General features: G+C 75.1%; 91 protein-coding genes, 2 tRNA genes, 3 pseudogenes and 1 riboswitch (1 of these 97 only partly in view). Of the genes and pseudogenes, 46 read left to right on the plus strand and 50 right to left on the minus strand.

From position 1 onward, the window contains the following. The 4 genes from HCK00_RS10160 to HCK00_RS10175 form a co-directional block, all read left to right on the plus strand. On the plus strand, positions 1-187 hold the 3' portion of the coding sequence (locus HCK00_RS10160; protein WP_168101493.1) for a multifunctional oxoglutarate decarboxylase/oxoglutarate dehydrogenase thiamine pyrophosphate-binding subunit/dihydrolipoyllysine-residue succinyltransferase subunit. The gene continues 3,662 nt to the left of window position 1, outside the view; only the last 187 of its 3,849 coding nucleotides appear in the window; the start codon falls outside the window, past its left edge; the stop codon is at positions 185-187. 484 nt (positions 188-671) lie between these two features. Beyond that, positions 672-851, plus strand: coding sequence for a DUF6104 family protein (locus tag HCK00_RS10165; RefSeq protein ID WP_168101494.1), 180 nt, complete (start codon positions 672-674; stop codon positions 849-851). Positions 852-1,285: 434 nt separating this feature from the next. Then, entirely contained in the window at positions 1,286-2,227 is a 942-nt protein-coding gene (locus HCK00_RS10170; protein WP_168101495.1) for a DUF4097 family beta strand repeat-containing protein, read from the plus strand. 1 nt (position 2,228) lies between these two features. After that, on the plus strand, positions 2,229-3,482 hold the full coding sequence (locus HCK00_RS10175; protein ID WP_168101496.1) for a PadR family transcriptional regulator: 1,254 nt from the start codon (positions 2,229-2,231) through the stop codon (positions 3,480-3,482). Between the two features lie 235 nt (positions 3,483-3,717). Here HCK00_RS10175 and HCK00_RS10180 read toward each other — a convergent pair whose 3' ends face one another. Continuing rightward, the gene (locus HCK00_RS10180; protein WP_168101497.1) at positions 3,718-4,680 is read right to left on the minus strand and encodes a zinc-binding dehydrogenase; all 963 of its coding nucleotides are present in this window, start codon (positions 4,678-4,680) and stop codon (positions 3,718-3,720) included. Between the two features lie 487 nt (positions 4,681-5,167). After that, positions 5,168-6,421: an NAD(P)-dependent malic enzyme gene (locus HCK00_RS10185; RefSeq protein WP_168101498.1), complete on the minus strand. Its 1,254-nt coding sequence runs from the start codon at positions 6,419-6,421 to the stop codon at positions 5,168-5,170. Positions 6,422-6,975: 554 nt separating this feature from the next. Between HCK00_RS10185 and HCK00_RS10190 the strand changes: the two genes are divergently transcribed. The 4 genes from HCK00_RS10190 (at position 6,976) to HCK00_RS10205 (ending at position 10,800) form a co-directional block, all read left to right on the plus strand. Next, a complete protein-coding gene (locus tag HCK00_RS10190) occupies positions 6,976-7,938 on the plus strand; it encodes an ABC transporter substrate-binding protein (protein ID WP_168101499.1) in 963 nt (320 codons plus the stop codon). Positions 7,939-7,992: 54 nt separating this feature from the next. After that, positions 7,993-8,934, plus strand: coding sequence for an amino acid ABC transporter permease (locus HCK00_RS10195; RefSeq protein WP_168101500.1), 942 nt, complete (start codon positions 7,993-7,995; stop codon positions 8,932-8,934). Then, on the plus strand, positions 8,931-9,692 hold the full coding sequence (locus HCK00_RS10200; RefSeq protein WP_277348211.1) for an amino acid ABC transporter ATP-binding protein: 762 nt from the start codon (positions 8,931-8,933) through the stop codon (positions 9,690-9,692). Before HCK00_RS10195 ends, HCK00_RS10200 begins: the two co-directional genes overlap by 4 nt. Before the next feature lie 490 nt (positions 9,693-10,182). After that, complete coding sequence (locus HCK00_RS10205) at positions 10,183-10,800, plus strand: CGNR zinc finger domain-containing protein (protein WP_168101501.1); 618 nt, start codon at positions 10,183-10,185, stop codon at positions 10,798-10,800. A 109-nt stretch (positions 10,801-10,909) separates the two neighbouring features. Here HCK00_RS10205 and sodX read toward each other — a convergent pair whose 3' ends face one another. Further along, positions 10,910-11,302: a nickel-type superoxide dismutase maturation protease gene (gene sodX / locus HCK00_RS27520; protein ID WP_240965462.1), complete on the minus strand. Its 393-nt coding sequence runs from the start codon at positions 11,300-11,302 to the stop codon at positions 10,910-10,912. Between the two features lie 465 nt (positions 11,303-11,767). On the opposite strand from sodX, the gene sodN reads away from it, so the two are divergent. Beyond that, entirely contained in the window at positions 11,768-12,163 is a 396-nt protein-coding gene (gene sodN, locus HCK00_RS10215; RefSeq protein ID WP_168101503.1) for a superoxide dismutase, Ni, read from the plus strand. A gap of 301 nt (positions 12,164-12,464) precedes the next feature. Here sodN and HCK00_RS10220 read toward each other — a convergent pair whose 3' ends face one another. Further along, positions 12,465-13,109, minus strand: coding sequence for a GNAT family N-acetyltransferase (locus tag HCK00_RS10220; RefSeq protein WP_206320154.1), 645 nt, complete (start codon positions 13,107-13,109; stop codon positions 12,465-12,467). A gap of 473 nt (positions 13,110-13,582) precedes the next feature. Here HCK00_RS10220 and HCK00_RS10230 point away from each other — a divergent pair, with 473 nt between their 5' ends. The 5 genes from HCK00_RS10230 (at position 13,583) to HCK00_RS10250 (ending at position 17,514) form a co-directional block, all read left to right on the plus strand. Further along, a complete protein-coding gene (locus HCK00_RS10230) occupies positions 13,583-14,029 on the plus strand; it encodes an STAS domain-containing protein (RefSeq protein ID WP_311765243.1) in 447 nt (148 codons plus the stop codon). 259 nt (positions 14,030-14,288) lie between these two features. Further along, complete coding sequence (locus tag HCK00_RS10235) at positions 14,289-14,522, plus strand: hypothetical protein (RefSeq protein WP_168101504.1); 234 nt, start codon at positions 14,289-14,291, stop codon at positions 14,520-14,522. A gap of 293 nt (positions 14,523-14,815) precedes the next feature. Beyond that, a complete protein-coding gene (locus tag HCK00_RS10240; protein ID WP_311765254.1) occupies positions 14,816-15,676 on the plus strand; it encodes a 1-aminocyclopropane-1-carboxylate deaminase/D-cysteine desulfhydrase in 861 nt (286 codons plus the stop codon). 348 nt (positions 15,677-16,024) lie between these two features. Then, positions 16,025-16,438, plus strand: a complete 414-nt coding sequence (locus tag HCK00_RS10245; protein ID WP_168101505.1) for an ATP-binding protein — start codon at positions 16,025-16,027, stop codon at positions 16,436-16,438. Continuing rightward, positions 16,435-17,514 (plus strand): RNA polymerase sigma factor SigF, encoded by a 1,080-nt coding sequence (locus HCK00_RS10250; protein WP_240965437.1) that lies wholly within the window; start codon positions 16,435-16,437, stop codon positions 17,512-17,514. Before HCK00_RS10245 ends, HCK00_RS10250 begins: the two co-directional genes overlap by 4 nt. A 302-nt stretch (positions 17,515-17,816) precedes the next feature. Here the strand turns inward: HCK00_RS10250 and HCK00_RS10255 are convergent, their stop codons facing one another. Next, the gene (locus HCK00_RS10255; protein ID WP_168101506.1) at positions 17,817-18,266 is read right to left on the minus strand and encodes a hypothetical protein; all 450 of its coding nucleotides are present in this window, start codon (positions 18,264-18,266) and stop codon (positions 17,817-17,819) included. Positions 18,267-18,358: 92 nt separating this feature from the next. Between HCK00_RS10255 and HCK00_RS10260 the strand changes: the two genes are divergently transcribed. Together HCK00_RS10260 and HCK00_RS10265 are read left to right on the plus strand one after the other, a co-directional pair. After that, the gene (locus HCK00_RS10260; RefSeq protein ID WP_168101507.1) at positions 18,359-19,327 is read left to right on the plus strand and encodes a diacylglycerol/lipid kinase family protein; all 969 of its coding nucleotides are present in this window, start codon (positions 18,359-18,361) and stop codon (positions 19,325-19,327) included. Between the two features lie 309 nt (positions 19,328-19,636). Then, positions 19,637-19,894, plus strand: coding sequence for a WhiB family transcriptional regulator (locus tag HCK00_RS10265; protein ID WP_003983230.1), 258 nt, complete (start codon positions 19,637-19,639; stop codon positions 19,892-19,894). A gap of 299 nt (positions 19,895-20,193) precedes the next feature. Here HCK00_RS10265 and HCK00_RS10270 read toward each other — a convergent pair whose 3' ends face one another. Then, on the minus strand, positions 20,194-21,720 hold the full coding sequence (locus HCK00_RS10270) for a PAS domain-containing sensor histidine kinase (RefSeq protein ID WP_168101628.1): 1,527 nt from the start codon (positions 21,718-21,720) through the stop codon (positions 20,194-20,196). A gap of 399 nt (positions 21,721-22,119) precedes the next feature. Continuing rightward, positions 22,120-23,190, minus strand: a complete 1,071-nt coding sequence (locus HCK00_RS10275) for an SIS domain-containing protein (protein WP_168101508.1) — start codon at positions 23,188-23,190, stop codon at positions 22,120-22,122. A 435-nt stretch (positions 23,191-23,625) separates the two neighbouring features. On the opposite strand from HCK00_RS10275, the gene HCK00_RS10280 reads away from it, so the two are divergent. The 6 genes from HCK00_RS10280 (at position 23,626) to HCK00_RS10305 (ending at position 32,093) form a co-directional block, all read left to right on the plus strand. Beyond that, positions 23,626-24,396 (plus strand): GntR family transcriptional regulator, encoded by a 771-nt coding sequence (locus tag HCK00_RS10280; RefSeq protein ID WP_168101629.1) that lies wholly within the window; start codon positions 23,626-23,628, stop codon positions 24,394-24,396. Positions 24,397-24,818: 422 nt separating this feature from the next. Then, positions 24,819-27,020 (plus strand): carbon starvation CstA family protein, encoded by a 2,202-nt coding sequence (locus HCK00_RS10285; RefSeq protein WP_168101509.1) that lies wholly within the window; start codon positions 24,819-24,821, stop codon positions 27,018-27,020. 26 nt (positions 27,021-27,046) lie between these two features. Then, positions 27,047-27,235, plus strand: a complete 189-nt coding sequence (locus tag HCK00_RS10290) for a YbdD/YjiX family protein (RefSeq protein WP_206320185.1) — start codon at positions 27,047-27,049, stop codon at positions 27,233-27,235. A 147-nt stretch (positions 27,236-27,382) separates the two neighbouring features. Continuing rightward, positions 27,383-27,883 (plus strand): GNAT family N-acetyltransferase, encoded by a 501-nt coding sequence (locus tag HCK00_RS10295; protein ID WP_168101511.1) that lies wholly within the window; start codon positions 27,383-27,385, stop codon positions 27,881-27,883. A 203-nt stretch (positions 27,884-28,086) separates the two neighbouring features. Next, positions 28,087-28,244: riboswitch (cobalamin riboswitch) on the plus strand. Positions 28,245-28,383: 139 nt separating this feature from the next. Continuing rightward, positions 28,384-30,990, plus strand: coding sequence for a ribonucleoside-diphosphate reductase subunit alpha (locus tag HCK00_RS10300; protein ID WP_168101512.1), 2,607 nt, complete (start codon positions 28,384-28,386; stop codon positions 30,988-30,990). Positions 30,991-31,100: 110 nt separating this feature from the next. Continuing rightward, a complete protein-coding gene (locus tag HCK00_RS10305; protein ID WP_240965464.1) occupies positions 31,101-32,093 on the plus strand; it encodes a ribonucleotide-diphosphate reductase subunit beta in 993 nt (330 codons plus the stop codon). A 66-nt stretch (positions 32,094-32,159) separates the two neighbouring features. On the opposite strand, the gene HCK00_RS10310 is transcribed toward HCK00_RS10305, so the two are convergent. The 9 genes and pseudogenes from HCK00_RS10310 to HCK00_RS10350 all read right to left on the minus strand — a co-directional run bounded on the left by HCK00_RS10310 (position 32,160) and on the right by HCK00_RS10350 (position 42,360). Beyond that, positions 32,160-32,897, minus strand: coding sequence for a D-Ala-D-Ala carboxypeptidase family metallohydrolase (locus tag HCK00_RS10310; RefSeq protein WP_168101514.1), 738 nt, complete (start codon positions 32,895-32,897; stop codon positions 32,160-32,162). Positions 32,898-33,326: 429 nt separating this feature from the next. Next, the gene (def, locus tag HCK00_RS10315) at positions 33,327-34,001 is read right to left on the minus strand and encodes a peptide deformylase (protein WP_168101515.1); all 675 of its coding nucleotides are present in this window, start codon (positions 33,999-34,001) and stop codon (positions 33,327-33,329) included. Between the two features lie 407 nt (positions 34,002-34,408). After that, entirely contained in the window at positions 34,409-35,398 is a 990-nt protein-coding gene (locus HCK00_RS10320) for a tetratricopeptide repeat protein (protein WP_168101516.1), read from the minus strand. Between the two features lie 261 nt (positions 35,399-35,659). Continuing rightward, a complete protein-coding gene (locus HCK00_RS10325) occupies positions 35,660-36,904 on the minus strand; it encodes an HD domain-containing protein (protein WP_311765244.1) in 1,245 nt (414 codons plus the stop codon). A 473-nt stretch (positions 36,905-37,377) separates the two neighbouring features. Beyond that, positions 37,378-38,766, minus strand: a pseudogene (locus HCK00_RS10330) (HD-GYP domain-containing protein); the annotation flags it as partial. A gap of 150 nt (positions 38,767-38,916) precedes the next feature. Continuing rightward, positions 38,917-39,318 (minus strand): mycothiol system anti-sigma-R factor, encoded by a 402-nt coding sequence (rsrA, locus tag HCK00_RS10335; RefSeq protein WP_168101519.1) that lies wholly within the window; start codon positions 39,316-39,318, stop codon positions 38,917-38,919. Further along, positions 39,315-40,031: a sigma-70 family RNA polymerase sigma factor gene (locus HCK00_RS10340; protein ID WP_311765255.1), complete on the minus strand. Its 717-nt coding sequence runs from the start codon at positions 40,029-40,031 to the stop codon at positions 39,315-39,317. The genes rsrA and HCK00_RS10340 overlap by 4 nt, the downstream gene beginning before the upstream one ends. Before the next feature lie 566 nt (positions 40,032-40,597). Then, positions 40,598-41,260, minus strand: a complete 663-nt coding sequence (locus HCK00_RS10345) for an alpha/beta hydrolase family protein (protein ID WP_168101521.1) — start codon at positions 41,258-41,260, stop codon at positions 40,598-40,600. A 245-nt stretch (positions 41,261-41,505) separates the two neighbouring features. Continuing rightward, entirely contained in the window at positions 41,506-42,360 is an 855-nt protein-coding gene (locus HCK00_RS10350; RefSeq protein WP_168101522.1) for an SOS response-associated peptidase, read from the minus strand. A 148-nt stretch (positions 42,361-42,508) separates the two neighbouring features. On the opposite strand from HCK00_RS10350, the gene HCK00_RS10355 reads away from it, so the two are divergent. The 3 genes from HCK00_RS10355 (at position 42,509) to rsgA (ending at position 45,947) form a co-directional block, all read left to right on the plus strand. Continuing rightward, a complete protein-coding gene (locus HCK00_RS10355; protein ID WP_168101523.1) occupies positions 42,509-43,261 on the plus strand; it encodes a M50 family metallopeptidase in 753 nt (250 codons plus the stop codon). A gap of 219 nt (positions 43,262-43,480) precedes the next feature. After that, complete coding sequence (aroA, locus tag HCK00_RS10360) at positions 43,481-44,905, plus strand: 3-phosphoshikimate 1-carboxyvinyltransferase (protein ID WP_168101524.1); 1,425 nt, start codon at positions 43,481-43,483, stop codon at positions 44,903-44,905. Between the two features lie 13 nt (positions 44,906-44,918). Beyond that, positions 44,919-45,947 (plus strand): ribosome small subunit-dependent GTPase A, encoded by a 1,029-nt coding sequence (gene rsgA / locus HCK00_RS10365; protein ID WP_168101525.1) that lies wholly within the window; start codon positions 44,919-44,921, stop codon positions 45,945-45,947. A 139-nt stretch (positions 45,948-46,086) separates the two neighbouring features. Here the strand turns inward: rsgA and HCK00_RS10370 are convergent, their stop codons facing one another. Beyond that, positions 46,087-46,785 (minus strand): TetR/AcrR family transcriptional regulator, encoded by a 699-nt coding sequence (locus HCK00_RS10370; RefSeq protein WP_168101526.1) that lies wholly within the window; start codon positions 46,783-46,785, stop codon positions 46,087-46,089. 161 nt (positions 46,786-46,946) lie between these two features. Here HCK00_RS10370 and hisN point away from each other — a divergent pair, with 161 nt between their 5' ends. Next, positions 46,947-47,744 (plus strand): histidinol-phosphatase, encoded by a 798-nt coding sequence (gene hisN / locus HCK00_RS10375; protein ID WP_168101527.1) that lies wholly within the window; start codon positions 46,947-46,949, stop codon positions 47,742-47,744. A gap of 351 nt (positions 47,745-48,095) precedes the next feature. Further along, the gene (locus HCK00_RS10380) at positions 48,096-48,506 is read left to right on the plus strand and encodes a CBS domain-containing protein (protein WP_168101528.1); all 411 of its coding nucleotides are present in this window, start codon (positions 48,096-48,098) and stop codon (positions 48,504-48,506) included. A 253-nt stretch (positions 48,507-48,759) separates the two neighbouring features. On the opposite strand, the gene HCK00_RS10385 is transcribed toward HCK00_RS10380, so the two are convergent. Continuing rightward, the gene (locus HCK00_RS10385) at positions 48,760-50,226 is read right to left on the minus strand and encodes a catalase (protein WP_311765256.1); all 1,467 of its coding nucleotides are present in this window, start codon (positions 50,224-50,226) and stop codon (positions 48,760-48,762) included. 166 nt (positions 50,227-50,392) lie between these two features. Here HCK00_RS10385 and HCK00_RS10390 point away from each other — a divergent pair, with 166 nt between their 5' ends. Next, the gene (locus tag HCK00_RS10390) at positions 50,393-50,842 is read left to right on the plus strand and encodes a Fur family transcriptional regulator (protein ID WP_168101530.1); all 450 of its coding nucleotides are present in this window, start codon (positions 50,393-50,395) and stop codon (positions 50,840-50,842) included. 143 nt (positions 50,843-50,985) lie between these two features. Here HCK00_RS10390 and HCK00_RS10395 read toward each other — a convergent pair. The 4 genes from HCK00_RS10395 to HCK00_RS10410 form a co-directional block, all read right to left on the minus strand. Next, a tRNA-Met gene (locus HCK00_RS10395) sits at positions 50,986-51,059 on the minus strand. A gap of 164 nt (positions 51,060-51,223) precedes the next feature. Next, positions 51,224-53,236 carry a tetratricopeptide repeat protein gene (locus tag HCK00_RS10400; RefSeq protein ID WP_168101531.1) on the minus strand — a complete coding sequence of 671 codons (2,013 nt, stop codon included), beginning with the start codon at positions 53,234-53,236 and terminating at the stop codon, positions 51,224-51,226. Between the two features lie 168 nt (positions 53,237-53,404). Continuing rightward, positions 53,405-53,478: transfer RNA gene (locus tag HCK00_RS10405), tRNA-Met, on the minus strand. Between the two features lie 42 nt (positions 53,479-53,520). After that, positions 53,521-56,451: a UPF0182 family membrane protein gene (locus HCK00_RS10410; protein WP_168101630.1), complete on the minus strand. Its 2,931-nt coding sequence runs from the start codon at positions 56,449-56,451 to the stop codon at positions 53,521-53,523. 209 nt (positions 56,452-56,660) lie between these two features. On the opposite strand from HCK00_RS10410, the gene HCK00_RS10415 reads away from it, so the two are divergent. Next, the gene (locus HCK00_RS10415) at positions 56,661-57,242 is read left to right on the plus strand and encodes a PPA1309 family protein (protein WP_168101532.1); all 582 of its coding nucleotides are present in this window, start codon (positions 56,661-56,663) and stop codon (positions 57,240-57,242) included. A gap of 271 nt (positions 57,243-57,513) precedes the next feature. Here the strand turns inward: HCK00_RS10415 and HCK00_RS10420 are convergent, their stop codons facing one another. The 4 genes from HCK00_RS10420 to HCK00_RS10435 all read right to left on the minus strand — a co-directional run bounded on the left by HCK00_RS10420 (position 57,514) and on the right by HCK00_RS10435 (position 61,229). Further along, positions 57,514-58,602 (minus strand): YlbL family protein, encoded by a 1,089-nt coding sequence (locus HCK00_RS10420; protein ID WP_168101533.1) that lies wholly within the window; start codon positions 58,600-58,602, stop codon positions 57,514-57,516. An 80-nt stretch (positions 58,603-58,682) separates the two neighbouring features. Further along, positions 58,683-58,877 carry a hypothetical protein gene (locus HCK00_RS10425; protein WP_168101534.1) on the minus strand — a complete coding sequence of 65 codons (195 nt, stop codon included), beginning with the start codon at positions 58,875-58,877 and terminating at the stop codon, positions 58,683-58,685. Between the two features lie 528 nt (positions 58,878-59,405). Continuing rightward, positions 59,406-59,864: a molybdenum cofactor biosynthesis protein MoaE gene (locus tag HCK00_RS10430; RefSeq protein WP_168101535.1), complete on the minus strand. Its 459-nt coding sequence runs from the start codon at positions 59,862-59,864 to the stop codon at positions 59,406-59,408. Positions 59,865-60,122: 258 nt separating this feature from the next. Continuing rightward, positions 60,123-61,229, minus strand: coding sequence for an NAD-dependent epimerase/dehydratase family protein (locus tag HCK00_RS10435; protein ID WP_168101536.1), 1,107 nt, complete (start codon positions 61,227-61,229; stop codon positions 60,123-60,125). A gap of 194 nt (positions 61,230-61,423) precedes the next feature. On the opposite strand from HCK00_RS10435, the gene HCK00_RS10440 reads away from it, so the two are divergent. Both HCK00_RS10440 and HCK00_RS10445 read left to right on the plus strand, forming a co-directional pair. Continuing rightward, positions 61,424-62,929 (plus strand): zinc-dependent metalloprotease, encoded by a 1,506-nt coding sequence (locus tag HCK00_RS10440; RefSeq protein WP_168101537.1) that lies wholly within the window; start codon positions 61,424-61,426, stop codon positions 62,927-62,929. After that, positions 62,926-63,504, plus strand: a complete 579-nt coding sequence (locus HCK00_RS10445) for an NUDIX hydrolase (protein ID WP_168101538.1) — start codon at positions 62,926-62,928, stop codon at positions 63,502-63,504. Before HCK00_RS10440 ends, HCK00_RS10445 begins: the two co-directional genes overlap by 4 nt. 161 nt (positions 63,505-63,665) lie before the next feature. Here HCK00_RS10445 and HCK00_RS10450 read toward each other — a convergent pair whose 3' ends face one another. The 4 genes and pseudogenes from HCK00_RS10450 to HCK00_RS10465 form a co-directional block, all read right to left on the minus strand. Further along, on the minus strand, positions 63,666-64,427 hold the full coding sequence (locus HCK00_RS10450) for an AIM24 family protein (RefSeq protein WP_168101539.1): 762 nt from the start codon (positions 64,425-64,427) through the stop codon (positions 63,666-63,668). A 17-nt stretch (positions 64,428-64,444) separates the two neighbouring features. After that, complete coding sequence (locus tag HCK00_RS10455; protein WP_168101540.1) at positions 64,445-65,128, minus strand: AIM24 family protein; 684 nt, start codon at positions 65,126-65,128, stop codon at positions 64,445-64,447. Positions 65,129-65,139: 11 nt separating this feature from the next. Further along, positions 65,140-66,816, minus strand: a complete 1,677-nt coding sequence (locus HCK00_RS10460) for a TerD family protein (protein WP_168101541.1) — start codon at positions 66,814-66,816, stop codon at positions 65,140-65,142. A gap of 311 nt (positions 66,817-67,127) precedes the next feature. Then, a pseudogene (locus HCK00_RS10465) lies at positions 67,128-67,727 on the minus strand (M48 metallopeptidase family protein); the annotation flags it as partial. A 381-nt stretch (positions 67,728-68,108) separates the two neighbouring features. On the opposite strand from HCK00_RS10465, the gene HCK00_RS10470 reads away from it, so the two are divergent. Together HCK00_RS10470 and HCK00_RS10475 are read left to right on the plus strand one after the other, a co-directional pair. Further along, positions 68,109-69,326 (plus strand): TOMM precursor leader peptide-binding protein, encoded by a 1,218-nt coding sequence (locus HCK00_RS10470; RefSeq protein WP_168101543.1) that lies wholly within the window; start codon positions 68,109-68,111, stop codon positions 69,324-69,326. Beyond that, positions 69,319-70,857 (plus strand): ABC1 kinase family protein, encoded by a 1,539-nt coding sequence (locus HCK00_RS10475; RefSeq protein WP_168101544.1) that lies wholly within the window; start codon positions 69,319-69,321, stop codon positions 70,855-70,857. Before HCK00_RS10470 ends, HCK00_RS10475 begins: the two co-directional genes overlap by 8 nt. Before the next feature lie 161 nt (positions 70,858-71,018). Here HCK00_RS10475 and HCK00_RS10480 read toward each other — a convergent pair whose 3' ends face one another. From HCK00_RS10480 to HCK00_RS10495, 4 genes are all read right to left on the minus strand, one after another. Then, positions 71,019-71,360 (minus strand): putative WhiB-interacting protein, encoded by a 342-nt coding sequence (locus HCK00_RS10480; protein WP_168101545.1) that lies wholly within the window; start codon positions 71,358-71,360, stop codon positions 71,019-71,021. Continuing rightward, positions 71,357-71,722 carry a WhiB family transcriptional regulator gene (locus HCK00_RS10485; RefSeq protein WP_168101546.1) on the minus strand — a complete coding sequence of 122 codons (366 nt, stop codon included), beginning with the start codon at positions 71,720-71,722 and terminating at the stop codon, positions 71,357-71,359. The genes HCK00_RS10480 and HCK00_RS10485 overlap by 4 nt, the downstream gene beginning before the upstream one ends. 136 nt (positions 71,723-71,858) lie before the next feature. Further along, a complete protein-coding gene (locus HCK00_RS10490; protein WP_240965467.1) occupies positions 71,859-72,179 on the minus strand; it encodes a hypothetical protein in 321 nt (106 codons plus the stop codon). A gap of 294 nt (positions 72,180-72,473) precedes the next feature. Next, on the minus strand, positions 72,474-74,696 hold the full coding sequence (locus HCK00_RS10495) for an ATP-dependent DNA helicase UvrD2 (RefSeq protein ID WP_168101547.1): 2,223 nt from the start codon (positions 74,694-74,696) through the stop codon (positions 72,474-72,476). Between the two features lie 529 nt (positions 74,697-75,225). Here HCK00_RS10495 and HCK00_RS10500 point away from each other — a divergent pair. After that, positions 75,226-75,477, plus strand: a complete 252-nt coding sequence (locus HCK00_RS10500; protein WP_168101548.1) for a mycoredoxin — start codon at positions 75,226-75,228, stop codon at positions 75,475-75,477. Between the two features lie 149 nt (positions 75,478-75,626). Here the strand turns inward: HCK00_RS10500 and nudC are convergent, their stop codons facing one another. The 4 genes from nudC to HCK00_RS28170 form a co-directional block, all read right to left on the minus strand. After that, entirely contained in the window at positions 75,627-76,571 is a 945-nt protein-coding gene (gene nudC, locus HCK00_RS10505) for an NAD(+) diphosphatase (protein ID WP_168101549.1), read from the minus strand. A 581-nt stretch (positions 76,572-77,152) separates the two neighbouring features. Further along, positions 77,153-81,649, minus strand: a complete 4,497-nt coding sequence (locus HCK00_RS27530; protein WP_311765245.1) for a UvrD-helicase domain-containing protein — start codon at positions 81,647-81,649, stop codon at positions 77,153-77,155. A gap of 302 nt (positions 81,650-81,951) precedes the next feature. Further along, positions 81,952-85,578: an ATP-dependent helicase gene (locus tag HCK00_RS10520; RefSeq protein ID WP_311765246.1), complete on the minus strand. Its 3,627-nt coding sequence runs from the start codon at positions 85,576-85,578 to the stop codon at positions 81,952-81,954. Between the two features lie 201 nt (positions 85,579-85,779). After that, positions 85,780-86,298: an MGMT family protein gene (locus HCK00_RS28170; RefSeq protein ID WP_375781942.1), complete on the minus strand. Its 519-nt coding sequence runs from the start codon at positions 86,296-86,298 to the stop codon at positions 85,780-85,782. 512 nt (positions 86,299-86,810) lie between these two features. On the opposite strand from HCK00_RS28170, the gene HCK00_RS10530 reads away from it, so the two are divergent. Continuing rightward, on the plus strand, positions 86,811-89,555 hold the full coding sequence (locus HCK00_RS10530; RefSeq protein ID WP_168101550.1) for a flippase-like domain-containing protein: 2,745 nt from the start codon (positions 86,811-86,813) through the stop codon (positions 89,553-89,555). A 201-nt stretch (positions 89,556-89,756) separates the two neighbouring features. After that, a complete protein-coding gene (locus HCK00_RS10535) occupies positions 89,757-91,364 on the plus strand; it encodes an alpha/beta fold hydrolase (RefSeq protein ID WP_168101551.1) in 1,608 nt (535 codons plus the stop codon). A gap of 260 nt (positions 91,365-91,624) precedes the next feature. On the opposite strand, the gene moeZ is transcribed toward HCK00_RS10535, so the two are convergent. From moeZ to HCK00_RS10560, 5 genes are all read right to left on the minus strand, one after another. Next, a complete protein-coding gene (gene moeZ / locus HCK00_RS10540) occupies positions 91,625-92,803 on the minus strand; it encodes an adenylyltransferase/sulfurtransferase MoeZ (protein ID WP_168101552.1) in 1,179 nt (392 codons plus the stop codon). A gap of 59 nt (positions 92,804-92,862) precedes the next feature. Then, positions 92,863-93,618, minus strand: a complete 756-nt coding sequence (locus tag HCK00_RS10545) for a spherulation-specific family 4 protein (RefSeq protein ID WP_168101553.1) — start codon at positions 93,616-93,618, stop codon at positions 92,863-92,865. Beyond that, positions 93,606-94,667, minus strand: coding sequence for an SDR family oxidoreductase (locus HCK00_RS10550; protein WP_168101554.1), 1,062 nt, complete (start codon positions 94,665-94,667; stop codon positions 93,606-93,608). The genes HCK00_RS10545 and HCK00_RS10550 overlap by 13 nt, the downstream gene beginning before the upstream one ends. A 1,389-nt stretch (positions 94,668-96,056) precedes the next feature. Next, on the minus strand, positions 96,057-97,139 hold the full coding sequence (locus HCK00_RS28440) for a DUF3152 domain-containing protein (protein WP_311765247.1): 1,083 nt from the start codon (positions 97,137-97,139) through the stop codon (positions 96,057-96,059). Between the two features lie 683 nt (positions 97,140-97,822). Beyond that, the gene (locus HCK00_RS10560) at positions 97,823-98,803 is read right to left on the minus strand and encodes an alpha/beta fold hydrolase (protein ID WP_168101556.1); all 981 of its coding nucleotides are present in this window, start codon (positions 98,801-98,803) and stop codon (positions 97,823-97,825) included. 159 nt (positions 98,804-98,962) lie between these two features. Between HCK00_RS10560 and HCK00_RS10565 the strand changes: the two genes are divergently transcribed. The 4 genes from HCK00_RS10565 (at position 98,963) to HCK00_RS10580 (ending at position 101,390) form a co-directional block, all read left to right on the plus strand. Beyond that, positions 98,963-99,181, plus strand: a complete 219-nt coding sequence (locus HCK00_RS10565; RefSeq protein ID WP_168101557.1) for a hypothetical protein — start codon at positions 98,963-98,965, stop codon at positions 99,179-99,181. Between the two features lie 395 nt (positions 99,182-99,576). Continuing rightward, positions 99,577-100,218, plus strand: a complete 642-nt coding sequence (locus HCK00_RS10570; RefSeq protein WP_168101558.1) for a TetR/AcrR family transcriptional regulator — start codon at positions 99,577-99,579, stop codon at positions 100,216-100,218. Between the two features lie 346 nt (positions 100,219-100,564). Continuing rightward, complete coding sequence (locus HCK00_RS10575; RefSeq protein WP_168101559.1) at positions 100,565-100,792, plus strand: DUF3107 domain-containing protein; 228 nt, start codon at positions 100,565-100,567, stop codon at positions 100,790-100,792. A 328-nt stretch (positions 100,793-101,120) separates the two neighbouring features. Further along, a complete protein-coding gene (locus HCK00_RS10580; RefSeq protein WP_311765248.1) occupies positions 101,121-101,390 on the plus strand; it encodes a hypothetical protein in 270 nt (89 codons plus the stop codon). 412 nt (positions 101,391-101,802) lie between these two features. Here HCK00_RS10580 and HCK00_RS10585 read toward each other — a convergent pair whose 3' ends face one another. Continuing rightward, positions 101,803-102,549 (minus strand): ferritin-like fold-containing protein, encoded by a 747-nt coding sequence (locus HCK00_RS10585; protein ID WP_168101560.1) that lies wholly within the window; start codon positions 102,547-102,549, stop codon positions 101,803-101,805. A gap of 696 nt (positions 102,550-103,245) precedes the next feature. On the opposite strand from HCK00_RS10585, the gene HCK00_RS10590 reads away from it, so the two are divergent. The 4 genes and pseudogenes from HCK00_RS10590 (at position 103,246) to HCK00_RS10605 (ending at position 107,239) form a co-directional block, all read left to right on the plus strand. Further along, positions 103,246-104,844: a DEAD/DEAH box helicase gene (locus HCK00_RS10590; RefSeq protein ID WP_240965441.1), complete on the plus strand. Its 1,599-nt coding sequence runs from the start codon at positions 103,246-103,248 to the stop codon at positions 104,842-104,844. 408 nt (positions 104,845-105,252) lie between these two features. Beyond that, positions 105,253-106,272 carry an alpha/beta fold hydrolase gene (locus HCK00_RS10595; protein ID WP_168101561.1) on the plus strand — a complete coding sequence of 340 codons (1,020 nt, stop codon included), beginning with the start codon at positions 105,253-105,255 and terminating at the stop codon, positions 106,270-106,272. Positions 106,273-106,458: 186 nt separating this feature from the next. After that, positions 106,459-106,644, plus strand: a pseudogene (locus HCK00_RS10600) (hypothetical protein); the annotation flags it as partial. 442 nt (positions 106,645-107,086) lie between these two features. Continuing rightward, entirely contained in the window at positions 107,087-107,239 is a 153-nt protein-coding gene (locus HCK00_RS10605; RefSeq protein ID WP_168101562.1) for a DUF8834 family protein, read from the plus strand. 122 nt (positions 107,240-107,361) lie between these two features. On the opposite strand, the gene HCK00_RS10610 is transcribed toward HCK00_RS10605, so the two are convergent. From HCK00_RS10610 to HCK00_RS10630, 5 genes are all read right to left on the minus strand, one after another. Beyond that, positions 107,362-108,063 (minus strand): hypothetical protein, encoded by a 702-nt coding sequence (locus HCK00_RS10610; RefSeq protein WP_168101563.1) that lies wholly within the window; start codon positions 108,061-108,063, stop codon positions 107,362-107,364. Between the two features lie 364 nt (positions 108,064-108,427). After that, positions 108,428-109,033 carry a MarC family protein gene (locus HCK00_RS10615; RefSeq protein WP_168101564.1) on the minus strand — a complete coding sequence of 202 codons (606 nt, stop codon included), beginning with the start codon at positions 109,031-109,033 and terminating at the stop codon, positions 108,428-108,430. A 119-nt stretch (positions 109,034-109,152) separates the two neighbouring features. Further along, positions 109,153-110,004 (minus strand): PHP domain-containing protein, encoded by an 852-nt coding sequence (locus HCK00_RS10620; RefSeq protein WP_168101565.1) that lies wholly within the window; start codon positions 110,002-110,004, stop codon positions 109,153-109,155. Positions 110,005-110,332: 328 nt separating this feature from the next. Then, complete coding sequence (locus tag HCK00_RS10625) at positions 110,333-110,971, minus strand: DUF6758 family protein (RefSeq protein WP_168101566.1); 639 nt, start codon at positions 110,969-110,971, stop codon at positions 110,333-110,335. A gap of 134 nt (positions 110,972-111,105) precedes the next feature. Further along, positions 111,106-111,729, minus strand: coding sequence for a suppressor of fused domain protein (locus HCK00_RS10630; RefSeq protein ID WP_168101567.1), 624 nt, complete (start codon positions 111,727-111,729; stop codon positions 111,106-111,108). Between the two features lie 694 nt (positions 111,730-112,423). On the opposite strand from HCK00_RS10630, the gene HCK00_RS10635 reads away from it, so the two are divergent. Together HCK00_RS10635 and HCK00_RS10640 are read left to right on the plus strand one after the other, a co-directional pair. Further along, a complete protein-coding gene (locus tag HCK00_RS10635; protein ID WP_168101568.1) occupies positions 112,424-113,548 on the plus strand; it encodes a magnesium and cobalt transport protein CorA in 1,125 nt (374 codons plus the stop codon). Between the two features lie 161 nt (positions 113,549-113,709). Then, positions 113,710-114,213 carry a hypothetical protein gene (locus HCK00_RS10640; RefSeq protein WP_168101637.1) on the plus strand — a complete coding sequence of 168 codons (504 nt, stop codon included), beginning with the start codon at positions 113,710-113,712 and terminating at the stop codon, positions 114,211-114,213. Positions 114,214-114,498: 285 nt separating this feature from the next. On the opposite strand, the gene HCK00_RS10645 is transcribed toward HCK00_RS10640, so the two are convergent. Beyond that, complete coding sequence (locus HCK00_RS10645; RefSeq protein WP_311765249.1) at positions 114,499-115,269, minus strand: hypothetical protein; 771 nt, start codon at positions 115,267-115,269, stop codon at positions 114,499-114,501. Positions 115,270-115,343 lie beyond the last annotated feature (74 nt).

A 115,343-nucleotide genomic window follows, 5' to 3' on the forward strand; every position in this document is an offset into this window, starting at 1 on the left:
GGGCGCGTGGCCGTTCATCGCGCTCAACCTCATCGACCACCTGGACCTCTCGGTCGGCGCGGGTCTCCCGCCCGCCGAGCGGCTGCGGCGGATCTCCCGGCCGCACTCCTCCTCGCCGGCGGTGGGCTCGGCCAAGCGCCACCAGCAGGAGCAGCAGCAGCTCGTCAACGAGGTGTTCGACGCCTGACGCCGGACGGGACGGCGGCTCCACGGGCCGCCGCTCCCCCGCCGTCCGACGGACGGGACGTGCCCTCTCCCCGCGTGGGGAGAGGGCACGTCCCGTTTTCCCGCGCCTCTCCCGGGCCTCTCCGGCGCCTCTCCCGCGCCTCTCCGGCGCCTCTGCCGCGCTGCCCTGGGCGCGCCGCCGCTGCGGGCGGTCCGGTCAGCGGTTCCGCTGCCCCGCCGGGTGCCGAAAGCCGGGCGGGGGACGTCCGGACGCCGGGGGTGGTGCCGCGCAGGCGCCAGGCCGTGACGGTGGCGGGCCGTGAGGGCGCCGGGCCGTGACGGTGGCGGGCCGGGGGCCGCTCCCGGAGACGGTCCCGGGGCCGGACCGCCGGGCCCCGAGCGGTGCGCGCGCAGGGGTGGGCGGAAGGGCCGGGAGGCCCGGCGAAGCGCCCGGTGCAGCGGCATATCCTGGCCGGACCATCCCATCGTCCCTGGCGGAGCGCACGTTGTATTTCACCGACCGCGGTATCGAGGAGCTGGAGGAGCGGCGCGGCGAGGAGGAGGTCTCGCTGGCCTGGCTCGCCGAGCGGCTCCGTGAGTTCGTCGACCTCAACCCGGACTTCGAGGTCCCCGTGGAGCGTCTGGCCACCTGGCTGGCCCGGCTCGACGACGAGGAGGAGGACTAGGGTCCGCGGGCGGCGGGGCCGTACCCGGGGCGGTCGGGCGGGGCGTGCATTCGTCCGAGCCCCCTGCCCCTCGGCGGCCGCCGACCGCCGGCGTCCCCCGTTCTCGGCCGGGAGGCTCCCCCCGCGGGCCGGCCCCTTCCCTCGCCGACCGCCGCCCGGCCCCGCTCACCCCGGCAGCCCGGCACCGCCCGCCCCCTCTCCGGCCCCGACCGGCCGGAGGGGGCTGCCCGGCCCCCGGCGCGGGGTGTCGGCCCCGCCCGGTCCCGGCCGGGGCCCGCTCGCGCCTCCCGTCAACCGGCGGCTGCCGTGGGCGTGTTCGGCGCCGGGCCCCGCTCCGGGGCGCTCCGCGACCCTTGACTTCCCCGATCCGCGATATATCGTCTTTCGCAGACGCGATATTGCGTGTCGCCGTCCACCCGGAGGAAGGTCAGGCCATGCCAGCCCGGTCCCAGTGGCCCGTCGCCGAGCCGCGCAAGTTCACCTTCGACGAGCCCGTCACCGGCGTCGACATCCGCGTCGTCGGCGGCAGCGTCAATGTCGTCGGCTCCGAGGGGCCGGTGCGGCTCCACATCGAGGAGGTCCACGGGCCGCCGCTCACCGTCGGCCTGACGGGCTCCACACTGAGCGTCGCCTACGACGACCTCCGTTGGCAGGGCTTCCTCAGCCGGCTCGACCGCGCGGCCGACCGCTCCGTCACCGTCTCGCTCACCGTCCCCCCGTCGGTCCGGCTCCGGATCGGCGCCGTCGCCGCGGCCACCGTCGTCTCCGGGGTCACCGGGGGCACGGAGCTGCGGGGCGTCTCCGGTGACTCCACCCTCGTCGGCCTCGCCGGACGGGTGCGCGCCGACACGGTCTCCGGGCGGGTGGAGGCCCAGGGGCTCGCCGGTGACCTGCGCTTCAACTCGGTCTCCGGCGACCTCACCGTGATCGAGGGCGCCGGCCGGTGGGTCCGCGCCGACACGGTCAGCGGCACCGTGGTGCTCGACCTCGCCACCGCGGGCCGGGACGCGGACGTGCGGCTGAAGTCGGTCTCCGGTGACCTGGCCCTCCGGCTGCCGGACCCGGCGGACGCCGCGGTGGACGCGTCCACGGCCGGCGGCGCCGTCTCCAGCGACTTCGGGAACCTGGCGCTCTCCGGCCACTGGGGTGCCCGCAAGCTCCGCGGCCGGCTCGGCGCGGGCAACGGCCGGCTGCGGGCCGCCTCGGTCTCCGGGGCCGTCGCCCTGCTCCGCCGTCCCGACCCGGCGGAGGACGGCACCGCGCCGGAGCACCCGCCCGGCCCGGACACCGCGGACCTCCCGGGCCCCGCGGGCTCCCCGGACCCGGCGGACCCGGCGGACTCCCCGGACCCGACGGACTCCAAGAAGGTGCTCTGACATGCCCCCCGTCTTCGCCCACGGCCGGCTCCGGCTCTACCTGCTCAAGCTGCTGGACGAGGCGCCCCGCCACGGCTACGAGGTGATCCGGCTCCTGGAGGAGCGGTTCCAGGGCCTGTACGCGCCCTCGGCCGGCACCGTCTACCCGCGCCTGGCCAAGCTGGAGAGCGAGGGCCTGGTCCGGCACACCACCGAGGGCGGCCGCAAGGTGTACTCCCTCACCGACGCCGGCCGGGACGAACTGGCGGGCCGCCGGGACGAACTGGCCGACCTGGAACGGGAGATCCACGACTCCGTCTCGGTGCTGGCCGCCGAGATCCGCGAGGACGTGCGCAGCTCGGCCGGCGAACTCCGCCGGGAGATGCGTGCCGCCGCCGAACGGGCCCGCACCTCCGGCACCGGCGCCGGTGCCGGTGCCGGTGCCGGTGGAAGCGGCTCCCCCGGGGGCGGCGAGGAGGCCTGGCACACGGCCAGGGAGGAACTGCGCCGCGCCAAGGAGCAGTGGCGGGAGCAGACCCGCCGGGCCCGGGAGGAGAGCCGCCGGGCGCAGCAGGACGCCCAGCACGCCCGCCGGCAGGCCCGGGAGGCGCAGCACGAGGCCCGCGAGGAGGTGCAGCGGATCGCCCGCCGGCTCCAGGAGCGGACGCAGGAGCACGTCCGGGCCGGGGACTGGCAGAGCGCGGTCCGGGAAGGGCTGGCGGAGATCACCCGCGAGGTCGACCGCTTCACCCGGAGAACGGACTTCCCCGCCGGCTCCCCCTGGCCGGGGAACGGGACGGACGGGGGCCCGGCGGACGGGACCGGGGCCCACGGGGAGACGACGGAGGGGACCGGACCGGACGGGACGGGACCGGACGGGACGGGACCGGACGGGGTCACACCGGGCGGGCCGGGAGCGGACACCGCCGCCGGAGCCGGACCGGCCCGCGCCCCCGGGGCGGCCGGCCCGCAGAAGACGGCGGGCGGAGCGGAAGCCGCCGGTGGCGCGGGGACCGTGCCACCGGGCGCCGGGACGGCGGCCCCGGCACCGGCCCCCACCGCCGCCGCGCCGGCGCCGGAGCCCGCGTGGGCCCGGGAGGCTCCCGAGCCCTCCGGCCACCCGGCGCGGGACCTGGAGCGGCTGCTGGACCGCTTCCGGGACGACATCCGTGACGCCGCCCGGGACCACGGCGTGACCGAGGAACAACTGCGCGAGGCGCGCCGGCACCTCTCCGAGGCCGCCGCGCACATCGGGGTCGTCCTGCGGCGGCCCTGAGCAGCGGGCGGGCCGGGGACACCGGCCCCGGCCCGCGTTGCCCCGGCGAACCGGCACGCAGGCCCGTCACCGGTGCTCTCCGGGGACGGGCCGCGTGGGCGACGGGGAGGGGCGGGCGGCACGCAGCAGCAACCGACGGGCGGGCTGTCCGTCCGGCGGGCAGGCGCCGTACGGAGGGGCACCGTACGGACAGGCGCCGTACGGACGGGCGGCGGCCCGCGGGGAGGCGCCCGGCTCAGACCGTCAGCACGACCTTGCCGAAGAGGTCGCCGCCGGCCATCTTCTCGAAGCCTTCCCGCGCCCGGTCCAGCGGCAGCACCGAGTCGATCACCGGCCGGACCCCGGTCGCGGCGCAGAAGTTGAGCAGGGCCTGTAGCTCGTCCTTGCTGCCCATGGTGGAGCCGACGACCCTGAGCTCCAGGAAGAAGATCCTGTTCAGCTCGGCGACCTCGGGGTTCGGCCCGCTGGTGGCACCCGAGATGACCAGGGTTCCGCCCGGCTTCAGCGACTTCACCGAGTGCGACCAGGTGGCCGCGCCGACCGTCTCCAGTACGGCGTCCACCCGCTGCGGCAGCCGCGCGCCCGGCTCGAACGCCTCGACGGCTCCCAGTTCCACGGCCCGGCGCCGCTTGGCCTCGTCCCGGCTGGTGGCGTAGACCCGCAGGCCCGCGGCGCGGCCGAGGACGATCGCCGCGGTGGCGACCCCGCCGCCCGCGCCCTGTACGAGCACCGCGTCCCCGGGCCGTACCCCGGCGTTCGTGAAGAGCATCCGGTAGGCCGTCAGCCACGCCGTCGGCAGGCAGGCCGCTTCCTCGAAGCTCAGCTCCGCGGGTTTCGGCAGCACGTTCCAGGCCGGGACGGTGACCTGCTCGGCGAAGGTGCCCTGGTAGCGCTCGGTCAGGATGGACCGCGGCTCCTTCGGGCCGACACCGTGGCCGCTCTGGCCGATGACGGAGTGGAGCACCACCTCATTGCCGTCCTCGTCGGTCCCGGCCGCGTCACACCCCAGGATCATGGGGAGCGACTCCTCGCCGAGCCCGACGCCCCGGAGGGACCACAGGTCGTGGTGGTTCAGCGAGGCGGCCTTCACGGTGACGGTCGTCCAGCCGGGCCGGTTCTCCGGAGCCGGGCGGTCGCCCACCTCCAGTCCGTTCAGCGGCTGGTCACGGTCGATGCGAGCTGCGTAGGCGGCGAACATGATCCGAACCCTAGAGCGGAAGGACGCGCGCACGGAACCACACCGCCGTGTGACACGCGCCGCGCCCCCGCCGTGCGCCCCGGTGGCCGTACGGGAGTTGACCGGCGCGACGCGGCCGTGACGGGGCCGACGGGCGGCACTGCCCCGCGCCCCCAGGGGGCGGGGCCGGATGTGTACCGGACGGCCACCACGGGGGCCACCCGCCGCGGCCGGTCCCCACAGCGCCTCAGGGGGCCGGCGGACTCGCCGCGCCACCCCACCGGGCGACGCGGGCCCGGCACAGCGAAGCGGCCCGGCACGCCGGGGCCCACAGGGCCTCCGGGCGCCGGGCCGCCGCACCACCCGACCGCTCCGGCCCCCGGTCAGCGCGGCGGTCACCGCGGCGGTCACCGTCGCGGCCGGTGACCGCCGAGGCTCACCACTGGGGCAGCCACCGCGGACGGCGGGCCGCGGACGGCGGGCCGCGGACGGCGGCCGCCGCGCGCCGTCAGCGCCGGGCGACGCCCTCCGCCCGGGCCGCCGCGGCCACCGCCGAGGCCACGGCGGGGGCCACCCGCTCGTCGAACGGCGACGGGATCACGCAGTCCGGGCTCAGCTCGTCCGCGACGACCGCGGCCAGCGCCTCGGCCGCCGCGAGCTTCATGCCCTCGGTGATCCGGGAGGCCCGCACCTGGAGCGCGCCGGAGAAGATCCCGGGGAACGCCAGCACGTTGTTGATCTGGTTCGGGTAGTCGGAGCGCCCGGTGGCGACGACGGCGGCGTACCGGTGGGCGACGTCCGGGTGGATCTCCGGGTCGGGGTTGGCCATGGCGAAGATCAGCGCGTCCGCGGCCATCCTCGCCACCGCCTCCTCCGGCACCGTCCCGCCGGAGACGCCGATGAAGACGTCGGCGCCCTCCAGCGCGGACTCCAGCGAGCCGGTGAGGCCCGCCTTGTTGGTGAAACCGGCCAGCTCGCGCTTGACGTCGGTGAGGTCCTCGCGGTCCGGGGAGACCACGCCCTTGCGGTCGCAGACCGCGACGTCACCGATCCCGGCCTCGATGAGGATCCTGGCGATGGCCACCCCCGCGGCGCCCGCGCCGGACACCACCGCGCGCAGCTTCCCGAGCGCCCGGTCGGTGAGCTTGGCGGCGTTGCGCAGGGCGGCGAGGGTGACGACGGCGGTGCCGTGCTGGTCGTCGTGGAAGACGGGGATGTCCAGCCGCTCCTGGAGCTTCCGCTCCACCTCGAAGCAGCGGGGCGCGGAGATGTCCTCCAGGTTGATCCCGCCGAAGGAGGGGGCGAGCCGGACGACGGTCTCCACCAGCTCGTCCACCTCGCGGCAGTCCAGCGCGAGGGGCACCGCGTCCACCCCGCCGAACTGCTTGAAGAGGATCGCCTTGCCCTCCATCACCGGCAGCGAGGCCGCCGGGCCGATGTCCCCGAGGCCGAGCACCGCGCTGCCGTCCGTGACGACGGCGACGGCCTGTGAGACCCAGGTGTAGTCGTGGACCAGCTCCGGGCGTTCCGCGATCGCGCTGCACACCTTGGCGACGCCGGGCGTGTACGCGAGGGAGAGGTCCTCGCGGTTCCGCACCGGCACCGTCGCCGCGACGGCCATCTTGCCGCCGCGGTGCAGCGCGAAGGCGGGATCGAAGGGCTCGTCGCCGCTCCGTTCCCCCGCACCGCCGCTGCCGCTGTCCGGGCGGCTGCCGCCGGCGCTGTCGCTGTCGCTGCGAGGATTCACAATCTCCGCTGCCACTTCTTGACCCCTTAAGTCCGAGATTTCTGAGGGTTTCCGCGCCAGGTTGAGGCGCGGGCGGGCACCGCGTCCGCGGCTCCGGGCGGCGGTCGGCCGCTCCCGCGGCCGGAGCCGCGCACGGAGCCCCGCGGGAGAGAAGCCCGCGGGAGGAGATACGGACGCCGGGCGCGCCGCACACGCGCCCTGAGCCCCGGGTGAGGGGTGTAAGGGTCTTTTCTACCGGACGAGCGGTTGCTCGTACGAATGACATGTCTCGCACACGCCCGGCACACGCCCGGGAGCGGGCGCGGGGGCAGGGGCCACCGGCGCGTTCGGGCACGAGGGCCGGAGAACCGTGATGCCGGTCTCGTTCCGGGGGCACGGGAAGGCGGCCGTTCGGCTCTGTCCGTTCCCTGCGCGAAGGGGATTGCCCGTTATCCGATTTTGACACGGTGACCGGCCGTCCCGGTCCGTCCGGATGGCAAGATGCCCTAATCAGCCATGGTCGCGGCACTCACAGAGGTGTGTCCGGTGTCCGGCCCGTTCCACGTCCCTGACGCGCAGGAGGAACCCCCATGACCGCCAGCCCCACCCGCCGCTCGGTGGCGCGAACCTCCCGCACCGTGGCCGTCGGCGCGATCGCGGTCGCGAGCGCCCTGCTGCTGACCTCCTGCGGCGACCAGACGGACGGCGCGGGTGACGACGGCAAGAAGGCCGGGGGCTCGCAGGCCCCGCTCCACGACCAGCTGCCCAAGGAGATCCAGGACAAGGGCGTCATCAAGGTCGGCTCCGACATCGCCTACCCCCCGGTCGAGTTCAAGGAGGGCGGCAAGACCGTCGGCATCGACCCGGACCTCGCCGAGGCCATGGGCGAGAAGCTCGGGGTGACCCTCCAGTTCAACAACGGCACCTTCGACACCCTGCTCACCGGGCTCCGCTCCGGCCGCTACGACATCGCCATGTCCGCGATGACGGACACCAAGGAGCGCCAGGAGGGCATCGACCCCGAGAGCGGCAAGAAGGTCGGCGAGGGCGTCGACTTCGTCGACTACTTCACCGCCGGTGTCTCCATCTACACCAAGAAGGGCAAGACCCAGGGCATCGAGACCTGGGACGACCTCTGCGGCAAGAAGATCGTCGTGCAGCGCGGCACCGTCTCGGAGGACCTCGCCAAGGACCAGTCCAAGAAGTGCGAGAAGGACGGCGAGGAGAAGATCGCCATGGAGTCCTTCGACCAGGACACCGAGGCGCAGACCCGGCTGAGGGCCGGGGGTGCCGCCGCCGGGTCCAGCGACTTCCCCGTCGCCGCCTACACCGTGAAGACCTCCGGTGGCGGCAAGGACTTCGAGCTCGTCGGCGAGCAGGTGGACGCCGCCCCGTACGGCATCGCGGTGGCCAAGAAGAACACCGAGCTGCGGGACGCGATCAAGGCGGCGCTGGAGGCGGTGAAGGAGGACGGCACCTACGACAAGATCCTCAAGAAGTGGGGCGTCTCCGAGGGCGCGATCGACAAGATCGCGATCAACGGCGGCTCCTGACCCCGACGGATCTCACCGTCCCCGCCCGGCGGGGACGCCGGAAAGGCAACACCCGTGACTGTTCCCACCGAGAAGGCCGGACCGGAGGAAACCCCTCCGGGCAGCCGACCCGCACCTGAGGCGATCCGGGCGATACCCGTCCGGCACTACGGCCGCTGGATATCCACGCTCGTGGTGCTCGCCCTGGTGTATCTGATCCTCAACGCGTTCGCGGGCGCGGACGTGAACTACGGCGCCATCCCGGACTTCCTCCTCTCCGCCAGCGTGCTGGAGGGGCTCGGCGCCACGGTGCTGATCTCGCTGCTGGCGATGGCCATCGGTCTCGTCCTCGGCGTGGTCCTGGCCGTGATGCGGCTGTCGAAGAACCCGGTCACCTCGTCGGTGGCGTGGACCTACGTCTGGCTCTTCCGCGGCACGCCGGTCTACGTCCAGCTCATGATCTGGTTCAACCTGGCGCTGATCTTCCCGTACATCAATCTCGGGTTCTACCGGGACGAGATGAGCGACTTCATGACCCCGTTCATGGCCGCTCTGCTCGGGCTCGGACTCAACGAGGCCGCCTACATGTCCGAGATCGTCCGGGCCGGCATCCAGTCGGTGGACGAGGGACAAACCGAGGCGTCCCACGCCCTCGGGATGACCCAGGGCAAGACCCTCCGCCGGGTGGTGCTGCCGCAGGCCATGCGGGTCATCGTACCGCCCACCGGCAACGAGTTCCTGAACATGCTGAAGACCTCGGCCCTGGCGGCGAGCGCCGCGCAGTACGAGGAACTGCTGCTCTCGGCACAGAACATCGGCCGGGTCTCCGGCGCCGTGGTCGAGATGCTCTTCCTCGCGGTGCTCTGGTACCTGATCCTGACCAGCTTCTTCAGCATCGGGCAGTTCTACCTGGAGCGGTACTACGCCCGGGGCTCGCTCCGCCAGCTGCCGCTCACGCCGTGGCAGAAGATCAAGGTCAATGTCGCGGGCTTCGGCAACCGGGGAGGCCTCGGATGACTCCGATGGTGAAGTCCGAGGGCGTCCACAAGTCCTTCGGCGCCACGCACGTCCTCAAGGGCATCGACCTGGAGGTCGCCCCGCGGGAGGTGTTCTGCCTGGTCGGCCCGTCCGGCTCCGGCAAGTCCACCTTCCTGCGGTGCATCAACCACCTGGAGAAGATCAACGCCGGCCGGCTCTCCGTCGACGGGCAGCTGGTGGGCTACCGGCAGAAGGGCGACAAGCTCTACGAGCTGAAGGAGCGCGAGGTCGCCGCCCAGCGCCGGGACATCGGCATGGTGTTCCAGCGCTTCAACCTCTTCCCGCACATGACGGCGGTGGAGAACGTCATGGAGGCGCCGGTCCAGGTCAAGCGGGAGTCCAAGGCCGCCGCCCGGGAGCGGGCGGTGAAGCTGCTCGACCGGGTCGGCCTCGGCGACAAGACGAACAACTACCCCGCGCAGCTCTCCGGCGGCCAGCAGCAACGGGTGGCGATCGCCAGGGCGCTCGCCATGCAGCCCAAGCTGATGCTCTTCGACGAGCCCACCTCGGCGCTCGACCCGGAGCTCGTCGGCGAGGTGCTGGACGTCATGCGCGGGCTGGCCGAGGACGGCATGACGATGATCGTCGTCACCCACGAGATGGGCTTCGCCCGCGAGGTCGGCGACTCGATCGTCTTCATGGACGACGGCGTGGTGGTCGAGTCCGGCCATCCGCGCGAGGTGCTGACCAACCCGCGGCACGAGCGCACCAAGTCGTTCCTCTCCAAGGTGCTCTGAGGGCGCGGGCCGCACCCCGAGGGGTCCTGCGCGCTCCCGGGACCGGCCACCACCCGGTTCCGGGGCGCGGTGGGCGGGGAGGCGGAACGGCGCGTGGCGTCGGCTCCGCCTCGCCGCGTACGGGCGCCCGGCCGCGGGGACGGCGGGCCGGTGGCGCCGGTGGCGCGGGTGGACCACCGCCCCGGGGCCTGGGACCGGGCGGCCCGGGCCGCCGTCCCCCGCCGGCGATGGCTGCCCATGGCCGCTCCCCGCCCCGGCCCGGTGCGCCCCCGGACCCGCCCGTCCCGGCGGCGGGCCCGCGCCGGGACGGGCGGCAGGTCCGCGCCGGGACGGGCGGCAGGTCCGGCGTCCGCCGGTGCCGCCCGTCCGGGATACTGGCCGGTACCGGACCGCCGTCCACCCGCCCCGGCGGCCGGTGACCGAGCCCGCCCCGTCCCCGGGCCAAGGCCCCGCCCCGGTGGCCGGCCCGGACCGACCCCCGAGGAGCCCCGTGGACCTGGCCTCCTACGCCGACTTCGCGGTACGCCTGGTCAACACCGAGCAGCCAGCCCGCGCCACGGACAGCCTCACCTCCGTCGACGCGGTGCGCGAACTGTTCGGCCCGCACCAGCAGGCGGCGCGCCGCGCGGGCGACGCGGACGTCACCCGGCTCCGGTCGGTGCGGACCCGGCTGCGCGCGGTCTTCGAGGCGGCCGACGCGGGCGACGAGGTCCTGGCCGTGGACCTGCTCAACGCCCTGCTGATGGAGTTCCCCGTCAGCCCGCAGATCTCCGGCCACCAACTGCGCGGGGAGGACGGCCGCCCCGACTGGCATCTGCACATCGCCGACCACGCGGCCAACGCCACCGCCGGTTACGCCGCCACCGCCGCCATGGGGCTCGCCTTCCACCTCAGCGAGCACGGCGCGGAACGGCTCGGCATCTGCCGCTCCGCCCCCTGCCGCAACGCCTATCTCGACATCTCGACCAACCGCTCCCGGCGCTACTGCTCCGACCGCTGCGCGACCCGCGCCAACGTGGCCGCCTACCGGGCCCGCAAACGCCGGGAGAGCGCCCTGACCGCCCCCGACGGCGACGGTCCGGACGGCTCCGCCGGCGCGAGCACCTGAGGACGGACGGGCCGCCCGGCGCGGACGGGCCGGGGCGGGATGGACAGGCCGGGGTGGACGGGCGGGGGCAGGACAGGGTGGACGGGCGCGGGCAGGACGAACAAGTCCCTCACGGGCCGGGAGCGGACCGGCCCGTACCGGACAGGCGGGAGATCCGCTCGGCCGGCGCTCCGGAGGAACGCACCGGCCGCACCGCCGAGAACACCCAGGAGAGCAACGCGGCCGGCGAACGCCGGATCCGCGGCCGCAGCGGTGGGCGCAGCCGCAGCAGGGCCCGGGCCAGCACCAGTTCCTCCGGCACGGCGCCGAACTCGCGACTGTCGCTCTCCGCGTCCCGGTTGTCGCCGAGCACCCACCAGCCACCCGCGCGGCGCCGGGCGGCCCGCTTCACGATCAGCAGGTCCTGCCGCATCGGGTGACGCAGCACCACCACGTTCCCGGGCCGCACCGGGGCTCCGTAGCGGACGAGGAGCCGGTCACCGGGGCGGAACGTCGGCATCATCGACAGACCGGCCACCTCGGCGAGCCCGTACGGCAGCAGGGCCGCGGGCGCCGGTGCCTCCGGGGCGACGGCGTCATCCGCGCCCCTCTGCCCTCCCGGCCCGGCCGGCCCCGCCGGCGGTACGGCACCGCCGGGACCGCCGGGGTCACCAGCGCCGCCGGGGCCACCGGGCAGCCCACCCCCGTGACTCTCCAGCGCGCGGGCCCGCGCACGCGCCCGTTCACCCGTCCGCCACCACCGGCCGTCGGCCATCCGGCACCTCCCGTTCGGTTCTCCCCGCGTCCGCCCGCCGCACCCAGGTTCCCCCGCCACCGGGCGCGACACCGCGGCGGCCCCACCGCGGTACTGCGCGGGACCGGCGCGTCCTCGGACTTTTGTCCCAGGCCCGCTGGGGCACCCGCCCTATGGCTATCTTCACGGAGTAATCTCCACCTGAGAAGACGATCACGAAGGAAGGACAGCTACATGCTCTCCCGCCTGTTCGCCCCGACGGTCCGGGTCAGCGCCCACTGCGACCTGCCGTGCGGCGTGTACGACCCGGCCCAGGCCCGTGTCGAGGCCGAGTCGGTCAAGGCCATCCAGGAGAAGTACCAGGCCAACGACGACGCGCACTACCGCGCCCGCGCCACGGTCATCAAGGAGGAGCGCGCGGAGCTCGCCAAGCACCACATCTCCGTGCTGTGGAGCGACTACTTCAAGCCCCCGCACTTCGAGAAGTACCCCAACCTCCACCAGCTGGTGAACGACGCCCTGAAGGCCGCGAGCGCCGCCAAGGCCTCCACGGACCCGGCGACCGGCCAGAAGCTGCTGGACTACATCGCCGAGATCGACAAGATCTTCTGGGAGACCAAGAAGGCCTGACCTCTGCACAGGCCGCCTGACCTGCGGTTTCGCTGGTCATGTCGCCCACCGGTCCGCACCCGGTCCGCAGGCCGCCGAGAACGGCGTCCATGACGGCCCGGGTGCGGTCCGTTCCGGGTGCTGCGGAGGAGAAGCGCGCCACGGGTCGTCCGGTGTGACGGTGCGCCGGGTCCTGCCGTCCCGTCCGGCCGTCGCTCCCCGCCCTCCGACGATCGCGCCGGTCGGCGGCTTCCCCGGTCGTGCCGCTCGGGGGCCCGGCGCCGCCCGCGCCCCCGGCGCGCGGGGCGGATCGCGCCGGGTCTCAGCCGCGCGGTTCGCGCCACATCGGCCACATGAGCGGGCCGCCCGGCAGCTGGACCGTGGTGCCGGTGGGGGCGAACCCCTCGCGTTCGTACAGCCGGCGGCTGCGGGCGCTGCTGGCCTCCAGATAGGCGGGCAGCCCCGCCCGGTCGCAGTCGCGCAGCGCGGGCGCCAGCAGGGCGCCGCCGATGCCCTGGCACCGCCGCCCCGGTTCGACGCCGACGAGCATGAGATAGCGGTGCGCCCGGGCGCGCGGGTGCACGCGCGCGGTCAGCCGGCCCACCAGCTCCGTACGCTCGTTCGCCGGGTCGCTGACCGCCCGCATCCGGGCCGCCACCTCGTCGTCCCCGGCGACGGCCGCGGCCACGTCCGCCTCGGCCACGGCGGGGACGGAGAGCCAGAGAGCGGCCGCGGAGCGGTCCTCCGTGACGTCGACCGAGCCCTCCGCCAGGGCGGCGTCCAGGAAGACGCCGAAGAACGCCGGGTGGAGCGCGCGCCGCCGCTCCTCCTCCGGGAAGACCCAGGTGGAGACCGGGTCGTCCATGAACGCCTCGCTCAGCAGGGCGGCCACCCAGGCGCGGTCACCAGGACCGGCACGGCGTATGCCGGGGACCGGCGCGGCCGGGTCCGGGGGGATCGGGGTCATCGATGGCGGCGGCGACGGAGGGGGCGGAGGTGACGGCGGGGGTTTCGGTAACGGCGGTGGCGTGGACGGCATGTCTGCTGCCTCCGGGGCTCGGAGCGGGTGGGGATCACCGTAGGACGCGGGCCGGACGCCCTTCCAGACCACCTCCCGCTCCCGGCCCACCGCCGGAACGCGGGCCGGAGCGGGCAGCGGACGTCAATCCCAGAACGGAAAATTCACCGTTACGGATGTAGTTACCCCACCAAAGACCGTTTCTCCGGTCCCCCATCCGCGCCCTGTGGCGATACGGTGACGGTACGTCACACCCTGCCCCGGGCCTTTCGGCCGGGCGGCCCGGGACGCCCAGCGCCCGGAGGCGGACGGCGCGGGACGCCCTCGTCCCGCTGTCGCGGGGGTCCGTAGAGACGGCCGGGCGTGAGCTCCGGCGGTGCCTGAAGAGGAGAACTCCGCTGACCCAGCAGCCCAGCCTCCACGTGGCCACCTACCGGACGGGGGGCTGCACCGTGGTCGAACTCCGGGGCGAGGTGGACATCGCCGCGGCCGTCGTCATCTCCCCGTACCTGGACCGGGCCACCACCCCGGCCGAACCCCGGCTCGCCGTCGACCTCAGCCCCGTCACCTTCCTCGACGCCTCCGGACTCCGGCTGCTGTGCCGGGCCCACCGCCGCACGCAGGCCCAGGGCGGCCGGCTCGCGCTCGTCTGCCGGCGGCCGGCCCTCCTGCGCGTCCTGGCCCTCACCGGTCTGGAGTCCCGTTTCGCCCCGGTGCCCACGCTGGCGGAGGCCCTGAGCCGGCTGGCCGGACCGGGCCCCGTCCCACCGGATCCCGTCGCCCCGGTCCCCTCCCCCGCCCCCGGGGACGGCCGGACCGCACCGGCCCCCGGAGCGCCGCGCTCCGGACCGCCGGGCCGCGTACCGTGACGGCGCCCCGGCGCCCGCCGGCCCCCATCGGCCCCCACCGGCCTGCCCGGTCCGGTGCCCCGGCGGGCACCCGGCCGGGCGGACCGGCCGCCCGAACGGCCCCTGCCCGCCCGGCCCCGGAAGGCGGACCCCGGGGTCCCCGGTACGGCGCCGGCACGGCCGTACGGGCGACGCGGGGAACCCCCGGTGCCACCCTTCCGTTGACCCGTCGAGAGGCGGTACGCCGACCGGCCCGCCGCACCGATCGCAGGAGGCACCCATGGCAGGATTCCTCGACCGCGCCAAGGAGCAGGCACAGCGCGGGCTGAACCAGGGCAAGCAGAAGTACGACGAGGTGCAGACCCAGCGGGCCGGCGCCGATCTGCTGAAGAAGCTCGGCGCGGCCTACTACGCGGAGCAGCGCCGCGGCGGCTCCCCGGAGGCCACCCGCCTCGCCCTGGAGGCCGTCGAGCGGCACACCGCCACCCACGGCGAGGCCGGCTTCCCCCGCTGACGCCCGCTTCCGCCGGCCCCCGCCTCCCCCGCCCCTCCGCCCCCACGTTCCCTGGTTCCCGCACCACACCTGTCCCGGAGGAGACCGCGGCGGCACCGCGCGACAATGGCCCGGTGCCCGCCACCCCTCCGTCCCCGCGCCCGGCGCCCGGCGCCTTCCCGTCCGCCGGCACCGGCCACGGCCCCCTGCCCGCCGTCCCCGACGACCTGAACGCCCCGGGTGCCCCGGACGGGCTCGGCGTCTCCGGCGCCCCCGGCCTCCCCGGCGCCCTCCCCGGCTCCCCGCGCCCCCGGATCCCGTCCCCGCTGCACGCCGTCGACGACGACCGCTTCGCCCGCCACGGTGTCCGGCTGCTGCTCAAGCGCGACGACCTGATCCACCCCGAGGTGCCCGGCAACAAGTGGCGGAAGCTGCTGCCCAATCTGCGGGCCGCCGTGGAGCGGGGGCACACCACCCTCCTCACCTTCGGCGGCGCCTACTCCAACCATCTGCGGGCCACCGCCGCGGCCGGCCGGCTGCTCGGCCTGGCCACTGTCGGCGTCGTCCGGGGCGAGGAACTGGCCGGCCGGCCGCTCAACCCCTCGCTGGCGCGGTGCGCCGCCGACGGGATGCGCCTGGTCTTCGTGGACCGTGCCACCTACCGGCGGAAGACCGAACCGGAGGTCGTCGCCGGCCTGCTGGACCGCCACGGGCCCTGTCACCTCGTCCCGGAGGGCGGCAGCAACGCCCTCGCGGTCCGGGGCTGCGCCGGTCTCGGACGTGAACTGCGCGGCCGGGCCGACGTGGTGGCCGTGGCGTGCGGCACCGGCGGCACGCTCGCCGGACTCGCGGCCGGGCTCGCCCCGGGGCAGCGGGCGCTCGGCGTCGCCGCGGTCGGCGGCGGCTTCCTGGCACGGGAGACCGAACGGCTCCAGCACGAGGCCTTCGGCGGGCGGCGGGGCGACTGGGCGGTCGACGGCCGTTTCCACTGCGGCGGCTACGCGCGGACCCCGCCGTGGCTCCGGGAGTTCGCGGAGGACTTCTCCACCCGCCACGGAGTCCCCGTGGAGTCACTGTACGTCGCCAAAATGCTGCACGGCCTTCTCACCTCGGCCGCCGAGGGGGCGTTCGCCCCGGGCACGCGGCTGGCGGCCGTCCTCACCGGAACCGTCTGACCAGGTGCGACGTCAGAGCTGACGACCGAGGCGCGAACCGGCCGCCGAATCCGGGGAATTGGGGTGCCCCCACCCCTAGCCACTCTTCGTCCGAACGTGCCTACAATGAGTGACGTTCACCGGTTCGCGGGCGCCGACAGCCGTTGGAGGGCGGCTCCGCCGTGCCCCGCGTCCACCACACAGGCGACACCGGCCTGTGGATCACGATAGCGTCGCACGCGGAACCATGTGCCGCGCCGGGCGGGGCGTCTCCGCGCGAGACGGCCGGGCCGGCGACTCCACAGCTTCACAGCTCTACCCAGCTTCACAGCCCTACAGCTCGAACTGTTCGTCACCTTGGAGGTGAGGGTGTCCCACATCGCAGGTGAGCCCGGGACCCAGGACTTCGTGGAAGTCCGGCTGCCCGCCGCGGGAGCCTATCTTTCCGTGCTGCGGACGGCCACGGCGGGCCTCGCGGCCCGGCTGGACTTCACCCTGGACGAGATCGAAGATCTCCGCATCGCCGTGGACGAGGCGTGCGCGATCCTGCTGCAGCAAGCGGTGCCCGGGTCCGTGCTCAGCTGCGTCTTCCGCCTCGTCGGGGATTCGCTGCGGGTGACCGTCTCGGCCCCCACGACCGACGGCCGCGCCCCCGAGCGCGACACCTTCGCCTGGACGGTGCTCTCCGCCCTCGCCGGTGAGGTGGACTCCACCGTCGGCGAGGACCGCACGGTCAGCATCGGCCTGCACAAGAAGCGCGGCGCGGGTCCCGGTCAGCCATGACGGAGGGGACGGGCGGGCCGGTGCAGAACGACAGTCGTGTGGCGCGGGCGGTGCGCAGGGCGGCCGTCCCCGGGCAGCAGGCAGATCGGGCGGACCACATGGACCAGCATCAGCAGGAACAGCGGCGGCCCCGGCCCGGACAGGGCCAGGGCGAGCACCCCGGCCCCGGGGCGGGCGACGTGGCGCGGCCCCGTGCCGGGGACGGCGGGGGCACCCCCGGCCCCGCCGCCGGAGGCCGGGGCCCGCGGCCGGGCCCCGACGGCGAGCCGGCCCCGCGCCCCGGCCGCGAGCACGACTACGCCCGCGGTCCGCAGCCGGACCCGCACGACCGGAGCGGGGCCCGCGCCCTCTTCATCGAGCTGCGCGGCCTGCCGGACGGCTCACCGCAGCGCGCCGCGCTCCGCGACCACCTGGTGCGGATGCACCTGCCGCTGGTGGAGCACCTCGCCCGGCGGTTCCGCAACCGCGGCGAGCCGCTGGACGACCTGACCCAGGTCGCCACCATCGGGCTGATCAAGTCCGTGGACCGCTTCGACCCCGACCGCGGGGTGGAGTTCTCCACGTACGCCACCCCGACGGTGGTCGGCGAGATCAAGCGGCACTTCCGGGACAAGGGCTGGGCCGTGCGCGTGCCCCGCCGCCTCCAGGAACTGCGGCTGTCGCTCACCACCGCCACGGCCGAGCTGTCCCAGCGCCACGGCCGCTCCCCCACGGTGCACGAACTCGCCCTGCAGATCGGGATCTCCGAGGAGGAGGTGCTGGAGGGCCTGGAGTCCGCCAACGCCTACTCCACGCTCTCCCTGGACGTCCCGGACACCGACGAGGAGTCCCCGGCCGTCGCCGACACCCTGGGCGCCGAGGACGACGCCCTGGAGGGTGTGGAGTACCGCGAGTCGCTCAAGCCACTGCTGGAGGAGTTGCCACCGCGGGAGAAGAAGATCCTCATGCTCCGCTTCTTCGGCAACATGACGCAGTCCCAGATCGCGCAGGAGGTCGGCATCTCCCAGATGCACGTCTCCCGGCTGCTCGCCCGCACGCTGGCACAACTCCGGGAGAAGCTCCTCGTGGAGGAGTGACCGGCCCCGGCTGCCGGTCACCGCTGCCGGTCATCGCTGCCGATCGCGGTGGCACGCCCCGGCCCCTCCGCGGCCGGCCGGGGCCACGGGGCGAACGCCTGTCCTCGTTCCGGCTCGCGGGAACCGCCCGGCGGTTTCCCGCCTCCGTGGGCGCCGCCGGTGTGCCCGGCTCCGCTCACCGTCACGCCCGTCGCACCGCCCCGTCGTCCCGTCGCCCCCGGCCGTCCTGCCGGGGTCCGCCGGATCGCGGCCGTCCGCCGGATCACCGTGGCCCGCCGGGTGGCCGCCGGCCGCCGGTGACCTCAGCGCCCGTCCCGGGAGCCGATGTCCAGGGCCCGCGTGGCCGCCGGATGAACGAGCAGGACCAGCACGGCGATCGCCGCCGCGCCCAGTGCCACACCGGCGGCCGTCGCGGTCCCGCCGGTGCTCACCAGCGTCCACGCCACGGGCACCGCCATGATCTGGGTGATCACCGCGGGCCCGCGGCTCCAGCTCCGCCGCAGCAGCAGCCCGCGCGCCGCCACCAGCGGCAGCGCGGCCAGCACCAGCAGCGTGAGCCCGCCCGTCTCGGCCTGGCTCGGGCTGTCCGGCGTCCCCAGGACGCCCATCACCAGCAGATACACGCCGAATCCCGCGAGTACACCGCCTTCCGCGGCGCACAGGGCCGCGGCGGCGGAGAGGCGCGGCGGGCGGGATCCGGCCGGCCGCGTTTCCGTGGAGTCTTCCGGGGAGGGTCGCTGCTCACTGCTCACCGCGCCAGGGTATCCACCGCCGCGCTCCCGGCCCGGCCACGGGGAGCGGTCCCGACTGCGGCACGTACCCGCAGGTCGGTAGTCTGCGACCCATGCGCGCCCTCCTCGTGGTCAATCCGACGGCAACCACCACCAGTGCCCGCACCCGGGACGTCCTCATCCACGCCCTGGCGAGCGACCTCAAGGTGGACGTGGTCATGACGGAGCACCGCGGGCACGCCCGCGAGCTCGGCCGGCGGGCCGCGGAGAGCGGCGACGTCGAACTGGTGGTGGCCCTCGGCGGCGACGGCACCGTCAACGAGGTCGTCAACGGCCTTCTGCACCACGGCCCGGACCCGGATTCCCTGCCGCGGCTTGCCGTCGTTCCGGGGGGCTCCACGAATGTGTTCGTCCGCGCCCTGGGGCTCCCCAATGACCCCGTGGAGGCGACCGGCGCATTGCTGGACGCATTGCACGAGGGAAACGAACGGACGGTCGGTCTCGGACTGGCCTCCGGCACCCCGGGAACGGTGGACGCGTCGGTTCCCGACCGCTGGTTCACATTCACCGCCGGGCTGGGATTCGACGCCGGCGTGGTCGGCCGGGTCGAGCAGCAGCGGGAGCGCGGCAAGCGCTCCACCCACGCTCTGTACCTGCGCCAGGTGCTCCGCCAGTTCTTCGGCGATCCCCACCGCGGCCACGGGACGATCACCCTGGAACGCCCGGGGCACGCCCCCGCCGAAGGGCTCGTGCTCTCCGTGGTGTGCAACACCTCACCCTGGACCTACCTGGGCAATCGCCCGGTGTACGCCGCCCCCGGGGCATCGTTCGACACCGCGCTGGACGTCCTCGGGCTGCGCAGCCTCTCCGCCCCCGCGGTGGCCCGGTACGGGACCCAGCTCCTCACGTCCTCCCCGGAGCGGGGGCCACACGGCCGACACACTCTGTCACTGCACGACCTGACGTCCTTCACCTTGCATTCGCAGGTGAGATTGCCCTTTCAGATCGACGGTGACCACCTCGGACTGCGTTCCAGCGTGACGTTCACAGGCGTACGGCGTGCACTGCGTGTGATTGTGTGAGTCGAACCGCAAAAAGTCCTTTCAGTCGAACGTTTAGGCCATCTTCCACCCGCTGGAAGTGGGGCTGTGACCGAGGCGACACCAAGGAATCAAAAAAAACTTTCCAGAAGGGGTTGTATCCGCCGCCGAGGTTTGCGAGTCTCTTCATGGCGATCGGGACGGCCGCTCACGGCCCCCTTGAGAGCCCGAACCCCCTACCTCAAACCCCCGGGACCGCAACCAGGGATCTGGTCGTCGTCCCCTTCTGTCGCGGGGGGATTCGTGAAAGCGTTCACATTCACAAGCCCACCACAAGGAGATGGAGCAGCCATGGACTGGCGTCACCGCGCCGTTTGCCGCGAGGAAGACCCCGAGCTCTTCTTCCCCATCGGCAACACCGGTCCTGCGCTGCTGCAGATCGAGGAAGCCAAGGCCGTCTGCCGTCGCTGCCCCGTCATGGAGCAGTGCCTGCAGTGGGCGCTGGAGTCCGGCCAGGACTCCGGTGTGTGGGGTGGCCTCAGCGAGGACGAGCGCCGCGCGATGAAGCGCCGCGCCGCTCGCAACCGGGCGCGCAACGCCAGCGCCTGACAGCCCCCCGCACCTGGGCGGAACGTACGCCGATGACATCGCGTCATCCCCACGTGTACGCGCCTCCCGCCCCCGATAGTCGCAGCGCGCAGTAACCCGTTGCACACAAGCTTTGAGCCCCGGCCGGATCCCGGCCGGGGCTCAGTGCTGTGCGGGGACGCGGCGCCGGACGCCCGTACCGGGCGGCCGTGACGGCGGCCGGCGGACCGCCCGGCGTCCGCCGCGAGCCCGTCTCCGGCCGGGGCGGGCCGGAACAGGGTGAGACGGGGCGGGACGGGCCGGGTGGCCCGGACGGCGGTTCAGCTCCCGCCGGGCGCCGGAGCGGTGCCCCGGCGGTCCGTGCCCTCGGACCGCACCGGGATGTCGAGCAGCACCCGGGTGCCGCCCTCCGGCACCGGGCGCATCTCGAAGGTGCCGCCCAACTCGTTCTCCACCAGCGTCCGCACGATCTGCAGGCCCAGATTGCCGGCCCGGTCCGGGTCGAACCCCGGGGGCAGACCCGCCCCGTCGTCCTGGACGGTGACCAGCAGCCGCGGGTCGGACCGGCCGCCGCCGCGGACCGCGGCCACCTCGACCGTCCCGCGCTCCGGCCCGTCGGGCGACCGGCCGCCCGCGGGGAAGCCGTGCTCCAGGGCGTTCTGCACCACCTCGGTCAGCGCCATGGACAGCGGCGTCGCCACGTCGGCGTCGAGTATCCCGAACCGCCCGGTGCGGCGGCAGGCCACCCGGCCCGGGGAGATCTCCGCGACCATCGACAGCACCCGGTCGGCGATCTCGTCGAACTCCACCCGCTCGTCGAGGTTCTGGGAGAGCGTCTCGTGCACGATGGCGATGGAACCCACCCGCCGCACGGCCTCCCCCAGCGCGGCGCGGCCCTGGTCGGAGTCCATCCGCCGGGCCTGGAGCCGGAGCAGCGCCGCGACCGTCTGGAGGTTGTTCTTCACCCGGTGGTGGATCTCCCGGATGGTGGCGTCCTTGGTGAGCAGTTCCCGCTCGCGGCGGCGCAGTTCGGTGACGTCCCGGAGGAGCACCAGGGAGCCGATCCGGGTGCCGCGGGGCTTGAGCGGGATGGAGCGGAGCTGGATGACGGCCTGGTCGCTCTCCACCTCGAAGTCGCGCGGGGCCCAGCCGCTGGCGAGCCGGACGACCGCCTCGTCCACGGCCTCCCGGGCGGGGGCGAGCTCGGCGGTGGCGCGGCCGAGGTGGTGGCCGACGAGATCGGCGGCGAGTCCCAGCCGGTGGTAGGCGGAGAGCGCGTTGGGGCTGGCGTACTGGACGACACCGTCCGCGTCGAGCCGGATGAGGCCGTCGCCGGCGCGGGGCGAGACGTCCATGTCGCCCTGCTGGTCGGTGAAGGGAAAGGCGCCCGCGGCGATCATCTGCGCCAGGTCCGACGCGCTCTGCAGGTAGGTGAGTTCCAGCCGGCTCGGGGTGCGGACGGTCAGCAGGTTGGTGTTGCGGGCGATCACGCCGAGGACGCGGCCCTCCCGCCGCACCGGGATGGACTCCACCCGGACGGGCACCTCCTCCCGCCACTCCGGGTCCCCCTCCCGCACGATCCGCCCCTCGTCCAGCGCGGTGTCCAGCATCGGGCGGCGCCCGCGGGGAACGAGATGGCCGACCATGTCGTTCTGGTAGGACGTGGGCCCGGTGTTGGGCCGCATCTGCGCCACGGAGACGTAGCGGGTGCCGTCCCGGGTGGGCACCCACAGCACCAGATCGGCGAAGGAGAGGTCGGAGAGGAGCTGCCACTCCGACACCAGCAGATGGAGCCACTCCAGGTCGGAGTCGCTGAGCGCGGTGTGCTGGCGGACGAGGTCGTTCATGGACGGCACACCCGCGAGCCTACCCGCAGGCCCCCCGAGCCCCCGGGCGCGGACCGGCGGGGACGGGCGGCGGACCGGCGGGGACGGCCCGGCGGGCCACCGGCGGCCAGGACCGTGACGGCCCGCCCCGCGCGGTCCCCGCCCTCGCCGCATGCGGGGGCGGACGGGACCCGGGGGCGCCCACCGCCCCGGCCGCCGCCGGGTCTTCCGGCCGGCACGGCCTCGGGCACCGGCCTCGGGCACGGCACCCCCGCGGGATCACCGGCCGGTGCGGCTCCGTTCCCGGGCCAGGGCCGCGGTGCCGGACGCATCGAGGGTCCCGCCGCGGCCCCGTGTGGCCGCGGGGACCCCGCTCGTGGCCGGAAGGCCCGTACCGGCCCTCGCCGCTCGCGGCCGTGCTCAGCGGGTTTCGGTGATCTTCGCCAGCGCCCGTGGCGCGTCGGGGTCCTGGCCCCGGGCGATGGTCACCTCGTAGGCCAGCAGCTGGAGCGGGAGGATCTCCAGCACCGGCTGCACCTCTTCGGCGACACCCGCGGTGGGCAGGGCGAACCCGGCGGAGGCGGTGGCGGCCTCCCGCTCGTCCCCGATCACCACGAGATCCGCGCCCCGGTCCCGCAGCCGGTCGAGCACCGGCCGGAGCGCCTCCCCGCCGCGCCCCTGGGGCACGACGGCGATCACCGGCGAGACGTTGTCGACCATGGCGAGCGGACCGTGCAGCAGGTCCGCTCCGGAGTAGGAGAGCGCCGGGATGTAGCTGGTCTCCATGAGCTTGAGGGCGCCCTCCTTCACCGTCGGGTAGCCGTAGCCGCGGGAGGTGAGCACCATGCGCTCGGCGAAGCGGTAGCGCCCGGCGAGCGCGCGGACCTCGTGCCCCCGGTCCAGGACCCGCCCCGCGAGGTCCGGCAGCACCCGGGCCGCCGAGCCGTCGCCGTCCGCCAGGCCCTCCACGAACAGGTACAGGGCCAGCAGTTCGGCGGTGTAGGTCTTCGTCGCGGGCAGCGCCCGCTCGGGACCGGCCAGGATGTCCACGTGGAACTCCGCCACGGCGGCGAGCGGCGAGGACGGGTTGTTGGTCACCGCGACGGTGATCGCGCCCCCCGCGCGGGCCGCCTCGGTGGACGCCACCAGGTCCGGTGAGCCGCCGGACTGGCTGACGGCGACGACCAGCACGTCCGTGAGGCCGGGGCGGGCGCCGTAGGCCGTGGTGGTCGACATGGAGGTGAGCCCGCAGGGCATCCCCCGGCGGATCTCCAGCAGGTACTTCGCGTACAGGGCGGCGTGGTCGGAGGTGCCCCGCGCGGTCAGCAGGGCGAACCGGGGGCGGCGGGCCGCGACACGGCGGGCGGTCTCCCGGATCGCGGCGGCCCCCTCGCCGAGGATCCGGGAGAGCACCGCGGGCTGTTCGGCGATCTCGCCGGCCATGACGCTGCCGGGGGTCTCGCCTCCGGGGAAGGGCTGCGTGACGGGCATGCGGGCTGCCTCCCGTGGATCTGAGCGGCTCCCGGCCCGGCCTCCCGGCGGTGCGGGGGGCGCGGGGCCGCCGGCGGTGGGGGCGCGCCGGACGTTCCGGCGCGGGCGGACAGAGGCCAGCCTACCCGCGTTTGGTTTAGACCAATCGCCGCCCGGACCACCCCGACCGGGGGCGTTCCCGGGGCGAAGGGTGTATAAGAAGGCTGTCGGTGCCGCCGCCGGGGGTGGCGCACACCGGGGGGCGTGCCACCATGTGAGCCCCGGGGCGTCGGGTTCCCGGCGCCGGGCAGGCGGGTGGTACCGGCGCGGCGCGCGCGTGCCGGGCGGGACCCGGCCGAGCGGGACACCGGCGGGACACCGGCGGGAGCGGCCCGGCACCGCCTACGGACGGAGGAGCCGGTGACGGCAGCAGGCCAGCAGTCGGGAAGGCTGACGATGGAGACCGACCAGGGCGCCGGCAACGGGCCGGACGGACCGGCGGGCGCGGGGCGGACCCCCCGGGTGCCGAAGTACTACCGGCTCAAGCGCCACTTGCTGGAGATGACCGAGACGCTGCCACCGGGCAGCCCCGTGCCGCCGGAGCGCACCCTCGCCACGGAGTTCGACACCTCCCGGACGACGGTCCGCCAGGCCCTCCAGGAACTCGTGGTGGAGGGGCGGCTGGAGCGCATCCAGGGCAAGGGCACCTTCGTCGCCAAGCCCAAGGTCTCCCAGGCCCTCCAGCTCACCTCCTACACCGAGGACATGCGGGCCCAGGGGCTGGAACCGGCCTCGCAGCTGCTGGACATCGGCTACATCACGGCCGACGACCGGCTGGCCGGGCTGCTCGACATAGCCCCCGGGGGGCGGGTGCTGCGCATCGAGCGGCTGCGGCTGGCCAGCGGTGAGCCGATGGCCATCGAGACCACCCACCTCTCCGCCAAGCGCTTTCCCGCCCTCCGCCGCAGCCTGGTGAAGTACACCTCGCTCTACACCGCGCTGGCCGAGGTGTACGACGTCCGCCCGGCGGAGGCCGAGGAGACGATCGAGACCTCGCTGGCCAGCCCGCGCGAGGCCGGGCTGCTGGGGACGGACACCGGGCTGCCGATGCTGATGCTCTCGCGCCACTCCTTCGACCCGGCGGGGGCGCCGGTCGAGTGGGTCCGCTCGGTGTACCGGGGGGACCGCTACAAGTTCGTCGCCCGGCTCCGGCGGCCGGACTCCTGACGGGGCGGAACCCGCGCGCGGTCCTGACGGGGTGACATGCCCGGGGTACGCCGTGCCCCGGCGGCCGGACCAGTGGCCGGACCGCTGACGGCCCGTATCCCGGGGCGTGGCTCCCACCGGATCCCCCGGGCCCCCGGCCGCCGGGCCGAACTCCCGGTGCCACGCGGATGTCTGACGTGTGCCCGGGTACGAGGGGCGCGCGGAGCGCCCGCGGGGCGGAGGCGCCGGTCCGCGCCGGCGACTGCTACGGCGCGCGGTCCGGAGACCCGCCCGCAGGGTAACGGCATCTTCCACTTACCGGACAGTGGTTTCCACAATGTGTCCGTACCGGTATGCAGGCGTAGTGCACCTCCCGGTGGCACTCGCCTAGATTTCGCTGCGCGCACCGCAGGAGATCCCACCCGGAAATCGGAGACGCTCCCATGCCAGAGTCAGATTCGGCTGCCCCACCCGCCGCCGTCCGGCGGCGGCCGACCCCGATATCGATCGCCGTCTGGACGGCCGTTGCCCTCCTGGGCGCCTCGGGGTGGGCCGTGCTCGCCCTCGCCCGGGGTGAGGAGGTGTCGGCCGCCTGGCTGGTCGTCGCCGCCCTCGGCTCGTACGCCATCGCCTACCGGTTCTACTCCCGCTTCATAGCCCGGCGCGTCCTGCGGGTGGACAAGACCCGGGCGACCCCGGCCGAACGGCTCGACAACGGTGTCGACTTCCACCCCACCGACCGCCGTGTGCTGCTCGGTCACCACTTCGCCGCGATCGCGGGCGCCGGCCCGCTCGTCGGTCCGGTCCTCGCGGCCCAGATGGGCTATCTCCCCGGCACCATCTGGATCGTCGTGGGCGTCATCCTCGCCGGTGCCGTCCAGGACATGGTCACGCTCTTCTTCTCCATGCGGCGGGACGGCAAGTCGCTGGGGCAGATGGCCCGGGAGGAGATCGGCCCGTTCGGTGGCGCCGCCGCCCTGATCGCCATCTTCGCCATCATGATCATCCTGCTGGCGGTGCTCGCCCTGGTGGTCGTCAACGCGCTGGCCCACTCGCCGTGGGGCACCTTCTCCATCGCGCTGACCATCCCCATCGCCTTCTTCATGGGCTTCTACCTGCGGGTGCTGCGGCCGGGCCGGGTCACCGAGGTCTCGGTCATCGGCGTGGTGCTGCTGCTGTTCGCCATCGTCTCCGGCAGCTGGGTCGCCGAGTCGTCCTGGGCGGACACCTTCACCCTCACCCCCGGCACCCTGGTGATCTGGCTGGTGGTCTACGGCTTCTTCGCCTCCGTGCTGCCGGTGTGGATGCTGCTCGCCCCGCGGGACTACCTGTCGACCTTCATGAAGATCGGCACCATCGTCCTGCTGGCCCTGGGCGTCGCGTTCGCGCTGCCGACCATGAAGATGGACGGCATCACGGAGTTCGCGGGTTCGGGCGCCGGCCCGGTCTTCGCCGGCTCGCTCTTCCCGTTCGTCTTCATCACCATCGCCTGCGGCGCGCTCTCCGGCTTCCACGCCCTGATCTCCTCGGGCACCACCCCGAAGATGATCCAGAAGGAGACCCAGGTCCGCATGATCGGCTACGGCTCCATGCTGATGGAGTCCTTCGTCGCGATCATGGCGCTGGTGGCGGCAAGCATCATCGACCCCGGTCTGTACTTCGCCATGAACGCCCCGGCCGGGCTCATCGGTGACAGCGTGCAGTCGGCGTCCGAGGCGGTCGCGAACCTCGGCTACACCATCACCCCCGAGCAACTGGCCGCCGCCGCCAAGGCCGTGGAGGAGGAGAGCCTGCTCTCCCGTACCGGTGGGGCCCCGACGCTGGCAGTCGGCATATCGGAGATCTTCTCCGCGGTCTTCGGCGGCGCCGGGATGAAGGCGTTCTGGTACCACTTCGCCATCATGTTCGAGGCGCTCTTCATCCTCACCACCGTCGACGCGGGGACCCGGGTCGGCCGGTTCATGCTCCAGGACATGCTGGGCAACGTCTACAAGCCGTTCCGTGACGTCAGCTGGCGGCCGGGGGCCTGGATCGCGAGCGCCGTGGTCGTCGGCGCCTGGGGCTACTTCCTCTGGGTCGGCGTGCACGACCCGCTGGGCGGCATCTACCAGCTCTTCCCGCTGTTCGGCATCGCGAACCAGCTCCTCGCCGCCATCGCCCTGGCGGTCGCCACCACGCTGCTGATCAAGTCCGGACGGCTGAAATGGGCCTGGGTGACGGGTATTCCGCTCGCCTGGGACGTCGCCGTCACCTTCACGGCGAGCTGGCAGAAGATCTTCTCCTCCGACCCCGCGATCGGCTTCTTCGAGCAGCGCTCCGTCTACCGGCAGGCCATCGAGGACGGCAAGGTGCTGGCGCCCGCGAAGGACATGGACGACATGCACACCGTGGTCACCAACGCGACCGTGGACGGCGTCCTCTCGGTGCTCTTCCTGGTGCTGGTCCTCGTGGTGCTGATCGACGCGGCACGGGTGTGCGTCAAGGCGATCCGCAACCCGGCGGAGAGCCGGCTCACGGAGGTCCCGCACGTGAAGTCCGAGCTCGTCGCCCCGGCCGGGCTCTGGCCCACCCGGGAGGAGAAGGCCGAACTGGCCACGGCCGGCGCCGCCCCCGCGAAGGGGAGCGATCCGGGGAGCCCGTCGTGAGCGGCGCCGCCGTCCTCCGCGCCGGCCTGGCGCGGAGGCTGGCCCGGTTCCGCGCCGTGTGGCGGGAGCTGACCGGCGAGGCCGTCTACGACCGGTACGTCGCGTACACGCGGGCCCGCGACCCGCACGCGGAGGTACTCAGCCGGCGCGCCTTCGAGCGGTGGCGGGTGGACCGCCGTGAGGCGGACCCCCGCGAGGGCTTCCGCTGCTGCTGACCGCTCACCGCCCGGCGCCCGACGGCCCCGGTGCCCCCGGCCGGGGGCACCGGGGCCGTCGGGCGTACCGGGGCCTCCCGGCCGCCGGGCGCGTGGGGCGGAGAACGCACGCGGCCACCGCCGGTCCCGTACGGCAGACTGCCCGGCATGGACCTCGTCATCCGCACCGCCCGCCCGGAGGAGTACCCGGCGCTGGGAGCACTGACCGCCGACGCCTATCTCGGCGACGACCTGCTGGATTTCGGCGCCACGGACCCGTATCTCGGCACCCTGCGCGACGCCGCGGGGCGAGCCGCGCACACCGAGCTGCTGGTCGCCGCGGACGCGGTGGACGACCGGCCGCTGGGGTGCGTCGCGCATGTCCTGGCGGGCAGCCCGTACGTGGAGATCTCCCGTCCGGGCGAGGGCGAGTTCCGGATGCTCGCCGTGGCCCGGGAGGCGCGCGGCCGCGGGGCCGGGGAGGCGCTGGTCCGCGCCTGTCTGGCACGGAGCCGCGAGGCGGGGCACACCCGGGTGGCGCTCTCCACCCACCCCAGGATGGTCTCCGCCCACCGCCTCTACCGCAGGCTGGGCTTCGTCCGGGCGCCGGAGCGGGACTGGGAGCCGGTGCCGGGGGAGCGGCTGCTCGCCTTCCTCCACGAGTTCTGAGCCGCCGCCGGGCGCCCACTCCCGCACGGACGGCGCGGGGACGGCGCGGGGACGGCGCGCCGCGGGCCGCGGGAATCCCGAACGGGAACGCCCGGCCCTCCGCGGCAGCCGCCCGGCCGGTCACCACCGGGCCGGGTGGCGGCCCGCGGCCGGGCCGGGACGTGTTCCCCTGCAAACCCGCCCCGGCGGCCACGACACACAACATCTAGTGGCGCTCGCACGGAGCGGCACAACATGTATGCTCATGCCCGCTGACGCGCCAGGGGAACCGGGTGAGAATCCCGGACTGTCCCGCAACGGTGTGGGGGCCGGCCACGCGCTGCCCCCGAGTCCGAGCACCTGCCGTCGGCACGCCCGGTTCGACCGATCCGGGCGTCAGCTTCCGTCCGGGCCCCGGGGACTGGGCCGGCGGACGTCACGCGGTGCCGCCCCTCCTCACGGCTGCCCGGGTGCGCCCGCGTCCGCTCCCCGCCGCCCGCCGAGCGAGGGAGAGCCCCCACGTGACGATCGCGTCCGCCGATCCCGCGTCAGCCGGCCGTTCCGCGGAGCCTGCGGCCACCGCCGCCGACCGCGACGACCCCGGCACCGCCCTGCTGCGGTCCCTGACCGCGCTCACCGCCGACCTCCCCGCCACCGACCCCGGCCTGGTCGCCGCCATCGCGCTGCGCGGCCGGGAACCCGGCGCGGACGAGGCGGCACTGCGCGAGCTGGCGACGGAGGCGGCCGCCGGGCTGATCGCCGAGGACCCGGCCTACTCCCGGCTGGCGGCCCGCCTCCTCACCCGCGCCATCGCGGCCGAGGCCACCGGCCAGGGCGGCCACTCCTTCACCGCCTCGATCGCCACCGGGCACCGCGAGGGCCTGATCGCCGACCGCACGGCGGCCTTCGTCCGGGAGCACGCCGACCGGCTGGAGACCCTGGTGGAGACGGCGCTCGCCGACGGCGCCGACGACCGCTTCGGCTACTTCGGCCTGCGCACCCTCCACAGCCGGTACCTGCTGCGCCACCCGGTGACGCGCGAGGTGATCGAGACCCCGCAGTTCTTCCTGCTCCGGGTCGCCTGCGGACTGGCGGCCGATCCGGCCGGCGGCCCCGGCTCCCCGTCTCCCCGGCAGGCGGCGGACGGCGCGGCAGACGGCGGCTGGGACGGGACCGCCCCCCTGACCGGGACCGCCGAGGACCCCGTGACCGAGGTCGCCGCGCTCTACCGGCTGATGAGCCGCCTGGAGTACCTCCCCAGCTCCCCCACCCTCTTCAACTCCGGCACCCGTCACCCCCAGATGTCCTCCTGCTATCTGCTGGACTCCCCGCGCGACGAGCTGGACTCCCTGTACGAGCGCTACCACCAGGTCGCGCGGCTGTCGAAGCACGCGGGCGGCATCGGGCTGCCGTTCAGCCGGGTCCGCTCCCGCGGCTCCCTGATCCGCGGCACCAACGGCCGCTCCGGCGGCATCGTGCCGTTCCTGCGCACCCTCGACGCCTCGGTCGCCGCCGTCAACCAGGGCGGCCGCCGCAAGGGCGCCGCCTGCGTCTACCTGGAGCCCTGGCACGCCGACATCGAGGAGTTCCTGGAGCTGCGGGACAACACCGGCGAGGAGGCGCGCCGCACCCACAACCTCAATCTGGCCAACTGGATCCCGGACGAGTTCATGCGCCGGGTGGAGGCCGACACCCAGTGGTCGCTGTTCTCCCCCGCCGACGTGCCGGAACTGCCCGACCTGTGGGGCGCGGAGTTCGACGCCGCCTACCGGCGGGCCGAGGACGCCGGGCTCGCCGTCCGCCGGCTTCCCGCCCGCCAGCTCTACGCGCGGATGATGCGGACGCTGGCGCAGACCGGCAACGGCTGGATGACGTTCAAGGACACCGCCAACCGGACGGCGAACCAGACCGCCGAGCCCGGCAAGGTCATCCACTCCTCGAACCTCTGCACGGAGATCCTGGAGGTCTCCGACGACGGCGAGACCGCCGTGTGCAATCTGGGCTCGGTCAACCTCGCCGCCCATGTGGCCCCCGGCGCGGGGCCGGGGAGCGCGGCCGCCGGGGACGACCCGGTGGCCGGGGCGATGGACTGGGAACGGCTGGACGCCACCGTCCGCACCGCCGTGACCTTCCTCGACCGGGTCGTGGACATCAACTTCTACCCGACCCCGCAGGCCGCCGCCTCCAACCGGCGCTGGCGCCCCGTCGGCCTGGGGGTGATGGGGTTGCAGGACGTCTTCTTCCGGCTGCGGCTGCCCTTCGACTCCCCCGCGGCCACCGCGCTCTCCACGGCGATCGCCGAGCGGATCATGCTCACCGCCTACGAGACCTCCTGCGCGCTGGCCGAGCGCCACGGCCCGCTGCCGGCCTGGTCCGCCACCCGCACCTCGCGCGGCGTCCTCCACCCGGACCACTACCGGGACGGCTCCGCCGGCCCGCCGGCCACCGATCCGCGCCTGCCCGAGCGGTGGGAGGCGCTGCGCGCGCGGATCGCCGTGAGCGGGATGCGCAACGCGCTCCTCCTCGCCGTCGCGCCGACCGCGACGATCGCCTCCATCGCCGGGGTGTACGAATGCGTCGAGCCGCAGGTGTCGAACCTCTTCAAACGCGAGACGCTGTCCGGGGAGTTCCTCCAGGTCAACGCCTATCTGGTGGCCGAGCTCAAAGAGCTGGGCGTCTGGGACGCCCGCACCCGCGAGGCGCTGCGCGAGGCCGGTGGCTCCGTGCAGGACCTCACCGGGCTCCCGGCGGACCTGCGGGCCCGCTACCGGACCGCCTGGGAACTGCCGCAGCGGGCGCTGATCGACATGGCCGCCGCGCGCACGCCCTACCTCGACCAGGGCCAGTCGCTGAACCTCTTCCTGGCCACCCCCACCATCGGCAAGCTCAGCTCGATGTACGCCTACGCCTGGCGCAAGGGGCTGAAGACCACCTACTACCTGCGGTCCCGGCCGGCCACCCGGATCGCGCGGGCCGCCGGCGCGGCCGATGCCGGGACGGGCACCGGGACGGACACCGGAGCCGGTGCCGCGCCCGGTGCCGCGCCCGGACCGGGAGCCGCCCCGCCACCCGGTGAGGCCGCCGCCTGCTCCCTGGAGAACCCCGAGTCCTGCGAGGCATGCCAGTGACCACCGAACCCCTGACCACCGGACCCGTCACCCGCGAACGCGCGGGCACCGAAGCCGCCACCCGGACGCCGTCCACCGGCACCGGCGCCGGCCGCCCCGCGGAGCGGAACCTGCTCGACCCCGGCTTCGAACTGACCCTGCGCCCGATGCGCTACCCGGCGTTCTACGAGCGCTACCGCGACGCGATCCGCAACACCTGGACCGTCGAGGAGGTCGACCTCCACTCCGACGTGGCGGACCTGGCCCGCCTCTCCGCCGGCGAGCGCCATCTCATCGGCCGTCTCGTCGCCTTCTTCGCGACCGGGGACTCGATCGTCGCCAACAACCTGGTGCTCACGCTCTACCAGCACATCAACTCCCCCGAGGCGCGGCTCTACCTCTCCCGCCAGCTCTTCGAGGAGGCCGTGCACGTCCAGTTCTACCTGACGCTGCTGGACACCTATCTCCCCGACCACGACGACCGGGCCGCCGCCTTCGCCGCCGTGGAGAACATCCCGTCGATCCGCGAGAAGGCCGAGTTCTGCTTCCGCTGGATGGACTCGGTGGAGAAGCTCGACCGGCTGGAGAGCAAGGAGGACCGACGGCGGTTCCTGCTCAATCTGATCTGCTTCGCCGCCTGCATCGAAGGGCTGTTCTTCTACGGGGCGTTCGCCTACGTCTACTGGTTCCGCTCGCGCGGGCTGCTGCACGGGCTGGCGACCGGCACCAACTGGGTGTTCCGTGACGAGTCGATGCACATGGACTTCGCGTTCTCGGTGGTGGACACCGTGCGCGAGGAGGAACCGGACCTCTTCGACGAGGAGATGGGCCGGCGGGTCACGGAGATGCTCCGCGAGGCGGTCGAGGCCGAACTGCGGTTCGCCCGCGATCTGTGCGGCGACGGGCTGCCCGGGATGAACACCGAGTCCATGCGGGCCTATCTGGAGTGCGTCGCCGACCAGCGGCTGCGCCGCCTCGGACTGCCGGCGTACTACGGCGCGCGCAACCCGTTCCCGTTCATGGAGTTGCAGGGCGTGGAGGAGCTGACCAACTTCTTCGAGCGCCGTCCGTCGGCCTATCAGGTCGCGGTCGAGGGAGCCGTCTCTCTGGACGACGACTTCTGATTCCGGGCGCCGTCCGCCACCGCGGGCGGGGCCCCGGCCGCCGGGCCGGGATCCCGTCCGCCGGGGTCAGATGCCGCAGGTGGAGGCGGACCAGAAGCGGCTGGAGCGGTGGTCGACGTGGGTGTGGTCGTTGTGCCCGGGGTAGCCCGGGCCGAGGATGCCGTTGAAGCCGTGGTTGCGGGCGGCCTTGGCGAGGGTGCACAGGGAATGCGGTGAGGCGCCGAGGTCGGCCGCGTCCCCGTAGAGGTGGCGGCTGCCCGACGCGCCGCCGACCGCGTCGTTGCAGGCGGTCGAGCGGAAGCCGCTGGTCACCCGGATCGGCTGGTCACCGAGCGCGTGGCGCAGCGCCTCCAGCTTCCACATCGTGCGCAGGGCGTTGGACTTGGCCGTGGCCGCGCTCACCGCTCCGCCGGCCCAGGTGCTGTTGCACGTGTTGAGCTCGGAGTAGGAGAAGTGGATCGGGGTGCAGTCGTCGTCCTGGAGGGAGTAGATCTTGCTGAAGGTGGCAGGTCCGGCGACCCCGTCCGCGGCCAGCCCGTACGCCGACTGGAACCGCTTGACGGCGGCTTCGGTGGCGGGACCGTACTGGCCGTCGACCGCCAGCACCCCTCCGCTGCCGGGATAGCCGGCGACCCGGATCTGGAGCTGGGTCACATCGGCTCCGGAGGCCCCCTGGGAGAGGGTGCGGGACCAGGTGTAACAGCCGTCGGCGTAGGCGGGACCGGCGGTGACGAGCGCGCCACCGGTCAAGCCAGCCATGAGCATGACAATGGCCAGCATGCTTCTCACGGTACGTCTGATCACTACGGGTGCCTCCCTCTCGGGTGGGGACGTCGTCGCGGACGAGACTGACGTGCCGGTCCACGCGCGTCAACTCCCTTGCGCCCTGCTGCAAAAGCCCAGCAAGGGGGGCGGCCCGGCCGCACCGGTGAGCCGGCGAGGGCTCAGGCGGGCCGGGACGGGGGCGGGGCGGGGCGAGGCGAGGCGAGGCGAGGCGATGAAACCGGCCGGCGGGGCGAGGCGGGCGCGGCGCAGCCGGCGGGGCAGGGAGCAGAGGGGCACATCGGCGGGGCGTGCCCGCGCCGCCGGGCACCGTCTCCGTCCCGGGGCGGCACCGGGCAGGCGCGCCGGGCCCGCGCCGGCCGGTGGCCGGGCACCCACCACCGGCGCCCGCCCGGACGCCACCGGATGCCGGATGCCGGGCGGGGCGTGGGGGCGGGGGCGGCGCGGAGCTCAGTCGTTGGGGACCGTCTCGTAGCGCGGCGTGCCCTCGGCCATCTGCCGCAGGGCGTCCTTCCGGTCCCGCTTGGAGAGCCGGTCGATGTAGAGATAACCGTCCAGGTGGTCGGTCTCGTGCTGGAGGCAGCGCGCGAAGTAGCCGGTGCCACGGACCACGACCGGCTTGCCCTGGATGTCCTGACCACGGCAGACCGCGTAGTCCGGGCGCGCGAGCGGGGCGTAGGCCGTGGGCACCGACAGGCAGCCCTCGTTGGACTCGTCGAGCGCCCGGCGCTCGGCCGGCAGCTCCTCGATCACGGGGTTGCAGATGGCGCCGACGTGGCGCACGCCCTCGTCGTCCGGGCAGTCGTAGACGAACACCCGCAGATCCACACCGATCTGGTTGGCCGCCAGGCCGACGCCCTCGGCCGCGCGCTGGCTGGCGAACATGTCGTCGACGAGCTGCGCGAGTTCCCCGCCGAACTCGGTGACGTCCTGGCACCGCCGGTGCAGCACCGGGTTGCCGACCACGGTGATCGGACGGGCCGTGCCGCGCTCACGGTGCGCCTGCTCGCGCTCCCCGGCGTCCACCGTGTCGTCCAGGAACTCCAGGTTCTCCCCGGGCTCCGCGGACGCCGGAGCCGACGCCGCGCCCTCCGCCGTCTGCCGTGCGCTGTCCTGCTGGGCCATGTCCGCCGTACGCCTTCCTGGAGAACCCTCGTGATGCTGCCGTACAGGGTAGCGGCGGAGGGAACCCGGCCGTACGGCCGTTCCGGCCCCGGGACGGGCAGCCGGGCCTCCTTCCTCGCCCCCGGCGAGGAGAACGCCCTCGCCGTGACGGAACGGGGGCTGCCGTGCCCCTCGCCGGCCCCGCTCCCCGTGCCGCCGCTCGCCGGGGGCAGGACGGACCGCCCGCGGCTGCCGCGCGAGCACCGCCCGGCGTCCCCGCTCGCCGGTTCCACCGGCCCCCGGGGTCCGGTGTCCGCCTCGCCCCCGGCGCGCGGGACCGTGGCGGTGGAAGTCCGGCGGCGGCCCGCCGGAGCGTGGGTGGAGAAGCCGTGCCGCGGGGCGGCAGGGGTGGCGGGGCGCGCCGAGGGTCAGCAGACCTCTTCGAGGTCGCGCCAGGCGCGGGTGTCCGGGCTGTCGGCGACCCAGCCGTCGAGCAGCCCGCGGACCAGCCCGGGCGGCGCGGCTATACCGCACTCCCGTTCCACCGCCCAGTGGTCGCCCTCGGTGCGGTGCCCCAGCGGGCCCGGGTGACCGGGGACGCTGTGGTCGTGCGGGTCGAGATGGTCCTCGTCGCCCTCGGCGCTCGGCATCCGGCTCTCCGAGCAGGTCCGGCAGAGCAGGCGCACCGAGGAGGACCAGTCCTCGGCGGCGAAACCGGCGTCCGCCGCCAGCCGCTCCAGCGCGTCCCGGTCCGCCTCGGAGGCCGCCTCCAGCAGCACCACCCAGGTGGGGACCGCGGAGGGCGCCCACAGCTCGATCTCGTCGAAGACCGGGTAGGAGGGGCCCGCGGCGGTCAGCCGCTCACCGCGCGGGACGCCGTCGTGCAGGACGACCTCGCCCCAGCGGCGTCCCGAGGACGGCAGCGGGATCGACAGCACCTCGATCCGCGCCGGGTCCAGCCGGCGGCCCCAGACCACCTCGGCCTCGCCCTCCGGCGAGAGCCGCACGGCGGCGCTGCCCAGCTCCATCTCCACGGGACCGCCCGCCGGGGGCTCACCCCCCTGCTCGGCGGGGACCTTGAGCCCGTAGGCCTGCCAGGCGCGGCGGGCCAGCGGCCAGTCCTGGAGGGCGGTGGCGGCGATGCCGACGTTCCACCAGTCCGGCGCCCCCGCGTCCCGGTCCAGCAGGGCGACGGCGCGCAGGCCCGCGGTGCGCGCCTGCTCCCAGTCGTGGCGGAACTTGTGCAGCAGCGCCAGGTTGAACCAGGACTCGGAGAGCCAGGGCTCCAGGTCGGCGGCGCGGGTGAGCAGCGCCCCCGCGTCCTCGTACCGGCCGTCGCCGATCAGCGTGAAAGCGCGGTCCGTCGCCCGCCGCCACGAGGCGGAGGGGCGGTTCCGTACCCTGCCGAAGATCTTCACGATTCCCGCCTGCCGGTCTCGCTCCGTGTCCCTTGCCGTACCGGGGCCCCCGGCGCGCGGCCGGCGGCGTCGCCGGGGCACCGGGGAGGCTCGCCCCTGAGGACAACCTGCCACACTTCGGCCGCCGCCTCAGCCCGGATCTCCGGGCCCATCACAGCTCCTTGCCACCGGAGGACCAGGTGAATCCCGACCGGCGCATCCAACCACGTCCGGGCAGGGCACGGCGCACCGCCCAGGGCGCCACCGGCCCGCCGCCGCCTCTCAGGGAGCCGTCCCGCGGAGGGCGAGGACCCGGGCCAGGGCGTCCACCACCCGCGGCTCCAGGGCGTCACCGGCGGACCGCCGGAGCCGGTCCAGGGTCTCCGGGCCGGCCGGGGCGCCGCCGTCCACGAGTTCGTCATAGGCGTCGACGGCCCGGATGATCCGGGCGGGCAGCGGCTGGTCCCGGCGGCGGTCGGCCTGCCGCTCCACGACGGCCGCGATCTCGGCCCCCGCCCCGCTCTGCCGCACCACCGCCCCGCCGAGCCGGGCGATCCGGCGCCGCTCCTCGGCCGGCAGCGGCTCCCCGCCGCCGTGCGCGGGGTCCGGCAGGGAGAGCCGGCCGATGTCATGGGTCAGCGCCGCGTCCTCCACGAGGTCCAGCTCCCGTGCGGACAGCCCCAGTTCGCGGCCCACGGCCCGGCTGAGCGAGGCCACCCGGTGGGGGTGGCCGGCCGGTACGCAGCCCGCGAGCTCGGTCGCCCGCGCCAGGGAGACCGCCGTCTGACGGCCGGTGGCCCGGGCCGCCTCGAACCGGCGGGCGGCGTACACCCCGGGCAGCAGCGGCAGGCAGAAGGCGGGCAGCGCCCAGAGGCCCACGGTCGCCGTGGCGAGCGCCAGCAGGGCGCCGGCGGCGTGCGCGGCGGGTCCCGCGCCCGGCGGGGTGCGCCATCCCTCACGGAGCAGGGCGCCCAGGGGCCGGCCGGCCCGCCGCCGGTCGAGGACCGCGCGCAGCAGGGCGTCACCCTGCGCGGTGAGCAGGGCGACACCCAGCAGGAACAGCGCCTGGACCGGGCCGCGTCCACTCCAGACCGCCGGGTTCGCCCCCGGGTGGAGCGTCTCGACGCACACGGCGGCGAACCCGGCGGTCAGCGCCCGCCGGACCGGCCGGTCCAGGAACATGCCGGTCCGCTCCGGCACCCCGGCCACGGCGGAGCGAGCGGGCCCGGCCGGCCGCGTGGACGGAGCGGGTCCGGCCGCCCGGCCCGGAGCCGCCGACGGGGCGGCGCCCGCCAGGGCGGACACCAGGACCACCGCCACGGTCTGGGCCACTCCCCCGCCCACCCCGCCCACCCCGCCCAGCAGCGCGTAGGCCGTGGACCCGGCGGCGGCCAGCGGCGCCCGGCGCCGCCCCGGCCCGCAGCGCAACAGTTCACCGGCCGCGATGAGCAGGCCGAAGGCGAGCGCGGTGCCCGGCCGCACGACGCCCTGCCCGAGCGTCCAGACGCACGCCGTGGCGCCGGCCACGGCCGCGGCTCCCCTGACGGCCGTCGCGGGCACGTCCCTCCGCGCCCCGCGGAGCTCGCCGGGGCCCGGAACCGCCGGGCTCACCGGCCGTCTCCCCCGCGCGGGCCTCGCGCGGGGTGCCCCGCGCCCGGCGGTGCGGCGTCGTCAGGTCCCGCACGTCCCGGGGAGGGCGTACCCGGCGACGGCACACCATGGGCCGGGGCGTCCGGTCCGGGGGCGTCCGGCCCGGGGGCCCGCGGTTCGGGGGCCTGCGGTTCGGGGGCCTGCGGTTCGGCTCCCGTGGCCGGGACGGACGCGGGCGGGGGGCCCGGGGTCGGGGTGGGCACGGATGTGGCTCCCGGCAGCGAGGCGTGCGGAGCCGCAGCGTGCGGGCCCGTGGGGCGCGCCGACGGCACACGGGCCGGCGGGGTCCCCGGGGCGGCAGGCGGCACGTTTCCTCCCCGCTCCTGATCCCCCGCGTGGCCGCCGGGGACCACGGGCGCCTCCCCGGGAGGGCCGGGCCGCCAGCCGTGCCGTTCCAGGGCCCGGGAGAGCGCGCGCACCATGCGCGGGTCGAACTGCGAACCGCAGCAGCGCCGCAGCTCGGCGACGGCCTCGGGAACCGGCCGCGCCCGCCGGTAGGAGCGGGTGGAGGTCATGGCGTCGAACGCGTCGGCGACCGCGATCACCCGCGCCACCTCGGGGATCTTGTCGCCGCTCAGTCCGGACGGGTAGCCGCCGCCGTCCAGCCGCTCGTGGTGGTGGAGGATCGCCGCGCGGGTCTCCTCCAGAAAGCCGATGCCGCGCACCATCGCGTCGCCGTACTCGGGGTGGAGTTCGACGACCCGGCGCTCCTCGGGGGTCAGCGGCCCGTCCTTGCGGAGCAGCCGGGTGGGGACGCCGAGCTTGCCGACGTCGTGGAGGGTGCCGGCGCGGCGCAGGGCCTCCAGCCGGTCACCGGTCAGCCCGAGCTCCCGGCCGATGAGGACGGAGGCGTCGCCGACGCGCTCGCTGTGGCCACGGGTGTAGCCGTCCTTCAGGCCGACGGCCTGCACGAGCGCGCCCACCGCGGCCCGCTGGGCGGCGCGCTCCCGGTGGTGGCGGGCGAGCGCCCAGCCGGAGGCGCACGCCGGGAGCAGGGCGAGCACCGCAGTGCCCGGGCCGTACGGACTGTGCCAGAGCGCCTCCGCCGTCGCGGCGCCCAGCCCGTACACCCCGGTCAGCGGCAGCGGCGCGGCCAGGGCCCGCGCCGCGCCCCGCCACCCGGCGCACGGGGGCGTCCGCCCGGCGGCGGCGAACAGGCCCACGTCCAGCAGGCCGAGCACCAGGCCGTGGGCGAGTGCCGCGGCGAGCGCCGGAGCCAGCGCCTGGGGCCACCCGGCCCCGCCGGGCGCCGCCCCGGTGACGAGACCGGTCGCGGAGGCGTGGACATGCGCCGCCGTCCAGGTGGCCAGGGAGAGCCGGGCGGCCCGTCCGAGCCGGCGGGCCGGCGGGCCGGGATCGGCGAGGGCCCCGGCGACGGGGACGAGGGCCGCGGCGGCGGGCGGCAGCAGAAACGCTCCGGCGAGCAGGACCGGCGTTCCCGCGCCGCCGATCGCGTGGAGCCCGCCGGCCGGTTCCGCCGGGGGGCCCGGGAGAGGCTGCCGGGTCAGGGACCCGCAGAGCGCGTGGAGGACGGCGAGGAGCGCCACGGCGGCCCAGGGGGTGGCGGCTCCGGGGAACAGGGACCCCACCGCGGTGGCCCCGGCGGCATCGGTGCCCCGGAGACCGCAGAAGGCACAGAGAAGACAGAGAAGACAGAGAACGCCAAGAACGCAGCAGAGACGGAATCCGCGGACCGCGCGGCGGTGATGTCCGAGCGCCCCCCGTGGCACCACCCGCATGGCGCGTCCTCCCGCCGGTCCCGCGCGTACGGCCTCCGTACGGCGTCAGACCGGTGAGAATAGGGCGGTGCCGGAGTGGGAACGGGCGGTTCCGTGGATCGGGAGCGCCCCGGGGGCGCCGATTCCTTCCTTCGGGTGAACCGGTGCCCGTCAGGCCGAATCGGCGCGGGCGGTGGCCGCGGAGGGGCCCGCTTCCGGGGCCTCGGCCGGGCGAGGCTCGCCCCGCTCCGTGCCGCCGCCGTCCCCGCAGTCGGCGGCGGAGCGGTCCGCCACCACCGGCCGGTCGGGCACGGCCTCGCCGGAGCGGACCAGCTCGATCCGGCCCATGACCTTCGCGCGGAGATCGGCGGGCACGTCGTCATGCCCGCAGCACCGCTTGACCAGCTTCTTCACCGCCTGTTCCAGCCCGTACTTCTCCAGGCAGGGGTGGCACTCGTCGATGTGCGTCTCGAACTTGGCCCGGTCGGCGAGCGGCATCTCCTGGTCGAGGAACTCGTAGAGGTGGTCGAGAATCTCCGAGCAGTCCGTCTCGTGGGGGTTGCCGCAGCTCATGAGCCCGAGCCTTTCGAATCGTGCGACTCGCCCGGCGCGGCGCCCGCGCCGGCGGGGACGAGCCCGCGCTCACGGGCGTAGTCCTCCAGCAGACCGCGCAGTTGACGGCGGCCGCGGTGGAGCCGCGACATCACGGTTCCGATGGGTGTCCCCATGATGTCCGCGATCTCCTTGTACGCAAACCCCTCCACGTCCGCCAGGTAGACGGCGATGCGGAACTCCTCGGGAATCGACTGCAGCGCCGATTTCACGTCCGAGTCCGGCAGCCGGTCCAGCGCCTGCGACTCGGCGGAGCGCAGCCCGGTGGACATGTGCGACTCGGCGCGGGCGAGCTGCCAGTCCTCGATGTCCTCGGCGGCGCTGCGCTGCGGTTCGCGCTGCTTCTTCCGGTAGGAGTTGATGAAGGTGTTGGTGAGGATGCGGTAGAGCCACGCCTTGAGGTTGGTGCCCTCACGGAACTGGTGGAAGGAGCCGTACGCCTTGGCGTAGGTCTCCTGGACCAGGTCCTCGGCGTCCGCCGGGTTGCGGGTCATGCGCAACGCGGCGGAGTACATCTGGTCGAGGAACTGAAGGGCGTCCCGCTCGAAGCGCGCGTTGCGCTCGTCGGGTGTCTCGGCCGTCCCGGCCGTACGGACGCCATCCCTGTCCGCCGCGCGAGCGCTCCCCGCGCGGCCGCCCTCGGTCCCTGCCTCGGTCCCGGTGACCGGACCCACCTCCTCCAGCGACATGACGGATCCGGGTGCGGACCCGCTCGTCTCGGAGGATAGACGACGGGACCGGCCGGCGGCGGTCCCGGCGGGGGCGGGCAGGGTGACGCGCGGCCACGCGGAACCGGTGCTCTGCGGCGGCGCGGGGCACTGCAGCGAACCCATGAGGCTGACTTCCTCTCGACGTACGGACGGCGCCGGACGGGGGCCGGTGCGTGCGGACACCCGGCACAACAGACCGCTCTCCCCGCGCATTCCCGGGGCGGACGCCGGGCACGGGACACCAGGGGAACCGGGGGCGGGCCCGGGCGCCCTCCCGCGGATCCCCGCGATCTCCCGTGAGGGCGGAACCGGGGAGCGGGACCCGGCGCGAGATCTCCGCCGGGCGGGGCCCTGCGGGTGAACACGCTAGGTGGTGCCGGGCCGTGACGCCGGTGGGTGAGGACGACGGGACGCGCGCCGTACGGGAGCGGCACGGCGTGGGCGTGCCGTGCCACCTGTGGAGGCGCCTCCGGGACCGGCGCGGAGACCCGGCCGGCGGCCGCCCGGATCCGCCCGGCGGGCGCCGGCCGCTACCCGGTGGGCAGCCCGTCCAGCCAGCCGGCGACCGCCCCCGTGAGCACGTCCAGCGCCTCGTCCTGGGAGAGGTCCGCCCGCTTCGGCACCGCGAACCCGTGATCCGCGTCCGGCACCTCGGCGAGGGCTGTGCCGGGCGGGAATTCCCCCGGCCGGCCGAACGGGTCCCGTCCGCCCTGGACGACCAGGGTGGGCACGCCCGCCCCGGTCAGCTCCTCCGCGCGGGACCGCTCGGGCCGGCCGGGCGGGTGGAGCGGGAACGCGAGCGCCAGCACGGCGTGCGCGCCCAGCTCCCGCGCCGTACGGCAGGCGACGCGCGCCCCGGCACTGCGCCCGCCCGCCACCACGGGCGGACCGGGCTCCGCCAGCGCCGGCCAGAGGGCCGTCCAGGCGGCGTCGAGGCTCTTCGGCGCGGGCGCGAGCTTCTTCCCGGCCACCCGCCAGGGCTGTTCGACGAGCACCACGCTGACGCCGCGGGCGGGCAGCTCCGCCGCGAGAGCGAGCAGGTCGCGCGCCTCGACGCCCCCGCCGGCGCCGTGCCCGAGCGCCAGCACCAGCCGCGGTTCCGGCGCGTGGTGCCAGTGGAGGCGGGCGTCCCCGGCGGGGGTGGGGAGGAGACGGACCTCGGCGGCCGGGCCGGCGGCGGGGATCTCTGCCATACGGCCATCCTCCCTCGCCGGCCCCGGCGGACCGGTACGGCACCCCGGCCGGGCCGGTGTCCCGGGGCCGTACCCGGCGCCGGGAGGGCGTCAACCAGGCGGCCACCGCTCCGGGGACTGCGGGCCCGCACCGGCCCGCGTCAGGCGTCAGGCGTCAGGCGTCAGGCGTCAGGCGTCAGGCGTCAGGCGTCAGGCGTCAGGCGTCAGGCGTCAGGCGTCAGGCGTCAGGCGTCAGGCGTCAGGCGTCAGAAGAGCGTGCCCTCCTCCGGGGCCTCCAGCTCCTTCAGCAGCTCCGGCCCGTTGTTGCGGACGTTGCTCACCTCGGTGGAGACCGGGTAGGCGCGCACACCGCCGGGCGGCGGCGGGGTCAGCAGCCCGCGGAGGGTCTCCGGCTCGGTGGTGCGCGGGTCCAGCCAGGCGTCCCAGCGGTCCTGAGGGAGGGCGAGCGGCATCCGGGGGTGGATGTCGGCGAGGGTCCGGGGGCCGTCCTCGTGGCGCGGGCCGGGCAGCGGGGTGGTCTCCGCCTCCGTGGTCAGCACCGAGCACGTCACCCACCAGGCCCGCGGATGGTCGTCGGGGAGCGTGCGGTCCCGCCAGAACTCGAAGAGCCCGGCCATCGCCATCACGGAGCCGTCCACGGGGGTCACGAAGTACGGCTGCTTGCGCGGGCGCTTCTTCCGGCCCTTCTCCTCCAGCTCCCGCTCGGCGGCCCCGGTCATCCACTCGTAGTAGCCGTCGGCGGGGACGAGGCAGCGGCGGGCGGCGAAGGCGCGCCGGTAGGCCGGCTTCTCGTGCACCGTCTCCGCCCGGGCGTTGATCATCCGTGCTCCGCCCTCCGGGGTCCTGGACCAGGAGGGCACGAGGCCCCAGCGGAGCACGCGCAGCTGCCGCACCGGATCCCCGGGATCCCCGGTCCCGGCGGACTCCGGGAACCCGGCCCGGCGGTCCGGGCGTTCCAGAACCGCGTAGACGCTCTTGGTCGGTGCCACGTTGTAGTCGGGGTAGTCGGGGACCAGGCTCTCCGCCGGGTCCCATCGGTCCACCCCGAAGGTGTCCACGAGCGCCTCGGGCTTCCGGCTCGCTGCGTATCGACCGCACATGCGTGCCAGACTGCCACGACCCGCCGACAACGCCACACCGCACACCGCACACCGCACACCGCACCGAACGCCACCGCACCCACCCGCGAACCGCGGACCCGTACACCCGCGAACCGCACCATCCAGCACCAGGGGGACCGCTCACCCGATGGACATCACCAGCGCCGGCGAACTCTGGGAACGCGTCACGGGCTCCCAGCCCGACCCGGCCCTGTGGCTGGTGATCGCCACGGCGGCCGCCGCGCTGGCGGCCGTGGCGCCGCGGCCCCTGTGGCAGGTCACCCGGAACGCCGTGACGATCGCCCACGAGGGCGGCCACGGCCTCGTCGCCCTGCTGACCGGCCGCCGGCTCGACGGCATCCGGCTGCACTCGGACACCTCGGGGCTGACCGTCTCCCGGGGCAGGCCCACGGGCGCGGGCATGATCCTCACCGCCGCCGCCGGCTACACCGCGCCCTCCCTGCTCGGCCTGGGCGGCGCCTGGCTGCTGGCCGCGGGGCACATCACGGCCCTGCTGTGGGGCGCGACGGCCCTGCTCGGGGCGATGCTGGTGATGATCCGGAACGCCTACGGGGTGCTCACCGTGCTGCTCTCCGGGGCCCTCTTCTTCTGCGTCTCCTGGCTCACCGGGCCGGAGGTGCAGGCCGCCTTCGCCTACGGCGTGGTGTGGTTCCTGCTGCTGGGCGGGGTACGGCCGGTCTTCGAACTCCAGGCCAAACGGCGGCGGTACGGCCGGCGGGGCATACCCCTCGGCAGGATGGGTGAGGGCGGGGCGCCCGACTCCGACGCCGATCAGCTCTCCCGGCTCACCCGGGTGCCCGCCGGGCTGTGGATCTTCTTCTTCCACGCCGTCAGCCTCTCCTCGCTGATCGGCGGCGGGCGCTGGCTGCTGGGGCTCTGACCGTCCGACGCCCGCGGCGCCCGTCCCGGCCGGGACGTGGGGCCGGCACGGGGCAGGACGAGCCGCCGGGCGCACGCGCGCGGGCGGCCGTGACTCCGCGGCCGTGGCCCCGGCGGTGGCCATGGCCCGATACCACTGGCACATTTCGAGCACGTTGCGCTGTCTTTCCTCCGTTTTCCACGGGTTTCCGGCGCACGGCGAGCCATTAAAGTGAGGCCCATGACCGGTACCCCCGAGCACTCCGCACTCCCCGCGCCCCTTCCCGCGGCCGAGACCCCGGCGGCCCTCGCGACCCCGGAGGAGGAGGCCGGCCTCTGGCCCGCCCCCGTCGCGTCCGACCCCGTCGACGCGACCGTCACCGTGCCGGGTTCGAAGTCGGTCACCAACCGCGGCCTGGTGCTGGCCGCGCTCGCCTCCGAGCCCGGCTGGCTGCGCCGCCCGCTGCGCTCCCGGGACACACTGCTCATGGCGGACGCGCTGCGCGCGATGGGCACCGGTGTCGAGGAGACCCTCTCCTCCAGCTCCGGGGACCCCACCGGCGGCGAGGCGTGGCGGATCATCCCGGCCGCGCTGCGCGGCCCCGCCACCGTCGACGTGGGCAACGCGGGCACGGTGATGCGTTTCCTGCCGCCGGTGGCCACGCTCGCCGACGGGCCGGTCCGCTTCGACGGCGACCCCCGCAGCCATGAACGCCCGCTGCACGGCGTGATCTCCGGCCTGCGCGCCCTCGGCGCCCGGATCGACGACGGGGGGCGCGGCTCGCTGCCGCTGACCGTGCACGGGAGCGGGGCCCTGGAGGGCGGTCCGGTGGAGATCGACGCCTCCTCGTCCTCCCAGTTCGTGAGCGCGCTACTGCTCTCCGCGCCGTGCTTCAACCAGGGTCTGGAGTTGCGCCATGTGGGCGGCGCCCTGCCCTCGGCGCCCCACATCCGGATGACCGTCGACATGCTGCGCGCGGCGGGTGCCGCCGTGGACACCCCGGAGGCGGGCGGCGAGCCCGACGTCTGGCGCGTGGCGCCCGGCGCGCTGCTGGGCCGGGACCTCGTCGTCGAACCGGACCTCTCCAACGCCCAGCCGTTCCTGGCCGCCGCGCTCGTCACCGGCGGCCGGGTCACCGTCCCCGACTGGCCCGCGCACACCACCCAGCCGGGCGACGCGCTCCGCGCCATCTTCACCGAGATGGGCGGCTCCTGCGAACTCACCGACCAGGGGCTGACGTTCACCGGCACCGGGCGGGTGCGCGGCATCGACGTCGACCTGAGCGAGGTGGGCGAGCTGACGCCCGGCATCGCGGCCGTCGCCGCGCTGGCCGACTCCGAGTCCGTGCTGCGCGGCGTGGCCCATCTGCGGCTGCACGAGACCGACCGGCTCGCGGCGCTCACCAAGGAGATCAACGAACTCGGCGGGGACGTCACCGAGACCGCCGACGGGCTGCGTATCCGCCCCCGCCCGCTGCACGGCGGGGTGTTCCACACCTACGACGACCACCGGCTGGCCACCGCCGCGGCCGTCATCGGCCTGCGGGTGCCCGGCGTCCAGGTGGAGAACGTGGCCACCACCGCCAAGACCCTGCCCGACTTCCCGCGGCTGTGGACGGAGATGCTCGGGGCCGGCCGGGCGGCGGCCCCCACCCGGCACGGCTGAGGACGCCCGGACGATGCGCCGCTACGGCAAGCACACCGACGAGGACGACGTCCGGGTCCGCCCCGGGAAACGCAGCCGGCCGCGCTCCAGCATCCGCCCGAAGCACGAGGACGCCGCCGAGGGCATGATCCTCCGCGTCGACCGGGGGCGGTTCACCTGCCTGGTGGAGAACCGGACCGTCACCGCGATGAAGGCCCGGGAGCTGGGCCGCAAGGGAGTCGTGGTGGGTGACCGGGTCGCCATCGTCGGGGACCTGTCCGGCGCCAAGGACACCCTGGCCCGCATCGTCCGGGTGGAGCCGCGCTCCTCGGTGCTGCGCCGCACGGCGGACGACGACGACCCCTACGAGCGGGTCATCGTCGCCAACGCCGGGCAGCTCGCCGTCGTCACCGCCCTGGCCGATCCCGAGCCACGGCCCCGGCTGATCGACCGCTGCCTGGTCGCGGCCTTCGACGCCGGCCTGGAGCCGCTGCTGGTCCTCACCAAGTCGGACCTCGCGCCCGCCGATCCGCTGCTGGAGACCTACGAGCCGCTGGGGCTGCCGTACGTGGTGGTCAACCGGGACGAACTGGCGGCGGGCACGGCGGCCGACCGGGTCCGGGAGCGTCTCGCCGGTCACACCACCGTCTTCGTCGGGCACTCCGGGGTCGGCAAGACCACGCTGGTCAACGCGCTCGTCCCGGAACGGGCCCGGGCCACCGGCGAGGTCAACGTGGTCACCGGGCGCGGCCGGCACACCACGACGTCCGCGCTCGCCCTGCCGCTGCCGGAGCGGCCGGACCTGCCCGGCGGCGACCTCGGCGGCTGGGTGATCGACACACCGGGGGTGCGCTCCTTCGGGCTGCACCACGTCGACCCGTCCCGGGTGATCCTGGCCTTCCCCGACCTCGTGCCCGGAACCGAGGGCTGCCCCCGCTCGTGCAGCCACGACGAGCCGGACTGCGCGCTGGACCGGTGGGTCGCCGAGGGCCACGCCGACCCGCGCCGGCTGTACTCGCTGCGCCGGCTGCTGTCGGCGCGGGAGCGGCGCGAGGAGGACTGAGCCGGCGCGACGGGTGCCCGCGGGGCGCTCGAGCGCGGAGGGCCAGGGCCCCGGACGGCGCGGCCGTCCGGGTGACCTGCGGGGCCGGCGGGACCGGCCGCGGGAGTTCCCCCGGCGGAGTCCCCCGCCGGCCCCCGGTTCAGATGCCGCCGCCCAGCCGCAGCGCGCGCCGGACCAGTCGGCCCGCCTCCTGCTCGCCGACGGGCGCCACCACGCAGGACAGCGTCAGCCGTACGGCGATCTCACACAGTCCGGCCGCGCGCAGCACCTCTTCCGGCGGGCGGCCCGGGGTCAGCGCGGCCGCCGCGAGATCCCGCACCTGACCGGTGAGTTCGGCCGGGGACGGCAGCGGGCCGTCCGCGCGGCGCTGCGCGGGAAGATACCCCCCAGACCCCCCGGCCCCCCCGGCCCCCCCAGCCCCGCCGGCCCCGACGGCCCCGACGGAGGTGCCGGATCCGACGGACATGCCGGACGGCGGCGGGGCGGCGAGCCGGGGCGGGCGCGGTAACCGCTCCCCCCAGCAGCCGGTGAGCGAGGCCCTGACCAGCGGGTTGTGCCGGGAGGTCCGTACGGTCCAGTCGGCGAGGGCGGCCAGCCGGTCCCCGGGGTCCCCCGGCCCGGGCCCGGTCAGGGCGTGCCGGACCCCGACGAGATAACGGTCCACCTCACGCCGTACCAGCGCGCGGGCCAGCCCGTCCTTGCTGCCGAACTCGTTGTAGAGGGTCTGCCGGGACACCTTGGCGGCGACGGCCACGTCCACCATCCGCACCCCCGGCCACGGACGGCCACCCAGGGCCGCCAGCGCGGCGTCCAGCAAGGATTCGCGTGCAGTGGGCATCGTCGCCTCCCGGGCGCCCCGGCCTCGGTCTCACACGGCTGCTGACCGCTCAGAATTGACGGGCCGGCAGGGGCTGTCAAGAGTGCCCCCGGGCGGCGCGGCCCCCGCTCGTACGGCTCGGTCGTGTGGCCCGCCGGAAGCGGCCTGGATACTGTGCACACATGCCCGACTATCACGACGACCTCCGTCTCGCCCACGTGCTCGCGGACACCGCCGACGCCCACACGATGTCCCGGTACAAGGCGCTCGACCTCAAGGTGGACACCAAGCCGGACATGACCCCGGTGAGCGAGGCCGACAAGGCCGCGGAGGAGCTCATCCGCACCTCGCTGCGCCGCGCCCGGCCGCGGGACGCGGTGCTGGGCGAGGAGTACGGCAGCGAGGGCGCGGGGCCGCGCCGCTGGGTGATCGACCCCATCGACGGCACCAAGAACTACGTCCGCGGGGTTCCGGTCTGGGCCACGCTGATCGCCCTGATGGCACCGGGCGAGTCCGGGCACCGGCCGGTGGTGGGGCTGGTGTCGGCCCCCGCGCTGGGGCGCCGGTGGTGGGCGGCGCTGGGCGCGGGCGCGTACACCGGGCGGAGCCTGTCCTCGGCCACCCGGCTGCAGGTCTCGCAGGTGGCGAAGGTCTCCGACGCCTCCTTCGCCTACTCCTCGCTGAGCGGCTGGGAGGAGCAGGGGCGGCTCGCGGGCTTCCTGGACCTCACCCGGGACTGCTGGCGCACCCGGGGCTACGGCGACTTCTGGCCGTACATGATGGTCGCCGAGGGCTCCGTCGACATGTGCGCCGAGCCGGAGCTGTCGCTGTGGGACATGGCGGCCAACGACATCATCGTGCGCGAGGCCGGCGGTGAGTTCACCGGCCTCGACGGGGTGCGGGGCCCCGGCGGGGGGAACGCGGCGGCCTCCAACGGGCTGCTCCACAGCGAGCTGCTGGGGTATCTCAACCCCCGCTGACCGTTCACCGGCCCCGGCCGGCCCTCCCCCACGGACGGCCCCGGGGCCGCACCCGGCCATCGCAGCGGCGGCGAACGCCGCCCGCCGTGACCGGGGCCCGGGGCCCGGGGCGAGCGTGCGGGCGCTCACCACCCGTCGCGCTCGGAGCACCCCGCCCCCGCCGTGCGCCGGGCGCTCACACCGGGCCCGGCGCATCCGGCCGGGACATGGGGGCCGCGTGCGCCCCCTTGATGGGCTGCCGAGGCGCGTGTGAGCATGTGAGACCCCCCGCTTGTGCGTTTGTGCGTCCCCTTCCGGGCCGCTTCCGCAGAGGGCACCGGCACAGGGGCCGCGAAGGAGGTGGCTCCGTCCATGCTCGTCCGTGACGCCATGACCACGGTGGTCCTCACCATCGGACCCGCCCATACGCTGCGCCAGGCCGCGCGGCTGATGTCCGACCGCAGGGTCGGCGCGGCCATCGTCCACGACCCCGACGCCGACGGCCTCGGCATACTGACCGAGCGCGACATCCTCGACTCCCTGGGCGCGGGCCAGGACCCGGACCGGGAACCCGCCCACGCCCACACCACCGCCGACGTGGTCTTCGCCGCCCCCGGCTGGACCCTGGAGGAGGCCGCCACCGCGATGACCCACGGCGGCTTCCGCCATCTGATCGTGCTCGACCAGCAGGAGCCGGTGGGCGTGGTGTCGGTGCGCGACATCATCCGCTGCTGGGCAACCGGCCGCCGGGAGCAGGGAGAACACGCTGCCCTGGCCGGCTGACCCCCGGCGGCGCGTCGGCACCGGGCCGGGGCCGTAACCGGGCCGGGGCCGTAGCCGGGCCGCGGGCATCCGGGCCCGGAACCGTGGCGACCGGCCCGGGCCATGGGCCGTGGCCACGCCCGGCACCGGCACCGGCACCGGCACGCGCGGACGGGCGGAGCGGAACCGCGCCCCTCATCGGGGACGCGCCCGCTCCGCCCGCATCCGCCGCCGTCGGCGGCCCGGGGGATGTACCGCCGGACCGGACCGGCCGTCAGCCGCGCAGGGCCTGGACCGCCGCCTCCAGCCGCTTGCCGAAGTCCTCGTCGGCCTGGCGGAAGTTGCCGATGGCCCGCTCCAGGATGTCGTCCCGGGTGACCCCGCTCATCGCGCCGGCGAGGTTGCTCACCAGCCGCTCCCTCTCCTCCTCCGACATCAGCCGGTAGAGGTTGCCCGCCTGGACGAAGTCGTCGTCCTCCGCGTGCCGGGGGGTGTCCGCCTCACCGGTCTCACCGCTGACGGGGATCGGCTGCCACAGCGGGCGGCCGGTCTGGGCGGGACCGCCGAAGCTGTTCGGCTCGTAGTTCTTCGCGCCCCGGTGGCGGCCGTCGTACAGGAAGCCGTCCCGCCCGTGGGTGCGGGCCTCGGTGGCGTGCGGCCGGTTCACCGGCAGGTGGTCGGCGTTGACGCCGACGCGGTACCGGTGGGCGTCGCCGTACCCGAAGAGCCGGCCCTGGAGCATCTTGTCCGGGGACGGGCCGATACCGGGCACGAAGTGCGCCGGGGAGAAGATCGACTGCTCGACCTCGGCGAAGACGTTCTCCGGGTTGCGGTTGAGCTCCAGCTTGCCGATCTCGATGACCGGGTAGTCCGCCTTCGGCCAGACCTTGGTGAGGTCGAAGGGGTTGAAGCGGTAGGCCGCCGCCTCGGAGGCCGGCATGATCTGGACACCGACCGTCCAGCTGGGGTGGTCGCCGCGCTCGATGGCCTCGCGCAGATCGCGCTGGTGGCTGTCGGGGTCCTCACCCGCCAGCTTGTTGGCCTCCTCCTGGGTCAGGCACTTGATGCCCTGGTCGGTCTTGAAGTGGTACTTGACCCAGAAGACCTCGCCGGCCTCGTTGTTCCACTGGAAGGTGTGCGAGCCGAAGCCGTCCATGTGGCGGTACGAGGCGGGGATGCCCCGGTCACCGAAGAGCCAGGTCACCTGGTGCGTCGACTCCGGCGAGAGGCCCCAGAAGTCGAAGACGTTGTCCGCCTCCTGCGAGCCCGTGTACGGGTCGCGCTTCTGGGTGTGGATGAAGTCGGGGAACTTGATGGCGTCCCGGATGAAGAAGACCGGGGTGTTGTTGCCGACGAGGTCGTAGTTGCCCTCCTCGGTGTAGAACTTCAGCGCGAAGCCACGGGGGTCCCGCACCGCGTCGGCCGAGCCCAGGCTGCCCGCGACGGTGGAGAAGCGGAGGAAGGTCTCGGTCTCCTTGCCCACCTGGGACAGGAACGCCGCCCGGGTGTACTGCGTCACGTCGGCCGTCACCGTGAAGGTGCCGTAGGCGCCCGCGCCGCGCGCGTGCACGACCCGCTCCGGGATGCGCTCGCGGTTGAAGTGCGCGAGCTTCTCCAGCAGCAGCTGGTCCTGGACCAGCGCCGGACCGCCGGCACCGGCCGTCTCGCTGTTCTGGTTGTCCGCGACCGGGGCCCCGGCCTCGGTCGTCAGCGGACCCGTCACCTCGTCCTGCACGCTCACGTACGCCTCCCGCGTCCTCGCCGTCACGCCGGCCCTCTTGGCCCGGCGCGTAAGCGATCCTACATTGGACATTGTCCAAGTCAAGAAAGAGCCGAATCCCATACCCGTTCGGGTAACGGGTACCTGGTTGTTAAGCTGGACCCCCAGAATTCGTTAGGTGAAGGACATGAGTGACCTACTGGACCGGCTCCGGGGACGCGGCTGGCGGATGACCGCTCAGCGACGGGTCATCGCCGAGGTTCTCGACGGCGAGCATGTCCACCTGACCGCCGACGAGGTGCACGCGCGGGCCGCCGCTCGGCTCCCCGAGATCTCGCGCGCGACGGTGTACAACACCCTCGGTGAGCTGGTCTCGCTCGGCGAGGTGATCGAGGTCTCCACCGACCGGCGCGCCATGCGGTACGACCCGAACGCCCACCGGCCGCACCAGCATCTGGTCTGCGGCGCCTGTGGCACGGTGCGGGACGTCCACCCGACGGGCACCCCGCTCGCGGACCTCCCCGAGAGCGAACGGTTCGGGTTCACCATCTCGGGGGTGGACGTGACGTACCACGGCCTCTGCCCGTCCTGCTCCGCCGGGACCGTCCGTGACCCCGGGGCACCGGCCACCGCCTGACCCCGGCGCGGGCCCCGGAGAGTGTGGGACGCGCCCCGCCCCCGGACGCGGCCCCCGAAGTACCCCCGAAACGCACTCCAGAGGCACCTGACGGGCAAACGACGGAGGCCCGGATCCTTGCGGATCCGGGCCTCCGTACCGAGTAGCGGGGACAGGATTTGAACCTGCGACCTCTGGGTTATGAGCCCAGCGAGCTACCGAGCTGCTCCACCCCGCGTCGTGTTCCCCACTCTAACCCCCTCCCGAGAAGGGGCGCAAATCCGTTCCGCCCCCGCCCGGCGGGCCGGGCACGGGCGGCGGCGCTCCGGGAACGCCCTCGCGCCGGACGGCCCCGCGGCCGGACCCAGCCGCGAGTCCGTCCCCGGGGAGCCGGGGCCGGACTCAGGCGGAAAGCTCCTGCCGCAGGGCGTCCAGCAGCCGCGCGGCGCGCTCCGCGACCTCCGGCGGCCCCAGCCGGACCGCGTCCGAGCACCACCGCTGCGCGGCGACGAGCTCACCCCGGCGCGCGGCGAGCAGCGCCAGGCGCAGGGCCGCACGGCCGTGACCGGCCTCCGCGGCGCGTGTCCACCACAGGGCCGCCTCCGGCTCACTGCCCTCGCGGGCGTAGAGCAGGCCCAGGTTGAACGCCCCGTTGCGGCTGCCCGCGTCGGCGGCGCGCCGGTACCAGCGGGCGGCCCGCACGGTGTCGCCCCGGGCGGCGGCCAGGGTCCCGCACCGTACCTGGGCGCGGCGGTGCCCCTGCCGGGCCGCGCGCTCGTACCACTCCTCGCACTCGGCGGGTCCTTCCGCCGCGCCGTCCGCGGCACCGGAACCGCCGGCGCCGCCGTCGGTGCCCGCGCCCCGCCCCCGGGCCACGCGGTCCGCGCGGTCCAGCAGGGCGCCCAGCCGGAAGGCGGCCTCGGCGCTGCCCCCGCCGGCGGCGCACCGCAGATGCCGCTCGGCGGCGCGCTCGTCGCCGTCCCGCAGCAGCGCCATGCCGACCTGGAGCGCGGCCTCGGTGTGACCGGCCGAGGCGGCGCGCTCGTACCAGCGGCGGGCCTCCTCCGCCTCCTCGCGCCCGCTGTACAGGATGCCCAGGTTGAAGGCGGCGTCGACGCTGCCCGCCTCGGCGGCCTTGGAGAACCAGGGCTCCGCCCCGGCCGCGTCCCCCTGCTGGAGCAGCAGCACGGCCAGCGCGTTGGCCGCCTCACGGTGCCCGGCGTAGGCCGCGCGGCGGTACCACTGCTCGGCCTGGTCGGTGCGGCCCTGGCCGGCGCAGAGCAGGCCGAGGTTGAAGGCGCCGTTGACGTCACCGGCGTCCAGCGCGGCGCGGTACCAGCGCTCCGCGGTCTGCTGCTCGCCGCGGTCGGCGTGGAGCGCCCCGAGGGCGTTGGCGGCGTTGCCGTCGCCCTGCTGGGCGGCGCGGCGCCACCAGACGGCCGCGCTCTCCTCGTCGCCCGCGTCGCGCAGCAGGAACCCCAGCGCGCAGGCGGCGCGGGGTTCACCGGCCTTGGCCGCGCTCAGGTACCAGCGGCCGGCCTCCTTCAGCTCACCGCGCTCCTCCAGGAGCGCGCCGAGGCGGAGCGCCGCACGGCGGTGCCCGCGCGCCGCGGCCTGGCGGTACCACTGCTCGGCCGCACCGCCCCCGGGCACCTTCCGGGCGCCGGTGTCCGGGGGGCGTCCGGAGCCGGTGCGCGCGCCGGCGAACGTCTCGCCGGAGGGGCCGAAGAGGGCGTCGCGCCGGCCGGAGCCGTCCAGGATCCGGGCGAGCCGGAACGCGGCCTCACGGTGCCCCTGCTCGGCGGCGGCCCGGAACCAGCGCTCAGCCCCGACGTCGCTGCGGTGCTCCAGGAGGTCGGCCAGGGCGTACGCGCCCAGGGCGTGCCCGGACTCCGCGGACTGGCGGAGCCAGTACTCGGCCCCGGCCTCGTCCCCGCGTTCGCGGCAGTGCCGGCCGAGGGCGTGCGCGGCGGCGGCGGAACCGGCCACGGCGGCGATCCGCCACCAGCCGGCCGCCTCGTCGCCGTAGCCCCGCTGGTGCAGCAGGACGCCCAGGTTGTTGGCCGCGGCCCGGTCCCCGGTCGCGGTCGCGGCGCGCAGGTGCGGCTCCGCGCCGTCCAGGTCACCGCGGCGGAGGAGCAGGGCCCCGAGCACGCCGGCGGCCGCGGCGTCACCCGCCTCGGCGGCGCGCCGGTGGCGGGCTTCCTGTGTCTCCGTTCCGCCGCCCTCGACGGCGGCCGCCTCCGGGGCGGGACCCGGCTCCGGGGACGGCCCGGGGCCGGTGGAGTGGGAGGCGCGGAAGGCATGGGGGGCCGAGCCGCCGGCGGCAGGGGCGGCCGCGTGGTCCGCGGCGTCCGGCGGAGCCGCGGATGGCCCCGATTCCAGCAGACTTGCCTTCTCCCCCATAAGGGCCATCGTCGCACCACCCGCACCCTGCGTACACCTGGTATGCCGCAGCCAGTGAAGTCACTTCGGCGTTTTGTCGACTTCCCGACATGGAGGGGTCTCAAACCCTTTCGCGCCTCAGGCCGCTCGCACAAGTGAAGGGCCCGGAGTCCATTGACTCCGGGCCCTTCATATGAGTAGCGGGGACAGGATTTGAACCTGCGACCTCTGGGTTATGAGCCCAGCGAGCTACCGAGCTGCTCCACCCCGCGCCGTTGTGTGACAACCGTACCACGGCGCGGGGTGTGCCCTGCTCAGCTGCCCTGTCCGCCGCCTCCGCCGGCGTCCTTCTCGGCCTTGGCCGCCTTCTCCAGCGCGTCCCTCAGATCCTTCTGGGCCTTGCCGTAGGCGGTCCAGTCCTGCTCCGAGAGAGCCTTCTCGCCGGCCTCGATGGCGTCCTGGGCGTCCTTCAGGGCCTCACGCACCGTCGGGTTCTCACTCGCGCCCGCGTCACCCCCGCCGTCGCCGCCGCCGGTGTCACCACCGGTGTCCCCGCCGGTGTCACCGCCGGTGCCCTCGGGCGAACTGCTGGACGGCTCTTTCTCGCCGAAGACGACGTCCAGCGCGTCGGAGAGCGAGTCCTCGAACGCCGTCTCGTCCCCGTAGGACACCAGCACCTTGCGCAGCAGCGGGTAGTTGGTCCCCGCGCCGCGGACGTAGACCGGCTCCACGTAGAGCAGGCCGCCGTCCAGCGGGACCGTCAGCAGATTGCCGTACTCGATCTCCGAGTCCCCTCGCTGGAGGATGTTGATCTCGTTGGCGATGGCGGTCTCGGAGTTGAACTTGCTCTGCACCTGCTGGGGTCCGGACACCGTGGTGTTCGACGGCAGTTTCAGGATTCTGATCTGGCCGTAACCGTCACTGGTGGCGTCGGCGTCCACGGCCATGAACGCGCCGAGGTTGTCACGCCGGTTCGGGGTGAAGGTCGTGGTCAGCGAGAAGGTCTGCTCGTCCTGGTCCGGCATCCTCATGCTGAGGTAGTACGGCGGCACCGAGTTGCCGGACTTGTTCGTCGGGTCGTCCGGGACCTGCCAGACCTCACTGCCGCTGTAGAACTGCGCGGAGTTGGTGACGTGGTACCGGGTGAGCAGCTCGCGCTGCACCTTGAACAGGTCCTGCGGGTACCGCAGGTGCTCCATCAGCTCCTTGCCGATGGCGCTCTTCTTCTCCACCGTGCCGGGGAACGACTTCATCCAGGTCTTGAGGACCGGGTCCTCCGTGTCCCACTGGTAGAGCTTGACCGTGCCCTCGTAGGCGTCGACCGTCGCCTTCACGGAGTTGCGGATGTAGTTCACCCGGTTCTGCTGGGCGACGACCTCGCGCTGGCCGTCGGTCAGCGAGTCGGCCGTGGTGTCGCCCAGGGTGGTCCGGGAGGCGTACGGGTAGCCGTTGGAGGTGGTGTAGGCGTCCACGATCCACTGGATGCGGCCGTTGACCACCGCCGGGTAGGCGTCACCGTCGATGGTGAGCCACGGCGCCACGGCCTCCACCCGCTCCTTGGGGGTGCGGTTGTAGAGGATCCGCGAGCCCTCGCCGATCGCCCCGGAGTAGAGGATCTGCGGCTCGCTGAAGGCCGCGGCGTACGCGGCGCGGTTCAGCGGTCCGGAGAGGTCCACCCCGCTCTTCCCGGTGTAGCTGTAGAGCTTCTCACCGCCGTCGTCGGAGTAGTCGAGCTCCTTCTGCGGGCCACCGACGATCGAGTACTGCTGCATCTTCTCGCCGTAGTAGACCCGCTGCTCGTACTTGCCGAACTCGCCCTCGGTCGGCAGGTCGGACTCGGTGAAGTCCGGCGCGCCGCCGCTGGTGGTGGAGGTGCCCTTGGCGGCCACCGCACCGAAGCCGTGCGTGTACTTGAAGTGGTCGTTGATCCAGTTGCGCTCGGGGATGCCGTTGATGTTCAGCTCGCGCAGGCCGATGACGGTGTCCTGCTCCTTGCCGTCGGCGTCCTTGTAGCGGTCGACGTCCAGGGTGTCCGGGAAGCCGTAGTAACCACGGACCTGCTGGAGCTGCTGGACGGTGGGCGAGACCACGTTCGGGTCGAGCAGGCGCAGGCTGGCCGTGGTCTCGGCCTCCTCGCGGAGCTTCGCGCTCTCCTCCTCGTCGACGGAGACCTTGCCCTCGTAGTCGCTCACCTCGGAGTCGTCGATGCCGTACGCCTGGCGTGTGGCATCGATGTTCTTCTTGATGTACGGCGCCTCCTTGGCCTGCTCGTTCGGCTCGACCTGGAACTTCTGGACGATGGCCGGGTAGAGCCCGCCGATGAGGATGGCCGAGAGCACCATCAGGCCGAAGCCGATGACCGGCAGCTGCCAGGTGCGCCGCCAGAGCGTGGCGAAGAACAGCACCGCGCAGATGGCGGCGATGAAGAACAGGATCGTCTTCGCCGGGAGGTAGGCGTTGGCGTCGACGTAGCGCAGGCCCGTCCAGTTGCCGGTGGCCTTGAAGTCACTCGACTTCACCGCCAGGCCGTACCGGTCCAGCCAGTAGGCCACCGCCTTGAGCGTCACGAAGAGGCCGAGCAGGACCGACAGGTGGCCGGTGACCGCGGCCGTCGCCTTGGCACCGGGGCTGCTGAGCCGCAGCCCGCCGTAGAGGTAGTGGGTCAGCGCCGCCGCGATCAGGGAGAGCACGACCGCCGCGAAGCCGAAGGCCAGCAGGAAGCGGTACCACGGCAGGTCGAAGGCGTAGAACGCGATGTCCTTGCCGAACTGCGGGTCCTTGTTCCCGAACGGGACGCCGTTGATCCACATCAGCCAGGTGCGCCACTGACCGGCGGCCGAGGCACCCGCGATCAGGCCCACCACGGCCGTGACCCCGAGCAGCACCCACTTCTTGTACGGGGCGATACCCATCCGGTAACGATCGAGCGACTGCTGCTCCAGCGACATGGCGCTCAGCGGCGGCCGCATCCGGTGCGCCAGCCAGACGTTGACGCCCACGGCGCCCGCCATCAGCAGCCCGAAGACGGCAAACAGCCCGATCTTGGTGAACAGCGTGGTCCGGAAGACCGAGGAGTAGTCGACGGAGCGGTACCAGAGCCAGTCGGTCCAGAACCCGGCGAACATCACGAACACCATGGCCAGAACGGCCAGCGCGCCCAGCGTCATCAGCAAGGTCCTGGAGCGCCCGGACGGTCGGCCGCTTCTCATCCGTGGCCCGCTCGGGCCTCCGCCGCGGTCCGGCATCTGGAAAGCCAAGGTCGCCCCTCGTGTTTCTTCACGGTGACCGCAGTGACCGCAGCGATCGCGGGGAGCGCAGGGGTCGCTGTGATCACTGAGATCGCAGTCATACGGTTCATGTCAACAGGCCCACAGATACTAGGGCCCACCTATGCAACTTACTCAAGCTTTACCCGGTTCCCGATTCCGGAGGGGAACCAGGCAAGATATTGACCATGCCTGTCTCCCCTCCCTCCCCCTCCTCCCCCGCGCCGGACGGGCCCGACCCGATCGCGGCCGCCCCGCTCACCCGCGCCGTCCTGGAGATCGACGAGTACGCGGCCGGTCTCGGCTGGGACCAGCCCGCCCGCCTTTTCGCCCTCGTGGACACGGACCGGTTGCTGGCCGAGGAGCCCGAGCTCGCCGGACAGCTCGGCCTGGCGGAGGGCAGCGCCCCGGCCGGCGGGCTGACCCCTGTCGAGCAGGACGAGCTGCCGCCCGGCATCCCCCTCGACGAGTTCCTGGCCACCATCGCCTGGCCGGACGCGGTGGGCGGCTGCGCCATGACCGTGGAGCGCCTCATGCTCCCGCCCTCGGCCGAGGCGTCCGTACCGGACGAGCTCGACGAGGAGCAGCTGACGCGCTGGGTCGCCGAGCACCCGGACCGCCAGGAGGTCCGGATGACCGTGGCGGTGCTGCGCGACGGCAGCCGCGAATCCGCGCTGCGGCTGCGCGACAAGGACACCGCGACCGAGGTGCTCACCGGAGCCGGCCTGGTGCCGGGGCTGGCCGAGGCGCTGTCGGCCACCTTCGCCTGAGGTCCCGCCGCGGACGGCGGGGACGCCGGTCACGGCCGGGGGGACGGCCGGCGGTCACGGCCTGCGGTGACGGCCGCGACGGGAGCGTGCGAGCGCCGCGCGGTCACGCAGCGGCCGCCGGCACGCCGGGACGGCTGGGGGCGCGGCGGCACGGGCGTGCGTGCGGCGGCAGGGGTGGCGGGGACCTGCCCCGCAGGCCCCGCCGGCCGGTGCCGTGGCACGTGCCCCGCGCCGGCCCGCCCGCCGGGCAGCGGGCGGCTGGGCGGTGGGCTCAGCTCCGTCCGCAGGTGGGCACCGAGCCGGCCCGGCCGTCGGCGATCTTCTCCAGCGAGTCCACCGCGTCCTTGATCGTCCGGACCTCGACCAGGGTCAGCCCGTCGGGCTTGCCGTTCAGCGCGCCCTCGCAGTTCTCCGCCGGGGTCAGGAAGTACTCCGCGCCCTTCTCCCGGGCGCCGATGGTCTTCATCGCGATGCCCCCGATGGGGCCGACCTTCCCCTCGTCGTCGATCGTTCCCGTACCGGCGACGAACTTCCCCCCGGTGAGCGATCCGGGCGTCAGCTTGTCCACCAGGCCCAGGGAGAACATCAGCCCGGCGCTGGGACCGCCGACGTCGGCGAGCTTGATGTCGATGTCGAACGGGAAGACATGATCGGTTCCGGCCTGGATGCCCACGACGGCCCGGCCGTCCTCGGGCGCCTTCCGGGTGGTGACGGTGACCGTCTCCGTGGTGCCGGGCTCCGGCTCGCCCGCCTTCTCCGCGGCGGCGGCCTGCTTGGCGGGCACGACGGTGAACTCCACCCACTCGCCGGGCTTGTGCTCGGTGACCCGCGCGGCCACGTCCGCCGGCTTGCGCACCGCCTTGCCGTCCACGTACTTGATCACATCACCCGCGTGCAGCTTCTTCTGGGCCGGGCTGTCCTTGACCACGGAGGCGACGACCACCCGGGTGGTCACCGGTATCCCGAGCTGCTCCAGCGCGGCCACCTTGGCGCTCTCCTGCGACTGGTTGAACTCCTCGGCGTTCTCCTCGTCCGCCTCCTGAGCCGTCTGCCCCTTCGGGTAGAGCGTGGAGTGGGGCACCACGGCGTTCCGGGAGAGCCAGCCGTACACCGCTTCGGCGAGGTTCATCCGGTAGTCGGCTCCGGTGACCCTCACCGTCGTCATGTTCAGGTGACCGTCCGAGGGGTACGTCTTCCGGCCGGTCACCTGGAGCACCTCCTCGCCCCCGTGCTCGGCGAGGGTGTTCACCGTCGGCCCCGGGGACATCTCCGCGTACGGCACCGGGATCAGCACCCCGGCACAGAGCAGCGCGACCAGCAGCAGGGTGGAGGTGAGCATCGTCACGGTGCGGCGTGGCATGGAACGACAGTACGGGACCGGGGACGAAGGCCACGCGCGGGGCGGTCCGTCCGGGGCCGGGCCGCCGGGCTCCGCCGCCGTCAGGCCGCGTCCGAGTCGGGGGCCGTCCGCGAGGGGGCGCCGGGAGCGGGGCGCTCCATGGCCTCCCGGAACTTCGCGTAGCCCGCGAGTTCCGCGACATCCTCCGTCTTGCGGCGGCGTGCGGCCCAGCGCGCCCACAGACCCGCCGCGACCGCGGCGACCACCGGAATCAGCAACCAGGCGACAGCAGCCATGCCGGCCTCCCGACCCCATGTACCAGCGCGCAACAGCGCGATCAACAACAGATCAGCAGATTAGCCACCTGCCCGCTCAACGCTCACGGCAGGGGGGCGGTTCCGCAACCCGGGCCGTGGCGGCGGACCCGTTCCCGGGATACCCACCGTGACGGCGCGTACACCCCGCGCTCCCACCGCCGGAGGCGTACGCCCCCGGCGCCCGGGACGGGCGTTCGGGGCGGGCGTTCGGGGCGGGCGTTCCGGTGAGCGAAGGGTGGTTCGCGGGCCTGTGCCGTTGCGGGGCCCGGTGCCGAGGGACGTGACTCCCGTTCCCCCGCGCCGCAGGCGGCTCGCCCGCCGAAGGAACATCGCGCGAGGCACCCCCGGCCGTGGCACCACCCTCCCACCCGTCACCCGGCCACCACCCCACCACGAGGGCGCTACGCACCCACCCTCCCACCCGTCACCCGACCACCACCCCACCACGAGGGCGCTACGCACCCACCCTCCCACCCGTCACCCGACCACCACCCCACCATGAGGGCGCTACGCGCCCACCCACTCTTCGGTGCCGTTCGTGAATTGCTGGTGTTTCCAGATCGGCACCTCGTGTTTGAGGTCGTCGATCAGGCGGCGGCAGGCGTCGAACGCCTCCGCGCGGTGCGGGCAGGAGACGGCCACCACCACGGCCAGATCGCCGATGGCCAGTTGGCCCGTCCGGTGGACGGCGGCCAGGGCGCGGACGGGGAAGTCCGCGGCCACCTTCTCGGCCACCCGCCGAAGCTCCGCCTCGGCCGTGGGATGGGCGGTGTACCCCAAAGCGGCCACGTCGGCGCCGCCGTCGTGGTCACGAACCGTCCCGACGAAGAGCGCGGTACCGCCCGCGGCGTCGTCCGAGACCGCCGCGAACACCTCGTCGACGGAGAGGGGGGAGTCGCGGACCGCCAGCAGGCGGATCGGGTCGGGGTGGGCGTGCTCACCGGGATGCTCGTACGTACGTGCCATGGTGCCCATCGTGCCGTACCGGACACGGACCGTGGAACCGGCGGCGTTCCGGCGTGCCGAGGGCCGGGGACCGCGTACGGCCCCGGTGGCCGGGGCGGCCGCCGGTGAGCGACGGGCGGCACGGGCGGTGGACGGCCCGGAGGGCGGTGGCGTCGCAACCGGAGGCGCGCGGGGCGCGGCGGGATGCGGGCCGCGTGGGCAGCCGCTGGGGACGGGCGCCGGGAACCGTTCCGTGGCCCGGCCGGCGGGCGGGAGGCCCTACAGCCGGCGGCGGGCCTTGCGGGCGCGGCGCACCAGCGCGGCCGTGCCGACGAGGGCCACGGTGGCGCCCGCGGCACCGAGCGTGGTGGCGTCCTTCCGGCCCAGCCTGCGCCCGGCGACGGTGTGCCGGCCGGCCACCTCGTCCAGGAGTTCCGCCAGCACCTCCTCGTTGGTGTACTCGGGGCGCCAGCCCGACTCGCGCAGCCGGCCGCCGCTGACGACCCACGGGTGCATGGTGTACGCGAGGTCACCGGCGGGGGACGGGGTGAGTCCGAGCCGGTGCAGCCGGGAGGCGGCACCGAGGGCCACCGCGGAGGGAAGTTCCATCCGGCGGATGCCGGTCAGCTCCTCGACCTGGTCCTGTTCCAGCCAGCCGTCGCAGCCGACGGCGAACTCCCCTTCGACCCGCTCCAGTGCCGCGTGCTCCAGCGCGCTCACCAGATCGTGCATGTGGCAGAACTGCCACGTGGGGCGGGAGCCGGCGACGACGAGCAGCCGGGGCGACTCGAAGTAGCGGGTCAGCGCGGTGTCGGTGCCGCCGACCAGCACCGCGGGCCGCGCCACGGTGACGGCGAGGCCGGGATGCACCCGGGGGGCGTGGCGGCCGAGCCGCTCGATCTCCAGCAGGTCGCCCACGCAGGTCGCGTCCGCCGTGGCGCGGAGTTCGGCGTCCTCCGTGAGCGGAACGTCGTTCTCCGCGCGCGCTCCGTAGACCATCGCGGAGGTGCAGAGGACGACCCGGCGCACCCCGGCGGCGGCCGACGCGGTGAGGACGGTCTGGGTGCCGCGCACGTTGCGGGAGGTGCGCTCGGCCGGGTCGGACTCCAGGTCGAGATCGAGCGCCAGGTGCACCACGACGTCGACGCCCTGGAGCTCCGCGGCGATCAGCGGGTCACGGACGTCCATGACGCGCCACTCGGCCTCCGGCACCTCGCCGCGGCGCTCGTCGATGGCGATGACCTGCTTGATCCACTCCGAGGCAGCGAGCCGCCGGGTCAGCAGTTCACCGGCGCCGGTGGCGGCTCCGGTGACCGCGACGACGGGCTTCCGCGCGGCGGACGCGGGGTTTCGCGCTGCGCGAACTTGGGGGTGTGGGGAACTCACCGGGCGTCTCCAGCGGTTGTCTGCGTACACGCGTACGTGCGCCTGAGCGTACGGACCAGGTGGCGTCCATCCTGCCGCAGGCCGGGCGGCGGCGGAGCACCCGAGCCCCGGCGCGGCCGACGTGCCTACGCTGGAAGGTGACGCCGGACAGCCGCCGCCGGCCGAGTCGGCGGCCCTACGATCCGAGGAAACCCGTGAGTGACTATCCATTCGGATTCGGCCTTCCGCCGGAGGAGCCGGAGGACGGCGACAACGGCCGGAAGAAGGGCGGCGAGGACGGTGGCCGGGGCCCGGCCGGTCCGTTCGGCTTCGGCACGGGGCCCGGCGGCCCCGGGGGTGACAATCCGCTCGCGGCGATGTTCGGCTCGCTGAACCCGAACGACCTCGGCGCGGCCTTCCAGCAGCTCGGGCAGATGCTCTCCTACGAGGGCGGCCCCGTGAACTGGGAGATGGCCAAGGACATCGCCCGGCAGACGGTCGCGCGCGGCTCGGGTGACCCGAGCGTGACGCCGGGCGAGCGCTCCGCGGTCGAGGAGGCCGTCCGTCTGGCGGACCTGTGGCTGGACGGCGTCACCTCGCTCCCCTCGGGGTCCCACGCGGCGGTGGCCTGGAGCCGGGCGGAGTGGGTGGAGGCGACCCTGCCCGCCTGGAAGGAACTGGTCGACCCGGTCGCCGAGCGGGTCTCCGGTGCCATGGGCGACATCCTGCCCGAGGAGATGCAGGCCGTCGCGGGCCCGCTGCTGGGCATGATGCGGTCCATGGGCGGCGCCATGTTCGGCACCCAGATCGGTCAGGCCGTCGGCACCCTCGCGGGCGAGGTGGTCGGCTCCACCGACATCGGGCTGCCGCTGGGCCCGTCGAACAAGGCCGCGCTGCTGCCGGTGAACGTCACCGCGTTCGGCGAGGACCTCGGGGTGCCGCAGGACGAGGTGCGGCTCTACCTGGCGCTGCGCGAGGCCGCGCACCAGCGGCTGTTCGCGCACGTCCCGTGGCTGCGCTCGCACCTCTTCGGCGCGGTCGAGGGGTACGCCCGGGGGATCACGGTGGACACCGCCAAGCTGGAGGATGTCGTCGGCCGGCTCGACCCGGCGAACCCCGAGCAGTTGCAGGAGGCGCTGCAACAGGGGATGTTCCAGCCGGAGGACACGGCCGCGCAGAAGGCGGCACTGGCCCGGCTGGAGACCGCCCTCGCGCTGGTCGAGGGGTGGGTGGACGCGGTGGTGCACGCCGCCGCCGCACCGCACCTGCCCTCGGCGGGCGCGCTGCGGGAGACGCTGCGGCGCCGCCGGGCCACGGGCGGGCCCGCGGAGCAGACCTTCGCCACCCTGATCGGGCTGGAGCTGCGGCCGCGCCGGCTGCGGGACGCCTCCCGGCTGTGGGCCTCCCTCGCCGACGCCCGCGGCGTCGACGGCCGGGACGCCCTGTGGTCGCACCCGGACATGCTTCCCACCGCCGAGGACCTGGACGACCCCGACGGCTTCGTCCACCGCGAGCAGGTGGACTTCTCGGAACTCGACAAGCTGCTGGGCGAGGCGGCGGACGCCGGTGGCACCGGCATGTTCGACAAGCCCGGGAGCACCGGCGCCACCGGCGGCGAGGAGCGGGGCGGCGAACCGGGCCGCCCCGATGGCCCCGCTGACACCGACGGCCCCGATGGCACGGGGAACAGCCGCGACCGGGGGGACGACGGCCCGAAGTGAGCCTGCACGCGGACGCGACACACGTTCTGGAACGCTGGTCCCCGCCCGTCCCCACCCCCCGCGCATGGGAGGGAACGGAACGGGACACACCCGGCACCGGGCCCGGGCAGGAGCAGCTGCGGGCGGACTATCTGCGCCATCTGTCGGAGCACCCGGACGGCATGTGGAAGGCGTGCCGTTCCGGGCATCTGACGGCGAGCGCGCTCGTCGTGGACCCGGCGGCCGGGCGGGTGCTGCTGACCCTGCACCGGAAGCTGGGCCTGTGGCTGCAGACCGGGGGCCACTGCGAGCCGGCGGACGCCACCCTGGCCGGTGCCGCGCTCCGGGAGGCCACCGAGGAATCGGGCATCGCCGGGCTGGAGCTGCTGGCCGGCGGGCCCGTCCGGCTCGACCGGCACCACACCCCCTGCGCCTGGCATCTGGACACGCAGTACGCCGCCGTCGCGCCCGCCGGGGCGGTGACGGCGGTCAGCGAGGAATCCCTGGACCTGCGGTGGTTCGCCTTCGACGAGGTGGCTCAGGTGGCGGACGCCTCCGTGGTCCGGCTCACGGAGGACGTGCGCGCGCTGCTCTGAGCGCGACGGCCGGTCGAGCGGGTCCGTCCGCCGGTCTTCCCCGAGGTACGGCGGGCGCGCCGGACGCGGAACCGGCTCGTCCGGCGGTACTGCGGTACTGCGGTCCGGCGTATCGGCGCCATGGCCGACGGCTGTGGCCGGGAGGTTCCCGGCCACAGCCGTCAGCGGTTGGTCCAGATGTTCCCCTGGTTCGCCCCGTGCGCGCCGTGCGCTCCCATGCCGTACTGGGCGGCGAGGCCCTGGCCGGGGGCGGCGTTCTGCGGCGGCAGCGCCTCGCTGGGCTGGACGAGGGCGTAGCCCTGGCCGGAGAAGCTGAGTTCCCAGCCCTCACCGGTGTTGCCGCGCCGCCGGAAGACCCCGGCGGAGTGGGTCTGCGCCTGCATCTGCACCCGCAGCGAGGCCGACCAGGCCACCACCGCGTCGGCGTCCGCGCTGACGTAGCGGTCCGGCGTCACCTGGAGCATCAACGGCTTGCCGGAGGTCATCAGCGCGACCTTGCCGCGCCCGGTGATGTGCAGGTTGTAGGCGCCGGTGCCGGAGATGCCGAACTGGCTGTCCACGGCGACGGTCTCCCAGTGCAGCGAGGAGTCGAGCGCGAGCACGTAGGCGCTGTCGACGGTGAGCCCTTCCTGGTCCACCTCCACCACGTGCACGTACTGGGCGAGGTTGGCCAGGAAGAGCGTGCCCTGGCCGGAGCAGCGCATGAGGTCGAGGCCCTCGCCGGTGCGGGCGGCGGCCCGGCGCTGTCCCGGTGTGCGGTACTCGCCGTCGAACTCGATCAGGCCCTGGTAGGCGACCATGCTGCCCTTGCGGGCCAGCAGGTCGTCGTGGCCGCCCAGCGTGACCCGCAGCAACTGCGGGTTCTGCAAGGCGTACCGCTCCTGCGTCTGGTGCTCGGTGTGGCCGAACAGCGGACTCTGCATGGTGTGCGTTCCCCCCCTCAGCCCCGGGCCCGGAGCCGGTCGCTGCTGTCCTCGCTGGGCTGGACGACCACGAACCCCTCGCCGGAGAAGCCCAGCTGGTAGGCCTCCCCGCTGCCGCGGCCGATCAGCGAGGCGGCCTTGAAGCTCCGCTTCCCCTTCGTCCGCAGTCCGGTGGACCAGGCCACCAGGGCGTCCGGGTCCACAAAGGTCTCGTCCTCGCCGCGGCCGCAGTCGACGACGATCGGGGTGCCGCGCGAGGTGAGCGCCACCCAGCCGGTGCCGGCGATCTCCACGTTGAACAGGCCCTGGCCGGCGAACTTGGCCAGGCCCTTGACCCGCTGGACGCCCCACCGCAGATGCGCGTCGAACGCCAGCAGGTTGCTGCCGTTGACGGACAGCGCCTCGTCGGCCAAGTGGACGCAGATCACGTCCGCGCCGTAGTCGGCGAGGTACAGCAGGCCGTCGCCGCTGCACTTCATCAGCGGCGCGCCCTCACCGGTGAGCCACTGCGAGGCCATCTGCCGGACGGCGGGCGGATTGGGCTCGTACTGGACGAAGCCCTCGTAGGCGACCATCGAACCGGTCCGGGCGAAGAGGTCCTGGCCGCTGTGGAGGGCGACGCGGAGCATGGCCGGCCCGTGGGTCTCCATCCGGGCGGACACCGGTGCCGGGGCGTACCCCGAGATCATGTGCTGGTCCATGGCGGGCTCCCTCAGACCTCGTACGGCTGGACGACGATGAAGTTGCCGGGCGCCCCACGGAACTGGAGGTTCACGGTCTCCCCGCTGTGACCGGGGAAGGCGTTCCGGCGGAGCCGCACCTGACTGGAGATGATCACCTGCGAGGCCGCCGACCAGGCCACGACGGCGTTGCTGTCGGCGTAGGTGGACGGCGTGACGGGCAGCACGACGGGCGTGCCGTGGGTCTTGACGACCACGGTGCCGGTGCCCTGGAACTGAAGGGTGAACAGGGCGCCGCCGGGAATGCCGTGTCCCTCGATCCGCCGCACCTCGTGCTGGAGCGACTCGTCGAACGCCAGTACGTTGTGGGCCGAGACGCAGATCGCGTCCCCCTGGAGCTCGATCGGGTGGATCTGCGCGGCGCTCTCGGCGAGGAACACCTGGCCACGGCCCGTGCACCGCATCAACGACAGTTCCTGGCCGGTGGCGTTGCCCACCACGCGGCCGGCGAGGCCGGTCCCCTTGTAGGAGAAGTCGACATCGCCCTGGTAGAGCACCATGCTGCCCTGGCGGGCGAGGACGGGCCGGCCGTCGGAGCCGAGGTCGACCCGGAGGAGTTGCTGGTTCTGGAGGGTCCAGCGCTGCCCGGTGGGCGCTTCGCGGTACGCGGCGAGGGCCTTGCCCAGGCCGGCCGGCCCGGCGGCGCCCTGGGGCGGCGCGTAGGGCGACGGAGCGCCGGGCACCGGCCCGGGCGGTGCGCCGGGCGGCGGATAACCGGCGGGGGCGCCGGGCGGCACCTGGCCCGCGGGGGCGCCGGGCGGCGCCGGGGGGCCGGGGAAGGGCGCGGGCACCGCGGGCGGCGCGCCCCACGGCGAGGCGGGCGGGACGGGAGCGCCGGGTGCCGGGGGAACGGCTCGGGGCGGTGTGGCCGGAGGCGGCGGGCCGGGCGGCGCCGGGGTCGTAGCCGGTGCCTGAGCCGGGGCCGGTGGGGGCGGCGCGGGCTGGGGAGACGTGAACCGGTGTACCGGAGCGGGAGCGGAGGGCGGCGCGGGCTGCCCGGCGGGCGCCCCGGGCGGCGCGCCGGGGACCGCGAAGGCGGGTGGCCCGGCGGGGGCGGACGGCTCCGCGGGCGGGGCGAACCCCGGCACCCCGCCGCCGTCCTGCGGTGGTACCGATTCCTCCTCCAGCACCTCGCCGCCGAAGTTCCTGAGCAGCGCGTCGAGGCCGCCGTCGAAGCCCTGGCCCACGGCGGCGAAGCGCCAGCCGTCCTTGCGGTAGAAGTCCCCGAGCATCACCGCCCGCTCGGAGGTGAACTCCGTTCCGTCGAAGGGATACCGGGCCACCTCCTCGCCCCCCGCGACGATCCGGAGATAGCCGGGCCCGATCCGGGACATCTGCCCCTCGCCGTCGAGCGTCGCCGTGAAGGAGAGCTTGTGGACGGAGGGCGGCACGCGGTCGAGAGTGACACGGAAGGACTCGGTGTCACCCGCCTGCGCACCGAGGAGCTGGATGGACTCCTCGGGGGACTTCGGCTGATTGAAGAAGACGAAATACCGGTCGTCGGAGAGCCGTTCATCGGCGTCGAGACCGAAACAACTGATGTCGAAGGAGAGGCCGGGGCCGGATATCCGTACCCCTATGTACAGATCGGTCCCCGCCGTCAGATCGCTGATCCTGGCCTTGTGGCCGCGCTGGAATTCCCTGGCCATGCGTGACGCCGTCCCCCCGGTTCCGAGCTGTCCGTGCTCGCGCCAGGCTAACGGCTGGATCCGGCCACTGGCGATCGCCCGGGCACCCGCTTCCGGAACGGATCCGGACGGAACTCCCCACCGCGCCCGGGGACGGGCCCGGGGACGGCACGGGACACGACTCAGGTCCCGGAGCCGGCCGGTCAGGTCTCCGAGCGGGCGGGCGCCTCCGCCGGAGCGGAACACGGCGGTTCCGGCGGGTCCGGCGGTTCACCGGCGCGGGAGGGATCCGCGGCGCCGGTGAACTCAGGGGATCCGGCGGGGCCGCCGGCATCACCGGGGTCCGCGGCGTGCGGCAGCCGGCCGGCGGCGGCCACGCCTTCCAGGTACCCCCGGGCCCGCTCCGTGCGGGGATAGGCGTCCAGCAGCCGCCAGAAGTCCGCGCCGTGGCCGGGCACCAGCAGATGGGCCAGTTCGTGGAGGAGGACGTAGTCCACCACGTACCCCGGCATCCCCTGCAGCCGGTGGGAGAGGCGGATGCTGCCCTCGGCGGGGGTGCACGACCCCCAGCGGGTGTTCTGATTGGTGACCCAGCGCACGGTACGCGGGCGGGCCCGGGCGCCGAGATACTGCGCGGACAGCCGCCCGGCCCGCTCGGCGAGCTCGCCGTCGTCCAGCATGCGCCGGCTCTCCTGGGCGGCGAGCCGGTCGAGCATCACCGTCACCCAGCGTTCCTCCTCCGCCTGGGACATGCGGGCGGGGATGAGGACGATCGTGCGGTCCCCCTCCCGGTAGGCCGAGACGGTACGGCGCCGCCGGGCACTCCGGCGCACCTCGACGGCGGCCGTCCCCGTCCCCCGGGGCGAGGGGCGGGACGGCTCCGGCGCATGGCGGGGGCGGCCCCCGGCGCGGCTCGTGGGATCGGCGGGCACGCCCCGACGTTACCCGCTCCCGGCCGGGGAAGTCCCGCCTCCGGTCCGTTCGTCCACCACTCCCCCATACCCCCGCGACACCCACGCGCGCCACCGTGCACCACCGCACACCCCGAGTCCCCGCCGATCGCCCACCCGCCACCTCCCCGGCGGGGGGCGGAGCCCGGTGAACGCGGGGCCGGGATCCCGGGTCACCGGGTCACCGGGTCACCGGGTCACCGGAGGGCCGGAGGGACCGAAGACGCCGGAAGTCACCGAAATGCCCGAAGTCTTGCCGGGGAGATGAAATGACTATCCACAGCCCCTGTGGACAACGCTCGACGCCGGTCCGCCCCCGCCCGTCATCCTGGGCACCGGTCGGGAACAACCGGAGGGGCCGCTATGCATCCGATGATCAAGCCCGCGCTGCGGCGCGGCTGGCGTGACCGGCAGACCGTGCAGTTCGGGGTGGCACCGGCGCACGCCGTGGTGCTGGGCCCGGTGGACACGGCGACGGGCAGCTTCCTCTCCCTGCTCGACGGCACCCGGGGAATGCCGTTACTGCGGGCCGAGGCCAAGGCGCTGGGGCTCCCCGCCGACCGGCCCGCCGAACTCCTGGCCCGGCTCGCGGGAGCCGGCCTGCTGGACGACGCGGCGGTGGAGGGCGTCCCGCCGCCGGAGCGCTGCGATCCACCTGCGGACCCGGACCGGCTCCGGGCCGACCTGGCCTCGCTCTCCGTGGTCCATCCGGAACCGGGCGCCGCGCGCCGCCGGATGGCGGCGCGCCGGGCGCTGCGGGTCCGGGTACGCGGGGCGGGCCGGGTGGGCGCGGCCGTGGCCACGGCTCTGTCGGCCTCGGGGATCGGCCAGGTCGACGTGGTGGACGGCGGGCGGGTCGCGCCCTGGGAGACGGCGCCCGGCGGGCTGCCGCCGGAGTCGGCCGGGGAGCGGCGTGAGATCGCCGCGCGGCGGGCCGTGCGCGCCGCCGCACCGGGTGGCGGCCGGTCCCGCCGGGGGCCGTCCGGAGCGGGTGAGCCGTGCGGTCCCGGCCCCGGCCTGGCCCTGACGGTGCTCACCCCACGGGACGGTCTCGACGCCCACGCCCCGGACCCGGCGACCGCCGAGCCGCTGCTCGCCACGGGCACCCCGCACCTCTACGCCGGTGTGCTGGAGGGCACGGGCGTGGTGGGGCCGCTGGTGCTCCCCGGCGAGACGGCCTGCGCCGGCTGTCTCCAGCGCCACCGCTCCGAGCGGGAACCCACCTGGCCCCGGATGCTCGCCCAGTGGCGGTCCGCCCGCGGCTCGGCCGCGCCCGCCTGTGACACGGCGCTCGCCACCGTCGTGGCCGGGCTGGCGGCCGCCCACGCACTGACGTTCCTGGACGGCGGGGCGCCGGTGTGCGCGGGGGCCCGGCTGGAGTTCGCCCTGCCCGATCTGGCCTGGGAGTGCCACCGCCTCGCACCGCATCCGGCCTGCGGGTGCGGTGCGTCCGGAGCGGTGGACCAGCCATACTCACCAGGTGGCGTCAGGACGCCGGCGGGGCCGTCCGGCCCGGGCGCCGAGCCGGAGCGCAGAGGCACTCCGGGGAGGCACAGTGGAGTTGGAGGAGCGCATGTCTGATCTTCCCCGCAAGGCGGTCACCCGTACCGCCAAGCTCGCGGCTCTGCCACTGGGCTTCGCCGGGCGGGCCACCTGGGGCCTGGGCCGGAGAATCGGCGGGCGTTCGGCCGAGATCGTCGGCCGGGAGCTGCAGCAGCGCACCGCGGAGCAGCTCTTCAAGGTTCTCGGTGAGCTCAAGGGCGGGGCCATGAAGTTCGGCCAGGCCCTGTCGGTCTTCGAATCGGCGCTGCCGGAGGAGATCGCCGGCCCGTACCGCGCGGCGCTCACCAAGCTCCAGGAGGCCGCGCCCCCCATGCCGGCCCGTTCCGTCCACGCGGCCCTGGAGGAACGGCTGGGCGCGGACTGGCGGGATCTCTTCACGGAGTTCGAGGACAAGCCCGCGGCCGCGGCCTCGATCGGCCAGGTGCACCGCGCCGTCTGGCACGACGGCCGTGAGGTCGCCGTCAAGGTCCAGTACCCGGGTGCGGGTGAGGCTCTTCTGTCCGACCTCGCCCAGCTCGGGCGGTTCGCCCGGCTGCTCGGCCCGCTGATCCCGGGGATGGACGTCAAACCGCTCATCTCCGAACTGCGGGACCGGGTGTCGGAGGAGCTGGACTACGGCCTGGAGGCACAGGCCCAGCGGGACCACGCCGCCGAGTTCGCGGACGACCCGGACGTCGTCGTGCCCGACGTGGTCCACCAGGGCAAGGAGGTCCTGGTCACCGAATGGCTGGACGGCCTCCCGCTCTCCGAGGTGATAGCAGGGGGCGGTCAGGAGCAGCGGGACCGCGCGGGGCAGCTGCTGGCCCGTTTCCTCTTCTCCGGCACGGCCCGTACCGGGTTGCTGCACGCGGATCCCCACCCCGGCAACTTCCGTCTGCTGCCGGGCCCCGACGGCGGGGCGGACCCGGCGCTGTGGCGGCTCGGCGTCCTCGACTTCGGCACGGTCGACCGGCTGCCCGACGGGCTGCCCCCACTGATCGGCGCGGCGCTGCGCGGCGCCCTGGAAGGGGACGCGGAGGGCGTCCACGCGAAACTGTGCGAGGAGGGCTTCGTCAAGGAATCGGTGGAGCTGGACCCGGACGCCGTGCTGGACTATCTGCTGCCGATCATCGAACCGGCCCGGGTGGAGGAGTTCACCTTCACCCGTGGCTGGATACGCGATCAGGCCGCCCGCATAGCCGATCCCCGCTCCCCCGCCCACCAGCTGGGCCGGCAGCTCAATCTGCCGCCCTCCTACCTGTTGATCCACCGGGTCACCCTCAGCACCATCGGTGTGCTCTGCCAGCTCGGCGCCACGGTCCGGCTGCGGGAGGAGCTGCTCGACTGGCTGCCGGGCTTCGCCGGGGACGAGGGGGACGGCCCCACCGAGGGCGAGGCCCACAGCCCCGCCGGGGAAGGAATTCACGGAACGGAATCCGGCGCCCCCGGAGCGGACGCTTCCCGCGCGCCGCGCGAGGAGCGGGCCGGGCCCCCCTCCCGGGAGACGGCCGGCGGTGAGTCTGCGGACGCCTCACGCGAGGACTCCGCCGGCACGTCCGCGCCCGGGTAGCGAGGGCAGCGGCGCGGGAACAGCCACGGGGCCGCTCCCCGTGGGGACTCGCGTCCCCGTGGAGAACGGCCCCGCCATGAGGTCGGGACGGAGTGACCGGCCCGGAAGCGGACCTCCGGCGCCGGTGGGCGGGTGCCGGGATCGGCGCCGGAGGCGGGTCGTCACTGCATGACGGCCATGGCCAGGGCGCGCCGGGCACGCAGCGAGGCGCGTTCGGCGCGGCGCTGCATCCGCCGGGCACGGACCAGCCGGTTCGCCCTGCGTTCGGACTCGGCCTCCTGGAGGCGCTCGTGCATATGAGCACGAGCCAGGGCTTCTGGAATGAGTTGCATCTCACGGTTCCTGTTCTGACGCGAGCCGGCCGCGCCGTACGTCGGGGTGGCGGTGGTGGCGGTGGCCGCGGTGCGCGCAGCCGAAGGCTCGTAGGGGGACGGTTTCATCGTCGGGGCCTGCTTCATGGGGTCGTGCGTACGAGGGCGGTCGATCGTTCCGGGGGCTTTCATGCGGCGACCGGGTTCTTCCGGGGGCGTCCCCGCGGCCGCTTGCGGGGGACGACGACGCCTTGGACGAACAGCTCGCCACCCCAGACGCCCCACGGCTCGCGCCGGTCCTTGGCGCCCTCGAGGCAGGCCTCACGCAGGGGGCAGCCCTTGCAGAGGGCCTTCGCGTACTCGACGTCGGCGGGCGACTCGGCGAAGAAGACCTCGGGGTCGTAGCTGCGGCAGGGGACGAGTTCACCGAGACGCTCGATCTCGTCGTCGAGCACGGTGAGCCGGGTGGGCTGGGACAAGAGGACCTCCGGGGGACCAGGTGGAGAGGTGGCGTGTTGCCGGGAGAGGGACGGAACGTGCGCTGGTGTGAGCACAGTCGGTGTCTTCCTTGGGTAGGGCCCGGGCCGGGTGGGCCGGGGATGGCTGCCGGTGCCGGTCGGGGCAACGAAAAGGGCCGCGGATCCCGGTTCGGGTTCCGCGGCCCTGGAAGGTGCCGGCCTGATCGGCTGATCAGGCTGGATCTCTCCAGGGTTCATGGCCGCGGGAGGCCCGAATCGTGTGGTGAAGCTCGGCCGCAGACGTCGCACCGAAGGCAGAGCTGCCGTCGGTCCACTTCTGCCGGGAAGCGGCACCCTTGGCCGCGAGGAGGGCATAGGCCGGAACCTGTGCCGCCGCTGCTGCCACCGGTGCCTGAGCCGGTCGCTCGACGCGCGCCGAGCGGGCACGGTCGACGAGACGCGCTTCCAGGACTCCGGACATACCGGTTCCCGGGAGCACGGAGACGCCGGCGCCACAGAAGACGAGCGCGTCACGACCGGGGGCATTCGTCATGCTGATCACTGGGCTCGCCTCCTCTCGGCGTCTCGGGGACCGGCCGGAGCCGGTCTTCGCAGGTCGGTACAACGGGACATCGGGGCCCAAAGGCCCTGTCATGCCCGTGGAAGAGAACCTATGGGGAATCCGGCGGCATGCGCAAACTATTTTTCCGACGACTTCCGGGCGACTTCTCCGCAGGCCCGGGCCGGGCCCCGCGCGCACCCGGCGGTGACCGCCGGCGCCTCCCCCGCGGCCACCGCACGGCCCCACCGCGACCGCCCGAACGGCGCAGCCCGCCGGGGTCCGGCCTCAGCCGCCGGAGGACTCGGCGGCGGGCTCGGAGGAGGGCTCCGCCCCCGAGCAGAGGGCCAGGATCTCCGCCCCGAAGCGGTCGAGCTTCCGCCGCCTCACCCCGGGGATCACGGCCAGTTCACCGGCGCTCGCCGGAACGGTCTCGGCGATCGCCATCAGCGTCTTGTCGGTGAAGAGGCAGAACGCGGGCTGGCTCAACTCCGCCGCTCGCTCCTCCCGCCACTCCAGCAGCCGGCGGTAGAGGCCCTCGTCGAGCTCGGAGGGGCAGTCCTCGCAGCGCATCAGTTTCATCTCGCCGGCGTCGGTCAGCGTCCGGCCGCACACCCGGCAGCGGGCCGGGACCCGCTTGCGCCGGGGCGGCGCGCCCCGTTCCACCCCGGCCACGGCGGAGAGACGGCGGGGGACGGAGCCCGGCACCTGGGTCCCGGACCCGGGGCGCAGGCCGTCCAGGAAACGGCTCGGCCGCCGGCCGCCGCGCCCGCCGGGGGTGCGGGAGAGCGACCACGAGAGCCCCAGGTGGACGCGGGCCCGGGTGACACCGACGTACAGCAGCCGCCGCTCCTCCTCGATCTGCTCCTCGGAGACGGCGTAAGTGATCGGCATCATGCCCTCGGTGAGCCCGACGAGGAAGACGGCGTCCCACTCCAGGCCCTTGGCGGCGTGGAGCGAGGCGAGAGTGACGCCCTCGACCGGAGGGGCGTGCTGGACGCTCGCCCGTTCGGCGAGTTCCGTCACGAAGTCGGCGAGCGTGGCCGCGGGCCGGGCCCGGGCGAAGTCCTCGGCGAGCCGGACGAGCGCGGCCAGTGACTCCCAGCGGTCCCGGACCGCTCCGGAGCCCACCGGCGGTTCGCCGGTCCAGCCGCGGGTGGAGAGCACGGCCCGTACCTGCCCGGGAAGGTCCGCGCCGGCCAGGGAGGGGTCGGTGGCCTCCCCCGCCCGGGCGGCGCCGCGCAGCAGCAGCCCGGCCTCCCGGACCTCGGGGCGTTCGAAGAACCGCTCGGCCCCACGGAGCTGGTAGGGGATCCCCTGGTCCGCGAGGGCCTGCTCGTAACTCTCCGACTGGGCGTTGATCCGGTAGAGCACGGCGATCTCCGCGGCGGAGGCTCCGGCGTCGAGCAGCTCGCGGATGCGCCGTGTCGTGCCCTCGGCCTCGCTCGGTTCGTCCGCGTACTCGGTGAACACCGGTTCCGGACCGGCCGCGCGCTGGGAGACCAGCTCCAGCCGGTGTTCCGCGGCCCGGCCGCTCGCCTGCGCCAGCAGGCCGTTGGCGAGGTGCACCACCTGGGGGGTGGAACGGTAGTCCCGGATGAGCCGGACCACCGTGGCGCCCGGGTGGCGGGAGCGGAAATCCAGCAGATGGTCGGGGGTGGCGCCGGTGAACGAGTAAATGGTCTGGCTGGGGTCGCCGACGACGCAGAGGCTGTTCCGCTCGCCGAGCCACAGGCCCAGCAGCCGCTGCTGGAGAGGGCTGACGTCCTGGTACTCGTCGACCACGAAGTGCTGGTACTGGCGGCGGACCTCCTCGGCGACGTCCTGCCGTTCCTGGAGCACCCCGACCGTCAGCAGCAGCACGTCCTCGAAGTCGATGACGCCCCGCTCCCGCTTGAGCTGCTCGTAGACGGCGTAGATCCGGGCCGTCTCGGCCGGGTCGCGCGGGGAGGAGCGGCGGGCCGCGCCCGCGGCGGCCGGGTACTCCTCGGGGACGGTCTGGGTCACCTTGGCCCACTCGATCTCCCCCGTGACGTCACGGAGTTCGCTGCGGTCCAGCCGGAGGCGGCAGCGGGTGGCGGCCTCCGCCACGAGCGGGGCCTTCCGGTCGACCAGCCGGGGGAGCTGCCCGCCGACCGCCCGGGGCCAGAAGTACTGGAGCTGGCGGAGGGCCGCGGAGTGGAAGGTACGGGCCTGGACACCGGTGGCGCCGAGGCGGCGGAGCCGGCCCCGCATCTCGCCCGCGGCCCGGTTGGTGAAGGTCACCGCGAGCACGGAGGCCGGCTGGAGGATGCCCGCCCGCACCCCGTAGGCGATGCGGTGGGTGATGGCTCTCGTCTTGCCGGTCCCGGCGCCGGCGAGCACGCACACCGGCCCGTGCAGGGCGAGGGCGACCTCGCGCTGTTCCGGGTCCAGCCCGTCCAGCACGGCGTCGGCGTCGGCCGGGGCGGCCGCGGGATCCGACGGCAGGGCGTGGCCGGGAAAGATCGGGGACGGGGTGGCTGGAGTCACCCCGCCATGCTGCCAGGTCGCCCGGACGGACGCGGAGGACCGTCCACAGGCCGGGGGCTCCGGTCGTACCGGCGCGGGGTCGTCCCGTCCCGCCGTGGGACGGACGTGCCCACGGGGCCTGGTGGGAAGGCCGTCGCGCACCGCGCGGCTGAGGCCCGGGGTCGGGGGCGGGGTCGGGGGCGGGACCGGGAGCCGGGAACGGGACCAGGGGCGCTGTCAGGGCCGGGGTCAGGGCCAAGGCGGGGGCGCTGGTCGGGACACAGGGACAGGGGGCAGGCGACAGGGGACAACGCCGGGGCCCGGACGAGGGCCAGGGTGGGGACCGGGGTCGGGACCCGGCACGGCCGGGGCCGGGACTGGCCGGGGCCGGGGCCGGCCGGAGGCCCCGGGACCGCGCCGGCGGGAGCCCGTGTCCGTGGGCCGCCGGTGAACCGTGGTCCGGGCCGTCGCACGCCGGGGCGGGAATGGCGGCGCTCGCCCGTATGTTCCCCTCAGCGAACCAGGCGACAGCGTGAAGGAGCCGCGACCCATGACCGACACCACGGGCAGTGTGACGATGTACAGCACCACTTGGTGCGGGTACTGCCGCCGTCTGAAGAGCCAGATGGAGCGGGAGGGCATCGCCTATACCGAGGTCAACATCGAGCAGGACCCGGCATCCGCGCAGTTCGTGGAGCAGGTGAACAACGGCAACCAGCTCGTGCCGACCGTGCTGTTCCCGGACGGCTCCGCCCTGCCCAACCCGTCACTGGCGCAGGTGAAGGCCAAGCTCGGCCGCTGAGCGGGGGCCGGCCCGCCTCCTCGGGGCCGGCCCGCCCCACGACGGCCGGGCCCGGCAGGTCCCGCCCGGCGGGTCCCGCCCGGCGGGTCCCGCCCGGCCGCGTCCTCAGGGCCGGGCCGATTCCCGGCTCGCTGCCCGCGGCGCCCGCCTCAGCGCGGAACGCCCGCGGGCAGCGGCTTGCCGTACCAGAGTTCGATCAGCCGGGCCGCGATGGAGATACCGGACGGCGGCAGGACCTCGCCGGAGGCGAACGCCACCGCCAGCTCCTCCCGGGAGAACCAGCGCGCCTCGTGCAGTTCCTCGCCGTCCACCTCGATCCGCGCGGAGGTCGCCCGGGCCGTGAACCCCAGCATCAGACTGGCGGGGAACGGCCAGGGCTGGCTGGCCACGTACCGCACCTCGCCGACCGTGACGCCCGCCTCCTCGGCCACCTCGCGGACGACGGCCTGTTCGATGGACTCCCCGGGCTCGACGAAACCCGCGAGCGTGGAGAACCGGCCCGCCGGCCAGTGGAGCTGGCGGCCCAGCAGCGCGCGGTCCCGGTCGTCGGTCACCAGCATGATGACGGCCGGGTCCGTGCGCGGGTAGTGCTCGGCCCCGCAGGCCGGGCAGCGGCGCACGTGGCCGGCGGCCGCGATGAGGGTGCGCTCGCCGCAGCGAGAGCAGAAACGGTGCAGCCGCTGCCAGTTCTCCAGTGCGACGGCGTGCGCCATCAGCGCGGCGTCCCGCGCGGAGAGCAGGGCACCGGCCTCCCGCAGCCCCGCGGGGCGCGCCGACTGGTCGATGCGCCCCGGCAGGGCGTCCTTCTGCAGGGCGAAGTAGCGCACCCCCTCCTCGTCCGTGCCGAGGAAGTAACGGTGTTTCTCGGTGACCGGGGCCTCGAACGCGGGCGTCATCACCAGCTCGGTGCGCCCGTCGGCGGTGTCGTCGATGAGCGCCTGCCCACCGGAGACGACGAAGACCCGCGTGGTCGGATGGCTCCACGCGGCGGCGAGCCACGCCTCGTCCATGCGGTGGTGTGCCGCCCGGTCGATGCCGGCGGGAACCGTGAGGGGGATCCCGGCGGCGCCGGAGGGATCGGTCGAGGTGATCACGGGTGGTTCCTACTCCCCGAGGGGTGGGTCGGGCGGACGGACGACGGGGGTGCGGGGACCGGGCGCGGAAGGGGCCCGCCGGTGTGCCCGCTCCCGCGGGGCCCGGGCGCTGGGCGCCGGTCTCCCTCCCCCTCCGGGCGGGCGGACGGCGGCACCGCAGCCGTGCCGGGACGGACCACTCCGGCGGCAACGTGACGGAGCGGGCTCCCGGGCGTGACCGGCGCGGCGGACGCCGGTGGCACCCGCTGCACCACGGCCGGCACCCGCACCACGACCCCCGGACGCGGCGCCGGCCATCGGGTCCGCCGCCGCGGAGACCGCGCACGCGGTGCGGAGGGGCGGGCGCGCCACCGGACGAGGCGGCCCGGTGCGGACCGCCACCGGAGACCGCCCGGCGCCCGCGTGCCCCGGAAACCCCCGGCCCGGTGCCCCGTGGCGGGTCCGCCGGGGGCGCGGACGACGCTGTCCGGGGTGGCGCTCATGGGAACGAGCCTAACCGCACCCGTGTGCGGTCCTCCCTGGCGGGGCGGCGGCCGCGGACGGCGGAGGGTCAGGCCCCTCAGCCATCCCTCCGGCCACGCTCACCGGCGCCGGACGTCACCACCGCCGGGACCACGCCCGGTGCCGCCGTGGCCCCGGGCGTCCGTGCCCGCGCCGCCTTGCCGGCGGCCCTCCGTACCGCCCGATCCGGGCTCGCCCGGTCGGGTACCGCCCGGGCCGGGCTCGCCCGGTTCCGTCCCGTTCCGTTCCGTCTCGCCGAGCAGGATCCGTTCCAGCTCCGCCCGGCCGGGCAGGCCGGCGGGCCGGACGATCTCACCGCTGCGGACGTGGAGGAACGCCGCCGACACGGCCGACAGCGGCACCCCGGCGCGCTCCGCCCAGGCCAGCCGGTAGACGGCCAGCTGGAGGGGGTCGGCGGTGCGGGAGCGGCCGGTCTTCCAGTCGACGATCTCGTACCGGTCGCCCTCCGGGCCGCGCTCCCGGTAGACGGCGTCGATCCGGCCGCGGACGACCCGGCCGGCGAGCGTGATCTGGACCGGTTCCTCCACCCGGTACGGCGTGCGGCGGGCGTAGGGCGAGCGGTCGAACGCGTCCTTGAGCGCGGCGAGCTCGCGCTCGTCCGCGATCTCCTGCCCGTCCGCGCCGTCGTCGTCGAAGCCGCCCGGCAGTTCCTCGGGGCCGAGGAGCGGCAGCGGGACCTCCTCGAACCGGGATTCGACCCAGGCATGGAAACGGGTGCCCCGGCGCGCGGCGGGCCGCGGCGGCCCCGGCAGGGGGCGGGCCAGTTCCCGGGCGAAACCGTCCGGGTCGGCCGCCAGCCGCATGAGCTGGTACGTGCTCAGCACCGGCGGGAGCGGAACCTCGCGCACGCTCGCCCGGGAACGGCGCAACTCGCCCGCCAGCGCCTCCAGGTCACGGTCCCAGGAGGCGACGGTACGGGTCTCCTCGGGCAGCAGGCCGGCCCCCGCCGCGGACTCCGCGTGTCCCGGGGCGGCCGGCTCGCCCGGCGCCGCCGCGTCGCCCGGTACCGCACCCGGCCGGGGAGCCGGAGGCCGGGGGCCACGGGATTGGCCGGGCAGGCGGCCCGCGCCCGGGTCCACCTGCCCGGGAGCGGGCTCACGCCCGTGTTCCCCGCTCCCGCGCTCTTCGCGCCCTTCGCTCCTTTCATGCCGTTCTTCGCCCTCGTGGTCTCCGTGACCACGGGCGGTCTCGGCATCGGCCGGAGCGTCCGCCGGCCCCACCGTCACCGCCTCACCCGGCACCTCACCCGCGGCGCCCACCGCCGCGCCGGGCCGGTGGGCGGCCGGGGGCGGTCCATGACGCTCCACGGGCGCCGGCATCGTGGATCCCGGCGCACCGCTCACGGCCCCGTCCGCGTCGACGTCCGTGCTCACATCCGCACCGGCGCCCATGCCCACGTTCACGTCCACGTCCACGTCCACGTCCACCTCCACGTCCACGTCCACGTCCTCCGGACCGTGCGGGTGGCCGGGCTCGCCCGGCGCGCCGCCGAGCCGCGGGGCGGGCGGCGGGACCGGGGCCGGGGCGCCGCCGTCCCGCTCCTCCTCCGGGGGTGGTGGCCACTCCGGGTCGTGGGGTGGCTCGGTGTCGAGCAGTTCCGGGCCCCAGAACAGCTCGTCGGGTGCCTCCGCCGCCGGCACCGCCGCCGCCCCGGCGTCCGGTCCCTCCCCGGGGGGCCGCGGGCGGGTTCCCTCCGCGCCTGCCCGGACCTCGCCCGGTGCCGGTGTCCCCGCGCCTCCGCCGCGTTCGCCGTCGCCGCCGCCTTCGCCGGGAGTACCGTCCTCCGCCGGGTGGGGCAGTCCCTCCGGCACGGCTCCCGGACCGGCGGCGGGAGCCGCTCCGGGAGCGGCGGTGCCGGCATCTCGCCCGCCGGGGCCGCCACCGGCCGGACCACCCGGCCCCGCGCCGCCCGGCCACGCACCGCCCGGTGCCGTGGCCCCCGGAGCGGAGGTGGCGTCCGCCGCGATCCGTTCCAGGTGGGCCCGGACGCGCTCCGCCGCGAGCCGGCGCAGCCGCAGCGCCTCCGGGTCGAGCGGCAGCGGCCAGGGCTGCTCCCCCGCGGCCTCGGTCAGCGCCGGGTTCTCCTCACCGTCGGTGGGCGGGCCCGCCCACGCCTCGATCTCCCCGTGCCCCGCCTCGCAGTGTTCGCGCAGCGCGTGGAGGAAGGCGGACGGGCCGCGGGGACGCTTCTGCCGCGGCCCCCACCAGTGGCCCGAGGCGAGCAGCAGGGAGCGCGGCCGGGTGAACGTCACATAGCCCAGGCGCAGTTCCTCCGTCGCCTGGTGGGCCTTCATCGCGTCCCGGAAGGCGGCGATGCCGTCGGCGCTCCACTCCGTGACGTCCGGCAGGGTGTCGGCGTCCCCGCGCAGGGCGTGCGGGACCACCTTGGCGCGGGTCGTCCACGCGTCGCGCGGCTGTTCGCTCGGGAACTGCTTGGCGACCAGGCCGGGCACGACCACCACGTCCCACTCCAGCCCCTTGGACTTGTGGGCCGTGAGCACCTTGACCGTGTCGTCCCCGCCGGGCAGGGCGTTGTCCAGCCCCTTCTCGTGCTGGACGGCGGTACGGAGAAAGCCCAGGAAGGCCAGGAGGGTGGCCTCCCCGTCGAGCGCGGCGAAGGAGGCGGCGACGTCGAGGAAGTTGCCCAGCGTCTCCCGGCGGCGGGCGGCCAGCGCGTGCGGGGAGGCCGAGAGCTCGACCTCCAGGCCGGTGGTGGCGAGCACCCGGTGCAGGACGTCCATCAGCGGATCGGCGAGCGAGCGGCGCAGTTCGCGCAGTTCCGCGGCGAGCCGGGCGAAGCGCACCCGGGCCGCCGCGGAGAACGGCAGCCCGTCGTCGGCCCGGCCGCCACCGGCGCCGTCGGGCAGGAAGGTGTCCAGGGCGTCGGCCAGCGAGACCAGTTCGGCCGGGTCGGTGCCCTCGACGGCCTCCGCCAGCCGCCGGTCCCGGTCCGCTGCGTCGTCGGCGGCCCCGCCGGCCGCGGACACGGTGCCGGGCCGGACCAGCAGGCGGGCACGGCGGCCGAGGAGGGCCAGGTCGCGCGGGCCGATCCGCCACCGGGGCCCGGTCAGCAGCCGGACGAGCGCCGCGTTGGCGGTCGGGTCCTGGAGCACGTCGAGGACGGCCACGAGGTCGGCGACCTCCGGCAGGTGCAGCAGACCGGAGAGGCCGACGACCTCGACGGGGACGTCCCGGTCGACCAGGGCGCCCTGGATTCCGGCGAAGTCACCCGCGGTGCGGCAGAGCACCGCGATCTCGCCGGGCGGGGTGCCCGTGCGCACCAGGTGGGCCACCGAGTCGGCCAGCCAGTCCAGTTCGCCGGCGTGGGTGGGCAGCAGGGCACAGCGGACGGTGCCGTCCCGCTCGGCGCCCGGCGCGGGGCGCAGCGCCTCGACGCCGGCGTGCCGGGCGCGCAGCGGGGCGGCGAGCCGGTTGGCCAGGTCGAGCAGGCGGCCGCCGCTGCGGCGGTTCTCGCTGAGCGACCGGCGCGAGGCGGGCTCCCCGGCGGCGGTGCGGAAGTGCTCCGGGAAATCGTCCAGATTGGCGACGGACGCGCCGCGCCAGCCGTAGATGGCCTGACACGGATCGCCGACGGCGGTGACGGCGTGGCCCGTACCCTCGCCGAACAGGGCGGAGAGCAACACCCGCTGGGCGACGGAGGTGTCCTGGTACTCGTCCAGCAGCACCACGCCGAACTGCTCGCGCAGCAGGCGCCCGACCTCGGGCCGGGTGCGGGCCAGGGCCGCGGAGAGGGCGATCTGGTCCCCGAAGTCCAGGACGTCGCGGCGGCGCTTCTCCTCCCGGTAGGCGGTGACGAGGCCGAGCAGCTCACCGCGGGCTCGGGCGGCCTCCGGGACCTTCCGCAGCTCCGCGTTGCCCAGCCGCAGGCCGTCCAGCGTGCGCAGGAGGGCCGTGTCGTGGTCACGCAACCGCCCGGGTTCCACCAGGTGTTCGGAGAGTTCCCCGTCGAGCGCGAGCAGGTCCTCGACCAGGGCGGGGAGGGACTTGGTGAGCGACGGGTACGGACCGGGCGCGGTACGGAGCACGCGCGCGGCGAGCTGGAAGCGGGTGGCGTCGGCCAGCAGCCGGGCGGAGGGCTCCAGGCCGATGCGGAGCCCGTGCTCCTTCAGCAGCTGCCCGGCGAAGGCGTGGTAGGTGGAGATGCGCGGTTCGCCGGCCGGCTCCTCGGGGCCGGGCCCCGGCACGGCAGCCGCGGCGGCCGCACCGGCCGGGGGCGCGTGCTCCGCGCCGCGCGGCCGGGGCAGCGGCTCCGGCCCGGTGATCCCGGCACGGGCGAGCGCCTTGCGGACCCGCTCGGTCAGCTCCCCCGCGGCCTTGTTGGTGAACGTCAGCCCGAGCACCCGCTCCGGCGCCACCTGGCCGGTGCCGACCAGCCAGACGACGCGGGCGGCCATCACCGTCGTCTTGCCCGAGCCGGCGCCCGCCACGATCACCTGCGGCTCCGGGGGCGCGGTGACGCACGCGAGCTGCTCGGCGGTGAACGGGATGCCGAGGAGCTCCTTGAGCTGTTCGGGGTCGGTGAGGTGCGGGGCCACCCGGGTGAGGCTAGCGGTGCCCGCCGACAACCGGGGCGCGGGCCCGCCCGGGGCCGGACGGCGGCCGGACGGGGACACCGGTACTGACGCCGCCGGGCCGGAGGCCGGTTCCGGCGGCCACCCCGGCGGTCCACCGGCCCAGCCGCCGCGGTTCGGCCGGTACAACAGGTTCAGCAGGTTCAGCAGGCACGGCAGCCACGACGGCGGGGGCGCGCGGATGGGCGGTGCGGGCGCGGGCCCCCCGCGTACGCCCCCGACGGTTGGTCCACGACGGTTGGTCCACGAGGGTTAGTCCACGACGGTTAGTCCACGACGTGCCGTCCCTCGGGCAGCGCCGAGCAGGAGGCGCGGAAGGCGCAGTGCCCGCAGTGCGCCCCGGCGCTGGGGGTGAACCGTTCGTCGAGCACGCGGCCCGCGGCGCCGGCCAGCAGTTCGCCCACCCACTCGGCGCGATCGCCGCCCTCCGTCACCGGCGGGGGCTGGGCCTGGACGGCGGGCAGTTCGTCTCCGCCCTCCCGCTTCGGCGCCCCCTGCCGCAGGTGGACCAGTTCCGCGCCGCCCGCCTCGGGGGTGCGCCCCCCGAACGCCTCGTCCAGCGCCCCCTCCCGCAGCGCGAGCTGGTAGACGGCGAGTTGGGGGTGGTGCTCCACCTCACGGGCGGTCGGTTTGGTCCGGCCGGTCTTGAAGTCCACGACGTAGGCGCGCCCCTCGGCGTCCTGCTCGACGCGGTCGACGCTGCCCCGGATACGGACGGCGTAGGGGCCCGCGCCGAGCGTCACGTCGAACGCGTGCTCGCCGCCGACGGCCGTGCGGGCGCGGTGGTCCAGGACGTGCCACCGCAGGAAACGCTCCAGGGCGACCCGCGCGTTCTCCTTCTCCTGGCGTGATTTCCACGGCGCCTCGAAGGCGAGCGCGTCCCAGACGGAGTCCAGCCGCTCCATCAGGACGGCCAGGTCGGCCGGGGTCCGGCCGGAGGCCACCTCGTCGGCGAGGACGTGGACCACGTTGCCGAAGCCCTGGGCGGCGCTCGGCGGGCGGTCCGCGCGCACCTCGCGGCCCAGGAACCACTGGAGCGAGCAGGTGTTCACCAACTGCCCGACGGCGCTGGCGGAGAGCGCGACGGGACGGTCCCGGTCGCGCAGCGGCACCCGGCTGTGCGTCGGCTCGTACAGCCCCCACCAGCGGGCCGGGTCGGCCGTGGGCACCAGCGGCCGGCCGTCCCCGTCCCGCAGCGCCGCCAGCCGCGCCAGCCGCTCGGCCGCCGCCTCACGCAGCGCGGGTGAGGCCGCCGGGTCGACGGTCACCGCCCGCAGCTCCGCCACGAGCGCCGGGACGGAGAGGGGCCGCCGCGGCCGCTGGGTGACGTCCCGCGGTTCGACACCCAGTTCGGTCAGGAACCGGGACGGCTGGTCACCGTCGTCGGACGGCGCGCGCACCGCGGTGACCACCAGCCGCTCCCCGGCCCGCGTGGCGGCGGTGTAGAACAGCCGCCGCTCCTCGGCCAGCAGCGCCCCCGGCGTGAGGGGCTCGGCGATGCCGTCCCGGCCGATGCGGTCGGCCTCCAGCAGCGAGCCGCGGCGGCGCAGATCGGGCCAGAGCCCCTCCTGCACCCCGGCGAGGACGACCAGCCGCCACTGGAGCCCCTTGGCGCGGTGGGCCGTCATCAGGCGGACGGCGTCGGGCCGTACGGCGCGGCCGGAGAGGGTGTCGGCGGCGATGTCCTGGGCGTCCAGCTCCTCCAGGAAGTTGAGCGCGCCCCGGCCGCCGACGCGCTCCTCGGCGCGGGCCGCGGTCTCGAACAGGGCGCAGACGGCGTCGAGGTCGCGGTCGGCGTTGCGCCCGGCGGCACCGCCGCGCAGCGCCGCGCGCTCCAGCCGCTCCCCCCAGGCCGGGGTGGACGCCCACAACTCCCACAGCGCCTGCTCCGCCGTGCCGCCGCCGGCCAGCAGCTCACGCACCTTGCGCAGCAGGAGGCCCAGCCGCTGCGCGCCCCGGGCGTACGAACGGTCGTGCGCCACGAGGCGCTCCGGTTCGGCGAGGGCCTCGGTCAGCAGGACGTCCGACGGGCGCGGCAGCGGGTTGCCCGCCGCGCGTTCCTCCTCGCGCAGGGCGCGGCCGAGGCGGCGGAGGTCCGTGCTGTCCATACCGCCGAGGGGTGAGGTGAGCAGGGTGAGGGCGGTCTCGGTGTCGAGCACGCCGTTCCCGGGGGCCGCCCCGCCGGGGACGCCGGGGACTCCGGGGACGCCGGGGACTCCGGGGACGCCGGGGACGCCGGGGACTCCGGGGACGCCGGGGACGCCGGGGACGCCCGGAGTCACGCCGGCCGTGGGGGGCACATCGGTCACACCGCCGTCCGTGCCGGCCACACCGTCCGCGGTTCCGTCCGTGCCGTCCGTGCCGTCACCCGCGCCGTCCGTGCCGCCGTCCGTGCCGCCCCCGGTCGGGCCGTCCCCCGCGCCCGCCGCGCCGCCGGCGTCCGCCGTCCCGGCCGTCTCCGCCGTATCCGCCGTGGCCGCCGCGCCCCCGGCGGGGCGCGGGGGCAGCGCCGCCGTGGCCGCCGCGCGCAGCGCCGTCAGCAGCGGTGCCACGGCGGGCTCGTGGCGCAGCGGGAGGTCGTCGCCGTCCACCTCCACCGGCACCCCCGCGGCCGCGAGCGCCCGGCGCACGCCCGGGATCGAGCGCCCTCCGGCGCGCACCAGGACGGCCATCGCGCTCCACTCCACCCCGTCCTCCAGATGGGCGCGGCGCAGGATGTCGGCGATGTTGTCCAGTTCGGCACCGGCGGTGGGGTAGGTGAAGACCTCCGCCCGGCCGCCGTCCCGCGACGCCGCCGGCTCGCGGTGCGCCCGGACCACCTCGGCGGGGAGCCGGGACAGCGGCATCCGCCGGGTGACGAGCCGGGTGGCGGCGAGCAGGGTCGCGCCGGACCGGTACGCGGTGCGCAGCACCCGTACCGGGGCGGGCGCCCCGCCCGCGCGGGGGAAGGCCTCCGGGAAGGTGAGGATGTTGCCGACGTCGGCGCCGCGGAAGGCGTAGACGGACTGGTCGGGATCGCCGAACGCGATCAGGGTGCGGCCGTCGCCGGCCAGCGCGCGCAACAGGCGCATCTGGGCCGCGTCGGTGTCCTGGTACTCGTCGACGAGCACCGCGTCGTAGCGGGCCGCGATCCCCGCGGCCACCTCGGGGCGCTCGGTGAGCAGCACCGCGCGGTGCACCAGCTCGGCGTAGTCCAGCACGCCCTGGGCGTCCAGCACGTCCAGGTACTCGGCGAGGAAGCCCGCCGCCGCGCCCCAGTCGGGCCGTCCGGCACGGCGGGCGAACGCGCCCAGGGAGCCGGAGCCCAGACCCAGCTCCCGGCTGCGGGCGAGCACCGCGCGCACCTCGTCGGCGAAACCCCGGGTGGTGAGGCAGGCCCGCAGCTCGTCCGGCCAGCGCACCCGGGCCCGCCCCTCCGCGGCCAGCCCGGCCTGGCCGGCGAGGAGTTCCCGGACGACGACGTCCTGCTCGGGGCCGGAGAGCAGCCGCAGCGGGTCGGCGAACAGCTCGGCGTCCTGATGTGCCCGCACCAGCGCGTAGCAGTACGAGTGGAAGGTCGTGGCCTGCGGGCCGTACCGGCCCAGCCGGGCGGCCATCCGGTCGCGCAGGCCGGCGGCGGCGCGGCGGCTGAAGGTGAGGACGAGGATCCGGGCGGGGTCGGTGCCGCGGCGCACCCGTTCGGCGACCGACTCGACGAGTGCCGTGGTCTTGCCGGTGCCGGGCCCGGCCAGGACGAGCAGCGGACCCTCGCCGTGGTCAACCACGGCACGCTGCCCTGCGTCCAGAACAGGAGGGTCCACCGGCCCGGCCGCGCTCCGCACGAGCCGGTAGGGGCCGCCGGACGGCTGCCGTATCCCCTCCTGGGGGTAGGGGGACGAGTGGGAGGTGGTCACGTGGGTCGCCGGTCCTGGTGGGGCTGGTCGGGGCTGGATGGGGTGGGCGCCCGGCCTGTCCGCGGCCGGCCGCCGGGGGGACGGCGGACGTGCCGCCGGCCGGGGTGGCGCCCGCGCCCCCGGCGGGACGGGGCTCCGGCACGGTACCTCGCGCGGCGCGGTTCGCCCCGCGTCCGGAGCCGGGCCGGGCGGCCCGGCGCGTCAGGGGCCGGGTGACGGATGCTGTTCCCTGTGACTCCCCTTCCGCGCGGCCCCGGCGACCCGGGCGGTCCGCGCCCCGCCCGCGGCCCGGGCCGCGCCGTCCGCCGTGCGCCGCGCGGCTCGTCCGTCCGGGTCCGGGCCGGCGGGCCCGTCCGGACCGGACCCCGCGGTCCGTTCCGGCGGCCCGGAGCACTCGTCCGGTCCGTCCGGGCGGCCCGGGCCGGTGCTCTCGCGGCCGTCCCAGCGGGCCGCCGCCATGTCGATCCTCGGGGGAACGCCGCTGCCGCCGGCGGCCGGCCGCAGCGGAGTCCCCTCGGCACGGTAGTGGGCGAGGGCCCGCCGTTCGTGGCCCGGGAGGAGGACACCGTCGGCCCGCACGACACGCCACCAGGGGACGGCGCCACCGTGGAGCGCCATCACCCGCCCCACCTGGCGGGGCCCCGCGGTGCCGAGCCACTCGGCCACGTCACCGTAGGTCATCACCCGGCCGGGCGGGATGCGTTCGGCGGTCTCCAGCACCCGCTCCGTGTACGCGGAGAGTTCGGGGAGCGCTGCGTGGTCTGCGTGGCCTGCGTGGTCTGCGTGGCCTGCGTGGCCTGCGGGCCCGGCGGGCGCCGTGGATCCCGGGTCCCCGGGGCGCGCGGCCTCCACGGCGTCCTCCTCCGCCTCCGCCGCTCCGCCCGGTCCGCCCGGTCCGCTCAGCCCGCCGGGTCCGCCGGGTCCGCCGGGTCCGCCGGGTCCGCCGGGTCCGCCGGGTCCGCCGGGGATGCTCTCACCACTCATCCGACCCATCCTGCACCACACCGCCGACACGGCCTGCCCTCCCGGCCGCCCCGGCCCTTCCACCACGGCCGGCCCCGCCGCGAGGCGCCCGTGGGATTTCCCACGCCTCGTAAATGCACCCTCCTGCCCCTTCTGGGGGCACAACCATGCCACCATCGTCCGGGCGGTGAGTGGTGATACGAGACCGAGAAGACACGGCAGAGCAGCGGGGTACCCGCGGCCCCGCGGGGGCCGGTGACCCCGCCGCCGTGTCACGCCCGGACGCCGCCGGCCCCGGCCCGTCCGCCGCGCCCGGCCCTGCCCCCGGAGCTGACACCCCGGCGGGCGCCTCCCCGGCCACCGGCCCGCCGGACCGTACCGGCCGCCCGGGGCCCGGAGGCGGAGGCGGAGGCGGAGGGAGCGCGGGGGGTGACGGCGGCGACGGCCCGGGCGACGGCGTCCCGGCCGAGCACACCGACCCCGTCTCCGGTGACGAGCCGCTGCTCGCCGCCCGGGTGCACCGGCCGCCCGACCTCGTCCGGCTCCTCCTCGGCCTGCTCGGCATCGCGGTGGTCCTCGCCGTCGCGGCCTTCGCCCACGGCACCACCGAGGGGCTGGAGAAGGACATCGGCAAGGGCACCGGCCAGGCGCCCGCCCTGCTGATCAATTTCGCGGGGCTGGCGTCCAGCGTCGCCGTGCTCGTCGTACCGGTCGCCTTCGCGATCGAACGGCTGATCAAGCGGGACGGACTGCGCATCGCCGACGGCGTGCTCGCCGCCGTCCTCGCGCACGGCCTCGCGCTGGCGACCGATCTGTGGGTGGCCGGGCCCGCGCCCGGGTCGATCCGCGACGCCCTCACCCAGCAGGCCCCGGGCGGCGAGCTGACCGATCCCGTGCACGGCTATCTGGCCCCCGTCATCGCCTATATGACGGCGGTGGGGATGGCCCGGCGCCCGCGCTGGCGGGTGGTGCTCTGGGCGGTCCTCGTCCTGGACTCCTTCGCCGTGCTCGTCGGCGGTTTCTCGACCCCGTTCTCGATCCTCGTCACCGTCCTGATGGGGTGGACCGTCGCCTACGGCACCCTCTACGCCGTCGGCTCGCCGAACGTCCGCCCGACCGGCCAGACACTGCTGGCCGGTCTGCGCCGGGTGGGCTTCAGCCCCGTCAGCGCGGCGCGCACCGAGGAGGACCAGACCACCGCGGACCGGCTGGACCGGGGCCGCAGCTATCTGGTCACCCTGGAGGACGGCCCGCCGCTCGACGTCACCGTCGTCGACCGCGAACTGCAGGCGCAGGGCTTCTTCTACCGCGTCTGGCGCCGGCTCGCGCTGCGCGGCATCACCCACCGCCGCAGTCTCCAGTCGCTGCGGCAGGCCCTGGAGCAGGAGGCGCTGCTCGCCTACGCCGCCATCGCGGCCGGCGCCAACGCGCCCCGTCTCATCGCCACCTCGGAGCTGGGCCCGGACGCGGTGATGCTCGTCTACGAGCACACCGGCGGCCGCGCCCTGGACTCCCTGCCCGACGAGGAGCTCACGGACGAACTGCTGCGCGGCGCCTGGCAGCAGGTGCGCGCCCTCCAGTCGCGCCGCATCGCGCACCGTCGGCTCGTCGGCGACGCGATCCTGGTCGACCCGGACGGCTCGGTGATCCTCACCGATCTGCGGGGCGGCGAGATCGCGGCGAGCGACCTGGTGCTCCGCATGGACGTCGCCCAGCTGCTGACGACGCTGGCGCTGCGCGTGGGCGCCGAGCGCTCGGTGGCCGCCGCGGTCGGCGTCCTCGGCCCGGACGCGGTCGGCGACAGCCTGCCGCTGCTCCAGCCGATCGCGCTCAGCCGGGTCACCCGGGCCGAGTTGCGCCGGCGCTCCAAGGAACGGGCCCAGCGGGAGCGGGACGCCGTCCTCGCGGCCTCCCGGGCCCGGAACCAGGGAGAGGGCCCGGCGCTGCTGCCGGACCGCAAAGCCGTACGGGCGGAGAAGAAGGCCGTCGAGGAGGCGATCGAGGGGGCCCGGGAGGAGGACCCGCTGGCGCAGATCCGGCGGCAGGTGCTGCTGATCCGGCCGCAGGCGCCGGTGGAGCCGGCCCGGCTGGAGCGGATCCGGCCGCGCACCCTCGTGACGCTCATCGCGGGCGCCTTCGCCGCCTACTTCCTCCTCTCCCAGCTCACCCATGTGAGCTTCCACGACGTCGTGGCCGAGGCCCGCTGGGGGTGGGTGGCCGCCTCGCTGCTCTTCGCGGCGCTCAGTTACCTCGGCGCCTCCCTCAACCTGCTGGGCTTCGTCTCCGAGAAGGTCTCCTTCGTCCGGACCGTGCTGGCGCAGGTCGCGGGCTCCTTCGTGAAGCTGGTCGCCCCGGCCGCGGTCGGCGGTGTCGCCCTCAACACCCGCTTCCTTCAGCGCGCGGGGGTGCGCCCGGGGCTCGCGGTGGCGAGCGTCGGCGCGTCCCAGCTGGTGGGGCTCGGGCTGCACATCCTGCTGCTGGCCACCTTCGGCTATCTCACCGGGACGGAGCGGACGCCGTCCCTGTCGCCGTCCCGGACGGTGATCGCGGGGCTGCTGACGGCCGCGGTGCTGACCCTGATCGTCACGGCGGTGCCGGTGCTGCGGAAGTTCGTCTCCACCCGGGTGCGCTCGCTCTTCGCCGGGGTGGTGCCGCGGATGCTGGACATCATGCAGCGCCCGCAGAAACTGGCCACCGGCATCGGCGGCACGCTGCTGATGCAGCTCGCCTTCGTAATGTGCCTGGACGCCTCGATCCGCGCCTTCGGCGGCGAACTCAGCTACGCCAGCATCGCGGTGGTCTTCCTCGCGGGCAACGCCCTGGGGTCGGCCGCCCCGACCCCGGGCGGTGTCGGGGCGGTGGAGGCGGCGCTCACCCTGGGCCTGATCGCGGCGGGACTGCCGAAGGAGATCGCCACCCCGGCCGTGCTGCTCTTCCGGCTGATGACCTTCTGGCTGCCGGTGCTGCCGGGCTGGCTGGCCTTCAGCCACCTCACCCGGAAGGGCGCGATCTGAGGCCCCCGGCGGAACAAGCCGCACCGGGGTGACTATCACGCCACAGACATCACTTTCGTCACGCTCTGCCAACCCGGGGCCTACGATGTGCCCCATCTGTGTCCTCGCGGCCCAACGGCCTCACCCGCTGTCCGCCGTTGCGCCACCACTCCTTCACGCGCGCGGTGCGAGCCGGCGCCCGGCGGGCGAAGTGGAGTCCCCATGTCCCGAATACTGCGAGCCGGGGCGCTGACCGCCACCGGGGTACTCCTCGCCGGCGTCGCCGCCTGCGGGCCCGGGAACGGCGACGCCGCCGGCCCGGGCGGCGCCCGCGAGCGCGGTGCCGCCTCCCTCCCGGCGCCCGGTTCGGGCGCGGAACTCCCGCCGCTGCCCACCGCGCTGACGGGGCAGAAGCCCCGCTGGTCCGCGTGCGAGGCGCCGGCCGCCGACGGCCCCACGGCCCGGCCGCCCGGCGGCGCCTGGGAGTGCGCCACGGTCCGCGTCCCGCTGGACTACCGCGAGCCGGACGGCGACACCCTGGGCATCGCCCTGATCCGCACGCCCGCCACCGGTGAGGGGAGGAAACGCGGCTCGCTGCTGTTCAACTTCGGCGGCCCGGGCAACTCCGGTGTGGCCAGCCTCCCCGGCTGGGGCACCACCTTCCGGGACCTGGGGGCCTCCTACGACCTGGTGAGCTTCGACCCCCGCGGGGTCGGCGGGAGTTCCGCCGTGGTGTGCCGCACGAGCGCCGAGACGGAGGCCGCCGCCGGCGTGGACCACACCCCCGACGACCCCGCCGAGGAGAAGGCGTACCTCGACGACGCCGAGGACTTCGCGGCGGGCTGCGAACGCAGGTCGGGCCGGGTGCTCCCGCATGTGGGCACCGAGAACGCCGCCCGCGACATGGATGTCCTGCGCGCGGTGCTCGGTGACGACCGGCTGAACTACCTCGGTTTCTCCTACGGCACCCGGCTCGGCGGCGTCTACGCCCACCTGTTCCCCGAGCGCGTCGGCCGCGTCGTCCTGGACGCCGTCTCCGACCCGTCCGCCGACGACATCCGCCATGCCCGCCACCAGGCCACCGGCTTCCAGCGGGCACTGGAGAACTACCTGGCGGACTGCGCCCGGCGGGACGCCGCCTGCCCGGTGGGCGGCGACCCGGAGGCCGGCCTGCGGAAGGTCACGGACCTGCTGGACCGGCTGGACCGCGAGCCGCTGCCCACCGCGGACGGCCGCGACCTCACCGAGTCCCAGGCGCGCACCGGCATCGTCCGGGCCCTGTACAGCGAGACGCTGTGGGAGCAGCTCACCCGCGCCCTGCGGGAGGCCCTGTCCGACGGACGGGGCGATCGGCTGCTGGCACTGGCCGACGCCTACAACGACCGGGACGCGGAAGGCCGGTACTCGGCGCAGAGCCACGCCCAGCGCGCCATCTCCTGCGCCGACTCCGCCGAACGGCGCGGCGCCGCCGAGGCCCGGAAACTGCTGCCGGACTTCCGGGAGGTCTCCCCCGTCTTCGGCGAGTTCCTCGCCTGGGACGTGGCGGGCTGGTGCGCCGGCTGGCCGGTGCGGACCGACTCCACCCGGGTCGACGTGAGCGCGGAGGGCGCCGGCCCGATCCTGGTCATCGGCACCACCGGCGACCCGGCCACCCCGTTCGAGGGCTCCCGGACCATGGCCCGGGAGCTGGGCGAGGGCGTGGGCATCCATCTGACCCACCGGGGTGAGGGGCACGGCGCGTACAACTCCGGCAACGCCTGCGTGAAGCGGACCGTGGACGCCTACTTCCTGGCGGGGACCGTACCGGAGGACGGCACCACCTGCTCGTGAGCGCCCGGCGGCCGGGACCGCGGGCGGCACCTCCGGGCGGCACCTCCGGGCGGGGCCCACGTGGCCGGGACCGGGTGGTCCGGACCGGGGTGGTCCGGACCGGGGTGATCCGGACCGGGGTGATCCGGACCGGGGGCCGCCGCACCCGCGGCACCCCGGGAACCCCGGAGCGCCCCCGGGACGCCGAAGAGCCCCGCACACCGTGGTGAGGTGCGCGGGGCCCTGGCCGGGGCGGGACGGGGCCGTCCCGGCGGCGTCCGTCAGTAGACCGGCTTCTCCGGCTCGATCTGGTTGACCCAGCCGATCACGCCGCCCCCGACGTGCACGGCGTCCGCGAAGCCCGCGTTCTTGAGCACCGCGAGGACTTCCGCGGAGCGGACACCCGTCTTGCAATGCAAGACGATCTTCCGGTCCTGCGGGAGGTCCTGCAGGGCGCCGCCCATGAGGAACTCGTTCTTCGGGATCAGCCGCGCCCCGGGGATGGAGACGATCTCGTACTCGTTGGGCTCCCGGACGTCGATGATGTCGATCTTCTCATCGGCGTCGATCCACTCCTTGAGCTGCCGGGGAGTGATCGTGGAGCCCGCCGCGGCCTCCTGCGCCTCGTCGGAGACGACACCGCAGAACGCCTCGTAGTCGATGAGCTCCGTGACCGTGGGGTTCTCCCCGCAGACCGCGCAGTCCGGGTCCTTGCGGACCTTGACCTGGCGGTAGGTCATCTCCAGCGCGTCGTAGATCATCAGCCGGCCGACCAGCGGCTCGCCGATCCCGGCCAGCAGCTTGATCGCCTCGTTGGTCTGGATGGACCCGATCGACGCGCAGAGCACCCCGAGCACCCCGCCCTCCGCGCAGGAGGGGACCATGCCCGGCGGCGGGGGCTCCGGGTACAGGCAGCGGTAGCAGGGGCCGTGCTCGCTCCAGAACACCGAGGCCTGGCCGTCGAAGCGGTAGATCGAGCCCCACACGTACGGCTTGTTCAGCAGCACGCAGGCGTCGTTGACCAGATAGCGGGTGGCGAAGTTGTCCGTGCCGTCCACGATCAGGTCGTACTGCGCGAACAGCTCCATCACGTTGGAGCTGTCCAGCCGCTCCTGGTGGAGCCGGACCTCGGTGTACGGGTTGATGCCCAGGACGGTGTCCCGGGCGGACTCCGCCTTGGAACGGCCGATGTCCGCCTGGCTGTGGATGATCTGGCGCTGGAGGTTGGACTCGTCGACCTCGTCGAACTCGACGATGCCCAGCGTGCCCACGCCCGCGGCTGCCAGGTACATCAGGGTCGGGGAGCCGAGCCCGCCGGCCCCGACCGCCAGCACCTTGGCGTTCTTCAGCCGCTTCTGCCCGTCCATCCCGACGTCCGGGATGATCAGGTGGCGGGAGTACCTGCGGACCTCGTCGACGGTGAGCTCGGCTGCGGGCTCGACCAGGGGTGGCAGCGACACGGGGACTCCGTTGGTCGGTGAGGACAGTGGTTCCTCCCGTAACACTGCCACGGCCCTTCTCATTCCGAGACACGAGGTCCGATGCGCGAGACGAAGTCGTCCCAGTAGCCGGGCAGGGTCTCCCAGGCCCCCGCGCCGTCCCCGCGATCGGTGCGGTCGGTGAAACCGACCGTGCCCGCGCCCAGCCACCGGGCGGTCCGCAGCGCCTCCTCCAGGTGGCCCCGGGGCAGGCAGTGGACGAGGTGGCAGAAGCGCTCCGGTGGATGCTCGGCGGTCCAGCCCGGCGCCTGGGACCAGCGGTACTCCGCCCACGGCCCCTCGAAGGTCACCAACTGGCCCGGGATCAGCGCGTAGCCCGGGTCGGGGTGGCGGCCCAGCCCCAGGACGAGATGGGCGCCGCGCCGCAGCGACAGCAGCGCCCCGGCCAGCCGGCGGACCCCGGCCAGCGCCTCGTACCAGCCCGGGCAGCGGTGCAGGTAGAAGCCGTCCGCCCGGTACCAGTCGACGTACCGCCGGGCGTCGGCGACCACCTCCCCCCACGGCCGGCCGCCGTGTGCCAGGTCCAGATGGCCGAGGACCCGGACGCCGCCGTTCCGCAGCCGTCCGGCCGCCTCCAGACAGCGCGGATCGGGCAGCACCCCGGGGCCGCGGGCCACATCGAGGACCGCCCAGTCCAGCGGGGTGCCCGGCCGGCTGAGCCGCGTCCACTCCTCCGGCGCGAGCAGCGGATGGGCGCAGCCGGGCACGCCGACGCCGGGTCCCCCGCCGGCCGCCGTCCGGGACCGGCGGGGACCGGCGCAGGTCAGATACGGCACGCCGCCTCCATCCAGATGTCGGCCAGGGACTCCTCCAGCGCGATCCGGGGCCGCCACCCGAGGCGGTCGCGGGCGGTGCGCACATCGGCCTGCTGCCAGCCACCGCACCCGTCCGGGTAGGGGTAGCCGGCCGGGACGGGACCCGCCCCGGTCCCCGGCGGGCCCCCGGCCGGGGAGACCGGCGGTCCCGGCGGCGCGCCCCCCGGCCCGGAGGGGGTAGGAACGACGGCGGGCGCCGCGCCCGTCCCCCCGGGGTGCGGCTCGCCGGCGCCCCCGGGAGCGCCCCGCTGAGACCCGATGTCCGGCTCGCGGACGTTGCCGCTGAACCCGGCCACCCGGGCGAGCACCCCGGCGACGTCCCGGAGCCGCACGGCGCGCCCGGTCCCGATGTTGACGACACCCTGCGCGGCGGAGAGGGAGGCCGCGTGCACGGCCCGCGCCACGTCCCGCACGTCCACGAAGTCCCGCTGCACCCCGAGCCCGCCGACCCGGAGCTCGGTGTCCCCGGCCTGGATGGCCCGGCGTACCGCCTCGGCGAGCCGGCCGAGCGGCGATCCCGCCGGGGTGCCCGGCCCCGCGGGCGAGAACACCCGCAGCACGACGGCGTCCAGACCCGAGCCGAGCACGAGTTCGGTCGCGGCCAGCTTGCTGACCCCGTACGGCCCGCCGGGGCGGGGCACCGCGTCCTCCGCCGTGGAGGAGCCGGACTGCGAGGGCCCGTACTCGGAGGCGCAGCCGACCTGGACCAGACGGGCGCCGCACCGGCTGCGGCGCAGCGCCTCGCAGACGGTGGCGACGGCCACGGTGTTGTGCCGGGTCAGTTCGCGGGCACCGCCGCGGGTGGTGCCCGCGCAGTTGACGACGACCCCCGGGTGCACCGCGTCCAGGAAGCGCGCCAGCGCGCCGGGGCTGCCGGTGGCCAGGTCGAAACGGACGTCCGCGTCGTCCCCGCGGCCGAGGGCGGTGAGCTGGGCGGCGGGATCGGCCAGCAGCCGCTCGGCGACGTGCCGTCCGATGAAACCACCGGCACCGATGAGCAGCACCCTCATCGCACGCCCTCCCGCCCGCGGCCGGCGTGGGGGTCCACGGGGCCGGCCGGCCCGCCGCCGCGGTGGCGGGGCGGGGCCGGGGTGCCACACGCGCCGGCGCGTGCGCCCTGGCCGCTGCGGTCGCTCCGGTTGCTCCGGCCGCTCCGTTCACCACGCCGGACGCCGTGTTCGCCGTGTCGGCTGTTGCCAGTGTGTTCGCTGTGTTCGCTGTGTTCGCTGTGTTCGCTGTGTTCGCGGGGGCCGGCACCACCGCGGTCACCGGCGAGAACACGGTGGCCGGCGCGGTGGCGGCGTCCGCGGCGACCCGAGTGCTCCCGGAGACCGCCCGTCCGGCGGTTCTCCCCTGCGGACCAGGGTTCTCGGGTGTCTCGGCCGGCCCGGGACCCCCGGGCTTTTCGGGTTTCACGGCATGACCACATGTGTCGTGCTCCTCGTGACAGTTCGGGAAGGCGGTGGCCGGTCCTGCCGGACCGGGCCCGGCGGCCGGGGCCGCCGGCGCGCCGCCGCGGGGGAGGGGCGGCGCGGTGTGGGGGGAGGGGCTGTCCGCGTCACCGTGGACGGCGCGCGTGACCGCCGCCCGGCCGGGGGTGCCCGGCGGCGCGCGTGGCCGGGCGTCCGCGGCGGTGTTCCCGGCCGCCCGGGGCCGCTCCGCGGAGCGGTGGTGTAGCCGCGGCGCGCGCGGTGACGGCGGCCGGTGACCGGCCGGAACCCGGCACAGGGGTGGGGCCCGGCACGGCCCGCCGCGGCGCGGCGCGCGGCCCCACCCGGGAGCCGGTCCGCGGACCGGCGGACGGCTCCGCGCCGGCCGCGGTGGCCGGTGCGGAACGGGCCGTGCGCAGACGGCTTTCCGCGCCCCGGCACTGACCCGTCCCGGACGGGCCGGCCGGGGTGGAACGGCCCCTCAGGGCCGGACCGCCGACCGGAGCAGCCGGGGCGTGCGCGGGGGAACGGGCGCACACGGGGCGCGCGGTACGCGGGGTGGGATCACCACCCGGCGGACACGGTCCGTGGCAGGGTGCGCCCGTCCCATCGGTCGCATACGGAACTACGGGTTCCGTAGGCATGCCAACGCGCACGAGTGCACCACCGTTCTCCGCACAGGCCGTCCGGCGGACAGCGGAACGACGGTATGAGGCGGCCCGGTGGCGCCATGGACGGTTGTCCGTCGCACCACCGGAAGGGGTGAACTGTCGTGACTTTTGGACCCCGAGCGCGTTGCGGCGTCACCGCGTACCTGTGGCGCCCCCTCCGCGCCACCGCCGCGCCCTCACCGGGACCACGGCCGGAACGGCCCCGGAGCACGTTCCGGCCGGGCGGGAAGCGGCCGGGGACGGAGGAGCTCACCCGGGGCCGCTCGCCCATCGCTGAGGAGCCCGGAACCGGGCGTCGTCAGGGGAACGGCCAGGCGTTCGGCAGGCAGGTCGTCCCGGCCGTGGTGAGGGACTTGGTCTGCTGCATCATCACCGGCGCGAGAGCGCCCTCGGCGGAACAGCCCTGGTGGTTCAGCCCGAGCCGGTGGCCCACCTCGTGGTTGATCAGCATCTCGCGGTAGTGCGCGATGTCGTCACCGAAGGTCCTGGCCCCCTGCGCCCAGCGGTAGGCGTTGATCATCACGCGCCGCGTCGAGGCCGAGTCGCAGGACACGTTGTCCACGGTGGTGTCCAGGCCCGACTTGGCGCACCAGATCGCGGTGGTGCCCGGGCTGGCCAGGGTGATGACGAAGTCGGCCTCGGCACCGCCGACCCGGTCGAAGGTGCGGGCCCCCTCGTGCGCCCAGCTCCGCTCGTCGTTCAGGGTGCGGTGCACCGCGTCGGCGAACAGCTCGCCGTCGAGCGGAAGGCCGTCCTCCACGTCCACGCGGTAGCGCAGGACCTGCCCCTTGCCGGCCCCCCGGTCGGGGGCGCCGACGGAGCGGAAGGAGTCCGGGCCGGCCAGCCCGGGGTCGAGGGGTTCCTTCAGCGCCAGCTTCTCGGCGTAGGACAGCCGCCGCTCGGCCCGCGGTGGCGGCTTGGCCGCCTTGCGGTCGTCGGTGCGGGACGAGCCCTCGGAGGTGTCGCGCTGACCGCCGCCGATCACGGGCGCGGTGTCGGTGCCCGGGCCTCCGCCGGCGACCTGACCGGCGACCACGATCGCCAGCACGGTCGTCACGGCGGCCGCGGCGGCTCCGGTGAAGGCCCGGGCCTTGCCGGGCCGCTCCCCGCGGGCGCGCGGTCCCGGGCGGCGGGCCTGCCGGCCGGGCCGGCCCTCCCCGCCGTCACCTCCGTCGCCACCGGCACCGCCGTCACCGTTCGGGCCGTCACCTCCGCCGCTCCCGCCCGCGCCGTCACCGGTGGACGGGCCGGTCTCCGGGAACCGCCCCGCGCGCTGCGGGGCCGGGCCCCCGGGCCGGGGCCGGGTCGCCGGGGCCGCCGTGCCCGCCGGGAAGACGTCGTCGTCGAACGCCTCGACGAACTCCTGCCGCGGCCGGGGCACGGTTCCCGCCCCCGGCCGGAACGCCGGAGCGGCGCCGGTGCCGTCCGCCGGCCCCCCGGGGCCCCCGTCGGACGGCCGCTGCGGGGCCGTGGCCGTCCGGGCGCCCCAGGCGCCGCCGGACTCGTACTGCTCGGGATGGCCCCCGCGCACCCTCGGCGGAGCCGCGGCGGGCGTCCCGTGCGGTGGGGTGGCGAAGGCGGGCGTTCCGTGCGGCGGAGTGCCGAGGGCAGGAGTTCCGTGCGGCGGAGTACCGAGGGCAGGCGTCCCGTGCGGCGGAGTACCGGGGGCGGGGACGGTGTCCTGGGGCGGCGGGCCGGCGGCGGGGGCGCGGTGCTGCGCGCCGGACGCGGGGGTGCCGCGCGGTGGCCCGCCGTGGGCGGGTACGCCCCGCGACGGGGTGCCGTACACCCGGAAGCCGTGCGGCGGGGTGCCCGGTCCGTACACCGCGCCGTACCCCGCGGCGGGCCCGGCGGCCCCCGCGGCTTCCGGCCGCGCCGGCGGCGGGGGTGGCCCGGAGCGCTCACGCGGCCGTGCGGCGGGGTCCCCCACCGGGCTGCCGGAAGGGCGCCGCCCCCCGGCCGGGCCGGCTACCGGAGGAGGCTCCGCCCCGGCGGTTCCGGCGTCTGAGGGGCCCGCGGCCTGTTCGGCCCGGCCCCGGCGGCTATGACGTCCCACGCGTCGCTTCAGCTCCTGCCCGCATCAGCGGTCGTCTCGTGCAGCAGTTCGCGGAAGGCCCGCGCCACCGCGTCCGGGTACTCCATCATCGCTACGTGCCCGGCCTCCGGGAGGGCGAGAAGCCGGGAGCCGCGGAAGGCCGAGGACGCCCGGCCCGCCATCCGGAAGGAGACCAGCCGGTCGCGGCCGCCGTACACGAGCAGGGTCGGTGCCAGCACCCGCTCGGCCTGCCGCCACAGAGAGTGTTGCCCTCCGAGGGTGTACGCGTCCACCACACCCCGGGCCGAGCGTGTCATCACGTCCCAGAAGTAGGGAAGTCCGAGCCGGCGCTCGTACTCCGCGACGGCGGCGCGGAACCCGTCCGGGTCGACACGCGCCGGGTCACCGTAACAGAGGGTGAGGACCTCCCGCGTCCGGCGCTCGGCCGTCCAGTTCCGGGTCGCGCGCCGGAAGAACGCGGCCGCGCCGGGTACGGCGAGCAGCCCGGTGGGCACGGCGGAGAGCTGGGGGCGCCGCTCCGGCAGCGCCGGGGAGATCAGGGTGAGGGTGCGGACGAGATCCGGCCGGAACGCGGCGACCCGGGTGACGACCGACCCGCCGAGGGAATTGCCGAACAGGTGCACGGGCCCACGTCCGCGCGCCTCCAGCAGCCGCACGACCGCGCGGGCGTGTGCGGAGATCGAGTAGTTGCCGTCGTCCGGCGGCGGGGAGTGGCCGAAACCCGGGAGATCCACGGCCTCCGCGTCCAGATCAGCGGCCAGCAGGGCCATCAGCGCGGACCAGTTCGCCGAGGAGCCGCCGAGGCCGTGCACGTACAGCGCCGGTGGCAGCCCCTCGCGGGCGGGCGGACGGGAGCGGACGGCGAGGGTCAGGCCGGGGAGCGCGACGCCACGCAGCTCCTCCCCGGGCAGGACGGCGGCCGGGGAGGCTCCGGTCGCCTGGAGCACCTCGGCCACGGCACGGATTCCGGGCAGCTCGGTCGACGACATGCCGCCATCGTAGGAGAAGGAGCGGAGGCGGCTCCGGTGGCGGGCGTCACACCGCCGCGTAGCGCGGGGGTGCCTCCCCTCCTAGGCTCGTGGACGGCCGTTGGGGGCCGATCCGGTGAGGCCGGTGTAAGGACGCCCGGCGCGGAAAGGGGATCACGCATGTCAGCAGAGCCCACGGAACCGGAGACCTTCGAGGACCAGACCGGCGAGGAGGAGCCCGACATCGAGACCCCGGAGGCGGACGCCGCCGAACAGCGTGCCGAAATCGTGGAGCACGAGCGGCCGGCGCTGCCGGACCACGTGCCCGACTCCGCCGACCCGGCGGACGCCCTCGAGCAGAGCAGAGTCGTGGAGATCGACGAGGAGGACTACCGCTGACGCGGCGCCGCCCCAGCCGCCCCAACGACCGGCGAACCGCCGGACCGCCACCGGCTCGGGGTGGCCGGGGCGGGTGAGGCTCCGGAGGAGCACGGCGTGCGGCGGGGCCCCGCCCTCGCGGCGGCCCCGCCGCAGGTCGCGCGCCAGGTGGGGCCCGGCCGGGGTGGGTGGCCGGTGAGACCCGGCACCGGCGCTGCCCGCCGTTCCCCGGCCGCCTGACCGGGCCGCCCGGGGGCGCCCGTCGTGCCGGAGTCCTGGCGGGAAAGCCGGGAAAGCCGGGGATGCCGGAGAATTTGTCGGCCGTCACCGCGCACAGCTCGGTTACCCGAAAGTACGATGGCGGCGCGGCGGGCCGGCGCGGCCCACCGCGCAGCGAACGATTCTTGGGAGGCGGCGTGACAGCCATCGAGCAGACCGAGGCGCGCCCGCGCGGCACGCGCCTGCCGCGCCGGGCCCGTCGTAACCAGCTGCTGGGAGCGGCCCAGGAGGTCTTCGTGGCCCAGGGCTACCACGCCGCCGCGATGGATGACATCGCCGAGCGGGCGGGGGTGAGCAAGCCCGTGCTCTACCAGCACTTCCCGGGCAAGCTCGATCTGTACCTGGCGCTGCTGGACCAGCACTGCGAGGCCCTGCTGGAGGCGGTCCGCGCGGCGCTGGCGTCGACCAGCGACAACAAGCTGCGGGTGGCCGCGACCATCGACGCGTACTTCGCGTACGTCGAGACCGAGGGCGGCGCGTTCCGGCTGGTGTTCGAGTCGGACCTCACCAACGAGCCGGCCGTCGCCGAGCGCGTGGAGCGCGTCAGCCTGGAGAGCGCCAAGGCGGTCAGCGAGGTCATCGCCGAGGACACCGACCTCCCGGCGGAGGAGGCCATGCTGCTCGCCGTCGGCATGTGCGGCATGGCGCAGATCACCGCGCGCTACTGGCTCGCCTCGGGCCGGCAGGTGCCGCGGGACGCCGCGGCCCGGCTGATCTCCTCCCTCTCCTGGCGCGGCATCGCGGGGTTCCCGCTGCACGGCACGAACCCGCAGGACTGACCCGCCCCGCACCGGCCGCCCGGCCGCTCACCCGCGGCGCGGCGGCCGGCCGCGGACGGGACGGTGACGGGTCACCCCACCACGGGCTCCCCCGCCCGCGGGCCGGTGGGCGGCGGGCCGGGGCGGACGGCGGCCGCCGGGCGGCACCGGACGGGAGCAGGAGTGTGCGCGGCACCCGGCCCCACACCGGCCGGTGCCCGGACCCGTGTTCGCCGCAAGCGTGCGGCCGCACAGGAGTACGGGCCGTTCACCGGGCTAGGCTTGCCGCGTACCGCGCGGCAGGCCGCGCAGCCTCTCCCCGGAGCCGGTACCGCCCGGGGAACCGGAACGTCGGAGGGACACACCCGTGGAGGTCAAGATCGGCGTGCAGCACACGCCACGCGAGATCGTCGTCGAGAGCGCGCAGACTGCCGACGAGGTCGAGCGCAGGGTGGCCGACGCGCTCGCCGGCAAGGCACAGCTGCTGACGCTCGACGACGAGCACGGCCGCAAGGTCCTGGTGCCGGCGGAGAAGCTCGCTTATGTGGAGATCGGTGAGCCGACGGCGCGCAAGGTGGGCTTCGGCACCCTGTGAGGCGTGGGCGCCAGCCCGACGTCGAGGCCCCGTGGCCCGGATCATCCGGCCACGGGGCCTTCGCCTGTCCGGCCGGGCGCCGGGCGGCGTTCCCTCATCCCCATCCCCCACTCCCGGCCGTCCGCTCCCCCCGGCCCCGGCCCCTGCCCTGCCCTGCCCTGCCCTGCCCTGCCCTGCCCTGCCCTGCCCTGCCCTGCCCTGCCCTGCCCTGCCCTGCCCGCAGGAGGATTACCCGGCGAATGCCGTGGGTACGTCGCTGTCGGACCGGCACCGGCCGTCCGCCGACCGCGCAGCGCCGCGGGAGCAGTGGGAACCACGGGAGGTCGCGATGATGCTGTGGGAAGCCCTGGGATCGGTCCTGCTCGGCCTCGCCGTGGCCGCCGCCGGTGTGCGGTGGCTGTCCGGGAGGCTCCCGGCCTCGCCGCTGGTGTACGCCACCGGCCCGGCCGCCGCGCTCTTCGGCTGGCTGCTCACCCGCGCGGTGACGGGGCCCGGCCACGCGGCGGCGGGCCTCGTGGGCGCCCTCGTCCTCGGCGTCGCGCTGCTGTCCCTGCTGATCCGCCGGGGGCCGGGCCTGCGCCGCTCGGCCCCGGTCTGACCGGCGGCGAACCCGCCGCGTCCACCGGACCGGGCGCCCGTACGCACCCGGTACCGGCACGGGCATGACCGCCGGCCGGTCCGGTCTCCCCCGGGCCCCACCGGCCAGGACGGCCCGGCCGGCGCGCACCGCCCGGGGCGGGCTCTCCTCACGGCCGATCCGGCCCCGCGGTCATCCGCGCGGCCGGCTCCGCACCATCCCGGGCCGGCTCCGCACCATCCCGGGCCGGCTCCGCACCATCCCGAGGGCGGCTCCGCACCATCCCGAGGGCGGCTGCGCCGGCCTCCGGGTCCCGGCGGGTCCTCGCCCTTCTCCGGCCGGTCCGCCGGTGTCCGTCCTCCGGCCCGCCCACCGGTGTCACCGGCGCGGCAGCCGGGCTCCGGCTCAGGCGGCCCGGCTCAGGCGGCCCGGCTCAGGCGGAGAGCCCCAGGGCGCCCATCCGCTTGGTGTGCGCCTCGGTGATCCGGGAGAACATCCGGCCGACCTCCGCCAGGTCGAAGCCCTCCCCCAGACCGCCCACCAGCATGGTGGAGAGGGCGTCACGCTCGGCGACCACGCGCTGGGCCTGGCTGAGCGCCTCACCCATCAGCCGCCGGGCCCAGAGCGCCAGCCGGCCGCCCACCCGCGGGTCGGCCTCGATGGCGGCGCGCACCTTCTCCACGGCGAAGCTCGCGTGCCCGGTGTCGTCCAGCACCTGGAGCACCAGCTCGCGGGTGTCGGAGTCCAGCCGGGCGGCGACCTCCCGGTAGAAATCGCTGGCGATGGAGTCCCCGACGTAGGCCTTGACCAGTCCTTCCAGCCAGTCGGAGGGCGCGGTCTGCCGGTGGAAGCCGTCCAGGGCGGCCGCGAAGGGCTCCATCGCGGCCGTCGGCTCGGCGTCGACGGCCGACAGCCGGTCCCGCAACCGCTCGAAGTGGTGGAACTCGGCGGAGGCCATCTTCGCGAGCTCCGCCTTGTCCTCCACGGTCGGCGCCAGTTTGGCGTCCTCCGCGAGCCGCTCGAAGGCGGCGAGCTCGCCGTACGCCAGGGCGCCGAGCAGGTCCACCACGGCGGCCCGGTACTGGGGGTCGGCGGATGCCTCGGCCCAGGTCCGGGCGGCGATCCCGGGGTGCTGCTCGGCAGGGTCAGTGGTCTCCTCGGGGGTCTCCATGCAGCGCACAATAGCCCGCCCGGCCGGGGCTCCGGCGGGGCCGGTGGGCGCCGCCCGCGGGGCCCCGGCGCCGCCCGTACCGCCCGGGCCCAACACAAATGCGCGATTCCGGGGTACAGTGGTATTGCGCCCGCCGGACACCGGCGGGTCCGTCGCATGCGGCGCAGGTACATGCGGAGCGTGCGTCGGTCGCAGGACATGCGGCCCACGCGTCGATCACACGGCGTGCGGAGCATGTCCCGGTTGCACGGCATACGCGCGTGCGCGGCGGTTCCGGCAGACGGAACGTGCGCCGGCCGCGCGGCATGTACGGCTTGTACGGCATGTGGAGTCCTCCCCAGGAGTCCGTCGCATGTGGAGTCACCTGAGGCACCTTCCTCAGCACCCCAGCGGATGCCCGGTCGGTGGTCCGATCGGCTTCCAACCCCGACCGCCCTCCCCGCGGTACGTGCTCCGGCACGGTCCGCACATGAGGGAACCGCTCGTGACGCGAGCGCGCGATGCGGAGGCAGTGGTCCCGCGCCGTCCGGCCGGTCCCGGTGACCGGGCGACGACCGGGCGCGGTACTGACCCCCTCCGCCGCCTCGTGTCGCGTCTCACAGAAGAGGCAAGACCCTGACTACGTTCCGAGAGATCGGGATCCTTCCCGAGACCGCCGAGGCCCTGGAGGCCGTCGGCATCACTCATCCGTTCCCCATCCAGGAGATGACCCTCCCCGTCGCCCTCTCCGGCTCCGATGTCATCGGCCAGGCCAAGACGGGCACCGGCAAGACGCTCGGCTTCGGCCTGCCCATCCTGGAGCGGGTCACCGTGCCCGCCGACATCGAGGCGGGCCGCGCGACGCCCGAGCAGCTCACCGACACCCCGCAGGCGCTCGTGGTCGTCCCCACCCGCGAGCTCTGCCAGCAGGTCACCAACGACCTGCTGACGGCGGGCAAGGTCCGCAACGTCCGGGTCACCGCCATCTACGGCGGGCGGGCCTACGAACCGCAGGTCGAGGCGTTGAGGAAGGGCGTCGACGTGATCGTCGGCACCCCGGGCCGGCTGCTCGACCTCGCGGGCCAGCGCAAGCTGGACCTCTCCGCGGTGCGCGCGCTCGTCCTGGACGAGGCCGACGAGATGCTCGACCTGGGCTTCCTGCCGGACGTCGAGCGGATCATCCAGCTGCTGCCGGCCAAGCGGCAGACCATGCTGTTCTCGGCCACCATGCCCGGCCAGGTCATCTCGCTGGCCCGGCGCTACATGTCGCAGCCCACGCACATCCGGGCCGCCATGCCGGACGACGAGGGCCAGACCGTGGCGGCCACGCGGCAGTTCGTCTTCCGCGCGCACTCCATGGACAAGCCGGAGCTGGTCGCCCGCATCCTCCAGGCGCGGGGCCGCGGACTGGCGATGATCTTCTGCCGCACCAAGCGGACCGCCGCCGACATCGCCGACCAGCTCGCCCGCCGCGGCTTCGCGTCCGGCGCCGTCCACGGCGACCTCGGCCAGGGGGCGCGCGAGCAGGCGCTGCGCGCCTTCCGCAACGGCAAGGTGGACGTTCTCGTCTGCACCGACGTGGCGGCGCGCGGTATCGACGTGGAGAACGTCACCCATGTCGTGAACTACCAGTCCCCGGAGGACGAGAAGACCTACCTGCACCGCATCGGCCGCACCGGCCGGGCGGGCCGGACGGGCACCGCCGTCACCCTGGTCGACTGGGACGACATCCCGCGCTGGAAGCTGATCAACAAGGCGCTGGACCTGGCCTTCGACGACCCGGAGGAGACCTACTCCACCTCCGCGCACCTCTACGAGCAGCTCGACATCCCCGAGGGCACCACGGGCGTGCTGCCGCGCGCCGAGCGGACCCGGGCCGGGCTGGGCGCCGAGGAGATCGAGGACCTCGGGGAGACCGGGGGCCGCGGCCGGCGCGGTGGCCGGAGCGCCCCGGCCGAGCAGGCCGAGCGCCCGCGGCGGACGCGCCCCGAGCGCTCCCGCCGCCGCACGCGGGGCGGCGAGCCGGTCGGTGACGCCGCGCCCGCCGGGGAACCGGCGGCCCCCGCCGAGGGCGGCGCGCCGGACCACGGCGAGGCCGGGGCCGAGAGTGCCACCGCGGCGCGGACCCCGCGCCGCCGCCGGCGCACCCGGGCCTCCGCCCCGGCGCACCAGGACGGCGCGTCGGGCACCGCCGCACAGCCGGAGACGGCCGCGCCGCACGGCGCGGACGCGGGTGACTCCGCGCCGGGCGAGGCCAAGCCGCGCCGCCGTCGCCGCACCCGCGGGGGCTCGGCCTCCCGCTCCGCCCCGTCCTCGGAGAGCTGACCCGGGGCGCCGGTCCGGCGCCCCACCACCGAGGCCCGGTTCCGCCTCACGGCGGGCCGGGCCGCGGTGTTTCCGGCAGGACGGGCGCCCGGGTGCCCGTCCTGCCGGCCGCCCGCCCGGCGGTCCGGCCCATCCCGTGCGGCCCCGTGGCGCGTGCCCGCGCCCGGCTGATGGGCTGATGGGCCTGGGCACGCGCCGGGCCTCCGCACCGCCGGCGGAGCGTGGAGAGCCGTGCCGTGCCCCCGCCGGGCCCGGCCCCGGACCCGCGGTGGGCCGTCGGAACGGGGGCGCCCGGCAGGACCCCGATCCCCCGCCCGGCTCCTCGTCCGGCTCCTCGTCCGGGGCGGGCCGACGGGCGGCCACGGCTCGGCCGGTCCCCCGCCGGCGGAGCCCGATAGCCTCGGGGGCATGAGCCGGCCGCCGATCCTCACCCTGCCCGTGTGCGCACGGGCCCGCCGACTCGCCACCGCGCGTGGCGACTTCGCCGTCCACGAGGCGGTACCGCCGCCGGGCACGGCGGTCCGCGGCACGGCGCTGCTGGTCCCGGGGTACACCGGGAGCAAGGAGGACTTCATCGCACTGCTGGAGCCGCTGGCGGGGGCCGGTTTCCGGGTGGTGGCGGTGGACGGCCGGGGACAGCACGAGACCGGGGGCCCCCGCGACGAGGCGGCGTACACCCAGGCGGAGCTGGCCCATGACGTACTCGCCCAGGCCGCCGCGGTCGCTGCGGAGACAGGCGGGGCGGGCGGGGCCGATCACGCGGCCCGAACCGGCGCACCGGAGGACGGCGCGGGCGGCGCGGCAGGCGGGTCCGGCCGGTCCGGGGCGCCCGCGCCGCTGCATCTGCTGGGGCACTCCCTGGGCGGGCTGATCAGCCGGGCGGCCGTCCTGCTGGACGCCCGGCCCTTCGCCTCCCTCACCCTGATGAGCTCGGGCCCCGGGGCGATCGCCGCGGCCCAGCAGGCCCGGACGAAGCTGCTGATCGACGCGTTGCGCGTGATGGACATGGAATCCGTGTGGCAGGCGATGCGCGAGATGGACGCCCGGGCGGCCGCCGGGGTGGTGAACGGCGCTGCCGGCACCCCGGAGGTGGCCGACATCGCGGACACCCCGCAGGTACCGGATCCGATCGCCGCCTTCCTCCACCGCCGCTGGATGGCGACCGTCCCCGAACAACTGATCGCGACCGGGCGGCAGCTGATCGCCGAGCCGGACCGGGTGGCGGATCTGGTCTCCCTCGGGCTCCCGCTGCACGTGCTCTCCGGCACGGTCGACCACGCCTGGCCGGTCCCGGAGATGGAGCGGATGGCGGTCCTTCTCGGGGCGCACCGGACCGTCGTGGAGGGTGCCGAGCACTCGCCGAACGCCGAGCGTCCCCGGGAGACGGCACGGGCCCTGGCCGGGTTCTGGGCCTCGGTGACCGGCTGAGCACGAGGCCCGCGGCCATCCGCCCGGTCCCGGTGTGGAGCTCCCACCGGCACGGCGGGCGGCAGGGGGTGCCACGACCGGCCGGGGCCCGTCACGCGGATGCGGCCGTACGCACCAGGGGGACACCCGGGCGGCGGCCGGCCCACCGTCGGCACGCATGCCGTATCGGCGCACGGGTGTCCCCCGGCGCCGGAGCAGGTGGCCACCGGCCGCCGGATTCCCGGGCGGGCGGCCGGGGAGCGGGAGCTGCTCGTTCCCGCGCACTTCGGCGGCGCGGGGGCGCTGGAGGTACGACGGGACGGTGAGCGGTTCGCCCTGGGCCCCTGGACGGGGGCGGGGGCGGGGACGGGCCAGGGTTCGCCGCCCCTGTGACGCTTGTCCGGATCACTCGCTCACGGCGTGGGCCGGCCCCCGGGACGGGGGCGCGGGCTGCTCCCGGCGTCCGTCCGGTCCTCCTCTGCCGCCCGCCGCCCGGCCCTCCCCCGTGGCGCCGCGGCCGCCCGGTGAGGGCCTTCCGGCTCCGGTGGGCGACGGCGCCCCTGCGGTGTATCGGCCAGCGAGCCGCAAGGTGGCCGGTATCACTCTTTAGGGGACCGAAAAATTTCCTTAGCGTAGGGAATGTTTGCACCACCCACCCCGTTGCATGAGTGAAGGGGGCAGGTGGGCCGCCTGACCTCACGGTCGGGGCCGTCGCCCTGCACCCGCCCCCTCACACCACGGCACGGCGGGATCACCCGCCGTGAACCGGTGCGGGCTCGCCCCCGTATCCCCGTGCCACCAGTTCTCCGCAGGAGGATCACGAAGGGAGAGGCGCTTGCGCTTCCAGATCATGCACCTCGACGACATCGACGGCCGCGCCACGGAAAGCACCGTGGTGGACGCCGCCGCGGTCAGCCGGATCGTCCGGGAAGCGGCGGCCACCGGCCGCCGTCTCTACATCCGGCCTGCCGAACCCTCCGCCTCGTAACGCCCGGCGGGGTGCCACCGGCGGCTCCGGCCGCAGCGCCCCCTGAACCGGCCGGCCGCGCCCCCGTACGCCCGACGCGTACGGGGGCGCGGCACGTTCACCCCGGGAACCGGTTCCGCCGCTCAGGTCACCAGGCGCACGTGCATCCCGGGGCCACCCTCTTCCCTGCGTTCCAGAGCCTCCTCGGAGAGGCGGGTCAGATGGGCGAAGGTCGCACTCCCCGGGGAGACACGCAGCAGTTTCAGGTACACGAGAAGGTCGAGCACCACGGTCTCGTTGTGCACGGTCGCCTGGGCCATGGCGTAATTCTCCAGACGGTCGATCACATGCCCGCGCTGTTCACCCGTGAGGTTCCTGTCCTGCCGCACGGTGGTGACGAGCCTTTCGAAGTTGGAGTCGACGATCCGGGCCTGGTGCCCGACCTCGCCGTCCGCGGCGTAATGGAAATTGATCAGCCGGGCGTCCCCGGCGGCACCGGCCGGCCGGCTGTATTTCCTGCTCACGATCACATGCATGAGTTCATGGAGGAGGCAGGCGGTCCGGAACGGCCGGTCCTGGGTGAATTTCTTCCCGTGCGAATGGTTCGGGTCGTAGGTGATCTCCGCGTCCACGGGGGCGCCGGCCGCCGCCAGTGCCGTCCGGGCCGCCTGCCCGTCGTGCTGCTCGACCAGGCGGACCCGCCGGAGTTGCGCGTCGCAGTCGTCGAACAGCCGGCTCAGGTGGTCGGGCACCTTCGGGTCGATCGGGAGCGGTTCGCCTCCCACCTCGTCGATCGCCCTGCCGAGCACGAGGCGGTCCATCGGTACGGAATCATGTGTGGCCATGTCTTCTCCAGTTCGGCCAGGGCTTTCCAGGCGAAATTGCGGCCGGGAGATCCGCAAGGATCGCACGACATTCCGGTACCGCCGTTCCACCCGCCGGAGTTCATCGGATTCCCCCTCCGGTGACGTCACACTATCCACCGGAGAAGAAATGCGCCCAGCGCAGCGAATAACAAGAGAAATAACCGCAAGGATTCCGGGGCCCGCCCCGCCGGCGAACGGCCGGAATATCGAATTCGCTCCGCACCCGGCGTCTTCTGATGCCGCTCTCATCCACCCGGTGGAACACCCGCCCACGCGACGGAAACAGCCACGAGGCACCCCGCGCCGGGGGCGCGTCCGGCCCCGGGCGCCGCGGGGAGCCCGGTCAGGCCTCCTGGATGAACTGCAGGACGCCGTTCGCGATCTGCTGCACCGCGATGGCGGAGAGCAGCATGCCGGACAACCGGGTGACGAGGACGACCCCGCCGTCCTTGATCACGCGAATGATCAGCAGCGAGTAGCGCATGACCAGCCACAACACCAGATGCATGGCAAGGATGGCGGTCCAGACGGAGAGCTGCCCCCCGAGCCCGTCCGCCTCACGCACGGCCAGGATCACGGTGACGATCGCGCCGGGCCCGGCCAGCAGCGGCATCCCGAGCGGGACGAGCGCCACATTGACGTCCTTCGTCTGGGAGGGCTCGTCGGTCTTGCCGGTGAGCAGGTCGAGCGCGATCAGCAACAGCAGCAGCCCGCCCGCGACCATCAGCGCCGGGACGGAGACATGCAGGTAGTCCAGGATCTGCTGGCCGAAGACGGCGAACACGGCGATGACGCCGAAGGCCACGAACACCGCCTGCAACGCCATCCGGCGCTGCACCTTGACCGCACGGCCGGAGGTGAGCGCGAGGAAGATCGGAGTGATACCGGGCGGATCCATGATCACAAAAAGAGTGACAAAAACGGACCCGAACAGAGCGACGTCGAACACAGTGCTGCCTTGCGAGAGAAGAGAACGTGCGGAGAAAGAAGGGAAGGGGGTGTGGGGGCGGGGGGAGAGTGCGCGGCCGCGGGCCGGTCGCCTCCCGCCGTTCCCCGGCGGTGCCGGGATCAGCCGGCGCCGGGTACCGGAACGGCTCCGGTGGCCCGGCGGACGAGTTCCGCGTAGACCTCCGGGTCGGTGGTGTACTCCCCCAGCCGGCAGCTCTTGCGGCTGCCGTGGTAGTCGCTGGACCCGGTGACGAGCAGCCCCAGCCCGGCGGCGAGCGAGCGCACCCGGTCCCGGTCGGCGGGGTCGTGGTCCATGTGGTCGGCCTCGATGCCGTCGAGGCCGGCGGCCGCCAGCTCGGCGACGTACTCCTCGGAGACGCAGGGACCGCGCCGCGCCGCCAGCGGATGGGCGAGGACGGTGACGCCCCCGGCGCGGCGGACCAGCCGGACGGCCGTCACGGGGTCGAACTCGTGCTTGGCGACGTCCGCCCGGCCGCCGTCCGCCAGCCAGTCGGGGGTGAAGGCGGCGGACACATCCGGGACGACGCCCAGCTCCACCAGGGCCGTGGCCAGGTGCGGACGGCCCACCGAGCCGTCCCCGGCGATCCGCTCGACCTGTTCCCAGGTGATCGGGACGCCCAGCTCCCGGAGCTTGCCCACCATGGCCCGGGCCCGGGGCACCCGGCCGTCCCGGACCAGTTCCCGCTCCCGCTCCAGTTCCGGCTCGGCCGGGTCGAAGAGGTACGCCAGCAGATGCAGCCCGATGCCGTCCGCCCGGCAGGAGAGCTCGGCGCCGGGGACCAGCGTCAGCCCGGCGGGGAGCGCCCCGGCCGCGGCGGTGTGACCGCGCACGGTGTCGTGATCGGTGAGCGCGACGACGTCCAGCCCGGCCGCGGCGGCGTTGCGCACCAGCTCGGCCGGGGTGTCGGTGCCGTCCGAAGCCGTCGAATGGGTGTGCAGGTCTATGCGCACGGCACGGACTCCCAGCGACGGATACGGACGGGGACGCTCCAGTCTATCGGGGCCCGGGCCGTGCCCCCGAGGGCGTCCGGCCCGGACCGGCGGGCGGTGCGCCACGGCCGTACCCGGGCCGCACGGCCGGGTGGCGCTCCCCGGGCCCACCGCCTCGTGGTGGGCCCTTACGGCGGGCCGGCCGGCGCGGCGCCCGCACGCCCCACCGCGTGCGGCCGGTGTCACGGAGCCGCACCGGGTTCCGCCACGGGGCGACGGACGGCCCGGCCGCCGGACGCCGGGCCCGCCGTCCGGGCACCGAACCGGGAGACCGGCTCAGGAGACCGGCTCAGGAGATCAGCCGCGGCGAGAGCGCCCCGCAGGGCAGCAGGTCCACCTCGGCCCCCGCGTCCCGCAGGTCGGTGAGGACCAGTTCGTCGTACATCAGCAGTCCGGTCTGCTCGGGCCAGACGACCGCCCACAGCCACATGCCGCAGGCCTCTCCGGCGAAGACGGCGCGGTCCGGAGGGACGCCCTCCACGTGCCAGAGGGGGGTGGGCCGGCCGGCGGCGTGCAGCTTGACGTCCGGCGGGCGGTCGACGCTCAGCCCCGGTCCGGGATCGGGGCCGTCGATGCCCGCGTGCCGCGCGCCGAGGCCCACCCCGAGTTCCTCGGCGATCAGCAGGAGTTCGCCCATACCGCCGAGCGGGCCGGGTCCGGAGCAGGCGACGGCGGTGGCGCGGCCGCCGCTGCGGTCGTCACCCGCGCAGGAGATGCCGGTGAACAGCCAGCCGACCGGCAGCGGCCAGGGCATCCACACCGGGACCTCGGCGCGCTTCACCACGACGGTGAGCGCCTCGACGCTGGGCGGGACGACCGGCTGCAAGGGATGGACCGTGCCGTGCACATCGCACTGCCAGGTGTCCGCGAAGAGGCCGGGCGCCCGGACCCTGCCACCACACTTCGGGCAACTCGGTTCACCCCTCATAGGGACCCACGGTCCTCCCCGGCACCCGCCGCGTCAAGGACGATCACCCGACCGGGGGCGGGATATCCGGAAAGGACCGGACGCATATGCCGCGCAGGTCGTGGGCCGGTTCGGCGGTCTCCGCCACGGGGCGCTCAATCGCTCAGGGGGACGCCGGCGCGCAGCGGATCCCGCAGGTCCGTGCCGTGCGCGAGCCACCGCTCCTCCAGCGCGGCCGCGCCGTGCACACGCTTCCAGGCGGCCTCGTTGGCGGTCATCGGCAGCAGGGGGAGGAAGCGGACGGGCTCCATCGGCTCGTCCAGTTCCAGGTCCGGCACGAGACCACCGGCCCCGGCGACCAGGACGGAGCCGAAGGGGGCACCCGGCCACAGCGGCCCGCCGAGGTCGAGCGACCCGCCGGGGGCGATCACCACGCCCTCGACCTGCGGGGAGGCGGCCAGGACGGCGAGGGAACGGAACACCTGGTCGGTGTCGGCGAGCCCGGCGCGCACGGAGAGCAGCAGCTCGGCCCGCGGACCCCGGACGGGATCGGCCACCACGTCGGCCGGGTCGGTCATCGGGTGCGCGGACATCCCGAGCGTGGCGTAGCGCACCAGACCGGCGGCCCCGAGGGGGCCGGCGGGGCCGGCACCGCGGAAGCGGAGCACTTCGATCCGGTCCGCGCCCAGGAAGGTGACCGCGGCGCGGGCGTCCGGTTCGCCCAGCGCCGAGGTCAGCCGGGCTTCGACCGGGGAGAGGACATCGGTGGGGCGGGACATGAGGGCGAGCATAGATCCACCGGCGGAAGCGGCGGGAACCCGGCCGGGCTCCCGCGGCGACGGCCAGGGGCCGGGCCCGGGGAACCGGGCGGACACCGGGGCCCGCTTCCGGGCGCGCGGCGATGGGGGGTGAACCGCGGTGGAACACCGCGCGGAGCGGCGTGCGTCCGGGCATCCCGTACGACTGCTACGCTTGGCGACCGGCCAGGACGTGTGTGCATGACAGCCCCGTCCCGAGCTCGGCCAGACGGACAGCAGGATGTCGGCTTCGCGGCGCTCGCCGCGAATCGGTGCTTCCCCCACGGGGGACCGGCCGGAGGAGGTGGGGCTGCGATGGATCCCAGTCGACCGTGCAGTACCGGCAGCTCTTCCGCCGCTGCCACTCCGCGGCCGTTTCCCGCGATCTGAGCCTGGCCTACCCCACCGTTTCACGCGGTAATCATCGGCCGGTCCCAGAGATTCTCCCCGCGCCCCCGAGGGCACCCGGAGTACGTCACCGCGAGGGCCCCGCTGCCTGGCGGAAGGGCTTGGCATTTCCGCTTCACCCCCTTTTCGCCCCTGTGATCCGCCGTCCGCCGCGCGCACCGCGTGGCACCGCCCGCTTTGCGGACGTACGGCAAGCGACACCGCCGTACGCCCTCATTTCCGGCAGTGCTGCCCGTCCGCCGGTGGCCGGCCCGCGAAGGAGCCCGCCATGTCGATGATCCGTGACCTGCGAGCGGCGGTCCGCCCGTCGCTCCGCCACCTGCCCCGCAAGGCCCACACCTACGCGGCCACCGCGCTCCGTCCCGCCGCGCCCAGCTCCGTGGTGGACTGTGCCGTCTACCAGGACGGCCGCCGCTGCCGGGGGACGCTCTCCCCGGCGGAGGCCGTCCGCAAGGCGCGCGCCGAGGGCGGCTTCGTGTGGATCGGCCTGCACGAGCCCTCCGAGGACGAACTGGCCGGGATCGCCCGGGAGTTCGAGCTGCACCCGCTGGCCGTGGAGGACGCCGTCCACGCCCACCAGCGGCCCAAGCTGGAGCGGTACGACGACACCCTCTTCACCGTCTTCAAGACCATCCACTACGTGAAGCACGCCCAGCTCACCGCCACCAGCGAGGTCGTGGAGACCGGCGAGGTGATGTGCTTCACCGGCCGGGACTTCGTGGTGACGGTCCGGCACGGCGGCCACGGCTCGCTGCGCTCCCTCCGGCAGCGGCTGGAGGACGACCCGGAGCTGCTGGTCAAGGGCCCCTCGGCGGTGCTGCACGCCATCGCCGACCAGACCGTCGACGGCTACATCGCGGTGGCGGACGCCGTGCAGGACGACATCGACGAGGTCGAGATCGACGTCTTCAGCTCCGGGCCCGGCTCCGGGCGGCGCGGCGCGGCGCGGGGCGGCGACGCGGGACGCATCTACCAGCTCAAGCGGGAGGTGCTGGAGTTCAAGCGCGCCGTGTCCCCGCTGCTGCGGCCGATGCAGCTGCTGAGCGAGCGGCCGATGCGGATGATCGACCCGGAGATCCAGGCGTACTTCCGGGACGTGGCCGACCACCTGGCGCGCGTCACCGAACAGGTGGTCTCCTTCGACGACCTGCTCAACTCGATCCTCCAGGCCAACCTGGCGCAGGCGACGGTCGCGCAGAACGAGGACATGCGCAAGATCACGGCCTGGGCGGCCATCATCGCCGTGCCCACCATGATCTGCGGTGTCTACGGGATGAACTTCGAGAACATGCCGGAACTCCACTGGCAGTACGGCTACCCCACGGTCATGGCGACCATCGTCACCATCTGTTTCACCATGTCCCGCCTGTTCAAGCGGAACGGCTGGCTCTGACCGGTCGCACGGGCCGCCGCCCGCCGCCTCCCGCCGCCTCCCGCCGCCGCCTCCCCGTGACCGCGCCCGCGGCGGCTGCGTAGGCTGACGCCATGACGAGCACGCAGGGGCGAGCCGGGGCGACGGGGCCGGACGGCGGGGCGCGGACGGCGCCCGGCCCGATGGAGCGCGCGGTCGTCGAGGAGGCCGCGAAGAAGTCCGCGCTGGTCTGGGTGCGCGGCCCGGAGGGGCCCGCGCGCGCCCTGTGGCACGTGTGGCACGCGGGCGCGGTCTGCCTGGTGGGTGACGGCCCGGACGAGCAGCCCTTCGCCGGTCTGGGCCTGGCCGACGGCGCACGGGCCACGGTGACGGCGCGCAGCAAGGACAAGGGCGGCCGGCTGGTCTCCTTCACCACCCTGGTCCGCGAACCCGCCCCCGGTTCGGAGGAGTGGGCGGAGACCGTGGCCGAACTGAAGGGGAAGCGGCTGAACGCGCCCGACGCGGAGCGGATCGCCGAGCGGTGGGCCCGGGAGTGCCGGGTCCTGCGGCTGACCCCGGCCGGCGGTACGGAACCGCTGCCCGACGGCTCCCTCGCGGCGGCCCCGCTGCCCACCCCCGCCACCACCCGGGACCGCGCCCCCGGGTCCCTGCCGAAACTGCTGCTGCGCGGGCGCCGGGCCCGCTGACGGGGCGTGGGACGTCCCGGCGCGCCGAACGCGTGTACGCAACGTTCCGGCGCGCGCGGAACGGGGGCGGACCGTACGCGCACGGACGGGTGGGCGGACCGCCCGTTCGGGCCCGCCCCGGGCCCGGCTGCGCTGACCCGCGGGCCGGGCGCCGGCGCGCAGCGCGGCCGGGGCCCGGTCACCAAGGGACCCGCGCCGAAAACCGGGCGCCACACCGCAGACAGTCCCCGGCCCACAGCCCGGCCCTCCCTCCGGAGGAACCCGCGCCCCGGCCGGCCGCCCCCGTCAGCCGGTGTTGATCTTCTGCCCGTAGTCCACGACGTCGTCCTTCTCCGGGGCCTTGAGCCCGAACTCCTTGTTCCAGTCCGTGAGCCGGATGACCCCCGCGTCCCCGGCGCGCCGGAACCGCAGCGGATACGGCTTGCCCTCCAGGGCGACGTCGAGGGTGCCGCCCGTGCCGCCGCCGCCGGCCACCCGTATCGCGCGGACGCCGTCGACCTCCGTGTAGTCCCCCTTCGAACGGTCGCCGTGCAGCGCGAGCACGCCGTCGAGCAGCAGGCCCATATCGGTGAAGCCGCTGAGCCGCTGGTAGGAGGGGTCCGTGGCGGGCACCTTGACGTACTTGTCGTCGAGCTTGCCCGCCGCCTCGCTGTCCGCCGTGCCGGGGTTCTTCGACTGGCTCTTCCAGAACTCCGCGCCGGCCTTGAGATAGAGGTCCTTCTCCACCCGCAGGAGTTCGAAGGTGGAGGAGCCGCTGGTGACCCGGCCGCTGCCGCCGTCCTTCCGGAGCCGCATGTCGAGTTCGTAGGTCCGCCCCTTGCTGACCAGGTTGCCCGAGAGCCGCACCGCCTGGGCCGCCCCCACCTCCTGCCGCGCCTTCTTCTCGATCTTCCCGGCGGTGAGGCGGCCGACCCCGTTGGTGCCCGCGTCCGGGTCCTCCGGCTCCTCCGAACAGCCCGTCAACCCGCCCGCGGCGACCCCCAGCAGCAGCACGGCCACGGGCACCGCGCGACGGGTGCGGAGAGCGGTGACCGGGTTCCTCGGGTGCGCTGTCACGGCGGCGGGGCCTCCTGCTCGCGGGCTGGGTGCGGGGGAACTGGACGGCAGCGTACCGGTGCCGGACGGGCTCC

It is taken from the genome of Streptomyces zingiberis (assembly GCF_012034935.1).
Lineage (GTDB): Bacteria > Actinomycetota > Actinomycetes > Streptomycetales > Streptomycetaceae > Streptomyces > Streptomyces zingiberis.

What these genes read in the sequence shown, in the direction of transcription:
- HCK00_RS10390 (WP_168101530.1), top strand. Translation starts at nt 50,393, where the DNA reads ATGAGTGACCTACTGGACCGGCTCCGGGGACGCGGCTGGCGGATGACC.
- HCK00_RS10175 (WP_168101496.1), top strand. Translation starts at nt 2,229, where the DNA reads ATGCCCCCCGTCTTCGCCCACGGCCGGCTCCGGCTCTACCTGCTCAAG.
- HCK00_RS10415 (WP_168101532.1), top strand. Translation starts at nt 56,661, where the DNA reads ATGCCTGTCTCCCCTCCCTCCCCCTCCTCCCCCGCGCCGGACGGGCCC.
- HCK00_RS10610 (WP_168101563.1), bottom strand. Translation starts at nt 108,063, where the DNA reads ATGGCCACACATGATTCCGTACCGATGGACCGCCTCGTGCTCGGCAGG.
- HCK00_RS10455 (WP_168101540.1), bottom strand. Translation starts at nt 65,128, where the DNA reads ATGGACCAGCACATGATCTCGGGGTACGCCCCGGCACCGGTGTCCGCC.
- HCK00_RS10285 (WP_168101509.1), top strand. Translation starts at nt 24,819, where the DNA reads ATGCCAGAGTCAGATTCGGCTGCCCCACCCGCCGCCGTCCGGCGGCGG.
- HCK00_RS10180 (WP_168101497.1), bottom strand. Translation starts at nt 4,680, where the DNA reads ATGTTCGCCGCCTACGCAGCTCGCATCGACCGTGACCAGCCGCTGAAC.
- aroA (WP_168101524.1), top strand. Translation starts at nt 43,481, where the DNA reads ATGACCGGTACCCCCGAGCACTCCGCACTCCCCGCGCCCCTTCCCGCG.
- HCK00_RS10565 (WP_168101557.1), top strand. Translation starts at nt 98,963, where the DNA reads ATGTCAGCAGAGCCCACGGAACCGGAGACCTTCGAGGACCAGACCGGC.
- def (WP_168101515.1), bottom strand. Translation starts at nt 34,001, where the DNA reads ATGGCCCAGCAGGACAGCGCACGGCAGACGGCGGAGGGCGCGGCGTCG.
- HCK00_RS10500 (WP_168101548.1), top strand. Translation starts at nt 75,226, where the DNA reads ATGACCGACACCACGGGCAGTGTGACGATGTACAGCACCACTTGGTGC.
- HCK00_RS10270 (WP_168101628.1), bottom strand. Translation starts at nt 21,720, where the DNA reads ATGAACGACCTCGTCCGCCAGCACACCGCGCTCAGCGACTCCGACCTG.
- sodX (WP_240965462.1), bottom strand. Translation starts at nt 11,302, where the DNA reads ATGATGCCGACGTTCCGCCCCGGTGACCGGCTCCTCGTCCGCTACGGA.
- HCK00_RS10630 (WP_168101567.1), bottom strand. Translation starts at nt 111,729, where the DNA reads ATGTCCCGCCCCACCGATGTCCTCTCCCCGGTCGAAGCCCGGCTGACC.
- HCK00_RS10280 (WP_168101629.1), top strand. Translation starts at nt 23,626, where the DNA reads ATGGAGACCGACCAGGGCGCCGGCAACGGGCCGGACGGACCGGCGGGC.
- HCK00_RS10580 (WP_311765248.1), top strand. Translation starts at nt 101,121, where the DNA reads ATGATGCTGTGGGAAGCCCTGGGATCGGTCCTGCTCGGCCTCGCCGTG.
- HCK00_RS10450 (WP_168101539.1), bottom strand. Translation starts at nt 64,427, where the DNA reads ATGCAGAGTCCGCTGTTCGGCCACACCGAGCACCAGACGCAGGAGCGG.
- HCK00_RS10490 (WP_240965467.1), bottom strand. Translation starts at nt 72,179, where the DNA reads ATGACGAATGCCCCCGGTCGTGACGCGCTCGTCTTCTGTGGCGCCGGC.
- HCK00_RS10400 (WP_168101531.1), bottom strand. Translation starts at nt 53,236, where the DNA reads ATGGCCCTTATGGGGGAGAAGGCAAGTCTGCTGGAATCGGGGCCATCC.
- HCK00_RS10470 (WP_168101543.1), top strand. Translation starts at nt 68,109, where the DNA reads ATGCATCCGATGATCAAGCCCGCGCTGCGGCGCGGCTGGCGTGACCGG.
- HCK00_RS10595 (WP_168101561.1), top strand. Translation starts at nt 105,253, where the DNA reads ATGAGCCGGCCGCCGATCCTCACCCTGCCCGTGTGCGCACGGGCCCGC.
- HCK00_RS10640 (WP_168101637.1), top strand. Translation starts at nt 113,710, where the DNA reads ATGGAGCGCGCGGTCGTCGAGGAGGCCGCGAAGAAGTCCGCGCTGGTC.
- HCK00_RS10535 (WP_168101551.1), top strand. Translation starts at nt 89,757, where the DNA reads ATGTCCCGAATACTGCGAGCCGGGGCGCTGACCGCCACCGGGGTACTC.
- HCK00_RS10170 (WP_168101495.1), top strand. Translation starts at nt 1,286, where the DNA reads ATGCCAGCCCGGTCCCAGTGGCCCGTCGCCGAGCCGCGCAAGTTCACC.
- HCK00_RS10275 (WP_168101508.1), bottom strand. Translation starts at nt 23,190, where the DNA reads ATGCCCGTCACGCAGCCCTTCCCCGGAGGCGAGACCCCCGGCAGCGTC.
- HCK00_RS10295 (WP_168101511.1), top strand. Translation starts at nt 27,383, where the DNA reads ATGGACCTCGTCATCCGCACCGCCCGCCCGGAGGAGTACCCGGCGCTG.
- HCK00_RS10550 (WP_168101554.1), bottom strand. Translation starts at nt 94,667, where the DNA reads ATGAGGGTGCTGCTCATCGGTGCCGGTGGTTTCATCGGACGGCACGTC.
- HCK00_RS10235 (WP_168101504.1), top strand. Translation starts at nt 14,289, where the DNA reads ATGGCAGGATTCCTCGACCGCGCCAAGGAGCAGGCACAGCGCGGGCTG.
- sodN (WP_168101503.1), top strand. Translation starts at nt 11,768, where the DNA reads ATGCTCTCCCGCCTGTTCGCCCCGACGGTCCGGGTCAGCGCCCACTGC.
- HCK00_RS10410 (WP_168101630.1), bottom strand. Translation starts at nt 56,451, where the DNA reads ATGCCGGACCGCGGCGGAGGCCCGAGCGGGCCACGGATGAGAAGCGGC.
- rsrA (WP_168101519.1), bottom strand. Translation starts at nt 39,318, where the DNA reads ATGAGCTGCGGCAACCCCCACGAGACGGACTGCTCGGAGATTCTCGAC.
- HCK00_RS10590 (WP_240965441.1), top strand. Translation starts at nt 103,246, where the DNA reads ATGACCCTCCCCGTCGCCCTCTCCGGCTCCGATGTCATCGGCCAGGCC.
- rsgA (WP_168101525.1), top strand. Translation starts at nt 44,919, where the DNA reads ATGCGCCGCTACGGCAAGCACACCGACGAGGACGACGTCCGGGTCCGC.
- HCK00_RS10260 (WP_168101507.1), top strand. Translation starts at nt 18,359, where the DNA reads ATGCGCGCCCTCCTCGTGGTCAATCCGACGGCAACCACCACCAGTGCC.
- HCK00_RS10190 (WP_168101499.1), top strand. Translation starts at nt 6,976, where the DNA reads ATGACCGCCAGCCCCACCCGCCGCTCGGTGGCGCGAACCTCCCGCACC.
- HCK00_RS10625 (WP_168101566.1), bottom strand. Translation starts at nt 110,971, where the DNA reads ATGAGGGGTGAACCGAGTTGCCCGAAGTGTGGTGGCAGGGTCCGGGCG.
- HCK00_RS10200 (WP_277348211.1), top strand. Translation starts at nt 8,931, where the DNA reads ATGACTCCGATGGTGAAGTCCGAGGGCGTCCACAAGTCCTTCGGCGCC.
- HCK00_RS10475 (WP_168101544.1), top strand. Translation starts at nt 69,319, where the DNA reads ATGTCTGATCTTCCCCGCAAGGCGGTCACCCGTACCGCCAAGCTCGCG.
- HCK00_RS10265 (WP_003983230.1), top strand. Translation starts at nt 19,637, where the DNA reads ATGGACTGGCGTCACCGCGCCGTTTGCCGCGAGGAAGACCCCGAGCTC.
- HCK00_RS10560 (WP_168101556.1), bottom strand. Translation starts at nt 98,803, where the DNA reads ATGTCGTCGACCGAGCTGCCCGGAATCCGTGCCGTGGCCGAGGTGCTC.
- HCK00_RS10430 (WP_168101535.1), bottom strand. Translation starts at nt 59,864, where the DNA reads ATGGCACGTACGTACGAGCATCCCGGTGAGCACGCCCACCCCGACCCG.
- HCK00_RS10345 (WP_168101521.1), bottom strand. Translation starts at nt 41,260, where the DNA reads ATGGCAGAGATCCCCGCCGCCGGCCCGGCCGCCGAGGTCCGTCTCCTC.
- HCK00_RS10460 (WP_168101541.1), bottom strand. Translation starts at nt 66,816, where the DNA reads ATGGCCAGGGAATTCCAGCGCGGCCACAAGGCCAGGATCAGCGATCTG.
- HCK00_RS10635 (WP_168101568.1), top strand. Translation starts at nt 112,424, where the DNA reads ATGTCGATGATCCGTGACCTGCGAGCGGCGGTCCGCCCGTCGCTCCGC.
- HCK00_RS10480 (WP_168101545.1), bottom strand. Translation starts at nt 71,360, where the DNA reads ATGAAAGCCCCCGGAACGATCGACCGCCCTCGTACGCACGACCCCATG.
- HCK00_RS10220 (WP_206320154.1), bottom strand. Translation starts at nt 13,109, where the DNA reads ATGACCCCGATCCCCCCGGACCCGGCCGCGCCGGTCCCCGGCATACGC.
- HCK00_RS10370 (WP_168101526.1), bottom strand. Translation starts at nt 46,785, where the DNA reads ATGCCCACTGCACGCGAATCCTTGCTGGACGCCGCGCTGGCGGCCCTG.
- HCK00_RS10420 (WP_168101533.1), bottom strand. Translation starts at nt 58,602, where the DNA reads ATGCCACGCCGCACCGTGACGATGCTCACCTCCACCCTGCTGCTGGTC.
- HCK00_RS10250 (WP_240965437.1), top strand. Translation starts at nt 16,435, where the DNA reads ATGACGGAGGGGACGGGCGGGCCGGTGCAGAACGACAGTCGTGTGGCG.
- HCK00_RS10355 (WP_168101523.1), top strand. Translation starts at nt 42,509, where the DNA reads ATGGACATCACCAGCGCCGGCGAACTCTGGGAACGCGTCACGGGCTCC.
- HCK00_RS10425 (WP_168101534.1), bottom strand. Translation starts at nt 58,877, where the DNA reads ATGGCTGCTGTCGCCTGGTTGCTGATTCCGGTGGTCGCCGCGGTCGCG.
- HCK00_RS10380 (WP_168101528.1), top strand. Translation starts at nt 48,096, where the DNA reads ATGCTCGTCCGTGACGCCATGACCACGGTGGTCCTCACCATCGGACCC.
- HCK00_RS10350 (WP_168101522.1), bottom strand. Translation starts at nt 42,360, where the DNA reads ATGTGCGGTCGATACGCAGCGAGCCGGAAGCCCGAGGCGCTCGTGGAC.
- hisN (WP_168101527.1), top strand. Translation starts at nt 46,947, where the DNA reads ATGCCCGACTATCACGACGACCTCCGTCTCGCCCACGTGCTCGCGGAC.